Raw genomic sequence first — 113,280 nt, 5'->3', positions numbered from 1 at the left:
GTCCGCGCGATACCGGCCCTTGATCCTTCAGCAGCTTGAGCCAGGCTTCGCTCGAATGACGGCGGCCGCGCGGATCGTGACCCATGTTCGGCGCGCCGCCGAAGCCGGCGAGACGCCCACGCGTGACGGTCGACGAGTTCGCGTCCGCGTCGATCTGCAAGGTCGAGCCGATGAACAGATCGACGCCGTATTGCCCGGCCAGTTGGCACAGCACGCGATTCGAGCGCAGGCTGCCGTCGTTGCCGGTAAAGAACACATCGGGGCGCGCTTCGATATACGCCTCCATGCCGACCTCGCTGCCGAAGCAATGAATGCTGTCGACCCAGCCCGACTCGATCGCGGGAATCATCGTGGGGTGCGGATTGAGCGTCCAGTTGCGGCAGATCTTGCCCTTCAGGCCGAGCGACTCGCCGTAAGTGGGCAGCAGCAATTCGATCGCGGCCGTGTCGAAGCCGATGCCGTGATTCAGCGAGCTCACGCCATACGGTTCGTAGATGCCGCGGATCACCATCATCGCGGTGAGTACCTGCAGGTCGCCGATATGGCGCGGATCGCGCGTGAACAACGGCTCGACGGCGAACGGCCGGTCCGCCTCCACGACCACGTCGACCCACGAACCCGGAATGTCGACGCGCGGCAGTTCATCGACGACCTCGTTGACCTGCACGATCACGATGCCATGACGGAACGCGGCGGCTTCGGCGATGGTGGGGGTGTCCTCGGTGTTCGGACCGGTGTACAGATTGCCGTGTCGGTCGGCCTTTTCCGCGCACAGTAGCGCGACGTGCGGCGTCAGATCGACGAACATGCGCGCGTACAACTCCACGTAGGTGTAGATCGCGCCGATCTCCAGTTGACCGTCCTCGAGCAATTGCGCGACCCGCAAGCTCTGCGGCCCGGCGAACGAAAAGTCGACCTTGTGCGCGATGCCGCGCTCGAACAGCGTCAAATGCTCGGGACGGCTGATGCTCGAAATCAGCAGATGCACGTCGTGAATCTTTTGTGGATCGACTCGGGCGAGCGAGCGCGACAGGAAGTCGGCCTGCTTCTGGTTGTCGCCTTCGAGCGCGACACGGTCGCCCGGCTGGATCAGCGTTTCGAGCGCATCGACGATGCGGTGGGACGGCAGCACGCCGTCTTCCAGCCACGGCGCGATGGCCGCGAGGCGGCGGTTCTTTTCGTCGCGACGCGTGGTCCATGAACGGGCGAGGGGTGAGGCTTCGGCGGAACGGTTCATCGGCGGAGTCAGCTCCCGGTGGTGGTGCGCGCGCGTCTGCCGCGCCGCTTGGGTTGATTCGCATGCGCGGCTTCCGCCTGCGGGCGTTCGGTCAGGAAGCGATGCAGCACGTCGCCGGTGCCGAGCAGATGCGCGACGACCAGCGCCTGGGCCGCGGGAATGTCGCGGCGCCGCACCGCGTCGAGCAGGGCGGCGTGTTCATTGTCGGACTCGCCCTTGTACGACGGCAAGCCGAACTTCAGGCGCAGATAGCGTTCGCCACGCCGATGCAGCGTGCCGATCATTTCCTCGAGTTGCGAACGCGCGGCGGGCGCATACAGGCTCATATGAAACGCGACGTTGCGCGCCACGTACAGCGCCGGATCGGGCTCGCGTTCGGCGGCGCGGCACAGCCTGGCGCATTCGCGCAGCGTGGCGGCGGTGTGCCTGGGAATCGCGAGACCGATGGCGAGGCTCTCCAGCGCGGCACGGATTTCGTAGATTTCGCGCGCTTCATCCGCCGACAAGGGCGCGACCGTCGCGCCTTTATGGATCGCGGCCTTGGCCCAGCCTTCGCTTTCGAGCTGACGCAAGGCCTCGCGCACGGGAATCGCGCTGACCGAGAAATGCCGCGCGATCGCGTCCTGGCGCAGCGGCGCGCCGGGCGCCAGGGTGCCGTCGACGATCGCCGCGCGCAGCGCCTCCGCGATGACACGGGACGTGCTCTCGCGCGGCGCCGCCGCCGGTAGCAGCAGGCCGCGCGTCGGAATGTCCAAGGAGGGACTCTCTGTCGCATCGCTCATAAGTTCAAATATTATATATAAAAATGAGCGTTTTGCAGGCCGTGAACCGGGAGACGAACGGCGCGGTGCCGCTTCAATGACATTGGCCGTTTGGCCGAGTGGCGCGCGGGGTTGTCGGCGGGCATCCTCTGATGGGTTGGACGACGTATTTCTCCGTTGTTTTTGGGTTTGCCGTTCTGTACAGCGATCTGTACAATGGCCGTGGCCACCGGGAAGGGGTTTTCCCTTCGGGTCAACGGCTCACGCGGTAGTCCCCGCGGCGCGGTCAATCCGTTTAGCGGTGGAATCGTCTCTAACTTTTGACAGGAGCGATCGGAGGGTAGCCTCTCCAATCGAAAACGAATGAACGTCCTTACTTACAGCGAGGCGCGTGCCGGCTTCAAGCAAGCGATGGACGAAGTCTGCCGCGACCACACGCCCATGCTGATCACCCGGCAGAGCGGCGAAAACGTGGTCATGGTTTCGCTCGATGATTTCAATGCGATGCAGGAGACCTTGTATCTGTTGAGTTCGTCGAAGAACGCCCAGCGGCTCGCTCGATCCATCGCCCAGTTGAACGCCGGCGGTGCGGCCGCGCGCGAACTGCTGACCGATGAACCAACAGAAAAGCCGCAACGAGGAAGCCGCAAAGGCTGACGGTGTTTTTATGTTCACCGACGAAGCGTGGGACGACTATCTCTATTGGCAGGAAACCGACCGCAAGGTGCTGCGCAAGATCAACACGTTGCTGGAGGAATGCCGGCGCGATCCTTATAGCGGTACGGGAAAGCCGGAGCCGCTGGTCGGCAGCTTGAGCGGCTTCTGGTCGCGCCGCATCACGCATGGCGACCGTCTCGTCTACCTGCCGCGAGACGGAAAGATCTATGTGATTGCCTGCCGTTTTCATTACGGCGATTGAAATAAAAAACCGGGCGCCGCGCCCGGTTTTTTATTCGACGATTCAACGCAGCCAAACGCCGCCGCGTCCGAAAAACTTCACATGTGCCACCGCGCCGCCACGGTCAGCGTGCGCGGCGCGCCCGGCATGTTGTACATGTCCGCGTTGCCGTGCGCCGCGATGAAATACTTGCGGTCGAACAGGTTCTCCAGCGTCAACGTGACGTCGACGTTCTTGCCGTGATAACCCGCGCCCAGATCGAAGGTCACGAACGACGGCAACGTGACCGCATCGCTTGCCGACGTATAGCGCGCCGACTGGAACTGCGCGCCGCCCGCCGCGTAGAAGCCGTACTTCAGGTCGCGCTTGATCCAGACGCTCGCGCTATGACGCGGCATCAGGCCCGGCGTGTTGTCGTGCAAAACCAGCCCGGCCGAGGTCGCTTGCGGCGAGCCGTCCACTTTTCCGTTCATATACGCGTAGCCCGCGTACACCGACCACTTGGGCGCGATCTCGCCGGTCATCGACAGCTCCAGGCCGCGCGAGCGCTGCGTGCCGACCGGCAGCGCGTAGCCCGGGTTAGCAGGATCGGCGATCTGCTGATGGGTCTGCTTCATGTCGAACAGCGCGACGCTCGCGCTCGCCCGGCCCAGGTCGAACTTCGAGCCGATTTCGAAGCTGGTGGTTTTTTGCGGCGCCAGCGCCGAGCCGTTGGCAAACGCGCCGCTGCTGATCAGCGTGTCGGCGAGCGGCGAGAACGACTGGCTATACGACGCATACAGCGACACCCAGTCGAGCGGCTCGTAAATCAGGCCCACGCGCGGACTCCACGCGCGGTCCGTGCGATCCAGATTCACGTGCGCCGGCGTGTAGTCGTTGCGCGTTTGCGTCAGATAGTCGAAGCGCAAACCCGCGAGAATCTTCCAGTGCTCGGTCAGCGAGATCAGGTCCTGCGCATAGACGCCCACCAGTCCGAGCACCGTCGCCGCATTGGTTTTCGCCGCGGTGCCGGGCTTCACGCCGGGCAAGTTGACCAGTTGCGGATTGTAAAGATCGTAGGTGGCGACCTTGTTGGTCGAGTAGATCGTGTCGAACTTCTGCTGTTGCGATAACTCGACGCCGTACAGCAACTCATGCTTCATGCCGAACAGCGTGGTCTTTTGCGTCAGTTCGAACAGGCCGTCCACGCCGTGATCCTGGCGAAAGCGCGTGCTCTGGTCGAGCGTCACCACAGGATGCGCCGCCGTCTTGATCGGCTCGAACGTGACGTAGTTCTTGCGTTCGAGCGAGAAGTCGTACGCGCGCACGGCGGTGTGCAACGACAGCGAATCGTTGAAGCGGTGGTCGAGCGACGCGGTCGCGCTCTTCGCGTCGATGTCGTTGTACGAGGCGTTGACCGCGTTGGACGAGCCGTAATACGTGTTGATCGGCACGTTGACCGGACGGCCGAGATACGCGGGCAGGCCCTGATCGGAGGTGCGGCGATCGTGCAGATAATCGGCTTCGAGATTGATCGTGGTGTCGCGGTCGATGCGAAATTGCGCGGACGGCGCCACGGCCTGGCGGTTCAACTGGAACTGGTCGCGAAAGCTGTTCGAGTTTTCGGCGGCGCCGGTAATGCGAAAACGCGCCGCATCGTTCGCGTTCCAGCCGAGGTCGAATTCGCCGCGGCGCTCGCCTTCGGTGCCGAGCGTGACGCCCACCGCTTGCTGCGGATTCGCCGAGGGTTTCTTCAACACGCGGTTGATCAGCCCGCCCGCCGAACCGCGTCCATACAGCACGGCGGCCGGTCCCTTCACCACGTCGACGCGTTCGACGTTCGACAGGTCGCGGTAGTAGAGCGCATCGTCGCGAATGCCGTCGACGTATTGATCGGTCATGCTGTTGAAGCCGCGCAACGTGACCTGATCGCGTTGGCCGTCGCCGACTGAAAAGCCGACGCCCGGCACGTTGCGCAGCGCGTCCTGCAACGAGCTCGCGTTCTGCTCGTCGAGCAGCGCGCGCGGCACGATATTGACGGTCTGCGGCACGTCCATCAGCGACATGCTGGTTCTGGTCGCGGTGTTCGACGTGCTGGTGTCGTACGAGCGGTCGACGGCGGCCTTGACGGCGATGGCCGGCAGCGTGTTGTCGGCGGCGCCGGCGGCGGGTGCCGTCTCTTGCGCCATCAAGGGCTTCGCACCGGCGAGGGAAGTGGCGATCAGCAGTGCGCGGTAAATCTTCTTATTGACGTTCATGTTGACGTTCTTTGAGTCGGATCGGTGGCTGTTATAGGTTTGGGTTTTGAAGTGCGGCGAAGCGGCATGGCACGCGGGCAAACGCGCGCCGCGCGGCAAGGCAAGGGCCGCGAAATGGGTCAGGCAAGGCGCAGTGGGGATCCCCTGTTACTGTCGAATGAATTCGAAAATCGAAACGGCCGGGGCGCCGCTCGTCAGCGCGCGAAATGCGCGGGCGTGACATCGGCTGCCGCGGAATGGCATGTCGATGTGGGGATGGGAGATACAGCGGAAGCCGGATCAGTGCCCGGCTTGTAATATCTTGAAATTATAAACGAGAAGAATTCTCGATTGTGCGAAATGCATGGAGAACGTTGGTTTTTTGCAAGGTACGTTTCGGGTCGATGCGAGCAGAGAACGCGAACCGCTTTGCGTCCAATGCCACTGTGCGTGCCGCGCTGGCACGCTCGCAACTCAATCCGCGTGACGCCGCGCACGTCCGCCCGGCCGTAATGCTGAAAGCAGCGGCCAGCCGAGATTGACGCCCAGACTCGCGACCACGATCAACGCCATGCCCGCGAGTTGCGGCAGCGACAGCGCTCGCCCATACACGAGCGCGTCGACCACGATGGCCGTCAACGGATAGATGAACAGCAGCACGGCGATGATCGGCGTGGTCAGCCTGGGCAGCGCGCCGTAGATCAGCACATACGAGAGCCCCGTATGCAGCACGCCCATGCCGATCAGCCAGAACCACTGCATCGCGCCGATGGGCTCGGCGGCAAGCGGTGCGATGAACGGCAGGCACACCACGCCGACCGCGCACTGCGCGAGCGTCAGCAGATGCGGCCGCAGCTCCCCGAGTCCCTTGGCGATCAACGTGACGCCCGCATACAGCACCGACCCCACCAACGCCTCGCCGATACCGATCAGATAGCGCGTGTGCCCCTGCAGATTTTCGGTGGCCGCGACGCCCGACGCGAGCACGAGTCCGACGAAGGCGGTCGCGATCCAGCCGAGCCGGTCGGCGCCCAGGCGCTCCTTGAAGAGCGCCGCGCCGATCAGCACGACCCAGAACGGCTGCACGTGAAACACCACCGTCGCCACCGCAATGCTCGTGCGATGAATCGCATCGAAGAAACCGACCCATTGCGTGACCATCAGCACGCCGGAGATCAGCGCCAGCATGACCGTGCGGCGGGTGAAATGCGCGCGCGTGAAGAAGCCCTTCCAGGCGCAATACGCAGCGAGCGACAGGAAGCCGAACAGGCAGCGAAAGAACACCAGCGTCAGCGCGCCGAGCCGCGCTTCCTCGACGAACACACCGAGCGTGCCCATCAGAAGCCCGCCGCTCGCCAGCGTGATCGCGCCTTGTTGACGTGGGGTGAGGGACATGCGAAGCGGCCTCGGTAGACGTGGAATCACGAATATTGCGCGGCTTGCGTGGCTGTCACAAACGAATTAAATTGAGCAATTCCATAAGCCGGATTGATGAATCATGCACGCCGAATTCGACGTCGATTTGCTGCGCACCTTCGTCGCGGTGGTGGAAAACGGCAGCTTCACGAAGGCGTCGGTGTCGGTGCATCGCTCGCAGGCGGCGGTCAGCATGCAGATCAAGCGGCTCGAAACCATGCTCGGCACCACGCTGTTTGCGCGCAACACGCGCAATCTGTCGCTCACGCGGCCCGGCAACACGCTGCTCGAATACGCGCGGCGCGTGCTCGCGTTGCATGAGGAGGCGTGGTCGGCGATGGTGCGGCCGGAAGTGACCGGGCGCGTGGTGCTCGGCGCGCCGGACGATTACGTGTCGTCGCTCCTGTCGCCGGTATTGCGGCGCTTTTCGAATCTGTATCCGCATGTGGAGATCGAAATCGTCTGCGCGCAGAGCACGTCGCTCGCGCCCATGCTGGCCGATAACCGGATCGATCTCGCCTTCGTCACGCGCGATCGCAAACTGCGCGGCGAATTCGTGCGCAGCGAGCCGATGGTGTGGGTGGGGGCGTCGGTGGAGACGCCGGTGCTGGCGGTGTCGCCGTTGCCGGTCGGACTGTACGAACCGGGCTGCGTGGCGCGTCAGCACACGCTCGCCGCGCTGGACGGCGCACGTATCCGCTATCGGGCCGCGTTCAGCAGCGCCAGTTTGATGGGCCTCGTGGCGACCGTGGACGCGGGGCTCTCGGTGGTCGCGCTCACGCGTTGCAGCGTGCCGCCGCGGCTGGCGATTCTCGGCGAGGCGCAAGGCTTGCCGAAGATCGCTCCGCTGGAAATCGTGGTGGCGCGCAGCGCCAAATCGGATCGGCCCACGTGCGACTATCTGGCCGCGCAGATGGTGCAGGATCTGTCGCTGCGCACGCAGGCGCGCGGTTCGGCGGCGCCTGCGTAGGGCCACACACCACGCATCAGAACGCGATGTTGGTCCGCACGCCAACCACGAACGTATTGCGCAGCGGCTGCGCCGGGTCGTTCGGATTCTGACCGGCGCCCGCGTTGAACGTGTATTGCGCATCGGCTTGCAGCGTCCACCATGGAGCGACCTGATACTGATAGGTCGCTTCGAGCGCCGTTTCACTCGTGCGCACGCCGTACGGCCCGCCGCTGAATGCCCGGCTATCCTGGTCGAGTCCGTGCGTGTGATTGCCGACCTTGATGTAGGTGAGGGCGAGGCCTGCGCTGTCGTTGTCGCGTCCGGCGAACGGCGCTTTCAGCACGACGCCGAGGTTCGCCGCGAAGCTCACCAGGTTGCGGTCGCCCGGCGCGCCCATCACGCGGGCGAACACGCCGAGGCTGCGCGCCGCGTCCGGGCTCGGACGCCAGATCATCTGGTCGGCCACGGCATAGAAGCTGTAGTCGCCGCGATGATTCGCGGCAGTGCCGGTGGAGGCCGGATTCGCGAGCGACAGTCCGGTGTTGTCGTAGCGTTGATCCGCGAAGCGGCCGTTGTTGTACCAGAGGCCGATCTTGTAGGTGCCCGGCAAACCGCCGCCGCTCGCGGCGGGCTTTCCGTCTTCCGCCGGCTGGTTGATCGCGTACTGCAACTCGCCGATGAACAGCGTGCCGTTATGCAGATTGAAGTTGGTGCCGCTCTTGTTGTTCGGATTGTTGCCGAGCGGATCGCCGTCGAACACGCCGGCGAGCGCCGTCAACGAGGGTGTGATCTGGCCGCGCACGCGCACGCCGAGCGCCGACAGCGGGTAAGCGGGACCGCCGGACGGCATGTCATAGGAGGGCAGCGCCGGCCAGCCGAACATCGTGTTGAGGAAGAGCGCCGAATAGGTGCTCGCGATGAATTCCTGGTCGATGCTTTGCTGACCGATCTTCACGTCGACGCGCTTGTCGAGGAACGACTGCTGATACCACAACTCCCACAGGCGCGTCGTGCCTTCGGCTTCGATGCCGCTTGCCGTATTCAGCGTGCCGAGTTTGTCGGCGCTGAGATTGCGGCCGTGAATCTGCAATGCGCTGACGTTGAACTGGCCGCCGGGCAGGCCGAACGCTTCTTGTGTGTCGAGCTGAAGGGCCGCTGTGGTCACCCCGTCGTAGGCTGCGCCGCGCGCGAGGCCGCCACGAAGGTTGCCGAGAATTTCGCTGGTCTCGGTGACGGTGAGCGTCACGCCGTACTTGCCGAGCCAGGGGCGCAAACCGCCCATATCGCCGAGCATTTGTTCGCGCTCCCAGAAACCGGCTGGTGCTTTCGTATCCGTCGCGTTGGCGTTGGCGTTGGCGTTGCGTTCGGCTTCGGCCGCTTCCGGCGCGGCGTCGGAAGCGGCCTGCGCCATCGCGGCGCCCGCTGTCAGCGATGCACACGCAAAGGCCGTGTAAAGCGCGGCGCGCCGCATCGACGGTAGACGCGAACGGCGCGCGGCATGCTCGCGCAGCGAACCTGCGCGAGCCGTGAGTCCGCTGGATGAGGAGAGTTTCATCGGGATCCTTATTGGTATCGTATGGAGTGGTTCGAGCATCGCGGGGCGGTGTCTCCATGGGCCCGCGATGTGCCGCATCCATTTGCCACGCCGGACTACAGCAGAAGGCGAGATCGTACTCATGCGTAATCGATGCGTCAACAAATGAGAACGATTCGCATCGAACTTGCCAAAGCGCAATTTTTTACCTTGACATATCGCGACTCAGCGGCCACTCATCGGCCACTCGACGTGACCGAGCCCGAATGCGCGAGCGCATTGCCCGGAGTGGTCGCTTCGTATGAACCGGCGCGAGGCCGGGGTGTCGAACCGCGCGAGTACCCCAAAGTCCCAAGTCAGGAGAGACACATGAATAAGCGCAGCCTTTTGATTTCGTTGCTCGCGAGCGGCGGTTTACTGATGAGCGGCGTGTCGAACGCGCAACTGAATCTGAAGCAATTCGGCATAGGCGGCGGCGAGAGTTCGGCGGATGCGGGCGCGGCGTCGTCGGGTGGCATCGCGCAGTTGTTGCAAACCTACGTCGGCGCGAATCAACAGGTGCTGAGCGGCCAATCGAGTCTCGCGTCGGCGATGGGTTTGAGCAGTGCGGCAGGGCAAGCGCAACAGGCGGCGGGATTGCTGAGCGGCGGCACGCCGTCCGTCAGTCAATTGACGCAGGCGGGCAGCGCGCAGCAGTCGTTGTCGCAAACGCTGACGCAGGCGTTGGCGAGCCGCGCGAGTGGCGGCTCGTCGGCGGCGCCGGTGAACAAGCAGGCGTTCACGGACGGCCTCGCGTCGCTCGGTAAAGGCGTGAGCCAGTATTCGAGCTTGCAGTCGGGGCTCGGCAGCATCGGCCAAATGAATCCGGCGTCGCTGTTGCAGGCCGGCATGAATCCGCAGACCGCGCAGAGCGCGTCGTATATCGCGCAGTCCGCGCCGGGCCAGTTGCAATCGTTGATGTCGACGCTGAGCGCGGCGGTGCAGTTCGCGTCGAGCCACGGCATCAGCGTGCCGTCGATCGCGACCTCGGCGTTGCAAGGCGGCCAGTAAGGATAGGCCTGGCATGCGAGCGCCGCGCCGCGGCGGCGCGGCGCAAGCCGTGCGAAATCCTACGAAAACAGGCAGAGCGCGGTGCGCCGGGCAGCCTCGAAAAAACGGCTATGATCATCACCCGAAGCCGCGAGGCCGCATCCGGCCCACGCACGATTCACCCATGCCCAACACGCCAAACCCTACCGGGACCACGCCGATGTCAGACACAGTGAATCTGGAAAACTACTTCGCCCGCATAGGTTATCGAGGCCCGCGCGCGGCAACGCTGGAAGTGCTGCGGGACATCCACACGCTGCATCCGCGAGCGATCCCCTTCGAGAACCTGAACCCGCTCACGCGCCGCGCGGTGAAACTCGACCTCGCGTCGATCGAGAACAAACTCGTCACCGAGCGCCGCGGCGGCTACTGCTTCGAACAGAACGCGCTGCTGGCAAACGTGCTGACGCAGTTGGGCTTCAAGGTCACGCCGCTGCTGGGCAGAGTGCTCTGGGGGCGCGAGCCCGGCGTGATTCCCCCGCGCACGCACATGGTCTTGCGCATCGACATCGGCAACGAAGCGTGGATCGCCGACGTCGGCTTCGGCAGCGTCACGCTCACCGCACCGCTGCGTCTGAACGCGGGCCTCGCGCAGCCCACGCCGCTGGGCACGTTTCGCCTCGCCGACGCGGCGCATGGTTCGCTATACCTCGAAGTGCTGACGCGCGACGAGAGCTGGTCGCGCGTTTATCGTTTCGACCTGCAGCCGGTCGAGTGGATCGACTACGAGACCTCGAACTGGTACACGTCCACGGCGCCGGATTCGATCTTCGCGAGCAACCTGATCGTGTGCCGCGTATTGCCCGAAGCGCGGCTCACGCTGCTCAACGATCTACTGAACGAACGCGCCCCGGACGGCCAGATCGTCAGCGAACGGCAACTCGCGAGCGCGGACGAACTCGCCGCTTGTCTGCGCGATCGCTTCGGCCTGAATACCGGCGGCATCGACATCGGCGAAATATTCGGCCGCGTGCGTACCCCGGCCAACAGCGCGTAACGAGCCGGGCATCGCCATGATCAAGCGCCTGATTCTCCACACAGCGGCCTGGCTGGTGTTCATGGGCGTGCTGTTGTTCGGCGCGGCCGGCACTTTCGCGTGGCCGGCCGCATGGTGGTATCTGATCGAGATGGGCGTGCTGAGCCTGTGGATCGGACTGTGGCTCGCGCGTCACGATCCCGGCTTGCTCGCCGAGCGCATGTCCGTGTTCGCGCAGCCGCAGCAAAGCCGCTGGGATCGTCTCTTTGTGACGAGCGCCGGCGTGGCGTGGTTCGGCTGGCTGATCCTGATGGGGCTCGACGCCATGCGCTTTCACTGGTCGGCGCCGTTGCCGGTGGCGCTGGTCAGTCTCGGTTCGTTGTGCGTGTTCCTTTGCATCTTCATGTGCCGCTTCGTATTCCGTGCGAACAGCTTTGCCGCGCCGGTCGTGAAGATCCAGGCGAGCCGCGGCCATAAGGTGATCGACAGCGGTCCTTACGCGTATGTCCGTCATCCGATGTATTCGGCCGCGCTGCTGTTTTTCATCGGCACGCCGTTGCTGCTCGGCTCATGGTGGGGGCTCGCCGTGGCGCCGGTCATGGCGATCGGACTCGGCTGGCGCGCGGTGCGCGAGGAGCGCATGCTGGCCGAGCAACTCGACGGCTACGCCGACTACACCGCACGCGTGCGCTACCGTTTCGTGCCCTTCATCTGGTAACGCGGCCGTGCGCCATTCTTGCGCGCATCTGCTCCTCGTGCACCAACCTGTCTAGACAAAGCGCACCGCGCTGACGCATGCAAGCGCATGCGTTCTCTGCTCATCATTGACTCGTCACTCCCCGTAAAGCCTTGTAACGCCGCGCTTTCTAGGGGCTTACCCGATGATTCCGGCGATTCCACGCAAATTCTCTTGCGACGGTTTTTTGACTCATGCAGACTTGTCTATACAAATTAAGCAGCGGTTAAACATCCAGTTCGACGGTTTCCTCAATCAAAGGAGTTTCGACGTGAAAGTGAAGCGCACGACGTTAGCAAAAGCATTGATGGGCGCCGTTCTCGGCGCCGCGACGATTTTCGCGGCACCGGCCCACGCCAAGGACTGGAAGACGGTGACCATCGCGCTCGAAGGCGGCTATGCGCCGTGGAACCTCACGTTGCCGGGCGGCAAGCTGGGCGGCTTCGAACCCGAACTGGTCGCGAATCTCTGCGAGCGCATCAAGCTGCAATGCAATCTCGTGGCGCAAGACTGGGACGGCATGATCCCCGGTCTGCAAGCCGGCAAGTTCGACGTGTTGATGGACGCGATCTCGATTACGCCCGAGCGTGAAAAAGTCATCGCGTTCTCGAAGCCGTATGCCGCCACGCCCGCCACCTTCGCCGTGACGGACGCGAAAGTGCTCGCCAAGGCCGCGCCCACCGCGGGCGTCGTCAAGCTGACGGGCGATCCCAAGACCGATCAACCCACCGTCGACGCGTTGCGCAAGCAGTTGAAGGGCAAGACCATCGGCATCCAGTCGGGCACGGTCTACACCAGGTTCATCAACGAAGGCTTCAAGGACATCGCCACGATCCGCGTCTACAAGACCTCGCCCGAGCGCGATCTGGATCTGGCGAACGGCCGCATCGACGCGTCGTTCGACGACGTGACCTACTACGCCGCCAACATCGACAAGAAGGAAACCGCGTCGATCCTGATGGCCGACCCGAAGATCGGCGGCCCGATCTGGGGTCCGGGCGAAGGTCTCGCATTCCGCAAGCAGGACGCCGATCTGAAAGCGAAGTTCGACACCGCGATCAGCGCCGCGCTCGCCGACGGCACCGTCAAGAAGCTTTCCGCCAAGTGGTTCAAGACCGACGTCACGCCTTGATTCGCTGAACGTTCATAGGTAGAGGCGGGCGCGGCATCGACAGGCCGCGCCTCGCTGGTTCGATCCGCCGTAACGGCTGAGGGGTAGGGAATGGCGCTGATAGAGATGCTCGGCTTCGGGCCGGAGGGCTGGGGCGGCGTGTTGCTGCTCGCGGCGTTGATGACGGTCGCGCTCACGCTGGCGGCGCTCGGGGTCGGCGCGGTGTTCGGCGCGCTGGTGGCGGCGGCCAAGCTGTCGCGGTTTCGCACGCTGCGCGTGATCGGCGACATCTACACCATGGTGTTTCGCGGCGTGCCTGAACTGCTCGTCATCTATCTGTTCTATTTCGGCGGCTCCACGCTCGTCACGACTGTCGGCCAATGGTTCGGCGCCGAGGGTTTTGTCGGCGTGCCGCCGTTCGTGATCGGCGCGCTCGCGGTCGGCATGATTTCCGGCGCGTATCAGGCCGAGGTGTACCGCTCGGCGGTGCTCGCGGTCTCGCGCGGCGAACTCGAAGCCGCGCGCTCGATCGGCATGCCCACGCTCACCATGGCGCGCCGCATTCTGATTCCGCAAGTGCTGCGTTTCGCGCTGCCCGGCATCGGCAACGTGTGGCAATTGAGCCTGAAGGATTCGGCGCTGATCTCCGTCACGGGGCTCGCCGAATTGCTGCGCACGAGCCAGGTGGCGGCGAGTTCCACGCATCAATACTTCACGTTCTTCGTGGTGGGCGGCGCGCTGTATCTGCTGATGACCGGCATCTCGAACCGCATTTTCAACCGCGCCGAAGCACGCGTGGGCCGGTCCTTCAAGCGCAACTTCGCGCGCAACTGACGAGGACGGACATCATGCATTTCGACTTCGACTTCCTTCTCGATACGCTGCGGCAACTGCTGGTGGCGGTGCCGACCACGCTCGGCCTGTTCTTCTGCTCGCTGATTCTCGGCGGCTTGCTTTCGCTCGTGATCGTCACGATGCGCGTATCGCCGCATTGGCTGCCGAACCGCTTCGCACGCGCTTATATCCTGGTGTTCCGCGGCTCGCCGCTGCTGATCCAGATGTTCCTCGTCTACTACGGCATGGGTCAGTTCGGCGTGATTCGCGAGAGCTTCCTGTGGCCGGTGCTGCGCGAGCCGTACCTGTGCGCGGTTTTATCGCTGGCGTTGTGCACGGCCGGCTATACGGCGGAAATCATTCGCGGCGGCTTGATGGCCGTGCCGGTCGGCCAGATCGAAGCGGGTTATTCGATCGGCCTGTCGGGCTTCGCGCTGCTGCGCCGCGTGATCGGTCCGATTGCGCTGCGCCAGTGCCTGCCCGCGTATTCGACCGAAGCGGTGCTGCTCGTCAAATCCACCGCGCTCGCGAGCCTCGTCACCGTGTGGGAAGTGACCGGCGTCGCGCAGCAGATCATTCAGCAAAGCTATCGCACGACCGAAGTATTCATCTGCGCGGCGCTGATCTATCTGTTCCTGAACTTCGTCATCGTGCGTCTGCTCGGCTACCTCGAGACGCGTCTGTCGCGCCATCTGCGCGCCGCGCCCGCGCAGGCCGCGCCGAGCCGGCCGGTTTCAGCCACCGCCGAAGCACGCCGCGCCGCGCCCTGAACGGCCGCCCATCCCGGATGAATCTGGAGAATCCCATGAACGCTACGGCACCCGTTGCACTCTCGGTCAAGAACATTCACAAGTCGTTCGGCGACCATCACGTACTCAAGGGCATTTCGCTCGACGCCCATCAAGGCGACGTGATTTCGATTCTCGGCGCGAGCGGCTCGGGCAAGAGCACGTTTCTGCGCTGCCTGAATCTGCTCGAAACGCCCGACGAGGGCTCGGTCGCGCTCGCCGGCGAGGAACTGAAAATGAAGCGCCGCGGCGACGGCAAATTGCAACCGAGCGATCGCCGCCAAGTCGACCGGGTGCGCTCGCAACTCGGCATGGTGTTCCAGAACTTCAATCTCTGGTCGCATATGACGGTGCTGGAAAATCTGATCGAAGGCCCGATGCGCGTGCAAAAACGCAGCCGCGCCGAGTCAGTGGAAGAAGCCGAGGCGCTGCTCGCGAAAGTCGGCCTCGCGGAAAAGCGCGGCCACTATCCGGCGCATCTGTCGGGTGGGCAGCAGCAGCGCGTGGCGATCGCGCGCGCGTTGGCGATGCATCCGAAAGTGATGCTGTTCGACGAGCCGACCTCCGCGCTCGATCCCGAACTGGTGGGCGAAGTGCTGCGCGTGATGCGCTCGCTCGCCGAGGAAGGCCGCACCATGCTGGTCGTCACGCATGAAATGGGTTTCGCGCGGCACGTGTCGAATCGCGTGATGTTCCTGCATCAAGGCCAGGTGGAAGCCGACGGCACGCCCGACGAAGTCTTTGTCGAATGCAAGTCGGACCGCTTCCGGCAATTCGTGTCGAGTCATCAGGACCGCACCACCAACTGATCCGCAGCACTTGGCTACCTTACCGCGCAGAGCACCATCATGGCCGTGATCCGTTCCGATCGTCCTCTCGACTGGGCTCAGGTGGCGGCCATCGCCGCCGGCGAGCCGCTCGAACTTTCCGGCGACGCCCGCGCGCGCATCGCGGCGGCGCGCGTGCTCGTCGAACAGATCGTCGAGCGCGGGATTCGCGCCTATGGCGTGAACACCGGCGTGGGCGCGTTGTGCGACGTGATCGTGTCGCCGAGCGAACAGCGCACGCTGTCGCGCAACATTCTGATGAGCCACGCGGTCGGCGTCGGCGCGCCGCTCGGTGTCGCCGAGACGCGCGCGATCATGGCCGCGGCCGTCAACAACTTCGCGCACGGGCATTCCGGCATCCGCCTGGAAGTCGCCGATCGATTGGTCGCCTTGCTCAACGCGGATTGTTTGCCGGAGGTGCCGGCATTCGGTTCCGTCGGCTATCTGAGCCATATGGCGCATATCGCGCTGGTGTGTATCGGCGAAGGCCATGTACGTCATCGCGGCGAGCGGCTCAAGGGGCGCGACGCGCTGCAACGGCTCGGCCTCGAACCGCTCGTGCTCGAAGCGAAGGAAGGGCTGAGCCTGATCAACGGCACGCCGTGCGTGACCGGCCTCGCGGCGTTGGCGCTCGCGCGCGCCGCGCGTTTGCTCGACTGGACCGACATGGTCGCCGCGATGAGCTTCGAGAACTTGCGCGGCCAACTCGCGGCTTTCGCCGAGGATTCGCTCGCACTGCGCATTTCTCCGGGGCTGAACCTGGTCGGCGAACGCATGCGCGCGGCGCTCGCCGACAGCGGCATTCTCGCGGCGGTGGTCGGTCATCGCACGCAGGACCCGCTGAGCATGCGGACCATTCCGCACGTGCACGGCGCGGCCCGCGACGTGCTGGCCGCGACCGCGGTCGTGGTCGATCGCGAACTCGCGTCGATTACCGATAACCCGATCGTCGCCGGCACGCCCGAGGATCCTCGCGTCTATTCGCAGGCGCATGCGGTGGGCGCGTCGATCGCACTCGCGATGGACAGCCTCGCCACCGCGATCGCGCAAGTCGCCGCGATGGCCGAGCGGCGTCTCGACCGTCTGGTCAATCCGCTCGTCAGCGGCTTGCCGGCTTTTCTCGCCGAGCCTGGCGGCACCTGTTCCGGCTTCATGATCGCGCAGTACACGGCGGCCTCGCTGGTCGCGCAGAACCGGCGTCTCGCGATGCCCGCGAGTCTCGACGGCGGCATCACGTCCGGCTTGCAGGAAGACCACCTGTGCCATGCCACGCCCGCCGCGCTCAAGGCGCTGGAGATCGTCGACAACGCCGGGCGCATCGTCGCGATCGAGTTGCTGGCGGCGGCGCAGGCCTACGATCTGCAACGCGTGGACGCGCCGCGCGCGCCGCATACCGACGCGCTGTGGCAACGCGTGCGCCGCGTCGTGTCCACCTATCGCGACGACCGGCCGCTCGCGGACGACATGAGCATTGCGTTTCGCATGATCGCCGACGAGGCGCCGCCGCCGCTGCCGAACCCGGGTAACATTGGGCCCCGGCCGGTTACCTCCGGGCGCGGCCCGGAGCTTGCTGTGCTGGCGAACGTGGCGAACGTGGCGAACGTGGCGAACGTGGCGAGTGTGCCGGATACAGGCAAGCTCGACGCAAGCGCGCATGGCGCGGCCAATGACGCAACCGCGGCTCCAACCATGAACGCGCTCAACCACGGGCCAACCGTCGCCCGCGAGGCGTGATGCAGACATCCGGTGAGCGGGCTACCCGCCTGCGAACCGGCGAAAGTGGACAATCCAAACACACCGTGTACTACCCGCGTACCACCCACGAGGTCGACGTGAACACTATTACAAACACAAACGCGCAAACCGCAGACACGCAGGACCGCCCTGATGGTCCCGATCGCAACCCGGAGACTCCCGCGAAGGCGATGCCCGCCTACGAGCAGATCAAGCGCTACGTGATCAGGCGCATCAGTGAAGGCGACTGGAAGCCGGGCGGCCTGATTCCATCGGAAACGGAGCTGGTCAAGGAGTTCGGCGTTGCACGCATGACCGTGTCGCGTGCGCTGCGCGAGTTGACGACCGAACGCGTGCTCACGCGCGTGCAAGGCTCGGGCACCTTCGTCGCGCCGCAACGCTACGAATCGACGGTGCTGGAAATCCGCAATATCGCCGACGAAATCGCCGCGCGCGGTCATCGTCATTCGGCCCGCGTGCTCACGCTCGAACCGAGCGACGACCCGCAAGCGCTCGAAGCGCTCGGACTCGCGAGCGGCCCGGCGTTTCACTCGTGCATCGTGCATAGCGAGGAAGGCGAGCCGATCCAGTACGAGGACCGCTACGTCAACCCGAAGGTATTCCCCGACTACCTGCAGCAGGACTTCACCGTCGAGACGCCGAATCACTACATGGTGCGGCTCGCGCCGATCCAGCGCGCGGAGTTTCGCATCTACGCGCAAAAACCCGACGCTTATGTGCGGCGGCATCTGATGATGGATATCGGCGAGCCGTGCTTGCAGCTATGGCGCCGCACATGGGTGGGCGACGATGTGGCGACCTCGGTGCAGTTGTGGCACCCGGCGTCGCGGTTTCATCTGGCGGGGAACGTATAGCGCGGGTTGGCGCGGGTTGATATGTCGTGCCGTCAACCTTGACGCTGCGACATATCCGGCGAAAACCGGCAGCCCAGCCGATAGCGCGAGCCCGGATGCACGAAACGCGCGAACGTCACCGCCACGCCGCTCGTCCATGTGCGGCGCATCAGCGTGAGGCACGGTTCCTCAGCGCGGATTTCGAGCAGATCCGCTTCGGCGCGCGTCGGCAGACCCGCGTCGACCACATGCTCGACGTCGTGCGCCGGCACGGTCTCGAACAGATACTCCGACGGCCTGATCGTCGAAAAATCCTGCTGCAAAAAATCCGGCGCGGTCGCGGGATTCACATAGCGATCCTCCAACTGCACCGGCAAGCCGTTCTCACGGTGCACGCAAATCACATGGAACACCGAGGCGCCCGGCGCGAGGCCCAGCGCATTCGATACCATCACCGAGGCCGTTTCGCGTTGCGACAGCAGCGTGTCGTAGCTGTACTCGTGGCCGCGCGAGCGGATCTCGTCGCCGATATGCGCGATCATCAGCAGCGTCGATTGCGGCTTGCTTTGCGCGACGAAGGTGCCGACGCCGGATACGCGCGTGACGAGCCCTTCGTCCGCCAGCTCGCGCAGCGCGCGATTCACGGTCATGCGCGACACGCCGAGCGTCGCGACCAGATCCAGTTCGGAAGGCAGGCGGTCGCCCGCTTGCCGCGCGCCCGATTCGATGATCGCGCGGATATGGTGTTTCACCTGTTCGTAGCGTGCGGCCGGCGCGTCGTCGGCGGGGCGCGTGGATCGCGCGGCGCGCGTGGTTCCCGTCGCGCCCGTGGCTTTCGGCGACGCGGCGGGCGGCGGCTTGTCGTGGGCTCGGCTGCGAACGGTGGAGGACATCGGCGTTCTCGCGCTACCGTCCGCGTGACGCTTGCGCGGGTGCCAATTCGCGCGCGCTCATAGCGGCTCCACGTCATCGGGACCGCGCGTCCAGAAGGCGTTGCGGTCGAAGTAGTTTTGCAGGAACTGCCGCAAGCGCGGCTGCCCGGCGTCGTGAAAGACTTCGCGCGGCTTGCCTTGCACGGCGATGCGGCCTTGATCGATGAACATGACCTTGTCGGCGACCTGCGCGGCAAAGCCCATTTCATGCGTGACCACGGCCATCGTCATGCCGTCGCGCGCGAGCTGCTTCATCACTTGCAATACTTCGCCCACCAGTTCGGGATCGAGCGCGGAGGTCGGCTCGTCGAACAGCATGATGTGCGGCTCCATCGCCAGCGCTCGCGCAATCGCCACGCGTTGCTGCTGACCGCCCGAGAGTTTCGCGGGGTAGGCATCGCCTTTATGCGCGAGGCCGACCGTTTCGAGCATCGCATTCGCGCGGCGGCGCGCTTCGTCGCGTGAAAGATGACGCACGCGCAGGAGCGCTTCCGTCACGTTGCCGAGCGCCGTCATGTGCGGCCACAGATTGAACTGCTGAAACACCATGCCGACGTTGCGCCGCACGCGATTGATCTCGCCCTGCGAGGCGCGCACGCGCTTGCCGCTGCGCTCGCTGTAACCGAGCAGTTCGCCTTCGATGCGCACCTCGCCGTGGTCGTAGGTTTCGAGCGCGGCGAGGCAGCGCAGCAGCGTGCTCTTGCCCGACCCCGACGGGCCGATGATGCAGACCACTTCCGAGCGGGCGATCCGCAGGTCGACGCCGCGCAGCACCTCGACTTCGCCGAAGCGCTTGCGCAGATCGCGTACTTCGATCAGCGGCGCGCCGCGCGACGTATCGGCGGCAGCGGTGGAGGCGGAGGAGGGCATGTCGGCGATGGCGTTCATAAGATGGTCCCGATTGCATTCATGCCATGAAGCGTGCGATGCGGCTTTCGGCCCACATGCCCGCGCGCGACGTGAGTTCGACCAGCGCGAGATAGCACACGCACAGCACCAGCAGGGTTTCGACGAAGGCAAACGTGGCCGAGCCGATGCCGGTCAGCACGAACGTGAGTTCGGGCACGGTAACGATCGACAATACCGCCGTTTCCTTGCTCAGTACGATGATCAGATTGGTCAGCGCGGGCACGATCAGCACGAGCATCTGCGGCACCTGAATGCGCAGGACGGCTTGCCAGCGCGTGAGGCCGAGACACGCGGCCGCTTCCAGATGACCGGGCGGCACCGATTGAAAGCCGGAGCGGAACGCTTCGGCGAAATACGCGCTGCCGTAGAGGCCCAAGCCGAGCACGCCGGCCGTCATCGGTTCGAGCGTGAGGCCGAAGGACGGTCCGCCGTAGTAAAGCAGAAACAGTTGCACGAGAAAGGGCGTGCCGCGAAACAGTTCGATATACAGGCGCAGCAGGCCACGCACCCAGCGTCCGCAAAAGAGTTGCAGCACGGCGATCAGGAAGCCGATCAGCATGCCGATCGCGACGCCCGCGGCCCACGTGCCGAGCGTGGTCGCGAGGCCGGCGGCGATCGGCTGAAGGTTGTGCGTGATGACGGCGGGGTCGAGCGTTTGCATGGTTTGCTTTCGATCTCGGGCTCAGGCTCGCTGCAAGCGGTATTCGGCGGCGTGCGCGATGAGCGCGAGCGCACCGCAGATCACGAAGTAAATCAGCCCGGCGGCCAGATACGCTTCCAGCGGCCGATACGTACTGGCGGCGATGTTCTGCGCGGTGCGCGTCAATTCGGCCACGCCCACCACCGAAATCAGCGACGAAGCCTTGATCAGCAACACCATTTCGTTGACGAGCGAGGGCAGCGTCAAGCGAAACGCTTGCGGCACCAGAATGCGCCGCAGCATGTCGAGTGGCGAAAGCCCAAGCATCCGCGCCGCTTCCAGATGGCCCGGCGGAATGCTGAGAAAACCGCCGCGCAGAATCTCGGCGATATACGACGCGGAACACAGCGACACGGCGCTGATCGCGGCCACCACCGGCGACACGTTGATGCCCGCGAACGGCAGCAGGTAGTACACCAGCAGCAGTTGCACCAGCATCGGCACGCCGCGAAAGAAGAACACATAAGCGCCGCCGAACATGCGCGCCGCGCGGTTCGTGGAAAGCCGCGCGGCACACACGCCGACCGCGACGAAGAAACCGATCAGCAGACCCGTCAGCGAAATGCCGATGGTGGCGAGCGCCGCGTGCAACAGCAGCGGCAAGCCCTGGACGAAGACGGTTGTGCTGAACATGAACGTCGCACTCGCTGGAACGGGGAGGGCGATGCGGCCTGTTGAAAAGCGCGCATCGCCTGCATCGAAACGATGGGTCGGGAGCCGTCAATAGTTCGGCGTGGGCATCGTACTGGGTGCGTCCATCGCGACGCCGAACCATTTCTTCTGCAAGGTCGCGAGGCGCCCGTCGTTGTGCATCTTCACGAGCGCGGCGTTGAAGGCGTCGGCGAGCGGCTTGCTGTCCGCGTCTTTACGCAGGCAGTAAGCAAAGTACACTTTCGCGCCGAACGGCGGCTGCACCACGGCGAACGTTTCGGGACGTTGCTTCGCCACATACGCGATGTTGGTCATCGAGTTCGCGACCGCCGCGATCCGGCCGGCGGCGAGATCGGCGTAAGCCTGATTGTTGTCGACGTATTCGCGGATTTCAGGCGGCTTCGGCAAGGTGGCGACGTAGCTCTTCAACTGATCGAGTTGCGCCGAGCCCTTGCCCGCGCCGACCGTCTTGCCCGCGATGTCCGACGACTGCTTGACCGAAGCATCGTTCGCGCGCTTGAGCAGCGCGTCGGTGGCGTCCGCGATCGGCAGCGTGTACGTGTAGCGCTCCATGCGCGCCTTCGTGACCGTGAGCGGTCCGCCCACCATGTCGAACTTGCCCGCTTCCAGACCCGGCAGCACGCTCGGCCACGGCAGGTCGATGAAGCGCACCTTCACGCCCAGTTCCTTGCCGACCTCGGCGAACAGATCCTTGTTGAAGCCCGCTTGCTGGCCGTTTTCGAGGAAGTCGAACGGTGCGAACTGCATCTCGGTGCCGACCACCAGTTCGCCGGCTTTCTTTACTTTGGCGAGCTGGTCTTCGGCGTGGGCGGCGACGCTTGCCGCGCACAACGCCAGCATGACCAAACGACACTTCCAGCCTGCAAGGATGCTCATGAGATTCTCCGGGTGGCAAAGCGGTGTCGCGCGAAAGCGGTCCGCGAACGGGCACGGCGCGAGTCATGCGAGGCAGTATATACCGCGTTTTTCGCGCGAAACAAATAAACGCGCGAGTAGAGAAAAGCCCTTACGTGAAGCGCTGCGAAGCAACTTGCGGGTGTGCTTTTGGCGGTATATACAACTGGGATGCGCGAGGCGCGCGAACTTGCGGCACCTCTTGCGGCACCCCGTTCGCGCCGCGCATTGAGCAGTCGAATCGACCGGCCTTTCATGGAGCAACGCGATGCCTGTGACCCGCATTCCGATCATCGATTTCGCCGGCGTTCGCGCGGGCGATCCGCCGGCCTTGCAGCGTGCCGCGCGGGAAATCCGTGAAGCGTGCACGACCATCGGCTTCTTCTACATCGTCAATCACGGCGTGCCGCAAGCGACGATCGACGCAGCCGCGCAGGCGGCGCGCACGTTCTTCGCGTTTCCGGTGGAGACCAAGCGGCGCGCGGCGGTCAATCATCGGCATCGCGGCTTCAATGCGCTCGGCGACGCGACCATGTATCAGGCCACGCGTCCCGACTATAAAGAGTTCTTCAGCATCGGCCTCGAATTGCCGGAGGACGATCCCGACGTGCTGGCCGGCCAGGCGCTGCGCGGCCCGAACAACTGGCCCGACTTCATGCCGGAATTGCGTCCCGCGCTGTATGGCTACTATGAAGCGGTCGGGGCGTGCGGCGCCGATCTGCTGCGCGCGGTGGCGGTGAGTCTCGGCGTCGACGAACAGTTCTTCGCGCCGCGTTATACGAAGCGGATGCAGCGCACGCAGATGGTCTACTATCCGCCGCAGCCGCCCCAATCGGATGCCGATCAGTTCGGTGTCGCGCCGCATACCGACTACGGCTGCATCACGTTGCTCTGGCAGGATCAGGTGGGCGGCTTGCAGGTGCGTGAAATCGCCAACGACACCTGGGTGGATGCGCCGCCGATCGAAGGCAGCTTCGTGGTGAACGTCGGCGATCTGCTCGCGCGCTGGACCAACGACCGCTTCCGCTCCACGCTGCATCGCGTGATCAATGCGTCGGGGCGCGAGCGCTATTCGATCGCGACCTTCTACGATCCGACCTACGGCGCGCGGGTCGATCCGCGCGAGCTCGGCACGAGCGAGGCCGACCTGAAGTATCAGCCGGTTGCGGCAGGCGACTATATCCTCGGGCGCATCAACGATTCGATGGGTTATCGGAAGAAGCAGGCACGCGAAGGAACGCAAGGAACCACTGCATGACGGATAACAGCAGGGAAAACAGCGGGACAAACAGCGGGACGCACAGCGCGGCGCCGCTTGCCGCGACACTCGATGCACTGCGCGCCGCGCTCGGTGACGATGCGGTGCGCGTCGGCGCAGAGATCGGCGAACGCGCGCTCACCGACTGGACGCGCCACGATCCGACGCGCCCCGCCGCGTTGCTGCTGCCGCGCGGCACGGAAGAAGTCTCGCGCGCGTTGGCGATCTGCCATGCGGCGCATCAACCGGTGGTGCCGCAAGGCGGCATGACCGGTCTCGCGGGCGGCGCGATTGCACGCGCCACGGATATCGCGTTATCGCTCGAACGCTTGAGCGGCGTCGAGGAAGTCGATGCCGCGTCGGCCACGCTCACGGTGCGCGCCGGCACGACCTTGCAAGCCGCGCAGGAAGCGGCCGCCGAAGCCGGCTTCGAACTGGCGCTCGATCTCGGCGCGCGCGGCTCGTGCCAGATCGGCGGCAATCTGGCGACCAACGCGGGCGGCAACCGCGTGATCCAGTCGGGCACCGCGCGCGATCAGGTGCTCGGGCTGGAAGTGGTGCTCGCCAATGGCGACGTGCTGACCTCGCTCGGCAAGATGGTCAAGAACAATACCGGCTACGACCTGAAACATTGGTTCATCGGATCGGAAGGCACGCTCGGCATCATCACGCGCGCGGTGTTGCGGCTGCATCCGCGGCGCGCGGCGCGTCACACGGCGCTGGTCGCGCTCGACGAGTACGACGGCGCCGTGAACCTGCTGCGCCGTCTGTCGACGCGTTTCGGCAACGACATCGGCGCATTCGAGATCATGTGGCCGGACTTCTACGATTTCGGCGTGAAGCTCACGGGCACGCGCTCGCCGTTCGCCGACCCGCATCCGCTTTATGCGCTGATCGAACATGCGGGCTTCGATTCAGGCGACGACGGCGAACGTTTCGCCGCCGCGCTGACCGACGCGCTCGACGCCGGCGCGATCCGCGACGCGGTGATCGCGCAGTCGGTGGCCGATGCGCGCGCGCTGTGGGCGATTCGCGAGTGCACCGCGGAGTTTCCGGTGCGGCTGGATGCGATCAACTTCGACGTGAGCCTGCCGATCGGCGAGATCGGCGCGTTCGTCGACCGTTGCCGCGCGGCGCTCGATCGGCAATGGCCCGGCAACGTGGCGTATTTCTTCGGGCATATCGGCGATTCGAATCTGCATGTCACCGTCGACGGCCATTCGCTTGCCGGCGTCGAGCATCACGCCGTGTATGCGTTCGTCTACGAGATGCTGCGTCCGCTGCACGGATCGGTGTCGGCGGAACATGGCATTGGCTTGCTCAAGCGCGAGTTTCTGCCGATTTCGCGCTCAGCCACGGAACTGGCGGCGATGGCCGCGATTAAACATGCGCTCGACCCGCACGGCATCCTGAATCCGGGCAAGCTGTTTTGAGCGCGGCGCGAAGGTACGCGCATGCGCGCGAATATGCGCGAATATGCAATTTACTGCGGCGCGGTGTCGACGTGCGCCAGCAACTCGCGAGCGTAACGCCGGTAGAGCCAGGAGAGCGAAGCCGCCACCAACACGACCAACGATACATTCAGCAGCGCCTCGACAACGCTGAGGGACTTGCTCGAATAGTCGTTCGGCATGGACACGCCCAAGGCGATGCCCACCAGTACGGCTACGACGATAAGCGGCAGACAGGCGATGACGCCGACACCGAACATGTTCCAGACATGCCCGCGGCTGTCGCGCCATGCGGCGCGCAGCGTGAGGCGGCCGCCGAGCGCAATGGACGGGTAAAGCAGGATCAGCCGGAAAGACACGAACAGACAGATCGCGATCACAGGCAGATAGACGAGGCCCGCCAGCTTGAACCCGCGCGTGGCGGTGTAGGTGAGCCCCATCGCCGCGAGCACGATCAGCATGCTGGCGAGCCACACCGCCAGATAACGGCCGAGCGGCTTGCCATTCAGCGGCATGAGCGGGTTCGCGCCTTCGCCGAGCAGCACGAAGCGATGCACCTTGATCGTCAGCACGCTGGACACCACCATCTGCAACGCGAAAAAGCCCAGCGAAAGCAGCGCGTGGCCGAGTAGCGCGGCCGGGGCCACAGCGCCCGCGGCGTTCGACGGCCGCTGGCCGATCAGCAGCGAAGTGCAGGCGAACACCGCCCAAACGCCGACGAACAGCCACGGCATCTGCGTGACGGCTTGCCACGAACTGATCCATCCTTTCTTGACGCAGGCCCCGAAGGTCAACTGTTCCATGTTTTGTTTAGCGCTCGCTATTCGTTGAGTGCCCGCATATTAACCAAAGTATTTTCAAATGCGAGCTTTAGTCGCCGATGCGAATGCCCGCGATGATTTTTCAATTGCCAGTCGGGAAAAATCAACAAAGGCGTAGCCGAAATATGACCGTGACACGCACAACGGCATCAGCAAGGACGGGACGGGCGACTCCGGCGCCACCGATACGCTGCGGCTCGCGCTCCACGGCACACGGCAAGATTCGACGACCGGCGCGCAGGTCGAGGCCGTGCGCGCCGTTCATTCGGAGATGCTCACTTCGCAAGCGGCGCGATCGGAATCATCCACGGGAACACATACGCCTGCAGCATCGCGATCAGGCCGATCACCGCGGCCCCGGCAATCGAATGAAAGAACACGGTTCGGAAGATCGGCCCCAACGCGAACGAGCGCTCCTTCGGATCGTCGTAGCAGGCCGCGCACGCCACCATGATGGATTGAGCGTCGATCATCTTGCCCATCACGCCGCCGGTCGAATTGGTCGCGACGATCAGGATCGGATTGAGGTTCAGTTGCTGCGCCGTGATGCGCTGCAGGCTGCCGAAGAGCGCGTTCGACGCCGTGTCGGAACCGGTCAGGAAGACCCCGAGCCAGCCCAGGTACGCCGCGAAGAACGGGTAGAGAAATCCCGCGTTGGTGAACGCAAGACCGAGGACTGCGTCGGTGCCCGAGTAGCGGGTCAGGAATCCCAGGCCCAGCACCTGAGCGATCACCAGCACCGGAATCTTCATCCGGTGCATGGTCTGCATGAAGGCATCTTTCCATTGCGCCGCGTTCAGCCTGAGCACGAGGCCGGAGAGGATCGCCGCCACGAACACGCCCGTGCCGGCGGCGGACAGCCAGTTGATCATGAAGCGGGCCGCTTCGGGTTTCGCGTTGACGGGCGCGACGGGCGGCATGCGCTGCACGAGGTTATGCAGCGCCGGCATGTCCCAGACGGGAAGCGACAGCGACCCGCTGAACTTCGAGCCGAGCAGCGTGGTGCTGAAGGTGATTCCCGCGAACAGGTTGTTGAGGAATTTCTTGAACTCCGGCACGCCCCAGAGCGCGCAGCAGGCGATCAGAATCACCCACGGCATCCACGCATAGGCGGTTTCGGCGGCCGAGTATTTGTATTTCCATTCGCTCGTATCGGTGGTTGCGGCGGCCGTGGTCTTGCCGGCTTGCGCGAGTGCTTCACGCTCGGAGCGCAGCAGAAAGCGCGTCTTCGGATGCCAGATGAAGCGCAGGAACAGCGCCGTGCAGATCACCGAAAAGACGCCCGATACCACGTCGGTCATCAGGTGGAGCGCGTTGGTTCCCGACGCGAAGAACTGCATCAGCGCGAACGATCCGCCCGCGCATAACATGGCCGGCCAGACCTCGAAGACTTCCTTCCAGGTTCCGCCTTCCATCTTCACGAACGTGGCGACCAGCCAGAAGGGCACGAAGATCGAGACGAACGGCAACTGGTGACCCGCCATGGCGGAAAGCGTGACCTGATCGAGGCCGCTCACGGCCGCCAACGTCACGATCGGCGTGCCGATCGCGCCCCAGGCGACCGGGGCCGTGTTGGCGAGCAGGTTCAGCACGGCGGATTGAAACGGCTTGAAGCCGAGGCCCACCATCACGGCGCCCGCGATGGCGACCGGCGTGCCGAACCCCGAGGTGCCTTCGATGATCGCGCCGAACGAAAAGGCGATCAGCACGCATTGCAACCGCCGGTCGAACGAGATATGGACAATCGATTCCTTGACGATTTCGAATTTGCCCGTCACGACGCTCATCGTGTAGAGGAACATGGCCGCCAGCACGATCCAGATGATGCCCAGAAACCCCGACAGCGAGCCGAGCGCGAAAGCCGAGACGGCCGATACGACCGGCATCCTGAAGACCAGACAGGACACGGCGAAAGCGGCGATGACGCCGAAAAAGGCCGCGTAAGGTGCGGAGATGCCCAGGTGCACGTTGCCCTGGGTGTCGCGGTGGCGGTGCAAGGCAATGAAATAGAGCAGCGTCAGGATCGGAATCGCGGCAACGAGCGTGGAAAGGAATGCATTGCCTAACGGGTTATAGGTCTGCTGGTACATGGCGTCTCCCTTTTGGTATTAGGGTTCGGGACTATTCGCGCGGCGTGAAGGCCCGATCATGCGCCAGAACAACGCAAACCGGCTCAGGAGGGCCGGCAGCCGATTCACGGCTGCCGCATTGAGGTATAGCGGGGGCAGCCGTCGATTTCAAGGTTGGGAGCGCCGTGAGCGGTCAATGCGCGTTCAGATACCTCGCGATGACCGGGTAAACATCCACCGCCGCATGCTTGCCGAAGATGCAGTCGATGTGCCCATAGCCGGGAATCAGATGCCGCTCGTAAGGCTGCTCCGGGAATTCCCTTGTCAGCAGGTCATAAGTGAGTTGGGTGCTCTTCGGCAGATAGGTTTCGTTGCGATCGCCGTGGATAAATCCGATCGGCATACGCATGCCTTCCAGGCCTTTTGCGCCGTTCGTCCCGCTGAGGTAAATGGCTCGCCCTTCGGCGTCGACGACTTCGCCCGCCCGCGCCATCGCGGCCAGGTGCCTGAACAGCTCGACGTCGTGCATGCCGAACAATTCCTGCAGATTCGAATGCAGCGATTCGTTCAGTTGCGCGTGTTCATAGAGCAAGCCGTACAGGAACGTGGAGCGGTGACAGATGGCGTTGCCGCAACCTTCATCGTGATCGATCGGATAGAGCCGCAAGGCTTCGTCGAACAGATTGTGCGGCCATTTTTTGTGCTGCGTATAAGCCGTCAGATCGGACACGCCGAGATGCTGGATGAGGTCGGGAATATGCAAGCCTGCCTTGATCCGTTGCAGGGTGCCCGGCACCGGATGCGCCGACACCTGCGAAATGACCGCCGAGCGCACGCCTTCGAGTCCGTACAGCAGCGACATGCTCAACGCGAGGCCGCCGAGGCAATGGCCCAGCACCTGGATGTTCGGCGCGCCGGTCAACTCGCGCACCCTGGCGACGGCGGCCGGAATGTCCTCGCGCGCGACCTGGTCGACATTGGTCGGCACCAGCACGCTCGGCATTTCGATGCTGACGCGCAGATCGACGAGCCATACGTCGTAGCCGGCCGCGCATAGATATTCCACCAGGTTGGTGGCGATCAGATCGGTCGAATAGATGCGGCTCGATACGCCGGAGCCGTGGATCAGCAGCAACGGACGCGCTTCCTTGTTGGCGTGGTCCAGATAGCGCGTGAGTCTCAGCGTGGTGCCATCGGGCGTATCGAAGAAGAACAGTTGCGGCGCCGGCGCGCGCAAGGGCCGCTTCATGCGCGGCTTGGCGTTCGGATCGAAAAACTGTAGCGGCGCGGCCACGCCGCCGTATTCGGTGAACAGCACGCCCGCAAAAAACTTGCCGAACTTCAGCGTCCATTCGAGGCGGGTCGTCAAATCGGGCGCGTGAGTGACTTCGAGCGTGCGTTGCTGCTTGAGGAAATTCTCCGGCGTGATGACGAGCGTCGCCTTGCCGATCACGGGTGCATCCGCTTGCGCCGAGCCGCGAATCTCGGCGTACAGCGTGTTGGTCTGCTCCCATAGATTCAGTGGCGAACTGCGCGTGATGATCTTCTGCCCGCTCAGATAGTACGTTTTGCCTTCGGTGGCATTGAGCGTCATGCGGTAGTTCATGTTGCGTTCGTCGACATCCGCCGGATCGACGACGAACAGATTGAAGGTGCCGTCGGTGATCGTCATCGGTTGCGCCGAGAGGGCGGGGCAGGTCAGCGTGCCGGCCGTCTGCGCCAGATGCTGCGGATTGACGAGCATGTCGGCGAGATCGTCCGATTCCACGGTCAGCGTGAATTCGATCGGGCTCGTGGCCGCCTCGCCCGCGACGGCCGGCGTATAGGTGCCCACCATCGTTTCGGTGAAGCGCAGGCCGATGCGTTGCGGCGCGGGCACGGCGGCCCCGCCCTTCGACTCGTAGTCGATCGTCCAGCCTCGCGAGGCGGCGAGCAGCGCGCAATTGCGTTCGGCCAGCGCCGAGATCGTCAGCAGCGGATTCACGCCGAGCGACATCGGCATCACGGCGCCGTCCATCACGAAGAGGCCCTCGTGCACCGCGTCGCCGGAGCCGCCGCTAAACACCCGGCCCATGTGATCGACCACGCCGTGTGCGGCGTCCTCGCCCATGCCGCAGCCGCCGAGCGGATGAACGGTGACGGTGCGGTTGTCCATGAAGTCCGTCGAAATGGGATTGCGCAGGTACTTGCCGCCGAGCGGCGCCGTCGCCTGCTTGAGGGTGGCCTCGATCGTTTCGAAGATCGGCTGCTTGCCGGCGTTTTCCCAGGTGATGCGCGCGCGGCCGTTGTCGTCGATGCCGATGCGGCCGCTTTCGTCGTCGTGCGCCATCACGAGGTAGCTTTGCGTGTGGTTGAGCGCGCCGTGATACGGGCCGCGCAGCACGCTTTCGATCACCCGCGCGTCATAGGCGAACGGCTTTTCGGGCGAGCCTGGCTCGGCGACCTCCTCGCCTTCGAGCGGCGCGGCCGCGCCGAGCAGGGCGACGAGCGCCGCGCCGACCGGTCCGGCGAGCGAGCCCTCCTCGATCACGAAGCCGTCTTTCACATCGGGCGTGTTGCGATGGTCGATGAGTCCGGTGATGGTCGGCCCGACCGGCGCAATCTCGCCCGGCTCGTGCGCGCCCCAGCCGACGCCGTTGATGACCGCGTCGGTGTTGTACGCGAAGGCGAGCACGTCGCCGTTGCCGGTGAAGCGTTGGCCGAGCATCGCGGAAACGCTGAGCCCTTGCGGCGCCTGGCTCGAACGCAGCAGCAGCGCGGTCGAGCCGATCGTGCCCGCCGACACGATGACGATATCGGCGCTCACGAACAGATCGGGCGCGCCATAACTCTCGCGGCCGACGCTCACCAACTGGTAGTTCACCCGCCACTTGCGCGTGGCGGCGTCGCGCACCACCGAATGCACCGCCGCGCCCGTGAAAATCTGCGCGCCGTGCGCGACGGCGTCGGGCAGATAGTTCATGTGCGTCGAATTCTTCGCTTCGTAATTGCAGCCCGAATTGCAGTCGCCGCAGCCGACGCAAGCCTGCTGCGCGACGCCGGCGGCGTTCACGCGGTTCTCGAACGTGACGGTGATCGGCGGACGGCTGAAGCGATCTTCCATGCCGAGCGCCTGCGCCGACCTCTCCAGGGCCTGCAATTTCGGCAGCGGCGGAAAGTCGCTCGGCACCGGCGACGGTTGCAGCATCGCGAAGGCGCGCGCATAACCCTTGTCGCGGCCGTCCTTGTCGGCGCGCAGCGCGGCGGGCCAGCGCGGGTCGTCCCATAGGCGCGGATCGGCTTCTAGCGCGACATTCGCGTTGATCAGCGAAGTGCCGCCGAGACCGCAGCCGACCACGGCGTTCACGTCTTCATTCACGTGCACTTCGAGCAGCGCGAGCGGCGAGCCGATGTGCGCGACGGAAGTGTTGTACTGCACCTGCGCGGCACCCTGGAACGGCGTGCGCGGAAATTCGCCGGCCATGAATTCGCGCCCGCGCTCCAGCACGCACACGCTGCGGCCGGCGCGCGCCATGCGGCTCGCGGCGATCGCCCCGCCATAGCCCGAACCCACCACGACCACATCGTAATGCGACTTCATCGCCGTCACGGCGCTCGATAAGCGGTTCATCAGGACCACCTCGTCAGGAATGGCAATGCGGGGGGAGGGAAGCCGGACTTCGCAAGGAAGACGGCGTGCGGCGGCGGCTTTTTTATCGTAGGCGGTGCGGGATGACAAAAAAAGGCGCATCGTACGGGGCGCGCGAGATGTGGCGCGTGTGAAAAACCGTTTGAGACCGTGTGAGGCGCGGGGCACCGTGCGGCGCGGCTGCCGCCCGTGAGCGACGCGTCATCATGAGCGCTTGTTACGCCGCTGCTTCATTCATTTCACTATCGCTCGATTCGGCCGCGAGCAGGTTCAGCGCGACGAGAATCGCCGCGCGATTGTCGATGTCGATCTCGATGCCGAGCACGTCGCTCAGCCAGCGGCCGATCTTGGTATTGGAAAAATCCGCGGCGCCGGCCGTCTTTTTCATGGTGACGCCGAGTTTGACGGCGCGATAGTGATACGAGGGCACCCGATGCTGAGCCGCGACTGCCGACAAACCGCCTTTGCCTTCCGAACACCAGCCGAGGCTGCCGGCGAGCACGATGCGCTCGGGCTCGTCGAGGCCGTCGATGAACGTGCGCGCCGCGAGCCGCACGCGCTGTTCGTCGAGGCCGTATTGCAGCAGCACGCTTTCCACCGGGTCTTCCAGCGCCTGGGCATGCAGATCGATCTCCTGCGCCATGCCTTCGTTTTCCATCGACACGTTGCGCTGATGGCCGGCGCTGCGCAAACAGTCGATCAGGTAGCGGCGAAAATACGCGCACAATGCGTAGCCATTGGACGGCGCGCTATCGGCGCAGGCGTGCGTTTCGGTGTGGCCGGGCGCGAGGCGCAGCACTTTCGAATAGATGAACTGGGCGACCAGTTCTTCCTTGTCCTCGCCGAGCGCGTGAAGTTCGAGCGGATGGTAGGTCCGCAGCGCCCGCTTGACCAGCTCGACCATCGACACCATTTCATCGGCGGACAAGCGGGTACGCCGGCGCCACAACTCGGGCAGGATCGCATCGTCGAGATTGCGGACGAACTCGTGGCTCGGAACAGCGCCCATGAAAACCTCCATAAGGGGGAAGGCAGAAGCGCGGCGAGCCTCGAAGGCAGGCGGTGAAGAGTGGCTGGAATGTCGAAGCCGCGCTGAATGTGAGGCCAGTATGCGTTTCGCAAATGGCTTCGCCTATATGGATTAAGTGGTAGCTGATGGGTAAACTGCCGGGTAAACCGTCCGGCGCGCGGTACGTCATTCGTCTGAACAGTGACGCGACGTGGACCGCGGGACCGACGTGGACCGCGCGCTGCCGCGCAGTGAAGCAATACGCAGCACCGATGCCGTCCCTTCGCGCGGCACGCCGGGGCTCCCAAGGCCCGCGTCGCCGGGCGCCCGCGCCTTATCACCGTATCCGCCATGCCCGATGCCGTGCACCGGACCGGAGTCAGCGCTGAAGCGCCGAGGCCGAACGATAAAGGAGACCGCGCAATGCGGGCCGAGCCTATCCAGCATGCAATCGACGAAGATCTGGTGCGCGTGCTGTACGCGCAAGATCCGATTGCGTTCTTTTCGCACTGGTTCTCGATCGCGGTGCTGGTGGCGATCTACTGGCCGGAGATACCGTCGCCGCCGCTGTTCATCGCGTGCTTCGGGTTTTATGCGGCCGCCAATTGCGGCAGCCTCGCACTGTGGATCTGCAACCGGCGCTATCCGCAACTCGTATCGCCGCGCGGCTGGATCTATCTGCATGCGGTGCGCGGCGTGTTGCTCTACAGCGCGCCGGGCCTCGCGGTGTGGTTCGCGTTCCAGAGCCCGCAAACGGATTTGCCGCTGCTGCATACCGTGTTGCTCGTCACGCTGGCGGCCGGCGTGTTCATGTCGAACGGCTTCGACCTGCTCAATTTTTCGACCGCCATTCCGTTCCTGCTGTTTCCGTCGATCGTGCTGCATGTCGGCACGCATACGTTCGACCGCACGATACTCGCCATCGTCCTCGCGTTTTTCTTCTTCGCGATCAACGTCTATGCGTTGAGCTATCGCAAGCTGTTCCGGCAGGTCGTGCAGGCGCGGGTCGATCAGCAGTATCTGGCGGAGTCGCTGGCGGTGCAAAAGCACGTCGCCGAAGAGGCGAGCCTCGCCAAAACCCGCTTTTTCGCCGCCGCGAGCCACGATTTGCGTCAGCCGTTGCATGCGATCGGCCTGCTCGCGGCCTCGCTCAACGATGCGGCGGCGACACCGGCGCAGCATGCCAAAACGGCCGAGCACATCGTCTATAACGTCGAGGCGTTGAATCAGCTATTCAACCAGGTGCTCGATCTCGCGCGGCTCGAAAGCGGCGTGACCCAGGTGATCCGGCTGCATTTCCGGCTTTCCGAACTGTTCGAGCGCGTCGGCAGCCAGTACCGGCCGCAAGCCGCCGCCAAGGGACTCGCGCTGCGGATCGCGCCGACCACGATGGTCGTGCACGACGATCCGGTGTTGCTCGAACGCGTGCTGAGCAATCTGCTCTCGAACGCGGTGCGCTATACCGAGGAAGGCGCGATCTGGCTGGGCTTTCGTCGCGCGGGGCGGCAAGCGGGCGGGTATATCGAAGTGCGCGATTCGGGCATCGGCATTCCCGCCGAGGAACATGAACGCATCTTCGAGGAGTTTTATCAGGTCGCCAATCCGCAGCGCGATGCACGTCAGGGGCATGGCCTGGGATTGCCGACGGTGAAGCGGCTGGTCGGCATGCTGGGCGGCGAATTGCAACTGCGCTCGGCGCCGGGGCGCGGTTCGGTGTTTCGCTTTCCGGTGCAGGCGGGCGACGCCCGCGGCATCGTGGCGAGCCTGAATGAAGCGGTGGCGGGCGGTCCTTCGGCGCAAGGGCGGCGCGTGCTGTGCATCGACGACGAACCGTCGATTCTCGAAGGCCTCGCCAGTTTGCTGGGACGCTGGGGTTGCACCGTGCGCGGCGCGCGCGACGAAGCCGCCGCGCTGGCGGCGCTCGAGGACGGCTTCGTGCCGGACGCCGTGCTATGCGACTACCAGTTGGCGCATCACCGCACCGGCGCGCAGGCGCTGACCGCCGTGCGCAACGTGCTCGCGCGCGCCGGGCATGAAGGCGTGGTGACGCTGCTGATCACGGGCGATATGGCGTCGGCGGAACTGGCGGCGCTGGCCTTGCAGGGGATTCCCGTGCTGCATAAGCCGGTCACGCCGGCGCGCTTGCGGCGCACGCTGGAAATGCTCTGGCAGCAGGCGGAACTGGATAAGAGACGGGCGGCGGCCACGCCGGAATTGCGCGCGGATGGAACGGGAAATGAGCCGGGGAGTTGGGCGGCGCCGGGCGGGGTGGGCCAAGCGGCGGGCCAGTCGGCGAGCGGCGCGAGGTTGGGGGCGTAGGGATAGTCGCAGGGATTGGGGAGTGGAGGGAAGCGGGAGGGAAGCGGGAGGGAAGCGGCAGGGAAGCGGATGCCAGGCGCGGACGCAAGCGGCAAGCGCTAGCCGGAGTGTTAAACAATGCGCCGCTCGCCGACGCTCGCCGACGCTCGCCGGCGTTCGCTGCGCCGATTGCTGCCGTTCGTCGCATCGCCCGCCGCCGTTCGCTGCGCCGATTGCTGCCGTCCGTCGCACCGCCTGCCGGCGTTGTTCGCCGCACCACTTGCCACCGCCCGACACCCGCCCGCCTACAGCGTTTTCCCCGCTTCGAGCCAGCCGTTGATCACCGCGATCGCCATCGACCGGTTATGTACGCCGAGCGCCCGGAAGATGACCGACAGGTGCACCTTGACCGTGCCTTCCGCGACGCCGAGTTCACGCGCGATCATCTTGTTGGTCCAGCCGCGATGCACGAGCCGCATGATGTCCTGCTGGCGCGGCGACAGGTTTTCCAGCAAGTGCTGTTGATGCGGCTGCAGCGCCGGCAGTTGCGTGATCGGCTCGGTGAGCGCCGTCGCGCCTTGGCCCGCGCCCCGCGCGCTTGCCTGAATGCCCGCCTGAGCGGTGATCGGCATGCCGCCCAGGCTGGATGACCCGGCGGCGCCGTCGGCGCAGACCGGCGCGGCTTGCGCTTCGCGAGAGCCCAGCAGACTGAGCGCTTCCATCGGCACATACGCGCCGCCGGAAAGAACGAGTTCGATCGCCTTGAGCATCACGCTGGCGGGCTGCCGCTTCGGCACGAAGCCGAGCGCCCCGGCGGCCAGCACCGCGCGCATCTCGTCGGGCGACTCCTCGGCGGACAGCACGACCACCGGCAACGCGGGATTCGCCGCCAGCAGCGTCTCGAGCGACGACGCGCCGCTCATGCCCGGCATATGCAGATCGACGATCGCCAGATCGTGATCGGCGTCGGGCCGCGCGGCGGTGGCGAGCGTTTCCCAGCTATCGGCTTCGTCGAACTGGGCGTCGGGATCGAGACCGCGCAGCATTCCCTTGACGCCTTGCCGGATCAGTTCATGGTCGTCGGCCACAAGAAACTTCATGATGTCTCCGCGAGTCGAGCCTGCGCGTTGTGGGCTACCGCCGTTGTAGCGTCTCGTTTTACTTCTATTCTCGTGAATTGCATCATTGCCGGCTACCCCGCGATCCTATACCGATCGGCGGCGCGGCGGACCTTCCGGCCCGCCGCGCACGTGACTATTTATTTATATGATCGCCGGCTGTTTCGATGCACCACGTTGTCGCTAAGGTTGGTCTCCCGCGCACAGGTTCCGGCTTGCTAGGTAGACGAGCCGCGAGCGCCGTTTTTGAAGCCGTGCCTAAGGGATTCCGCAGGTTATGCGCGCCGGATCGAGGCGCGCGACAGCGGGCCTTTATTTGACCGCAAACAACGTCGCATTCATCAGGAGCTTGAACGCGAAGCCGAGCGACATCGCCGAGGCCACGCCGAAGCACCATAGCGCGATGAACCACAGCCAGCCGGGCAGCTTCTTGCGCGCCGGCGTTTGCGCGCCGGCGCCGCCCTCCGCGTGCTTAGTGATAGTGATGTTGGTCGTCATGACGCACCTTGCCACGAAATACCCAGTAACCCATCGTCGTATAGGCGATGATGATCGGCAGAATCACCGCTGCGCCGACCAGCGTGAACATCTGGCTGGAGAGCGGCGCGGCGGCCTCCCATAGCGTCATGCTCGACGGAATGGCATACGGCCACAGGCTCACCAGCAGCCCCGCATAACCGAGCAGCACGAGCAGCAGCGCCAGCACGAACGGCGTGTTGTCATGCCGCTCACGCACCGCGCGGCGCATGAAGAACACGCAGACCGCAACCAGGAACGGCACCGGCAACAGCCGATAGAAGAGGCCGTCATGAAACCAGCGTTGCGCGATATTCGGGTCCTGCAGCGGCGTCCACACGCTGACCATCGCGATGAAGCCGAGCAGCACCATCGTCAGCGGCCATACCACGCGATGCAGGCGGCGTTGCAGATCGCCTTCGGTCTTCGCGACCAGCCAGCAGCAGCCGAGCAGCGCATAAGTGACGATGAGCCCAAGTCCTGTGAGCAGGCTGAACGGCGTGAGCCAGCCGAAGGCGTCGCCGGCATAACCGCCGTCGATCACCGGGATGCCTTGCAGGAACGCGCCCAGTGCGATGCCCTGGAAGAACGTCGCGCCCGCCGAACCGCCGATGAACGCGAGGTCCCACATAGGTTTCGTGCGATTGGCCTTGGCGCGAATCTCGAACGATACGCCGCGAAAGATCAGGCACACGAGCATGAAGATCAGCGGCAGATAGAGCGCGGACAGCACGGTCGAGTAAACCACCGGAAACACCGCGAACAGGCCGGCGCCGCCGAGCACGAGCCAGGTTTCGTTGCCGTCCCACACCGGCGCGACGGTGTTCATCATCAGATCGCGTTCCTTCTCGTCGGGGAAGAACGGGAAGACGATGCCGATGCCCAGGTCGAAGCCGTCCAGCACCACGTACATGAAAAGGCCCAGCGCGATGATCGCGGCCCACACTACGGTTACGTCCATTGTCTTTCTCGCAAGCAGCTAGTGAAGCGGGGTAGGTTCAGGCCGCGTCGATCATGTGATCGGCGGCGGAGAGCGGGCGGCGCGCGGTCTGGTTCGGCGAATGCTCCGGCGCGTCGTGCGGCGTTTGTCCCGGTAACGGCGGACCGGAGCGCATCAGCTTGAGCATGTAATAGACGCCGGTGCCGAACACCAGGAAATAGACCACCACGAAGGTCATCAACGAGATGCCGACCTGCTGCGTGGTGAGCGGCGACACGGCTTGGGAAGTGCGCATCACGCCGTAGACCACCCACGGCTGACGGCCCGCCTCGGTGGTGACCCAGCCGGCCAGCAGCGTGATGAAACCGGTCGGGCCCATCAGCACGGCGAGATGCTGGAACCACCTGGCCTCGAACAGCCGTTCACGGCGGCGCAGCGCCCAGCCGATCAGCGACATCAAGATCATCAGCATGCCGAGGCCGACCATGATGCGAAAGCTCCAGAACACCACCGTCGAGTTCGGCCGGTCTTGCGGCGGAAATTCCTTCAGGCCGCGAATTTCGCCATCCCAACTGTGCGTGAGGATCAGGCTGCCCAGGTGCGGAATCGACACCGCGTAGCGCGTGGTCTCCGCCTGCATGTCGGGAATACCGAACAGGTTCAGCGCGGTACCGCCTTTTTCGGTTTCCCACAGACCTTCTATCGCCGCGATTTTCGCGGGCTGATACTCGCGCGTGTTCAGACCGTGCTGATCGCCGACGACTGCCTGGATCGGCGTGAGGATCAGCAGCAGCCAGAGCGCCATCGAGAACATCTTCTTGACGGCCGGATCGCGCCGGCCGCGCAACAGGTGCCATGCGCCCACCGCCGCCACCACCAGCCCCGCGACGATGAACGCGGCGAGCGCCATATGCGCGAGCCGGTACGGGAACGACGGATTGAAAACGATCTTAAACCAGTCGAGCGGCACGACCCGGCCGTTCACCACTTCGAAGCCTTGCGGCGTTTGCATCCAGCTATTGGACGCGAGAATCCAGAAGGTCGAGATCAGCGTGCCGACGGCGACCATCAGCGTGGCGCCGAAGTGAGCGCGCGGACTCACGCGCTGCCAGCCGAACAGCATGATGCCGAGGAAGCCCGCTTCGAGAAAGAACGCGGTCATGACTTCGTACATCAGCAGCGGTCCGGTGACCGGGCCGGCGAAGCTCGAAAAGCCGGACCAGTTGGTGCCGAACTGATAGCTCATCACGACGCCGGAGACCACGCCCATGCCGAAGGCCACCGCGAAGATCTTCGACCAGAACAGGCAAAGCTCCTTGTAATACGTCTTGCCGGTTTTGAGCCAGCGCCATTCGAGCACGGCGATGAAGCTCGCGAGGCCGATACTGAGCGCCGGAAAAACGATGTGAAAGGAGACGGTGAACGCAAACTGGATGCGGGCGAGGTCGAGTGCCGAGAGAGCGGAGTTCATGAGCGTGAAGTGCGTGATGCCCGCGAGGGCGGACTACGCGCGTCGACCGGTGTCGGTGCGCACTGCGCTGGGCAGATGGGCGCAAGAGTAGGGGATGAGCGAATTTTCTGCTGCGACGCGACGTGCGTCAAAAAACCGCCTTGTTTTACGCGAGTTTCGGATTCTTATGCCGCAAGCCTTTGATGGGCATCAAGTTTTTCTTATAGCGTCGTTGCTGCTGCTTGACGCGATCAGGCGAAAACTGCGGCAATCGACCGCGCTGCAACAACGCCGCGAAGCCCGCGTTCGCGCATTCAACCGCGCCGGATCAGATTCGCTCCCGCGGCTTATGCGATCGAGATGAACAACTGCTTGCCGCACGCGGCCGCGTACCTGCGCAATGTGTCGATGGAAGGCGAGTGCCGCCCCGAGGCCAGCGCCCGTTCGAGCCGCGTGATCGCCGGTGCTTTCGTGCCCATGCGCTCGGCGACTTGCGCCTGCGTCAAGCCGGCCTCCCGGCGCGCCGCGAGCATCTGGTCGAGCAGCGCGAATTCCTCGCGGTTGAGGCGTTCATATTCGGCGCGTACTTCGGGGTCGGCGAGCGCCCGTTCGCGCATGGCCTTATAGGTTGCCATTTCTGATCTCCAGTAGTCTTTTGCGCGCCACGTCCAGTTCGTTGCGCGGCGTTTGTTGCGTCTTCTTCACGAAGCAGTGAAGCATGACGATTTTCCGTTCCACGATTGCGCAGTAGAACACTCTGGCGATTCCCTCCGCGCCTTTCAGGCGCATTTCGAACAAGCCGCCGCCCATTGAAGCGGTGTGCGGCTCGCCGAGATTCGGGCCGTATTCCTCCATGCGGTCGGCCAGCGCGATGAAGCGCGCGAGCAGCGTTTTCGGCAACGAGGCGACGTTGACTTTGACCTTCTCATTGTAGAAGTCGATCGTAAATGCCATTGAACTTGATAATAACAAATATGTTATTGACGCGCAAGTTGACGACTATGACGGTTGCCGCGAACGGGCAACCACCGCCCGGCATTGCGCGGCAGGGAATCGAACGACAGGAGGAGGGCGAAAGCTGGACCGCGATGAGCGGTTACGACGGCGTCGGCGCAACCAGGTGTTCGGTGTCGGCTAGATGGTTTCGTGCGGGACGCGACGACAGCGCTGCACGAATGCGGATCTCCTTTTTGCAGCGGCAAACTCGATAGGAAGGGATGGCTGATCGAGGCCAACTCGCCATCAACCGACGATAGCCAAATCCGAACCGGCTTTCCATTAGCCGGTTAGCTAGCCAATCGGCCGGTGACAGCGCGTGGCCATCGCGACGCGCTTTCTAGTTATACGATGTCACATCAATTTGTGTGGCTCAGCCGCTTATCGGCAACGGCGCAACCGTCGAAAGCCCAAAAATAATACGGGTAAATGCCTAGTTGAAATCCGTCTTTCCATCGTTGATAGTACGTCGTCGTACAACAAGCACGGAAATTTCATCGAGGCCGTCGTGGCCTTCCCGCTTGCTGTCTCAAGTCTGCTCGCGCACGGCGCAGTAAAGGAAGGAAGCTTATGAAGAAGATTGCCCTGAGTGGGGCCGGTGGCCAGCTTGGCTCGGTAGTGCGTGCGGCATTGGTCGCGCGCGGCACGCCGCTGCGCTCGGCCGCCGGTTCGAAGCCGCTGGTTCCCCTGGTGGAAGGCGAGGACGTGATGCACGGCGATCTGCGCGATTCCGCCGTCGTGGATCGCCTGCTCGATGGCGTCGACGTGTTGATCCATTTCGCGGGGACCAGCGTGGAACGCCCGCTGCCCGAAATCATCGAGAACAATCTGCGCGCGCTCGTCGAAGTGTACGAAGGCGCGCGCTGGCAGGGCGTGCGGCGCGTGGTGTTCGCCAGTTCGAACCACGCGATCGGCATGTATCCGGTCACCGAACAGCTCGGTCTCGACTGCGCGCTACGCCCGGACGGCTTCTACGGCTTGAGCAAGGTGTGGGGCGAAGCGCTGGCGAGAATGTACTGGGACAAGCACGGCATCGAGAGCGTTTGCGTGCGCATCGGCAGTTGCCTCGAGCGGCCCACCGAGCCCCGGCATCTGAGCACGTGGTTCGGACATCGCGACCTGCTGCATTTCATCGACCGTTGCATCGAGGCGGAAGACGTTGGGTTCCTCACCGTCTGGGGCGTCTCGGCCAACACGCGTAGCTGGTGGGACAACAGCGGCGCCGAGCGCCTGGGCTATCGGCCGACGCAGAACGCCGAGGACTACGCCGCGGAAATCCTCGCGCGCCCGAACCCGCTCGACGCGTTGGGCCAACGCTTCCAGGGCGGCAGCTTCGTGGGCATCGATTATTCGCGCGACGACGCCGGCCCGGATGGCGCGGCTTCGCGCGCAAGGTCCGTCTGACCGGTTAAAGATCAAGGAGACGTAGTCATGAAAATCAAGGGCATCCGCTGGTGGATGGTCAGCCTGGTCGCCGCCGGCCTCATCATCAATTATCTCGCGCGCAATACGCTGTCCGTCGCCGCGCCGACCTTGATGAAGGACCTTCATATCACCACCGAGCAATACTCGCATGTGGTGGTGGCGTGGCAGCTTTGCTATGCGTTCATGCAACCGGTCGCGGGATATCTGCTCGACACCATCGGCACCAAGATCGGCTTCGCCGCCTTCGCGATCGCGTGGTCGCTGGCCTGCGCCGCGGCGGCATGGTCGACCGGCTGGCAGAGCCTCGCGTTCTTTCGCGGCTTGCTCGGCGTCGCCGAGGCGGCCGGCATTCCGGCCGGCGTGAAGGCGACGAGCGAGTGGTTCCCGGCCAAGGAGCGTTCGGTGGCGATCGGCTGGTTCAACATCGGCTCGTCGATCGGCGCGCTGCTCGCGCCGCCGCTGGTGGTGTGGGCGCTGCTGCACGGGCAATGGCAATGGGCCTTCGTGATCGTCGGCGTGGCGGGGATCGTGTGGAGCGCGGTGTGGATGCTGCTGTACAAGCATCCGCGCGACCAGAAGCTGCTGGGCGACGCCGAACGCGATTACATCCTGAGCGGGCAGGAAGCGAAGCACAGCGACGCCGGTGCGCCGAAGCGCAGTTGGGGTGCGATGCTGGGCAGCCGCGACTTCTGGGCGATCGGCATTCCGCGCATTCTTTCCGAGCCGGCCTGGCAAACCTTCAACGCATGGATTCCGCTGTACATGATGACCGAGCGGCACATGAACCTGAAGGAAATCGCGCTGTATGCGTGGATGCCGTTTCTTGCCGCCGATATCGGCTGCGTGCTCGGCGGCTACCTCAGTCCGCTGTTTCATAAGTACGCGAAGGTCTCGCTGTTCACGTCGCGCAAGATGGTTTTCGTCGTCGGCGCGCTGTTCATGATCGGGCCGGCATGTGTCGGGCTGGTCGAGAGTCCCTATGTGGCGGTGGCGCTGCTGTGCGTCGGGGGATTCGCTCACCAGACGTTGTCCGGTGCGTTGTACGCGATCACGTCCGACATGTTCGGCAAGAACGAAGTCGCGACCGCGACGGGCATGGGCGGCATGGCGGGTTACCTGGGCGCTGCCGCATTCACGGCGCTGTTCGGCGTGCTGGTGACGCAGGTCGGCTACAGCCCGCTGTTCGTCGTGCTGGCGGTGTTCGACATCGTTGCGGCTGCGGTGGTGTGCCTGCTCGCGAGAAGCGCTGACAAGACGTCCGAGCCGCGTTGGGTGGCGGCGAGCGCGGCGGCGAAGTGAGTCGCGAGCGGCGGATTCGTTAGCGGATCCGCGGCGTGACGGAAATGAAATGGCGGCGTCCTCGGACGCCGCCATTTTTTTCTGGGCTTCGGATGGATGACTCGCTTAGCGCTGATCGACCACCGTGGTGTTGTAAGTCGTCGATCCGATCACCACGTTCTTCAACGTGATGCCGTTGACGTTGTAGGCATAGATCGGTCCGGGCGTCGTCGAGGTCGCAGGTCCGGCGGCGACCGCCGTCCCCAGGTTGCAGTTCGAGATCGTGACGCCGCTGATCGGCGGAACCGCCGGCGCGGGAGCCGGGCCGTTGTAGTCGAAGGCGACGGGCCCCTGGGCCACGATCGCCTGAAAACACGAGCCCGTTACGCCGTTGAGCGTGACGTTGCTCGCCTGCACGTTCGAAATGTTCACGTTCTGCACGACCGCCGGACGCGTGCGAATAGCGTCGTTGGCCGGCTGATAGTCGCAGTCGAACGTGATGAGGCCGCCCTGCGCCGCGGAAGGATTGGCCGCCGTCGCCGTGACGACGCCCAAGGGCACCGTGCCGTTGATCGGACTGCCGGCGAGCAGCGCACTGCCGTAGCCGCTGGCTTTCAGGCTGACGCCGTTGGGCAGCGTGACCGTATCCACGTAGAAGTTCTTCACGAAGCCGCCGCGATTCATGTTCGTCTTGATGCGAATCGCGATGTTCAGCGGATTGGTCGCCCAGTTCTGATTGAGCATCTGCAGATTGCGTGCGTAGATGTTCTGCACGCCGCCGCCCATTTCGCTGCCGAGCGTGATGCCGCCATGCCCGCTGTTCATCGTGCAATTCTGGATCACGTGATTCTGCGCGGGACCATACTGCGTATCCTGGTCCTTGCCGGACTTGATCGCGATGCAATCGTCGCCGGTGTTGAACGTGACGTTGTCGCACAGGACGTTGTCGCACGCGTCGGGATCGAAGCCGTCGTTATTCGGGCCGATGCTGTTGGTGGTCACCCCGCGGATCACGACGTTCTTGCAATCGGTGGGGTGGTGCTGCCAGAACGGCGTGTTGTTGGTGCAATAGTTTTCCATCAGCACGTTCGTGCAGCCGATGAATTCCACCATGCACGGACGCAGATAATGCCCGATGCCGAAGATCCGCTGGGCGATCGGAACGCCTGCCTCCGAGAGCGCGGGCAGATAGTTCTGATCTTCCTGCCACGGTGTCGTGGGGCTGGTCAGTTGCGCATAAAGCGCGTCGGAAATACCCGGCGCCGCGATCTTGAGGTCGACATTGTTCGGGTTGAGATAGACCTGCGAGGGCGTCGACGAATTCACGCAGCCGTATGCGCCATTCGATCCCTTGTAGGTCCACCAGCAGGTGGCTGTGTTGCCGCCGCCGGCGAACGGCGTCATCGCCTGGCCGTTGAGCACCGAGGTGGCGTCTTCGCCGGTGAGCGCAATGTTGGTCTGGTTGCGCGCGTAGACCGGTGAGCCGTAATTCAGGCAATCGTTTGCCTGCCAGCGGCTGTAGAACAGCTTGCCGTTCGCGCCGCAGTCGACCGGTCCGTCCTTTGCGTAGTCCGCCGGGTTCGGGCTGAAATAGATCGTGCAATTCGCGCTGAGATGAAAGTTCACGTTGCTGAGCAGCACGATCGGCCCGGCGCAGTACCAGGTGCCCGACGGCACGACCACGCGGCCGCCGCCGGCCGCATTGCAGGCCTGAATCGCGGCAAGAAACGCGGGGCGGGAGTCGAACGACGCCGCGGCGTTGGTTTGTCCGGAGCCGGGGCTGGCGAGCGAGGCCGCGCCCGTATAAGGATTGGTCGCGGCGACGACCGCGCAAGGCTGCGCGCCGTATTGCGTGACGACATAATCGCGCGCGGCAAACATCGATTGAGTGACGCCTTGCAACGACGCGATGATCCGCGTCGCGGCGCCCGAGGTGCCCCAGATCGGGTTCTGCACCACCGGCGGCGCGGACCCTCCGCTAACCGAGCCGCCGCAGGCCGACAAGCCGCCGAGCAGGGTTGCGCCCGCTGACGTTCCTGTCAGCACGATAAACGCCCTGCGTGTCGGCGAATCGGGTCCGCCTTGATTGTTGGCTCTCGATGCTGCCGGCTTGCCGCTGTTTTTATTGATGATGGCCACGCATGTCTCCTTGCCCTTTGCGGGCGTTGTCGGTAATCGCCAGAAAACGAAAGCGCCGCCCCCTTTCCCTGTCGAGAAAGCGGGGCGGCGCTGTACATGAGGGTTTGGGGCTTAAGCGGTTTGCTGGCCGATTTCGTGATTGGCGAGCACTTCGAGCGCACGCACCATCGCGGAGTGGTCCCAAGCCTTGCCGCCGTGCGCCACGCACGCGTTGAAAAGTGCCTGGCAGGTGGCCGTATTCGGCAGCGAAACGCCGAGCGCTTGCGCGGTGGAGAGCGCGAGATTCAGATCCTTCTGGTGCAGTTCGATCCGGAAACCCGGATCGAAGGTGCGCTTCGTCATCCGCTCGCCATGCACTTCGAGAATGCGCGACGACGCGAAGCCGCCCATCAGCGCCTCGCGCACGCGCGCCGGATCGACGCCTGCCTTCGACGCGAGCAGCAAGGCCTCGCCGACCGCCTCGATCGTCGCGGCAACGATCACCTGGTTCGCCACCTTGCACACCTGTCCCGCGCCCACGCCGCCGATCAGCGTGACGTTCTTGCCCATCATGTCGAAGAGCGGCTTGACGCGCTCGAAGCTCGCCGGCTCGCCGCCCACCATGATGGTCAACGAAGCCGCCTTGGCGCCGACCTCGCCGCCCGACACCGGCGCGTCGAGATAGTCCGCGCCGCGTTCACGCACGCGGGCCGCGAACTCGCGCGTCGCCATCGGCGAAATCGAGCTCATGTCGACCACCGTTTGCCCCGCGCGCAACGCGGCGGCGAGTCCGTGTTCGCCGAACAGCACGCGCTCGACGTCCGGCGTATCGGGCACCATGATGAAGATCACGTCGGCGTGCGCGGCCACCGCAACAGGGCTATCGCACGCGAGCGCGCCGGCCTGCGTGAGGTCGTCCGGCACGCCGCTGCGCGTAAACGCCGCGAGGCTCACGCCGTTCTTGAGAAGATTCGCGGCCATGGGCTTGCCCATGATGCCGAGTCCGATGAAACCTGCCTTTTGCATGGAATTCTCCGTGGATGTCGTGGCGGCCGTGTCTATTGCTGGCCGGCCTGTTTCTGCATGAAGTGTTTCTGGACCGTCTGCGCGGCGTTTTTCAAGAGCCCCATATCGGCACACACGGCGATGACGCGGCAGCCCATCGAGAGATAGCGTTCCGCGTCGGCCTGCACCGGGGCGAGAATGCCGCTCGCCTTGCCCGCGGCCTGCGCGCGTTCGAATACGCGCGCAATCGCCTGCTGCACGTCGGGATGAGCGGGATTGCCAAGGTGGCCATACGCCGCCGCGAGATCGGACGGCCCGACGAAGACCGCGTCGACGCCGTTCACGGCGAGAATTTCGTCGATCGATTCGACGGCTTTGCGGCTTTCGATCTGCACGATGACGCAAACGTTGTCATTGGCGATGTTGAAATAATCGGCCGCCGTCGCGTAGCGATTGCCGCGGTGGCTCACCGAGACGCCGCGAATGCCCTGCGGCGGGTAGCGCGTCGCGGCGACGGCGCGGGCCGCGTCTTCGGCGCTGTCGACGAACGGCACGAGAAAGTTGGAGAAGCCGCTGTCGAGAAGCCGTTTGATGAACACGCTATCATTCGCCGGCGGCCGCACGACCGGGGCGCTCACGCTGTCCTTGAGCGCCATCAACTGGGGGATCAGCGTGAGGACGTCGTTGGGCGCATGTTCCGCGTCCAGCAGCATCCAGTCGAAGCCGACCACGCCGAGCAGTTCCGTGACAATCGGACTGGCGAGCGACGCCCAGCAGCCGATCAGGGTCTCGCCGCCGCATACGGCGCGACGAAAACTATTGGGTAGAGACTGGTAAGGCGTGACGGCTGGCATGGGACGTTTCCTCGAACTGCGATTGATCGGGCGGGCGCTGATGTCTGCAGGACGACATGTTATAGGTCGTCGTACGTCTTGGTGAAGATTAGCACTGGTCCCATTTATTGTAACGGTCACGTAAACCCGAAGTCCTCGCCAGATGGGCGTGTCCGGTTGCATGCGCATCTCGATATGTTGTAGGATGACTTATATCCAAGCGTTCATTCCAAGGAAAGCGAAATGTCTATTACCGGCGAAATGCTGATCGGCCGCCAAGCGGTGCGCGGCGACGAAAAACCACTGTACGCGTTCAATCCCGCCACGGGTTCCAACATCGCCGAGCCGGTTTTCGGCAGCGGCACGGTGGCCCATGTGGCGCAAGCCTGTGAGCTTGCGCAGAAAGCGTTCGACCCGTACCGGCACCTGCCGCTCGCGGTGCGCGCGGAATTCCTCGAACGGATCGCCGACGGCATCACCGCACTGGGCGACGCATTGATCGAGCGCGCGCAGCAGGAGTCCGGCTTGCCGAAGGCGCGCCTCGAAGGCGAGCGCGGCCGCACGACGGGTCAACTCAAACTGTTCGCGCAAGTCGTGCGCGCGGGGCAATGGCTCGCCGCCACACTGGATTCGCCGCTGCCCGAGCGCAAGCCGTTGCCGCGCTCCGATTTGCGCATGCAAAAGATTCCGCTCGGCCCGGTTGCGGTGTTCGGCGCGAGCAACTTCCCGCTCGCGTTTTCGGTGGCGGGCGGCGACACGGCGGCGGCGCTGGCCGCCGGTTGCCCGGTGGTGGTGAAGGCGCATCGCGCGCACCTCGGCACCTCGGAGATGGTCGGCCGCGTGATTCAGCGCGTCGCGCAGGAAATGGACTTGCCGGAGGGCGTGTTCTCGCTGATCGTCGGCGCGGGCAATTCCGTCGGCGAAGCGCTGGTCGCGCATCCGGCGATCAAGGCGGTGGGTTTCACGGGTTCGCGTGCGGGCGGCACCTCGCTGATGCGCGTCGCGGCGGCGCGTGCCGAGCCGATTCCGGTCTACGCCGAAATGAGCAGCATCAACCCGGTGTTCCTGTTGCCGAACGCGCTGGCTCAACGCGGCGACAGTATCGCGCGCGGTTTCGTCGATTCGCTGGTGCTCGGCGCGGGGCAGTTTTGCACCAACCCCGGCCTGGCGATCGCCGTCGACAGCGACGCGCTCAAGGGCTTCGTCGCGGCGGCATCGGAGGCGCTCGGCGGCAAGCCCGCGCAAACCATGTTGACGTCCGGTATTCACGCGGCCTATGAAGAAGGCGAGGGCAAGCTGGCGGCGATCAAGGGCGTCGAGACCGTTGCGCGCGGCGTCGACGTAACCGGCCCGACACAGGCGCGCGCCGCGTTGTTCGTGACCGACGCGCAGACGTTCCTCGCCACGCCGGCGCTCGAAGACGAGGTTTTCGGACCGGCGTCGACCATCGTGCGCTGCAAGGACGAGCAGGAACTGCTCGCGGTCGCCGAACATTTCGCGGGGCAGTTGACCGCCACGGTGCAGATGGACAGCGCCGATCTGCCGGCGGCGAAAAAGCTGGTGCCGATTCTCGAGCGCAAAGCCGGCCGGATTCTCGTCAACGGGTTCCCGACGGGCGTCGAGGTATCGCATGCGATGGTGCACGGCGGTCCGTTCCCGGCCACGTCCGACAGCCGGGCGACCTCGGTGGGGACGACTTCGATCGAGCGCTTCCTGCGTCCGGTGTGCTATCAGGACTTCCCGGCCGATCTGCTGCCCGAGCCGCTCGTCGACGGTAATCCGTTGAACTTGTGGCGCCGTCGCGATGGCGAAATCACGCGCGGCTAAGCTCGCGGAAGAGAGCTCGCCAACGAGCTTCGTCTGAAAAGCAAATGGCCGGGGAAACCCGGCCATTTGCTTGTGCGCCAACCGCTACGAATGCGCCAATCAGCTATTCGTCTCGGCGGCTTCGTTCGCGCGCCTCAACCGCTCGCGGCTGTTGGACAGATGCATGCGCATTGCCGCGCGCGCGCCTTCCGCGTCGTGCCGGGTGATCGCTTCGAGAATGCTTTCGTGCTCCAGATTGACGAGCGACAGATACGCATCCGGCTCCGCGCGCGCAATGCCCGCCGAGTCGAGGCGGTTGCGCGGAATCAGCGCGCTGCCCATTTGCGTGAGGATGTCGACGAAATACCGGTTGCCGGTGGCGCGCGCCACCGAGATATGAAACTGCAGATCGGCGTCGACGCTGTCGAGCCCGTTGTGGCGCGTGGCCTCGATCGCGTCGAGCGCGGTGCGCATGCGCGCGAGGTCGTCGGGCTTGGCGCGCTGAGCGGCGAGGCCCGCGCATTCCGTTTCGAGGCTGATGCGCAGTTCGAGGATCGAGAGCACGTCGCGCAAGGTGGTGGCGGGCACCATGTCGATGCCCAGCTTTTCGCGCTGCGGCTCCAGCACGAAACTGCCGATGCCGTGGCGCGTCTCGATGATCTTGCCGGCCTGCAAGCGCGAAATCGCTTCGCGGATGACGGTGCGGCTCACGCTCAGCGTGACCATCAGTTGCGATTCGGTGGGCAGCTTGTCGCCGGGCTTCAAGGCGTTGGACGCGATTTGGTCGGTGACGTAGCCGACGACAAACTCGGCGAGATTGCGAGCGCGTCGTGGCGGTGCCGCGGACGCCAGTGGTGTAGCCATCGAAAACGCCCCTTAAATCAGATAGATGCAGATACTTCCTGCTATCTATTATACCGTCGTCTGACGACTGATTATATAAACGCCGGATCATTTTCAGCGCCGGCCTCGGGCCTGAAGCCGGCGCGTGGATTCGGGCGTCGCGGCCGGCAGGCCATCATGGCCATGCCGGCCACGCAAGCCCGCCGGAAGTACGATTGCTACCCGCCGCTCAGCGCGGGCGCAATTCCACCCGCTTGATGTCCTTCACGATCACGAGGTAGCTGAACACGGTGAGCAACGCGTTCACGCCGACGAACACCAATGCGCCGTTGAAGGAACCGCTCTTGGCGACCAGATAGCCGATCACGATCGGCGTGACGATGCCGGCCACGTTGCCGAACATGTTGAAGATCCCGCCCGACAGACCGACTGCTTCCTTCGGCGACGTATCGGCAACCACGGCCCAGCCGAGCGCGCCGATGCCCTTGCCGAAGAACGCGAGCGACATGAGCGCGACGACGATCCAGTCGGTCGAGACGTAGTTGCAGCCGATGATGCTGACCGACAGCAGCATGCCGCCGACGATCGGCACCTTGCGCGCCACGGTGAGCGAATGGCCGCGCCGGATCAGCGAGTCGGACAGAATGCCGCCGAGCACGCCGCCGGAGAATCCGCAGATCGCGGGCAGCGAGGCCACGAGGCCCGCCTGCAGGATCGTCATGCCGCGCGCTTGCACGAGGTAGATCGGAAACCAGGTCAGGAAGAAGTAGGTCAGCACGTTGATGCAGTACTGGGCGAGATAGACGCCGAGCAGCATCCGGTTGGTCAGCAACTGACGCACGAGAGACCAGCCGCCGGCGCGCGCGACGTCGTCGGGACGGGCTTTCGCGTGGCCGTTCACCACGCCGCCGCCCTGTTCGATGTATTCGAGCTCGGCGGGCGACACGCCCGGATGATCGGCGGGGTTCTTCATCACCTTGAGCCAGGCGAGAGCGAGCAGCAGCCCTGCGCCGCCCATCACCACGTACACCGTGTGCCAGCCGAACGCATGCGTGAGCCAGGCCATCAACGGCGTGAACACGACCGCGGCGAAGTATTGGGCCGAATTGAAAATGGCGGACGCGGTGCCGCGTTCATTCGTGGGGAACCAGCTCGCGACGACCTTGGCATTGGCCGGGAACGCCGGCGACTCCGCCGCGCCCATCGCGAAGCGCAGCACGAACAGACCCGTGACGGCGGCAGCGGCGCTGCCGAGCAAACCGATCGAGCTTTGCAGCAACGTGAAGAGCGACCAGAAGAAAATGCTCGCCGCGTAGACGCGCCGCGCGCCGAAGCGATCGAGCAGCCAGCCGGCCGGCAACTGCGACAGCACGTACGCCCAACTGAACGCGGAGAAGATATAGCCCATCCGGATCGCGTCGAAACCGAACTCGGCGCGCATCGCCGAACCGGTCACCGAAAGCGTCGCCCGGTCGGCGTAATTGAACGTGGTAATCACAAAGATCAGCAGCAGGATCGCGTAGCGGACTTTGGTGCGCTTCGCGACTTGGACGGAACTCGCCGTGCGGCTCATTTCCATGGTCATCTCCTGAATTTTTATACAAGGGAGCGGGCTCCCTGGCTCTATTGCTTCGCCGGCGGCGCTTCATTCAGAAGCGCCGCCGGCGCATTCGTGTTGCACAAAGCGCCCGGTAACGTTGCCGTCCCGGGCGCTCAAAACGATGCGTGTTGCGCCGACTGGGTTATTGCGGGCCGAGCGCCTTGATGAGCGCGTCGAGCCGGGTCATTTCTTCTTCGGTCAGATCGGTCAGCGGTGCGCGCACCGGACCGGCGCTATGGCCGACAAGCTTCGCGCCAGCCTTCACGATGCTCACCGCGTAGCCCGCGCGGCGGTTGCGGATCGCGAGGTACGGCAGGAAGAATTCGTCGATTAGTTTGCCGACGGTGGCGTGGTCGTCCGAGGCGATCGCGCGGTAGAAGTCCATCGCGGTCTTCGGAATGAAGTTGAATACCGCCGACGAATACACCGGCACGCCCAGCGCCTTATAAGCCGCCGCATAGACTTCCGCGGTCGGCAGGCCGCCGAGATAGGAAAAGCGATCGCCCAGACGGCGGCGGATCGTCACCATGTTCTCGATCTCGCCCACGCCGTCCTTGAAGCCGATCAGGTTCGGGCAACGCGCGGCCAGCCCTTCGAGCATATCGGCGTTAAGCTTGGAATTCGCGCGGTTGTAGATGATCACGCCCATGTTCGGCACGGACTTGCAGACTTCTTCGGCGTGCGCGGCGATGCCTTCCTGGCAGGCTTCCGTGAGGTAATGCGGCATCAGCAGGATGCCGTTCGCGCCGTGGCGCTCAGCTTCCCGCGCGTATTCGATCGCCACGCGCGTCGGGCCGCCCGCGCCGGCGAGAATCGGCACCTTGCCCTTGCAGACTTCGGTCGCGGTGCGCACCACGTTCGTGTAGTCGCTCCTGGTCAGCGAGAAGAATTCGCCCGTGCCGCCCGCGACGAACAGCGCCGAAGCGCCATAAGGCGCGAGCCATTCGAGACGCTCGGCATAGGTGTCGGCACGGAAATCGCCATTGGCGTCGAAGTCGGTAATGGGGAAGGACAAAAGGCCTTTTGAAACGATCTGCTTCAGTTCCTGCGGTGTCGTCATGATTGAGTATCCAGGGCGTCGAATAGAGGTAAATAGACAGAAATCAAGATTTCTTATACGTCATCGTACAACAAGAAATCGGCTAACTCAACGCTGATTTCGCGGCATAATGCGTGTCCTAGGGTAAATACGGAACGTCTGCGCGATATTTCATGTTGTAGGATGACGTATGAATCTGGCGCAGCAGGCGTGAAACGCCATTAAGGATCGATGCAATGGAACAACCCCCGCTCTATATTCGCGTCCACCCCAACGACAACGTCGCGATCGTCGTCAACGACGGCGGCCTGGGTGAAGGCGCAGTTTTCCCCGATGGTCTCGTATTGCGCGAGCGCGTGCCGCAAGGGCACAAGGTCGCGCTGGCCGATCTGGCCGAAGGCGACGAGGTCATCCGCTATAACGTGGTGATCGGCTATGCGCTCAAGGCCTTGCCCAAGGGCAGTTGGATCAACGAACACGTGATCCGCATGCCGAACCCGCCGGGCCTCGAGGATCTGCCGATCGCCACGATCAAGGCGCCGGAGATGCCGCCGCTCGAAGGCTTCACGTTCGAGGGTTACCGCAATGCCGACGGCTCGGTCGGCACGCGCAATATTCTGGCGATCACGACCACGGTGCAGTGCGTGGCCGACGTGGTTGAGCATGCGGTCACGCGCATCAAGGCCGAATTGCTGCCGAAGTATCCCAATGTCGACGACGTGGTGAGCCTCGGCCACACCTACGGCTGTGGCGTCGCGATCGACGCGCCCGACGCGATGGTGCCGATTCGCACCGTGCGCAACATCAGCCTGAATCCGAATTTCGGCGGCGAGGTGATGATGGTCAGCCTCGGTTGCGAAAAGCTGCAGCCTGAACGCCTGATGCCGCCGGGCACGATTCCGATTGCCGCGGCCGCCAATGTGGCCGAGGTCGCGGACATCGGCGACGTCGCAGCCGATCTGAACGGCGACGTGGTCGTGCTACAGGACGAGGCGCACGTCGGTTTCCAGTCGATGATCGAGTCGATCATGAAGATGGCCGAAGGTCATCTGAAGCGGCTGAACAATCGCCGCCGCGAGACCTGTCCCGCGTCCGACCTGGTGGTCGGCGTGCAATGCGGCGGCAGCGACGCGTTCTCGGGGCTGACTGCCAATCCCGCCGTGGGCTTCGCAACCGACCTGCTGGTGCGCGCCGGTGCAACCGTGATGTTCTCCGAAGTCACCGAGGTGCGCGACGGCGTCGATCAACTGACGGCGCGTGCGGCCAACGCGGACGTGGCAGCGGCGATCATCCGCGAAATGCAGTGGTACGACGATTATCTGAAGCGCGGCGGCGCGGACCGCAGCGCGAACACCACGCCGGGCAACAAGAAGGGCGGCTTGTCGAACATCGTCGAAAAGGCGATGGGGTCGATCATCAAGTCGGGCAATTCGGCGATCTCCGGCGTGTTGTCGCCCGGCGAAAAGGTCCGCCAGAAGGGCCTCATTTACGCGGCCACGCCGGCGAGCGATTTCATCTGCGGCACGTTGCAGGTCGCCGCCGGCATCAACCTGCATGTGTTCACCACCGGCCGCGGCACGCCGTACAGTCTCGCGGAAGTGCCCGTCATCAAGGTCGCCACGCGCTCGGATCTCGCGCGCCGCTGGCATGATCTGATGGACGTCAACGCGGGCACCATCGCAACCGGCGCCGCGACCATCGACGAAGTGGGCTGGGAACTGTTCCGCCTGATGCTCGACATCGCCAGCGGGCGTAAGGAGACTTGCGCGGAGAAGCTCAAGCTCCACAATGCGCTGACGCTGTTCAACCCGGCGCCGGTGACCTGACCCGACAGCCGTTAAGAAACAACGAAGACATCGACTAGAGACATGACCGATTCGAATCCTGACCGCGCCGCGGCGCGAAAACCTTTCCGCCGCCTTCTGCTGACCGGCGCCGCCGGCAATCTGGGCACGCAGTTGCGCGGCGCGCTCGCGGCATGGGCCGATATCGTGCGCGTGACCGATATCGCGCCGCTCGGCGACGTGGCGGCGCACGAGGAAGCATCGACCGTCGACCTCGCGAATGAAGCCGCCGTTCACGCACTGCTCGAAGGGGTGGACGCGGTGATCCATCTCGGCGGCATTTCCGTCGAGGCGCCGTTCGAAGCTCTGCTCGAGGCGAACATCCGCGGGCTGTACAACCTGTATTCGGCCGCGCAGAAGCAGGGCGTGAAGCGCATCGTGTATGCGAGCTCGAATCACGCGGTGGGTTTTCATCCGGTGACCTCGGTGGTCGACATCGACGCGCCGTTGCGCCCCGACAGTCTGTATGGCGTGACCAAGTGCTTCGGCGAATCGCTGTCGCGCTACTACTTCGACCGCTTCGGTCTCGAGACGGTGTGTCTGCGGATCGGCTCGTCGTTCGAGCAGCCGAAGAATCCGCGCATGCTCGTGACGTATCTGAGCTATCGCGACTTCATCGAGCTGGTGCGTTGCTCGCTGTTCACCAACCGCGTGGGACATGCGATCGTCTACGGCGTGTCGGATAACCGCACCAAGTGGGTGGACAACACGAAAGCGGCGTTTCTCGGTTTTCGTCCGCAAGACAGTTCGGTCGAGTTCGAGCACCTGTTTCCGGTCACGGCTCCCACTACTGATTTCGACGATCCGACCCAGCGTTTTCAGGGCGGCGCGTTCGTGCTTGCCGGTCCGATGGAGCCGAAGCGGTGAGCGCGACGGCGAACCCGCGCGTGGAACGAGTCGGCGGAGCAGGGCAGGCGCCCGCGCTGGTCGGCGAGAGCCCGGTGTGGCGCGCGGCGGAGCAGGCGCTTTACTGGGTGGATATCCCGGCGCGGAAGATCGTGCGGCTGCGGCTCGACTCGGCGGAGCGTTCCGAATGGTTGCTGCCGGAGAAGGTGGCCTGCATTGCGTTCGATCGTCGCGGCACAGTGCTGGCCGGCTGCGAGACGGGCCTTTTCGCGGTCGCGCTCACTGAAGCAGCGGCGAGCGATGCACCGGGCGGCGAACCGCTAAAGGCGACGGCACGCAAGCTGGCCGCGCCCGCATTTCCGTTCGATGACATGCGTTTCAACGACGGCCGTTGCGATCGTCAAGGGCGCTTCTGGTCCGGCACGATGGTGCAGGACATGGCGGCCGCCAATCCCGCCGGCGCGCTGTATCGGTTCGATGAGCGCGGCGTGTTGTCCGGGCCGGTCGTCGACAGGCTGATCACGCAAAATGGCCTCGCCTGGTCGCCGGATGGCGCGACGATGTACCTCTCCGATTCGCATCCTCTGCGCAGGCAGATCTGGGCGTTCGACTACGACTTCGAGTCAGGCGAGCCGCGCAACCGGCGCGTCTTCGCCGATCTGAACGACCACGCGGGCCGTCCCGACGGCGCAGCGGTGGATGCCGACGGCTGCTACTGGATCTGCGCGAACGATGCGGGTCTGCTGTTGCGCTTCACGCCGCAAGGCAGGCTCGACCGGCGGATCGCCGTGCCCGCCACCAAGCCGGCCATGTGCGCGTTCGGTGGGCGCGAACTCGATACGTTGTTCGTCACGTCGATTCGTCCCGCAACGGGCGCGAGCGAACATGACGGACACCTCTTCGCCGTGCGTCCCGGAGTGGCGGGGTTGCCGGAGCCTGAATACGCTGGCGACCTGTAAGCGGCGCTTGCATCGGTGTTGCGTCGGGAGTCGCCCTGGCGCAACACCTTCACCCATATTCATCACTCGTCGTACAACATCGTGGCGTAAAGCCCCGATCGTATCTCTCGGCTTCGCTACGAAAAACATAGCGCATCTCATGCGCTGTATTCGCTATCCATTCTCCCTGCCAAGCGTACAGGCACGCCATGAGTGCCTTCATGCCGAGCGCGTTCGCTGTGCGGGTAACTACCGTCTGTACAAGTCAAAACTCGTTTTATAGACTTCGTGCGTCGTCGTACAACGTATAAGCCCAAACAGATTCCTTTCTTCGAATTTCGAGACGGACAGGGCGGGCAACGTATCTATCTCGTGCGCGAGCCTTCGCGAATGAGCTGCATGCCGACGCAGTAGAAGTAAAAGAAGTCGAGTTGTCTGACAGGAGTGTTGGGTATCCGTGCCGGGGACGTTGCGCGGGCCAGCACGGCGAAACGCGCGTCATACCCGCCAGGGCCGAGCGCGTGAGCCGGGAGACGCATCAAAACCATGTCACATCCGGGAGCGGCCTCAACGAGCGGCCCTCCGCGATTGGATGATCTATTTTCAAGGAATGTCACGATGAACAAGAAGTCTGCCTCTTCTCGCATTTGCCGCCTTTCGCTGCTTGTCGCGGCCTCCGTGCTGGCATTTAGCACCGTGTCGGCGCAAGCGCGCGTGTTCCGTGTGTCGGACGTGCATGGCGACACCTATCCGACCAACATGGCCGTGAAGTACATGGGTGAGCAGATCAGCAAGGCGACCGGCGGCAAGGATTCCGTGAAGGTCTTCGGCAACAGCGCGCTGGGCTCCGAGAACGACACGATCGACCAGGTGCGCATCGGCGCGCTCGACATGACTCGCGCCAACGGCGCCGCGTTCAACGAGATCGTTCCCGAATCGATGATTCCGTCGCTGCCGTTCCTGTTCCGCGACATCGACCACTTCCGCAAGGTGATGTACGGCCCCGAAGGCCAGAAGATTCTCGACGCCTTCAAGGCGAAGGGCATGATCGCGCTGACGTTCTACGAGAGCGGCGCGCGTTCCATCTACACGAAAAAGCCGATCCATTCGCCTTCCGACATGAAGGGTCTCAAGGTGCGCGTTCAGCCTTCCGATCTGATGGTCGACGAAATCAGGGCGATGGGCGGCACGCCGACGCCGATGCCGTTCGCCGAAGTCTATACGGGCTTGAAGACGGGTCTCGTGGATGCCGCGGAAAACAACCTGCCGTCGTACGAAGAGACCAAGCACTTCGAGGTCGCGCCGGTGTACTCGGAAACCCAGCATTCGATGACGCCGGAAGTGCTGGTGTTCTCCAAGAAGATCTGGGACACGCTCACGCCGCAGCAGCAGGAGATCATCAAGAAGGCGGCCGCCGACTCGGTGCCGTACTACCAGAAGCTGTGGACCGCGCGTGAAAACGACGCAAGCAAGGCCGTCACCAAGAACGGGGCGTCGATCGTCGCATCGTCGCAGATCGATCGCGCGGCTTTCGTCAAGGTGATGCAGCCGGTGTGGGCGAAGTACGAAAAAACCCCGCAAATGAAGCAACTGGTCGACGAGATCCAGGCAATCAAATAAGGCTCGTATAGCGGATACGCCGTAGCGGAGAAAAGCCCGATAAACAAGGGCTTTTCTTCGTGCGATCCGCTGAACCGGCGACGTCCAGCGGGATGACTGGATATTAAAGACGGATGCGTCGTATGCAAGGATGGGGTCAATGAAATTCATGAAGCGACCAAATGATTTTCTATTCCGCGTGCTGGTGATCGTGGCGTCGGTGAGTCTCGCCGTGCTGAGCCTGCTCGTGATCTACGGCGTCGTGATGCGCTACGTATTCAGCGACGCGCCCGATTTCGTCGAACCGATCGCGCTCTTGCTGGTGATCGTGATCGCGATGTTCGGCGCCGCGCTCAAGGTCCGCGAGAGCGGCCATATCGGACTCGACTCGCTCGTGAAGAGCCTGTCGCCCAAGGGCCAGGTCGTTGCGGAGGCGTTCCAGCATCTGTGCCTGATCGCGTTGGCCGTGGCCATTTTCTTCGGCAGCCTGCAGATGGCGGAGACCACGATGGAAGACCGGATTCCGATTCTGGGCCTGCCCGAAGCGCTGCGCTACGTCATTCCGGTCATCGCCAGCGTCTGCATCGCGCTGTTCTCGTTCGAGCATCTGCTGGCGCTTTTCGCCAGAAAAAACAAATAGAACAATCATGGAACTTGCCCTTCTCTCCATTAGTTTTCTCGTCTTCCTCGTTCTCGGGGTGCCTGTTTCGTTCGCGTTGGGGCTCTCGTGCGTCCTGACCTATCTGTATGAGGGCTTGCCCGCGGCCACCGCGATGCAGTCGATGGTGTCGGGAATGAACGCGTTTTCATTCCTCGCGGTGCCGTTCTTCATTTTCTCCGGCGAACTGATGCTGCACGGCGGCATCGCCGACCGCATCCTGCGTTTCGCGCAGGCCACGGTGGGGCATTTCCGCGGCGGGCTCGGCATGGCCAACGTGGTCGCGTGCACGCTGTTCGGCGGCGTGTCCGGTTCGCCCACGGCGGATACGTCCGCGATGGGCGGCGTGGTCATTCCGTTGATGAAGCGCGAAGGCTACAGCGCGGCGTACGCGGTCAACGTCACGACCCATTCGTCGCTGGCGGGCGCGTTGATGCCGACCTCGACGAACATGATCATCTACGCGTTCGCGGCGCAGGGCATCACGGGGACGCTGAACGGGCATCAGATGAGCGGCGTCTCGATCGGCGACCTGCTGTTCTCCGGTCTGCTGCCGGTTCTATGGGTGATGGGTTTCGTGCTGATCGCCGCCTACTGGCAAGCGGTCAAGCACGGCTATCCGCGCCGTCCCGACGGCTCGACCGGCGTGCAGCGCTTTCCCGGCTGGTTCGCGGTGTGCCGCACGTTCCTCGGCGCATTGCCGGGCCTGATGGTGATCGCGATCATTCTGGTCTGCGTGGCCAAGGGCATTGCGACGGCGACCGAAGCGGCGGCGATCGCGGTGGCCTATTCGCTGGTGCTGACCATCGTCGTGTATCGCACGATGACGCTGAAGAAGCTCTCGTTCGCGCTCGCCAAGGCCGCCAAGACGACCGGCGTGGTGCTGCTGCTGATCGGCGTGTCGAACATGCTGCGTTTCCAGATGGCCTATCTGGAGATTCCCGACGCGATCGAACACATGCTCAACGGCGCGACGAGCATCCCCTGGTTGATGCTGCTGTACATCAACCTGATTCAGATTTTCCTCGGCACGTTCGTCGACATGGCGGCGCACATCCTGATCACCACGCCGCTGTTCCTGCCGATGGCGATGCACAGCGGCGTGGGTCCGGTGCAGTTCGGCATCATGATCCTGCTGAACTGCGCGTTGGGCCTCGTGCACCCGCCGATCGGGTCGGTGCAATTCATCGGCTGCGCGATTGGCAATGTGTCGATCGGGGAAACTACCAAGGTGGCGTGGCCTTATTACCTGGCTATCTTCTCCGCGATCAACATCGTCACGTACGTACCGATGTTCTCGACCTGGTTGCCGAGTGTGATCAATGGGCATCCGGTGTTTTGAGCTGAATTCCCGAATTCCCGAATTATCGATTGCGAAGCCGGCGCGCCGCACAGGCGACGCCGGACATACAGAATAATTTTTTAAGAGGAGCAGAAATGAAAAAGGTACTAGCAACCTCGGCCCTTGGGTTGGTCGCCCTCGGCGCGCACGCTCAGAGCAGCGTGACGCTGTACGGGATCGTCGACGCGGGGATCGGCTATCAGAGCAGCCAGACGTCGCTCGGTTCGACCTCGGGCGGCCGCTCGGTCGTGAAGATGGTCAACGGGGTGTGGGCGGGCAGCCGCTTCGGCCTGAAGGGCGGTGAGGACCTGGGCGGCGGCACGAAGGCCATTTTCCAGTTGGAACAGGGCTTTAACAGCGCGACCGGCGCGCAGGGCGTCTCGGGCCTGGCATTCAACCGCCAGGCTTGGGTCGGCGTGACCAATACCACCTACGGTACGCTGACGGCCGGCCGCCAGTACACGGCCTATTACACGCTGCTCTCGCCGTATAGCCCGACCACGTGGCTGACCGGCGCCTACGGCGCGCACCCGGGCGACATCGATTCGCTCGATACGGTGTATCGCACGAATAACTCGCTGGTGTACACGTCGCCGAAGTTCTACGGCTTCACGGCAAGCGGTTCGTATTCGTTCGGCGGCGTGCCGGGCAGCCTGAACGCGGGTTCGACCTGGAGCGCGGCATTGCAGTACCTGAACGGTCCGTTCGGTATCGCAGCCGGCTTCCAGCGCATCAACAACTCGACGCCTGGCGGCGGCGCGTGGGGCGCGGACTCCGCCACGTCGAACAACGGCGCGCAAACGGGCGTGTCGGCGATCAACAACGGCTATCGGACCGCGCAGGCGCAGCAGCGCGTTGCCGTGACGGGCGGCTACGCGTTCAACTCGCAGTGGGACGTGTCGTTCTCGTACTCGAACGTGCAATACATTCCGGGCGTGGGCTCGGCGTTCCGTCATCAGGCGACGTTCAACACGGCCGGCGCCGTGGTGCACTTCAAGCCGCTGACGGCACTCGACCTGGCCGCTGGCTATAGCTACACGCGCGCAACCGAGTCGAACGGCATTTCGAGCGCGGCTCGTTATCAGCAGTTCAACCTCTCGCAGTACTACAGCCTGTCCAAGCGTACCGGCCTGTATGCGCTGGAAGCCTATCAGCGTGCGAGCGGCCAGACGATTGGAAACAACGGCACGAGCATCATCAACGCGACGGCCAGTATCGGCGACGGCCAGAACAGTGCGCCTTCGTCGTCGCGCAGCCAGTTTGCTGCCGGCGTGGGCATCATTCACCGCTTCTGATCGGGCTCGTATGGCGGCGGTGTGTTGTTATGCCGCCACAGCGACGCGTTTAAATAAGCGTCGCTGACCCTCCTCCGGCTGCGCGCGCAACGCGCGCAGCATCTTCGGCGACGCGCGCTTTGCGGTAATGCGCGTGGCGGCCCGACCAGCGCATTCAGTCATACAAACGTCACCATCGGCAGATCGCGGGACTTCGCATCGGCAGCCGTTGCCAGTGGCAAATTCTCCAGCGCTCAGTGCCGTTATCTGTCGATAACGTGAGAACCGCGCCCCGCGCCGCGATGTACTCGAACGTTCAAGCGTCCGCGTCGGACCACAAGCGCCCACCCGTTGCCCAGTTTTCGCGTTTGACGTCGGTCAGGATGATGTCGACCGAATTCGGCTCGACGCCGAGCGATTCGCAGGTCGCCTTGGTGATGGCTTCGACGAACTGGCGTTTCTGCTCCAGCGAGCGGCCTTCGAAGAGTTCGATATGAAACGTGGGCATTGCGTGACTCCGTTTGATTGATGGATTGAGCCGAAGGTCGGCGTGCAGAGCGGCTTCAATCGCGATAGCCGCGATCGATCCGGTCGAGCTTGCGCAGCAAGGCGGGCCATTCGAGCGCGCCCTCGATCGCGCCGCCGTCGTACAGTTGTTCCGCCGTGCGTGCGGCGATCGCATCGCCCGGCACCACCAGTTCCGCGCCGCACGCTTGCGCCTGCAACTGGATTTCGCAGGCCTTGATCAGCGTCGCCATCAGCACATAGGCCTCGGCGACGGTGCGGCCGACCGTGAGCGTGCCGTGATTGCGCAACAGCATGGCCGGCTTGTCGGCGAGATGCGCGACGAGACGTTGGCCCTCGGCCCGCGTGAACGCGAGACCCTCGTAGTCGTGATAGGCGAGGCAGCCGTAAAAGCGTAAAGCGTGTTGCGACGCCGGCAGCAGACCTGCCGGCTGAATCGAAACCGCGACACCCGCCGTATTGTGCAAATGCATCACGCAGAAGGCGTCGGCGCGCGCGGCGTGCACGGCCGCGTGCAGCGCGAAACCGGTTGCGTTGACCGCGTGCGCGCTTTCACCGACAAGCTTGCCTTCGATGTCGATCTTCACGAGATTGGATGCGCGCACTTCGTCGAACGCGAGGCCGAACGGATTGATCAGAAAGTGGCCGGGTTCGCCGGGGACGCTCGCCGAGATATGCGTGTAGATCAGATCGTCCCAGCCGTTGAGCGCCGCGAGGCGATAAGCGGCCGCGAGGTCGACGCGGGTCTGCTGTTCCGCGTCGGACAGCGGCCCCGTTTCGGCGACGCGTCCGGTGGGCGTGTGAGTGAACGACATGTTCGTCTCCAGGGATGGCTTGATGAGCGCTGACCGCACGAACCGAGTCGTGGTCGAGGCGCATGACGCTAGTTCGCGTACCGGCAAAGATTGGCGGCGTTGGCGGTTGCCGCACCTTCAGCCGCTTCGGACCCGAGCGCAACGATCACGCCGCCAAGGGCACATGCCATGCCGCAATCGGCCAGTGCGTTCGTTGAATCCTAACAGGCCCGCCGGCACTCGCATACGAAGAGCGATACCGGCGGGCCACAACCTTTCGCGCTACGATAAGAGCCCGGCGCGCGCACGCTGCGCCGCTTCACGAGGAGACAGGGTAATGCGTGAATTACGCTGGGCATCGGAAGAGGGCGACGGCATCGAACATCTGGCGTTCGAAACGCGCGAGGACGGATTCGCGGTGGAAAGCGCCGTGGTCGGGCAGCGTTACGGCAAGGCGTATGGCCTGCACTACGAGGTGCGCTGCGATGCGCAGTGGCGCACCCGGTATGCGTGGCTCAAGATTGTCGGCGGCGGCGAACTCGAATTGCATGGCGACGGCGCCGGCAATTGGCGCGACGGTCACGGCCTCGTGCTGAGCGCAATCGAGGGCTGCGTCGATATCGACATCGCCGCCACGCCGTTCACGAACACGCTGCCGATCCGCCGTTTGCAACTGGCCGAGGGCGAGCGTCAGCCGATTTCAGTGGCGTACATCTCGACGCCGGATTTGCAGGTCACGCGCGTCGAGCAGGCGTATTCATGTGTCGAGGTGAATCGCGAGTATCGCTACGAGGGCATCTTTCGCAATTTCACCGCGAACCTGTCGGTGGACGAAGACGGCTTCGTGATCGACTATCCGACCTTGTTCACACGCCTGCCGCGTGCGCGTTGAACGACGCGTCGCCGCCACCGTCACGACTCGCTTCGCGCCGTGCGGCAAAGCGTTCGATGCAGGCCGCGATACGCTCGGGTTCGCGCGGCACGACCCAATGGCCCGCGTCGATCTCGATGCGGTGATACGCGCCGAGCCAGCCTTCCAGTCCAAGCGAGAGCGCGGGCCCAACGTAACGGTCGTGCAACAGCACGATGAATTGCACCGGCGCGTACGCTCGCCGCGCGCGCGGGTGCAGCAGCCTGTCGATGAAATTGTCGCGGTAGAGGTTCAGACCGTTGATCGCATTGCGCATCCGCGCCGGATCGCGCACCGCGCTCACGCGTTCGGTCAGGCGCAACCGCAGCGGCCACATGTGTGCGCGCGGATTTAGCCGTGTGAAACACGGCCGGCGGCCGCGCGGAAGAATCACTTGGCGACCAGCGCCGCGGCGACTTCGCGGTTTTGCCAGACGTTGTCCTTCACGGTGATTTTTTGCGGAATCAGATGCGCGCCGTAAAACGCGTCGGCGACCACTTGCTGGGCGCGCGCGATCTCGTCGGTAACGGGCGTGGTGCCGTAGGGGTAGCGGCGCACCCAGGTTTCGACCAGCTTCTGATCGAGGCCGACCTTCGGCGCGATCAGTGCCGCGGTTTCAACCGGATGCGCGTTGACCCACAATCCTGCGCTGCGCAACTGACCGAGAATCGCACCGACTACATCGGGATGCTGCCGCGCGAAGTCGCGCGTCGCTTCGTAGAAGTTGTATGGACCGTCGAGTTCGGAATAGTCGGCCAGCGTGCGCGCCTTCAGCGCTTGTTGTGCGGAGGCATAGTAAGGGTCCCAGATCACCCACGCATCGACGTCGCCGCTTTCGAAGGCGGCGCGCGCATCGGCGGGCGGCAGATAGACCGGCCGAATGTCCTCGTAACGCAGGCCCGCTTTTTTCAGCGCTTCGAGCAGCAGATAGTTCGCGCTCGAGCCTTTTTGCAGCGCGACGCGCTTGCCTTTCAGATCGCTCACGCCGCGCAGCGCCGAATCGTTCTTGACCAGAATGGCTTCTGAATGACGCCCGGCCGGCTCCGCGCCCACGTACACGAAGCGCACGCCGCCGGCTTGCGCGAACACCGGCGGCGGGGCGCCGGTATAGCCGAAGTCGATGCTGTCGGCGTTCAGCGCTTCGAGCAATTGCGGTCCCGCGGGGAATTCGAACCACTTGATGCTATAGCCGAGCGGTTTGAGCTTCTCGTCGAGCGAGCCTTGCGCCTTGAGCACCGCGAGCAAGCCCGATTTTTGATAACCGATGCGCAGCACCTTGGCCGGCTCGCCGCCGCCGCTGCCGTTGGTTTGCGCGGCGGCGCTCAAGGTCGTGAACGCCGCGAGCAACGCGGCGGCGAGGTGAAGTGACAAACGGGTGTGACGGTGCATCCGGTGATTCTCCATTGCGTTCGATGAGTTCGTTGGGCGATCGTCGCATGGACGTTGCGCCCGTCAAACGAAGCAATGGAGATTTGAATATGATGCGCGCCGCGTGCGCTACTTCTCACGCTTGTTCTTTTTCGCGCTGGCGCGCTCCGTCGCCGCGCCTTCCAGCGGATGGCCGAGCTTTTTCGCCATGATTGCGGCGACCCGGTCGCCGGGATAATCACCGGAGGCTTCTTCCAGCGCGCCGGTCGTTTCGCTTTCGGTCAGCACCATCGCCAGCGGCCGCACGCGCCAGATGGCGTCGACCAGGGCGGGCACGTCGGCGGGCGTCGGTAGCGGGTCGGCAGCGCAGCGGTGCAGCCGCCGCGTTAACGCGCCACGTCGTCCGGCGGGATCGAGTCGCCCACGCCCAGCGTGCGTTGCATCAACGTCGTGTCGAGCCATCGGCCATGCTTGAAGCCGACCGCCTTCAACGTGCCGGTCAATTCGAAACCCAGTTGCGTATGCAGCGACAGCGAACCGCCGCTGCCGCCGTCCGCGATCACGGCCACCATCTGGCGCCACGGTCCGTGTTCGCAGCGCTCGATCAGCGCTTGCAGCAGCACACGCCCCAGGCCGCGCCCACGATAAGCGTCGCTCACGTAAATCGAATCCTCGATGGTGTTGCGATAGGCGGCGCGCGGCCGGTACGGCGTGGCGTAGCAATAGCCGGCGACCTCGCCGTCGATCTCGGCGACCATGTACGGCAAGCCGTGGCTGCGCGCCGACGCGAGCCGCGTGCGCAAGTCGTCCACGGAGGGCGGCGTTTCCTCGAACGACGCGACGCCGGTCAGCACGTGATGCGCATAGATGGCCTGAATCGCGGGCAGATCGGCTTCGGTGGCGTCGCGGAGCAGCGTGGCGCCGGGCGGCTGCGCGGCGCTTGCCGCGTCGGAAGAGGACGGCGCGGGCGCGGAGTGGGTGGTGCTCATACGGGTCCTGTGGTGGCCGGTGGGTCTGAGGATAGCTTTGACTATGCCCGTCCCGCGCACGAATTTGAAGGGAGTCAAAAATCGACATGCCCGGTATGGTCACACCGGCTTGGCGTTGACGTTCGCTGTCTCAGACCGCCGGACGCACCGGCGCGGCTCGCGAGAAACGCCGCGCGCCCGCCACGCATGCCACCACCACGACCGTGACCAGGATCATCGCGGGCGGCACCTGTTCGTGCAAAAGCAGCCCCGCGAGCAGCAAGCCGAAGAACGGCTGCAGCAACTGCAGTTGCCCGACGCCCGCGATGCCGCCGAGCGCGAGTCCGCGATACCAGAACACGAAGCCGATCAGCATGCTGAAGAGCGACACGTACGCGAGACCCCACAGCGCCGCATGACCGACGCCGTCGAACGAGGCGGGCCGCGCCCACCACGCGAGCGGCGCCATCACCGGAAGCGACAGAACGAGGGCCCACGAAATCACCTGCCAGCCGCCGAGGTGGCGCGACAGACGCGCGCCTTCGGCGTAGCCCAGGCCGCAGACGATGATCGCCGCCAGCATCAACGCGTCGCCGACGGGCGAAGCATCGAGGCCGTGACGCAAGGCGAATGCAACCACCGCGCCGCTGCCCAGCGCCGAGAACAGCCAGAACGCCGGCTGCGGACGCTCGCCGCCGCGCAGCACGCCGAAGATCGCGGTGGCGAGCGGCAGCAGGCCGACGAACACCACCGCATGCGCGGCGTTCACATGACGCAGCGCGAGAGCCGTCAACAGCGGAAAGCCGACCACGACGCCGAGCGCGACGACTACCAGCGGAATCAGGTCACGCCGGGCCGGGCGGGCTTCGCGAAACACGAGCAGCAGCACCAGGCCCAGCGTGCCGGCGATCGTCGCGCGCGCCACCGTCAGAAACACCGGATCGAGCCCTTGCACCGCGAGGCGCGTGGCGGGCAGCGAGCCGCTGAAGATCAACACGCCAATCATGCCGCTGATCCAGCCGTTCGTTGTCTTGTCCATTGCAATGAAGTCCATGCACGTGAAAACGGAATTCGTAGCATCCGCTTTCCGGCCGTAAACGGTAAGCTACGGATCAGTACAATTCGTACAAACTGTACCGAACATGGAGCAGTACAGATGGCGGAAAGTCGAGGTATGCAGGGGGCGTCGGGCACGCGTGTCGGCACGGTGATGGACAGCTTGCGCGAGCGCATTGCGAGCCGTTCGCTCATGCCGGGCGCGCGCGTGCCGTCGATCCGCGTGATGACGGAAACGCTCGGCGTATCCAAGTCGACGGTGGTGGAAGCCTACGACCGGCTGGTCGCGGAGGGCGTGATCGTGGCGCGCCGCGGGTCCGGCTTCTTCGTGTCGGGCCATGCGCCGCCGCTCGCGCTTGCCGATCTCGGGCCGAGCCTCGATCGCGAGGTCGATCCGTTGTGGCTGACCCGGCAGTCGCTGGAAGCGGGGTCGAAAGTTCTCAAGCCGGGTTGCGGCTGGATGCCCGCCTCATGGCTGCCCGAAGACGGCGTGCGTCGCGCGCTGCGGACGGTGGCGCGCGACCCGCAGTCGCCGCTCGCCGATTATGCGAGCCCGTATGGTCTGCCCGCGCTGCGTCAACAGCTCGCATGGCGGCTCGCGCAGCACGGCGTGGATGCGCCGCCCGAGCAGATCGTGCTCACCGACGGCGGCACGCACGCGCTCGATCTCGTGTGCCGCTTTCTGCTCGAGCCCGGCGATACGGTGCTGATCGACGACCCGTGCTATTTCAACTTTCAGGCGCTGCTGCGCGCGCATCGCGCCCGCATCGTCGGGGTGCCCTATACGCCGTCCGGGCCCGATCTGGCGGCGTTCGAACGCGCGCTGACCGAGCACCGTCCGCGCCTGTATGTGACCAATTCGGCCATCCACAATCCGACCGGCGCGACGCTCGCGCCGGCCGTCGCGCACCGGCTGCTGAAGCTCGCGGGCGAACATGATCTGCTGATCGTCGAGGACGACATTTTCGCGGACTTCGAAGAGGAAGCCGCGCCGCGTCTTGCCGCGTTCGACGGGCTCGCGCGCGTGGTGTCGATCGGCAGCTTTTCGAAGACGCTGTCGGCGGCGGTGCGTTGCGGTTACATCGCCGCGCGTGCCGAATGGATCGAGCCGCTGATCGATCTCAAGCTCGCCACCTCGTTCGGCAACGGCCAGCTCGCGGCGAGCGTCGTGCATCGTTTGCTGGTGGACGGCGCTTACCGGCGGCATCTGGAGTCGATGCGCGCGAAGCTCGCCGACGCGATGGGCGAGACGGTCAGGCGGCTCGGCTATGCGGGCCTGGAAATATGGACGCGGCCACGCGCCGGCATGTTCGTGTGGGCGCGTTTGCCGGACCCGCTCGACGCCGCCGACATCGCGCGTCACGCGCTAGCCGGCGGTGTGGTGTTCGCGCCCGGCAATGTGTTCAGCGCATCGCAATCGGCGGCCGGTTTTCTGCGCTTTAACGTCTCGCAATGCAACCGCCCGAAAGTGTACGAGACGCTGCAACGGGCGATGGAAGCGTCCGCTGTTTCGAAGCAGCGGGCGCGCGCCTGAGCAAACGCGTCCCGCGCGCCGATTCATTTGCACAGCAGAAGCAGCCGTTCCTGATCCGTGCAGGCGGCGCGGGGTTTTTGCGCAGGCCGGGCCGCGGTTGCCCTTGCCGTCGTCGTCGCCGCCGTCGCGCTGAGCGCGGCGTTCCGCTTCGCGAGACACGCGCGAAGATGCTTCTCGACCGGCGGGTAGTACTTCCATCCACGCACGAGGCCCGGCAATTCGAGCTTCACCTGCTTCCACTTCGGGTGGCCGTGTTCCTGCAGCGTGTCGAAGTTCGCGCAGAGCGAGTCGGCGAAGTGATTCAGGTTGCCGACCGTGTCGCGCAGACCGTAATCGTAGGTGACGAGAAAGGCTTTCACGGTCAGCGTGGGCACGTCTTCCTTCAGCCAGTTCGGATAGCTGCTCGCACGGATCGTCGCGGGGAAGTACGTCTGTTTGGCGCGCGCCGTTTCGGGCGCGGCGGGATCGACTTTCAGCAGGCGGATCTGCTGCAGCAGTTCCGGATTCATGTCGTTGAACAGTTTCGCCGGCTGCCCGACCACGATGATCGCCACGTCCACTTTCTTCACGATCAACGCGGCCAGCGCGTCCTCGTTGCTCAGGTGCTCGACGTTCTGGTCGGGAATCGTCGTGCCGAACATCAGGTGATAGAGCGTCGTGGCCGATTGAGCGGTGCCGCTGCCGATCAGGCCGACGCTGATGCGCTTGTTCCTGATGTCCGCGAAGGTATTGAACGGCGAGTCCGCGCGCACCACGACGTTAATTTCCTCGTCGTAAAGCGGCATGATGAGCCGCAGCGGCCGGATCGCCGTGCCGGCGTCGGCGTTGCCCGCGTTGGCCATGTCGATGTAGGCCTGGTAGACGTCGGATTGCACCAGCGCCAGCTTCACGCCGGGTTCGAAGCGCATGCGCTGCACGTTCTCGGCCGAGCCCTTCGAGGCCACCGCCTCCAGGTCGATGCCCGCCGGTTGCGCGACCCATTTCGACAGATCCTGACCGATCTGTATGTACGTGCCTCGTTCGGGACCGGTCACGATCTTGTAGTGCGCGGGCTCCGCGAAAACGAACGAAGACACGGCCAGCAGCACCAGCCCCAGCCACCCCGTCAGAAGTCTCTTTAGCATGGTCTCCTCCGCCTATGGTTCAGGTTAGAAGCGCTTCTCGCGCGAATGCGCACCGCCTTTTGATAAACGCGTTGGCAACCGGGCTTGCCGCGATGGTGATGGCGACGGCGATGCGGCTTGCGCTGGACTGAGCGGCTTCCAGCCGGTCTCGCGAATCACGCGCTGCAAAATGGTTTTGGCGGTTTCGCTGCCTGTGTCGATAGTGAGCGCCTCGTTGGCGTGCTGGCGCGCGCAGGTCCACGACTGTTGCGCGGCGCAGAGTTGCGCCGCTTGCAACGCGATGTCGCGGCGCGCGGTGAGCGGCTTCAGTTCGGCCGCCAGGTTCCGTGCGTCCGTATTCTCCGGTCGCAGCGTTTGCGCGGCGCCGAGCGCGGCTTGCGCCGCGGATAGATCGTTGGCGTCGAACGCGAGGCGCGCGGAACGCATGGCTTGACCGGCATCGCTAAAACGCGGGGCGGCGGGTTGCATCACCGCTTCAGGCGCGAGCGGCGTCGCGGGAGTCGCCGGCGTTGCCTTCATCGCATTGTCAGCCTTGGCCGGCTCGACAGCGGCCGCCTGATTCGTCGACTGAGCGGGTGCATAGCGCGCGATCGTTCCGGTCGTGGTGGTCGTTGTCCTCGCATCCTGATCGGTTTCGGCCAACTGCGCGTTGTTGCCGTTGCGCGCTTCATGGCTGCCGCCGAATAGCGCATAGCCGACATAGGCGAGGCCGATTCCGACAATCGCCGCGATCGCCCATAGCAGCCCGCGAATCCGGTGCGCGGCGCGGCCATGCGAATCAAGCGCGCCGGCGAGAGAACGGATCGACGTATCCGGCGACACCGCTATCGGCGCATGCAGCGCGACCTCGGCAGACGCGGCCGCGCCGACGCGCGCGGCACCCGCCGCAAGTTGTACTTCTCCAGGTGCGAGGGGATCGAAGCCGCTGTTGCGCGCCGCTCCGCTCATGGCGCTGGCGCGGCTGCCGGGAATGACGGTGCGCTTAGGTGGGCTGGTATCGAGCGGATGCGCCGCGCCGCAATACGGGCAATAGTCGACCTGGCGGTACAGGGCGCCGCCACACCGATTGCAGGGCATTGGAAAACTATGTCCGGGTGCTGACTGGGTGGACATGCTGTGGCCCCACCTGTGGAAAACAATGCCATACGGCATGCCCCGGACCGTGCTGAGGCAGGAGCGATGTCCGCGGAAATCACGATCCACATGCGCCGGGGAGTGTCGGGGCGCAAGCGCACGCTTGCGATGCCGCCGCCTGCAATATGTGGCGTTTCGTTGCGAACGTCAATCGAAGTTGCTACCTACCTTATGTGCGTTAGCGCACATTCATAGTATGGCGAAGCATCTCGCATGTCGGAGGACGAACGGACGCGAGTGCTTCGCTCACTGCTTGCGCAGCGGATGGTCCTTTAAAAGCCACGCGAGCGCAAAGGCAACCAGCACCACGCAAGCCGCCGCGAGGTACACCGTGTGCAGCGCGCCGGCGAACGCATGCAGGTAATCGTCGCGCAACGCTTGCGGCAACGCGTGAATGGCAGTGGGCCCGAGCGCGTGCGGCAATTCGGTGTCGGGCGGAAGCAGTTTTTCGAGGCGCGACGCAAGGCCGTTCGAGAACACCGCGCCGAACGCGGCCACGCCGATCGACCCGCCTATCGAACGGAACAGCGTGGCGCCCGACGTGGCGACGCCCACATGCCTGAACTCGACGCTGTTCTGCACGGCGAGGATCAGCACCTGCATCACCATGCCGAGGCCGCAGCCGAGAATGCCCATGTCGATATACATCACATGGATCGGCGTGCCGATCTGCAGGCGTGCGAGCAGCAGCATGGCGACGGCCACGAGCAACGTGCCGGCGATCGGGAACATGCGGTATCTGCCGATCTTGCTGATCACGCGGCCGGTCACCATCGACATCACGAACAGGCCGCCCATCATCGGCAGCATCTGGATGCCGGCTTGGGTGGGCGTCGAACCCTTGACCACTTGCAAATAGAGCGGCAGGAACGTGACCGCCCCGAACATCGACACGCCGATGATGAAGCCGATCAGGCTGCTCAGCAAAAACGTGCGCTGTTTGAAAAGCTCGAGCGGCATGATCGGCTCGACCGCGCTGCGCTCTTCGTGGATGAAGCCCCAGGTCGCCACCAGCCCCATGCCCAGCGTGAACCACAGTTGCGGCGACGACCACGGCAGGATCGTGCCGCCCTGGCTCGTGAACAGGATGATGCAGGTGAGCGCGCCGGCGAGAAAGGCGGCGCCCATATAGTCGATGGTGTGCTTCACATGACGCGCGTGCGGCTTGAACACCGCGCCGATCACGAGCAGCGAGACGATGCCGAGCGGCAGGTTGATGTAGAAGATCCAGCGCCACGTGAGATGCTCGACGAGAAAACCGCCGAGCAGCGGCCCGACCACGGTGGCGAGACCGAACACGCCGCCGAACACGCCCTGATAGCGGCCGCGCTCGGCCGGCGGAATCACGTCCGCGATCGCGGCCATTGTCACGACCAGCAGGCCGCCGCCGCCGAGCCCTTGCAGCGCGCGCAGCACGATCAACTGGGTCATGTCCTGCGCGACGCCGCACAGCGCGGAGCCGACGAGGAACAGCACGATCGCCGTTTGCAGCACGATCTTGCGGCCGAACAGGTCGCCGAACTTGCCGTACAGCGGCACGACGATGGTCGAGCTCAGCAGGTAGGCGGTCACCACCCACGACAGATTGTTGAGCCCGCCGAGTTCGCCGACGATCGTCGGCAACGCGGTGGAGACGATCGTCTGATCGAGCGCGGCGAGCAGCATGACGAGCAGCAGCGCCGGGAACAGCAGGCGGATCGGCGGTTGATCGGCGGCCGCGGCTGGCTGCGCCCCGGTGTCCGCCAGTTCGATAGGTTGAGTCGTTGTCGATTGATCCATGGCGACACGCTATTGAAATTAATTAATGTGGCGATTAATATATGCGACATCGCCGCACACGTCAAATTGAATGCAATGGCAAGAATTCCGTCCGATGAGCACAAGGTGAAAGTCGCGCCACGTCATGCGGCGACTGCGAAACCGCGCAAGCCCGCGAAGCAGGGGCGGCTTGAAGCCGCTGGTGAAGCCGCTCGTGGAGGCGCTGGTGGAGACGTCGACCCCGCAAGCGTGGCAGCCGGAGCGCCCGCACGGCGCCCCGGCCGGCCCTCGGGCGCCGCGCGCGGACCGGAGCAGCGCGGCCGTTTGCTGGAGGCGGCGCTCGCGCTCTTCGCGCGGCAGGGCATCGTCGATACCACGCTTGGCGAGATCGCTCGCGAGGCGGGCTTCACGCCGGCAATGATGCATTACTACTTCAAGACGCGAGATCAGCTACTGGACGTGCTGATCGACGAGCGTTTCGCGCCGCTGCGCGCCGGGCTCGGCGTGCCGTTTCAGGAGCACGCCGACGATCCGGTGGCGGCGATCACCACGCTCACGCAGCGGTTGGTGCAAGTGGCGAGCGAGAATCCGTGGTTTCCGTCGCTATGGGTGCGCGAGGTCATCAGCGACGGCGGCTTGCTGCGCCAGCGCATGCATGAACGGTTCGGCAACGTGCAACAGAAGGCGTCGCTTGAATGCATCGCGCGTTGGCAAAAGGAGGGGCGCCTGAACGCGGCGCTGGAGCCGTCGCTGGTCTTCGTCACGTTGCTTGGTCTGACGATTCTGCCGTTGGCCACCTCAAAGCTGTGGCGCGAGGATCCCATGCGGTGCAACGTCGGCGGCGAGGAAATCGCGCGGCATGCGGTGGCGCTGCTGGTGCAGGGCATAGGTCCGAAGAAAGCCGGTTAAAGCGCGTGTTCGCGGCGACGTGCGCCGGCGCCTGGGGAGCCGGAAGCCGCCGCGGCACGCGGCATGCTACCTGTCGGGTGGAAGTGAGCGCCGGGCGGAACAAGCAATGTCGCCCGCGCCGCAAGCGGAATACGAATTCCAGAAACGACGCCGGGCGAGAATGGCCGTGCCAACGGGGGGCACGAACCGCCGCGGCGAATCGGATGTCGTCTATCGACTCGCCGTCGTCACGGCGTCGAGGGCCGTTTCTTCATCCGCGTGCAATTTTGGCGCGTTACTGTGCGCACGCGTTGCGCCAAGGCCATGTTTTAAAATCGTGTGCCTGTCTGCAACTCGGTGCGCGAAGCCGGGTCGGAATCATGAACAGCAACAACCCAGCCGCGCAAATCGGCGGCAAGCAGCAGGGCGATAAGTTGGCCAAGTCTGACGGCCTAACCGGTTTTTTAGAGCAACAACAGAACATGAACGGAGCATTGAGACTCGATCAGGCCACGATCGTGCTCGTCGAAGACGACCCGGATAGCCGGGAATCGCTGACCTTGTTACTCGAAGCGGAAGGTGCGCATGTCGTCGCGGTGGCGGATGCGGAAGAGGGTGTCGAAGCGGCGCTGCGTTTATTGCCCGACGCCGTGGTATGCGATCTGGAATTGCCGGCCATGGACGGCTTCTATCTGATCCAGCGGCTGCGCGATCACGAGATTCGCGGCGATCACGCGCCTTCGGTGGCCGTGGCGCTCACGGGTCATACCGACGACGCTTATCGCTTGCGCAGTATCGGCGAAGGCTTCCAGCATTTCATGACCAAACCGGCGTTGCCGGAAGATCTGGTGACTTTGCTGCACGACGCGATCGACGCCCGCTCGGCGGGTTGATCGGACCGCTGCAAAACGCGCGTCGCCGTTATTTCGCGGCGGCGACGGATGCCGCTGAACCCGCGGCGGCGGTCGCCGCCGCTTCCGCTGCCTGACAGGCGGCACACAGTCCCTTCAACTCGATCTCATCGCTGGCGAGGCGGTAGCCCGCGTCTTCGATTTGCGCGACGAGCGCCTGGCGCAGCTTCGGCTGATGCAACTCGGTGACGGTGCCGCATTGCTGGCAGACCACCAGAATGCCGTGCTGGCATTGCGTCAGATCGTGGCAGACGGTGAACGCATTGATCGATTCGATCCGATGCACGAGCCCCGCCGACAGCAGAAAGTCCAGTGCCCGATAAACCGTGGGCGGCGCCGAACCAGGGTGGATCTGGCGCATCTCGTCGAGCAGCGAATAGGCTTTGGTGGCGCGCCCCGAATTCAACAGCAATTCGAGCACCTTGCGGCGGATCGGCGTGAGTTTTTCGCCGCGTTCGCGGCAGTATTCTTCCGCGAGGGTCAGTGCGGCTTCCTGCGAATCGCCGTGCATGTGCCCCGCTGCATGAGAATGAGCGGAGCTGGCTGTAGTGGATTGCGCGGTGGATTGCGCAGCGGCTTTCACAGCGGCGGTCGCGGTGGGCTTGGCGGTTTTCATGCGTCGATTATAAGGGCCATCGCGCCGCGCCGTGCCGGTGCATGGCACGGCTGCCAGCCACGCTTCACGTCAGCGGAAAATCAACGTATTTCTTGAAGCCCGGCCGCGTGGCGAGGCGCGAATACCAGCGCTCCACGTTCGGCAGCGGCGGACGCTCGACGCCGTCCACCCCGAACCAGCGTTTCGCGTATGCGCCGACCACGATGTCGGCGAGCGTGAACCGTTCGCCCTCGAGGAAGAAGCGGCCTTGCAGGTGCGTGTCGAGCATGCGCCACAGCAGCGTGACCGCGCTGAAGTCGGCCGCGAGTCTGGCGGCGTCGCGCTCGGCGGCCGGCGTGCGTACAAGCGCCCAGAACACCGGACGCTCGGTGGGTTGCAACGTGGAGAGCGACCAGTCGAGCCAGCGGTCGATGCTCGCGCGCAGCCTGGGCTCGGACGGATACAGCAGGCTCGCCTCGCCGTATTGCAGCACCAGATAGCGCAGGATCGAGTTCGATTCCCACAGCACGAAGCCGTCGTCGACCAGCGTCGGAATCTTGCCGGTCGGGTTCATCGCGAGATAGTCGGGTTCGTTGTTGCGGCCGAATTGCAGACCGGCGTCGATGCGCTCGTAGGGCAGCACCAGCTCATCGCAGCACCACAAGACTTTCTGAACGTTGACCGAATTAGTGCGTCCCCAGATCGTGATCATCCGGCAAATCCTCTTCTTTACAGTTGGCAAGCCGCGCCCGGCGCGCGGCGTTCAGCCAGTAACGATACACGATGCGCATGGTTTTGCACGCGGCGGGTTGCGATCGGCCCACGTCGAGGCGCATGCCGGAAACATCTGCGCGTTGCGTACAATGAGCGCACCCGAATACGACGAGGCACCGCATGGCCCGCATTGTCCCCGACGACTGGAAGAGCCTCGCCGCCACCGGCGCGGCGGCACGCGAACGCGAAACCCTCGCGTTGCTGGAAGACACGCTGCCCGACGGCTATACCGTCTATCACGGCGTGCACTGGACGCGTCTGAACCAGAACTTTTCCGTGTTCGGCGAGGCCGATTTCGTGATCGTCAGTCCGGCGGGGCGCGTGATGATCGTCGAGCAGAAAACCGGTTTCCTGCGCGAAACGCCGAAGGGTCTCGTCAAGGTCTATCTGCAAACGGAGCGCAACGTGGCGATCGCGCTCGCGCACACCATCGAGGGGCTGCACCGGCGTTTTACCGCGGCATTCGGCGCGGGCACGTATTTCATCGAGGAACTGCTGTATTGCCCGGACCACATCGTCAAGGACGCGGCGATCGCGGGCGTGAACCCGGCGCGCATCGTCGACGCCACGCGCAAGACCCGGCTCGCGGCGATCATCCGCGAAGCGTTGCCGGCGGACGAGCCGCGCCTTGCCTGCGCGCCGAAAATCCATCACTTTCTCGCCGACGAACTCGCGCTCACGCCCGACGCCAGCGCGCTGGTCGGACAGGCGGGCACGCTCGTCACGCGCCTCGCCGGCGGTCTCGCGACATGGGCGCGGCGGCTCGAATTTTCGCCGTTCCGGCTGCGCGTGATCGGCACGGCCGGCTCCGGCAAGACGCAACTCGCGGTGCAGGTGATGAAGGACGCGGTGGCGCGCGGCCAGCGGCCTTTATATGTGTGCTTCAACCGGCCGCTGGCCGATCACATCGCGCGAGTCGCGCCGCCCGAGGCGAAGGTGGCGAACTATCACCAACTGTGCGACTGGATTGCGCGCGATGCGGGCCGCGAGCCGGATTTCCGTTCGGGCGACGTCTTCGACCAGCTCGAAACGGTTTTCGCGCAGACGCCGATCGGCGCGCGCTGGCAATTCGACGTATTGATCGTCGACGAAGGGCAGGACTTCCAGCAGCCGTGGGTCGCGGCGCTCGAGCGACTGCTGCGCCCTGGCGCGGCGTGGTGGTGGCTCGAAGACCCGCTGCAGAACCTGTACATGCGTGAGCCGGTCGATCTGCCCGGCTGGACCACGCTGAAGGAAACCACCAACTATCGCAGCCCGCGCGACATCCTCGACTATGTGCGCGACGTGGTCGGCGCCGCGGTGCCGGTCGCGGCGGCGCTCGCATCGGGCAGTCCGTTCGACGGCTCGGACATTGCGCTGTCCGTCTACGACGAAGCCCATGCCGTCGAAGGCAGCATCGAGGCCACCAAGCGCGCGATCACGCAGGCACTCTCGCTCGGCTTTCGCAAGCAGGACATCGTGGTGCTGTCCTTCCGCGGCCGCGAAGGTTCGGCGATCACCGCCCAGGATCATCTCGGTCCGCACCGGCTGCGCAGTTTCACGGGCAAATACGACCTGTTCGGCAACCCGGAATACCGCGAGGGCGACGTGCTGTTCGAGTCGATCTACCGCTTCAAGGGGCAAGCGGCGCCGTGCGTGATTTTCACGGAGATCGACTTCGCTGCGTTCGACGAGCGCATCGCGCGCAAGCTGTTCGTCGGCGCCACCCGCGCGACCATGAAGCTGATCGTGGTCGCTTCGCAGCGGGCCGCGCGGCATCTGCATCTGCGCGACGGTAAGGAAATCAGAGAAGCACGGGAAGTTGGAGAAACGTAGCGCGCCGCAAAAAACAACGGAAAAAAACATGACCAAGGTGACCAAAAAAATGCAGGGTGGGAAACGCGCGTACCGGGGTGCGCGCTGGGCAATGGGCCTGATGTTCGCGCTGGCGGCATGGAGCGCGCACGCTCAGCAGGACTCGGTGCCCTTCTCGCTCGACGTGAAGGGCAAGATCGCGAGGACCACCGACGCCTCGCGCCAGTCGTATCACTTCACCGAGGCGCAACTGCTCGCGCTGCCGGTGCATGCGATCACGACGAGCACCACGTGGACTCCGCGCTCTACCTTCACGGGACCGCTGCTCGCGGATATTCTGAAGACAGTCGGCGCGTACGGCGATCACGTGGAGATCCATACGTTCGACGACTACACCTACACCGTGCCGGTGTCGGACTGCGATCGCTATGGCGTGATCGTCGCGTACAGCATGAATGGCCGGCGTCTGAAGCTTAGCGACTTCGGGCCGCTGTTCCTTATCTATCCGCGCGATGCGTTCCCCGACGAACTCGTGGGCGCAGCGAGCGATTCGAAATTCGTATGGCAGATCAAGGCTCTCATCGTCAAATAGCGCGCCGTCCGTGGCGCCGCGTTCTCTACGTGCTGATCTGGCTCACCGCGCTCGCGGCGCCGGCCGGCGCGATCGGCTATCTGTTGTACGCGAATCTGCTGAACCCGCGCGCCACCGAGCAGTTGACCGGCACCTACGACGGCTTCTACTGGGACGCGGCGCAACTGCAAATCGCCTACGCGCGTTTCGAGAATCAGTTGCTGCTGTATCAGTCGGGCGTCGACGACGACTATCCGCGCCTGCTGCTGCGCTATCAACTGCTGCAATCGAAGCTGCACGTGCTGGCCGGCTCCACGAGCAGGCTGACCGCGCAAGTGCCTTTGCTGCAGCGGCAACGCGACGAAGTGCAGTCGCTCGATCGTCTGCTCACCGGCCTCGCGCCTGAGGTCGCCGCCGTGGCGAAGGACCGCCGCGGCGCCAATCAGATCGTTGCGCAGTTGCGCCTGCATTGGAACGAAGTCAACGACCTGGCGTTGAGCCGCCGTTTCGCCGATGTCGCCGATCGCGAGGCAATGAGCCGCGATTTCATCGACAAGCGACGCTTGTTGTTCGCGGGCGGCATGTTGATGCTGTTGCTGTCGGCGGCCGCCACGCTGCTGCTCGTGCTCAACGGCCGGCGCCGCACGCGTCTGATGCTTCAGCAGCACGCGGCGCTCGAAGCCGAGCACCAGGCGAGCCGCGCGGCGCGCGAGGCGAGTCTCGCCAAGGACGCGTTCCTCGGCATGATCAGCCATGAACTGCGCACGCCGCTGCACGCCATCGTCTCGTCGATCGAATTGCTGGGCTTCAACTACCATTCCGAAGCCGACCGCAAGGTGATCCAGCGGCTCGAAACCGCGGCGCGGCATCTCGAGGCGCAGATGAAAGACCTCACCGACTACGCGCGCCTCGGCGCGGGCAAGCTCGAATTGCGTCACGAGCATTTCGAGCCGCGCGAATTGCTGGCGTCGATCGTCGACGAGCACGCGATGTCGGCTGCCGCGCGCGGGCTGAAACTCGAAAGCGAGGTCATCGAGGCAGGCGGCGTGAGCGGCCTGGTCGACTCCGATCCGCACCGCATCCGCCAGATCGTCAACAACCTGGTCACCAACGCGATCCGCTACACCGAAACCGGCACGGTGCGCGTGCGGTTGAAGCAGCAGCCGGAGACGCTGACGTTCATCGTCAGCGATACGGGACCGGGCGTGCCGCATGCGCAGATTCCGCTGATCTTCCAGGAGTTCACGCAACTGGACGCGTCGCGCACGCGCCGCTTCGAAGGCGCGGGGATGGGGCTGACGATCGTGCAGGGGCTGGTCAGGCTGTTCGGCGGCACCGTCGACGTCGCGAGCACGGTGGGCCAGGGCACGACCTTCACGGTGACGATTCCGGTCACGCCGGTCGCGGCTGTCGCGCCGGCAGGCGTGAGCGTTCACGCGCAAGCGGGCGGCGAGCGGCCGTGCGTGCTGATCGTCGACGACAACCGGCTGATCCGCGAGTCGTTGAGCGAAATGGTCGCGCACATGGGTTTCGACGCGCACGTCGCCGCCAACGCCGACGACGCGCTCGCGTGGCTCGACACGCGCCGCTGCGACGTGGTGCTGCTCGATCTGCATATGCCGGAGCGCGACGGCTATGCGTTTCTCGCGGACTTCGCCGTGCGCGGCGGACCGTCGGCAGGCGTGCCGGTGATCGTGGTCAGCGCGTATGCGCCGGAGGCGGATGTGGCTGGAACGAAAAACGTCGTGGCCGAAGGCGAGGCCGATTCGAAGCCGTTTTTTGAAGCGTTGTTAAAGCCGGTGCATTACGAGGATTTGCGTCAGGCGTTGCAGCGAGCGCTGGCGTCGCGGCATACGGTGTGAAGCGGGGGGAGCGGTTGCAAGGCGGGTTGTGAAGCGGGTTGCAAAGCGGGTTGCAAAGCGGACTATGAAGCGAGGCGCGTGTGATACGGCGCATGGAAGCGCGCAATGGAGGCGATGGAGGCGGGCATCAACCTGAGCACACACCTTCAGCCGCTGACCCGCGCTTGACGGTCGTCGCTTGACGGCCGACGCTTTACGGCCGATTCAGCCGCTTGGAGAGATCGGCGACCAGAATCGCCATGCGCGCGGGCTTTTCGTAGCACGCCACGTCGTAGTTGCGTATCACCTGGCTGATCTCCGATTCGCTGGCCTTGCCCGTCAGCAATTCGCCGGTCAGCACGAAAATCGGCGCGTCCGGATTCTCCGACGCGCGCACCGCCCGAATCGCCGCCGCCGAAGTCTGCGAGCCGAACAGCCAGTCGATCACCACGCCGTCGAACACCTGGCTTTGCAGTTGCTCGGCGAACGACGTCAGGCCGTAGATCGCCACCGCCGTAAAGCCGCTGCGCTCCAGATAGTCGCGCAGGTTGTCGGCGCTGGCCTGATCGTCGTCGACTACCGCGATGGTCGGCTTGTCGGTCTCGGCGCGGCGCGGATAGATTTCGATCTTGTGGACTTCGTAGGCGCTCTGATAGAGCGCGCCGTCGTGACGCGCAACGCGCCATTGGCCGAGCTTGGAATAGGCGACGAATTCCGGGCGGCTGCCGGGTTCGAGCGCGGCGCCGACCCAGGCGGTGCAGGCCAGTTCGGTCGCGCCGATGCTGAACACGGCTTCCTGCGCGATCGCGCCGACCATGCCCGGATCGAGCGATTGCGCGCCGAATAGCTGGGCGGCGGGTTCGCCGAACACCTCGGCGACCTTCTTGATCTGCGAGAGGGTCCACGGACTGTTGCCGCGCAGCTTGCGGTGCCCCTGCGAAAAACTCAGATCGAGGATGCGGCAGAGTTCCGTGGTTTGCTGGCGTTTGCCGATTCCGTGCCGGCTCATCAACTCGCGCACGCGTTCGGCGACTGCGATGGAGTCGGGTGAGTGTGTTTCGTTGGCCATACTGCGTGAAAATCCGCCGTCGTAAAGGGCTGTGGGGAATGCGATACGCCACTCGCTCATGCATTCAATGTGCATTGACACGGGCAACGCGAGGGACAGCAAATGTACCGTAAAGTATCGCGACCTGTGTTTTTGTAGGACGGCCGCTGAACCGGTCCGCGCGCGGCGCGAACGGACAGATTCGGCGATCTGTTTATGCACTCGGCATTAACGGTATTTTACCGATGTGACGCGTCGTATCTGTAGGGAAATACATGGAGCCGCTCGCAGCCCTTGCGGCGCGCACCGTCCGAGCGGTGCCCGGCAAACGAAAAAAGATGGCGGACTCGCCTTTTCATGAGCAGCCGGTAAGCGTATTGCACGCGAGCTTAAGGAAGGCTTAAGCAAGTGTCCTCGAACCGCATCGAGCCAGAAGCGCTCAAGCCGCCGCCTGCAATCCGAAGCCTACGTTGCCGGCATTTTCTCCAGCCTGGCCGCCGAGGTTCTCAGTCCTTTGAAGATCCGCTCGGCCACCTTGGCGGGGAACCGCTCCGGCAATTCGGCCGAGACCTGTTCGATCACTTGCGGCGTCTGTTCGATCAGCCGCCGGATCAGCGGCTCGGCGTTGGCGCCGTGCGAGCACTTCAGCGCCATCGTGTTGAAGTGACGCCGCTGCACGTCGCGAAACGCATCGTGTTTGCTGCGCGACCACATCGCCATCGCGAGTCTCGCCTTGAACCACGACCACTGGTTCGGACCGTTGCCTTCCACCGGCCAGATCGACATTACGTCGTAGAGCGGCGTGAGCCGATACTGGCCGCCCGCCAGCAGGCGAATGCTGAAGTTCTTGGCGTGGCCGTCCGGCGCGGCCAGCATCCAGAACAGGATCTGGCTAGCCAGCAGCGTTTCGATGTCCTGCTGGGCCGTGACCGACTGCTGAAGAATTCGCGCGAGGTCGAGCAAGCCGGGGCCGCCTTCGTTTTCGTACTTGCGATGCGACGGCACGCCGTACACCTGGCAGAAGTCCTCCTGCGGCAACCGTAGCAGCCATTGCCCGCTCGAATGCAGTTGCCGGTCGAAGCGCTCGACGCTCAGCACGCGCTGCTTGCCGAAGGTCAGCATGTCGGTGTTCGCGACCGGCAAGCCATAGGCGCGCAGAATGCGCAGGCATAGCCACTCGTTTTCAACCGACGTGCTGAGGTCGGCGAGCTTGTTGCCCACGAGGCCAAGCGGCAGCTTGAAAATGTGCGTGGTGGGCGTCGCGCCATGCGGGCGCTGCCACTTGCCGTCGTGCCGCAGCAGCGCGGTTTTTTCCTGCGCGCCGGCGAGCGAGATGCGGAAGTCGTCGGCCTGGTCGGGCGTGCCGAGCGCCGGGTTGCCGACCGTGCGCGCCAGCATGGCCTCGATCTCGCTGTCCGCGAGCGGCGTGCCCTCGATCTGTTCGACACCGGTTGGCGCGTCGTCCTCGGCGAGCAACTGGACGGCGCCCACGCAATCGCGGCCGATCGCTTGCAGCAGATCGAACGCATCCAGCGTCTCGGTCTGGTAGCGTTGGGCGATGCGTTTTCTGATTGCCTCGCTGTCGGGCAGCAGGTTGTCGAAATAGTTGAGCACGCGCGAGCCTTTCTGCGGCAGATTGCTCGGCGTGAACGGCAGCGACAGCGAAAGCGGCCGGCCCGCGGGCGAGGCGACCCACGCGGGATCGTAGGCGAACTCCATCGAACCGCGCGTGGGAAGGCGCCACACGCCGACGCGCTCGCCATTGGCCCACACTGAAAGCGCCCGTGAATGCGTTTGCCGACCCATGCTCACCACTCGATCAACGGCGCCGGATCAGACACCGGCTGGTTCTTGTCGCGTACCTGCAATTGCAGGCCGTAGGCGCCGCACAGCGCCAGCAATTGCGCGAGGGTAATGGCCGCTGCGTCGGTTTCGAGCGCCGAAATGCGGCTTTGGCTGATGCCGACCCGCGCCGCGGCTTGCGCCTGCGTGAGGCCGGCCTGGCGCCGGCCGGCGGCGAGCAGCAGGGCCATTTGACCCGGCGTGGCGATGAGATGGAGCATGGCAAAATATCCGCGAGACGAATAAACGCACTTTATGCGTCACACGGATATTTGTCAAATATTCGTGTGACGCATATTCTGCAAATATCTGTCTCGCGAATAAAAGGCGAATATGCGTGTAGCGAATAAACCGCGCGGGCGTGCTCCCGGCAGACGGCATACGGCAAACCGCAAACCGCAAACCGCAAACCGCAAACCGCAAACCGCAAACCGCAAACCGCAAACCGCAAACCGCAAACCGCAAACCGCAAACCGCAGACGCAACGACGCCGCGAGCCCATGCGCCCCGAGCCTCGCGACCGCCGCGGCATTGCGGACAACGCTGCCGCCTGCGAAGATTATTCCTCCACTTAAAACCTTTCCTGCCCGATGACCACGACCTATCCGCTGCACGCGAGCTTCACGCCCGCCGATCAGGCGTTCCCGAAACGTGCCGATGTGGTGATCGCCGGCGCCGGCATCATGGGCTGTGCGGCCGCCTACTATCTGGCCCGCCGCGGCCTGTCGGCGGTGGTGCTCGACAAGTCGCGGATTGCGGGGCAGCAGTCGTCGCGGGCATGGGGTTTCGTGCGCCAGCAGGGCCGCGAGGCTGCTGAAGTGCCGCTGATGATGGCGGGCATCCCGCTGTGGAAAGGGCTCGAAAGCGAGCTGAACTTCGATCTCGAATGGCGTCAGGGCGGCTGCCTGTACGTGGCAACGAAGGAGAAGGACTGGAGTTCGTTCCAGCAATGGATGGACGTCGCGCGTCAGCATGGGCTCGACACCCGCATGCTCGACCGCAAGCAGATCGACACCATCGTGACCGGCATGCAAGGTCCGGCGCTCGGCGGCCTCTACACCCCCAGCGACGGCCAGGCGGAACCGCGCCGCGCCGCCGCGGCCTTTGCCGCGCGGGCGGCGCAGGCCGGCGCGCTGTTCTTCGAAGGCTGCGGCGTGACCGGCGTCGAGCGCGCGGCCGGCGCGATCGCCGGCGTGGTGACCGAGCGCGGCACGATTCGCACGTCGCGCTTCATCTGCGCGGCCGGCGCGAGTAGCTGGCGTCTGCTCGACACGCTAGGGCTGGCGTTGCCGCAGCAAGCGGTGCGCGGCACCTGCATGCGCACCAATCCGCTGCCGCGCGTCACCGCATCCACTTTCTGGGGGCAGGGGCTCGGCATCCGGCAACGCGCGAACGGCGTGATCAATCTCGCCGACGACATGCAGGTCGACGTCGACATGACCCTCGGCCATTTCCGCGCGCTCAAATGGTTTCTGCCGGAACTGTGGAGCCAGCGCGAGAAGTTCAGCTTCCATCTGAACGGCGCATGCCTGCGCGATTTGCGTGACCGTCTGCCGGGCGCGGTGCCGCAAGGCGAACGCGTCCTGCATCCGCGCGACCCGCATCCGCAGCCGAACGCGAGCCACGCGCCGCGCGCGTTGAAGAAGCTGCGTGCGCTGTTTCCCGCGCTGAAGGAGGCACAGGTGGTCGAGGCATGGGCTGGCCTGATCGACGTGCTGCCCGACGGCCTACCGGTGATCGACGCGCCGCCGCAGGTCGGCGGCCTGACCATCGCCACCGGTTTTTGCGGCCACGGTTTCGCCATGGGTCCGATCGTCGGCAAGCTGCTCGCCGAGATGAACGACGGCGGAGAACCGTCGCTCGATCTGTCGGCTTTCCGTTTGCAGCGTTTCTTCGACGGCACGATGCAACGGCCTCGCAGCATGTTATGACTTCGCTCCCGCTTACGACGATGAACGACCCGACACTGCGCCACGCCGGCGTGCCGTACTACTCGCAATGGGGCAGTCCCGAATGGGTTCGCCATATCGTCGAGCAGCGGGGCGACCCGTGCGACGATCCGGCCTGGCGGCGCAGCGGCTTCGACGATCCCGAGCGTTATCGCTTCTGGGCGAAGCGCCTGTGCGGTCTGACGTGCCTCGAATCCGCGCTCGACTATTGGCGCATCGGGCACGCGCCGCGCGCCGCGCTGCTCGACGAAGCGTTGCGGCATGGCGTGTACCGGGTGCGCGCGGACGGCGGCGTGGACGGTCTGATCTACCGGCCGTTCGCCGACTGGGCAAGCGCCGCCTTCGGTCTTCACATCGAGGTGCTGCCACAAGCGCCGCTAGAGGAAATCGCCGCGCGCCTGAACGCCGACACGCTGGCGATCGTTTCCGTGAGCCCCGAGATTCGTTATCCCGCACGGCCGAATCAACGCCGGGGCGGCCATCTGATCCTGCTGCACGGGCGCGATCGCGAGGGCGTGTGGTTTCACAATCCGTCGGGCATCGCGCCGCATCAGGCGGATGCCTATCTGCCGTTCGCGACCATGACGCGTTTCTACGCGGGGCGTGGCATGACGCTCACGCACGGGCGCGCGGCGCGCTAAGCGGCTCCGGTTGCGCGATGATCGGGCCCGCTTTCTGCTGAACCGCTTGCACGGAGCCTTGCGCACCTTTGCGCGCCTTTGCGATATGGGAGATACGGGAGCCCGACATGAATCGAACTTACGCGCTCTTTGCCGGCAGCCTTCTTGCGCTCAGTGCGGCCGCCGTCCCGGTCGACGCCGCCAGCCGCGACCAGCAAGCCAAGGCCTGTCGCGGCGACGCAATGCATTTCTGCGCAGCCCACATTCCGAACAAGGAAAAGATCACGGCCTGCATGAAGCAGCACATCGACGAACTGAGCCCGGCATGCCGCGCCATGTTCAAGAACGGCAAGAAAGACGAGGACAAAGCCGCGACGCAGTGAACCGGCGGCGCGGCTTGCAACGCCGCGTCGGCGTGGAGCTTGCGATCGGGGCCAACGGCGCACCGGGCGTCGTAGAATCGCTTGTTTCCCGACTCCCGGAGCCGCCGCGTGCCCGACGTGCCACACCCGCAGCTCAAATCGAAACCGCGTGCGCCGCGCTTTCGTCTGCCGCGCCGCGCTCGCTCGGCCTGGCAGGCGCCGCGCGCCCGCATCTTGTTCACGCGGCCGGCGGCGTCGCCGCAACGTGTGCTGCTGCAACGCATCGGTCTGGTGGCGGCGCTCTGCGTGCTCGCTTTCGTCGTGCTCTATCTCGACCGCGACGGCCTGCGCGACGCCAATCGCAAGGTGCTCGGCATCGTCGATCTGATGTACTTCACGATGGTCACCGTCGCCACCGTCGGTTACGGCGACATCGTGCCGGTCACCGCCCGCGCGCGTCTCATCGACGCCTTTTTCATCGTGCCGATCCGCATCATCATCTGGTTCGTGTTTCTCGGCACCGCCTATCAGTTCGTCATTCAACGCGTCATCGAGGAATTCCGCATGAAACGCCTGCAAAAACAGCTGCGCGATCACGTCGTCATATGCGGCTATGGTTTGAGCGGCTCGGTCGCGGTGCGCGAGTTGCTCGAGAGCGGCTTCGCCGCGACGTCGATCGTCGTGATCGATCCGCAGCAGGCGGCGCTCGAAGCGGCCGCCTCGCTGGGCGTCGCCGGCCTGCTCGGCGATCCGTCGCGCGAGGACCTGTTGCAGCAGGCGCAAGTGCGCATCGCGAAAGCCGTGATCATCGCCGTGGCCGACGACGCCACCGCGATCCTGCTCACGCTGACCGTGCGCAGCGTCGCGCCGCAAACCAAGATCGTCGTGCGTATCCGCGAGCAGACCTACCAGCGCCAGTTGCGCCAGGCCGGCGCGAACGTGATCGTTTCGTCGACGCGGATCGGCGGGCTGCTGCTCGCCGACGCCGTGGACAGCGACTACATCGTGCCTTTCATCAACGACCTGTTGTCGGCGCGCGGCCGGGTGAACCTGATCGAGCGCGAGGCGTCGGCAGAGGAAGTGGGCCGCTGGAGCAACGCGCTGCCGGGCGCGGTGGTGGTCGGCCTCGTGCGCGCCGGGCGCATTCTGTCCTTTTACGATGACGAGCCGTGTCCGATCGAGACCGGCGATCTGCTGATGCTGATCCAGTCCGCGCGTCAGACGAGCGGGACGCCCGTTGCCTAGCGCCGTGCGCGAGGACGCATGAAGAACAATGCGTCGTCGTGCGCGTCGCAATCGAACTCAACCTTCACAAGAATCGGAACCGCCCCGCTCATGACCCGTTCGACCACGCAGATTTTCGACGCCGCCGCGACCGCCCGGCTGATTCCGTACGCGACGCTCGTCGATGCGTTGAAGCGCGCGAGCATCGACTATGCACGGCAGCGCATCGCGAGTCCCGAGCGGCTCGTCGTGCCGCTCAACGAAGGCGGCGTCATGCTGTCGATGCCGGCCACCGCGCCCGATCTCGCCATTCACAAGCTGGTCAACGTATGCGCGAGCAACGGGCCGCGCGGCTTGCCGACGATCCACGGCCAGGTGATGGCGTTCGACGCCGATACCGGCGAGACGCTTTTCATCCTCGACGGTCCGACCGTGACCGGACGCCGGACCGCTGCGATGTCGATGCTCGGCGTCGAGACTTTCGCCGCGGCCGCGCCGCGCGAGTTCCTGCTGATCGGCACCGGCACGCAGGCGCTCAACCATCTGGAAGCGATCGGTGAACTGTTTCCCGGCGCGCGCGTATGGGTGAAGGGCAGTGCGCCCGCGCGCGCCGAGGCGTTTTGCGCCGCGCATCGCGGCAAGGCGCACGAACTGCGGCCGCTCACCGAACCTGACGCGACGATCCCCGCTTCGATCGACGTGCTGATCGCGCTCACCACCAGCAAGCAGGCCGTCTACGACGAAGCGGCGCGGGCCGGGCGGCTCGTGATCGGCGTCGGCGCATTCACGCCGGCCATGGCCGAGATCGGCGCGCGCACCATTGCCGGCAGCGCGCTTTTCGTCGACGACCTGGCAGGCGCGAGGCACGAAGCCGGCGACTTGATTCAGGCCGGCGTCGACTGGGCGAAAGTCGGCGGGATTGCCGCCGTGGTGGAAAACCCGGCGTCGCTGCCAGGGGAGAAGCCGGTCGTGTTCAAAAGCGTCGGTTGCGCGGCGTGGGATCTGGCGGCCTGCCGCGTGGCGCGCGAGGCTTTGTCCGGCGCTTGACGCTCACGGCCGCGACGCCGCACATTTGAAAGCGCCTCAAAAACAGGGGTTTAACAGCGCCGGTTGGCATATTGCGCCAAGCTGCGGCAGATGTTGCCGTGCAAACAATCTCAAAACGTTGCACCATAGGCGTTTGCCAGAAAAAAGTGCCGGTCCCCGGCGCTCGTGCTTCGCTTTTTCTGCCCCTTGACCGACGCCTTCTCCATCACGACGCTGCGATTCGCGCTATGACGACCCAACACGCTTCAGCCACTCCCGACCTGCCGCTCGACATGATCATCTTCGGCGGCACGGGCGACCTGTCGTTCCGCAAGCTGCTGCCGGCGCTTTACATGGCGCATCTGCACTGCAATCTGCCGACGGATACCCGCATTCTCACGATCGGCCGCAAGCCCTGGTCGCGCGAGGAGTACATCAACGAATTCATGGAGCTGAAGGCGAAGCCCTTCATCGAAAAGAAGGCGTTCGATGCCGCCGCCTGGGACAAATTCATGGCGCTGTTCGAGTACGTGCGCATGGACGTCGACTCGATCGAAGACTACACACGCCTGAGCGAAGCATCGCGCCCCGGCGTGCGGCGCGTGTTCTATCTCGCGACCTCGCCGGATCTGTTCACGAACATCTGCGACAACCTCTCGGCCGCCGGTCTCGTCGACGAGCATTCGCGCGTCGTGCTCGAAAAGCCGCTCGGCCACGATCTCGCGTCGGCGCAGGAGATCAACACGGCGGTCGGCAAGCACTTCAGCGAAGCGCAGATCTACCGGATCGATCACTACCTCGGCAAGGAAACCGTCCAGAACCTGATGGTGCTGCGCTTCGGCAATCCGATTTTCGGGCCGCTGTGGCAGGCGCCGTATATCAAGCGCGTGCAGATCACGGTCGCGGAAACGGTCGGCGTGGGCAGCCGCGCGGGCTTCTACGACAAGACCGGCGCGTTGCGCGACATGGTGCAGAACCACTTGCTGCAATTGCTGTGCATCGTCGCGATGGAGCCGCCGGTGTCGCTCGACCCCGATGCGGTGCGCGACGAAAAGCTCAAGGTGCTGCGCTCGCTGCGGCCCATGACCCCCGAGGACATCGCTCGCGATACCGTGCGTGGCCAATACACCGCGGGCGCGGTGGACGGCGAGGCGGTGAAGGGCTATCTGGAGGAAGAGAACGTGCCGGCCGGCAGCCGCGCCGAAACCTTCGTCGCGTTGCGCGCGCATATCAACAACTGGCGCTGGGCCAACGTGCCGTTTTTCCTGCGCACCGGCAAGCGGATGCAGAAGAAGGTGTCGGAGATCGTCATCGAGTTCTCCGAGTTGCCGTTCTCGATCATTCCGAGCGGCGGGCGCAACTACGGCAACCGTCTCGTGATCCAGTTGCAGCCGGAAGAGTCGATCCAGTTGCAGATGCTCGCGAAGGAGCCGGGCAGCGGCATGCACATGCTGCCGGTGAATCTGAACCTGGATTTGCAGCAGGCTTTCACCGAGCGCCGCGCCGAAGCGTACGAGCGTCTCCTGATCGACGTGATTCGCGGGCGCCTCACGCATTTCATGCGCCGCGACGAACTGGAAGCCGCCTGGGCGTGGGCCGAGCCGATCCTGGCAGGCTGGAGCAAGTCGGGCGAGCGGCCGCGCGGTTATACGGCGGGGACGTTCGGGCCGGCGGCATCCACTGCGCTGATGGCGCGGGAAAACGCGGTGTGGGCGGAAGAGTCGCAATAAGCGGTTCGCTGGCGCAATAAAAAAGGGCGGCCCGCATCGAGCGGGCCGCCCTTTTTGCTGTGACCGGCCAGCGTTATTTCGCCGGCGTCGTTCCAGCGTCGTTACGGCAACGAGATCGTCAAGGTAGCCGATTGCGGGCCGAGCTTGACGACCTGCGAATACGGCGCGAGCGTGCGCAACGTCTGATCGCGCAGATACGTATTCAGGCCGAGATAAGCCAGCAGTCCAACCAGCGCGAACACCGCGCCGATCGACCACAGCGGCACCTCGCGCTTCAGGCGGTGCGCGACCTGATCGGGCAGCGGCCAATGCGGCGCGAACGGCGCGCGCTTGCCTTTCAAATGCGCGATTTCGTCGCCGATGCGCGCGGTCAGATACGCGAGCTTCTCCGGCCCTTCCAGCAGATACTTGCCCTGAAAGCCGAGCAACAGGCACATGTGAAACACCTCGAGCGATTGCAGCCGCGCCGCGCCTTGCGCGCGGCATTCCTCGAGATACTGGAAGAACTTCTCGCCCGCCAGTTGCTCGCCGAACAGCACCAGTTGCAGCGGCCGGCGCTCCCACTCGGTACGAATCCTGAACGTGGACGACAGCACCGCTTCGTCGATGGCGGCGCAGAACGCAAACTTCGACGCGTAGACGTCTTCCGCCGATGCGTTGAGCTTCTTCGCGCCGCGTTCGAAGTCGCCGAGAAACTGCTGGATACGCTGGCTGAATTCATGCGCCTCGCCGGGCTCGCGGCCGTTCTTCAACAGGAATAGCATGAAGAAGCCGTCGTACAGCAGATCGAGCAGCGAGCGCACCTGATAGGTCGGCTCGGCGGCGGGGGCGGGCGTCGCGGCAGGCGTGCTGCCGCCAAACAGTGAGGGCGCGTAGCTCATGATGTGACGGCGATCAGTTCGAGTTGAAGATCGTTGATGCCCGACGGCGCATAGATCATTGCCGATTGAGCCTGCAACATGCGGTCATACAATGCGCCGCGCGATTCGAAGGAGAAGTAGCACGCGCCCGGCCGCACCGGAATCGCGGGCGGCACTTGCGGCGTGTAGACGAGCCGCACGCCCGGCATGGCCGAGAGCACCAGCTTGTCGACGTCGTCCGGCGCGCCGACCTTGAAGCGCGCGGGCACCGCCTCCACGAGTTCCGCGGTCGGCAGGTCCGCGGAGACGGCGATGTAGAACATGGTCTTGTCGTCGATCTTGCCGGAGTCGAGGCGACCGGAATGGAACGACGGGCGCACTTCCTCGAGCGCGATCGCGAAGTAGCGCGTGGAGATCACCGTTTCCAGCAGATCGCGCAGGATCGTATCGAGCCGCGCGAAGCCGGGACCCGGATCGTCATGCCGGTAAGCCGGCAAGTCGGACAGCGCATAACCTTTCGAAAACGTCATCAACTGGCCGGCCAGGCGCAGCAACTCCTGGAACAGACGCTCGGGATGCAGCGCCGAATGCTGATACAGATGCGCGAGCGACGCGAACGCCGCGCTCGCCGTGTGCAGCAGCCAGAACGAGGCGATGTCGCCGGAACGGAACTCGATGATGTTCTTGGTCGGCTCGCGATGAAAGCCGTACAACGCATTCACCTTGGCCTGCAACGCGTCGATCAGTTGACGCAGCCGCTGATGCAGGATGGGCGATGCGTCGATGGCGAGGCAGGGCGGCACGAAGGTGTCGTCGATTTCGAAGCCCGAGGTGGCGGTGCGGCGCACGCGCACGAGCGGCACGGAGAGCAGTTGATCGCGCGGCTCGCTATGCGCGATGAGTTTGACGCTGGTTTTCAGGAAGGTGATGTCGGCTTCGGCGGCGTCGGTGAAATGATCGGCCACCGGCGTTTGCTCGCTGACGTAACGCGACACGAAACCCGCGTTGCTGTCTTGCGAATAGTTCGCGCCGGTCTCGCGCAGCGGATGCAGCGCGAGATAAAAAATGAATTCGTTGATGCCGTCGGGCAATGTATCCAGCGCGATCGGCGGCGGCAGGTCGTCGGCTTGCGGTGCGGAGTAGAGCGCGCCGTCCGGAAAGACCAGCGACAGTTCGCTCACGCGCAACACGTTGCTGCCGAGCGCGTCGCGGTCGAAGCGCGCCGAGCGCACGCCCCAGTTGTATGGCTGGATCGCCTGGATCGATTCGAACAGGCGCGCCTCGTGATACGCGTCCTGACGCTGAAAATGCTGCGGCCTCAGAAACAGGCCTTCCCCCCAGAGCACTTTTGCGGAATAACTCATCTCAAACCTGTTATATGCGTTCAGCGTGTGGCGCGCCCGGAGATAACCGATTCGGGCGCCGCAGGGTTAATTCTCTAAGAACTGTTAAATGCCGTATTTCCGACATCTTTTATCCGCAACTCACCGAAGAAAGCATATTCAGCGGCTGCGCGGGCAATCCCTGTTCAGGTGGGATCACAGTGCCGTTGGTGACTGTCATTGCGCAGTTATGCAGGCCAATCATTATGCCGGATTTCTCCGACTTCGCCGGGTCGAAGGCGAATTTCCAACGCTGCAGCGCCGGATCGCGAAATAGGGCGACGATACCGAATGCCTGCGCTTCACGCGAGACTTTTTCGGTGACGACATAACGTTGGCCCGGGATCAGCGTCACTTCGCGCACGCCCAGCAAATCGCCGCCGAGCGCGGTCTTTTCTTTTGTTGGGTCGGTAAAGGCGTCGAATGGCGCCTGCTGGAATGAAGTGGGATCTTTCAATGTGTAAAGTCGAACCACCAGCGCGAATGGACGCCTATCATTGGCGGCATTCAGATTGGGCGCGGCATATAACGTGAGGCCGACATTGCGCGGCGGTTTTTGCGCGTCCGGCAACTCCGGCTTGCCGAGCCCGCTTGCCTGCAAAGCCGCGTTGGCGGCGGCTCCGAGCACCGTCACGCCGGCCGCGCAGCCCCCCAGAAGCGCGCATGCGGCAACGTGTGTAATCAATAGCGATGCATGGCGAACAAAGCGCGAATTCATATACATCGACCGGCTCGACGCCGCCCCCGTCAAAACACAATAACGAAATCGATCCGGCAAATTTTCAGCACCGTAATGCCGCCTAATGCCGCTTTATGCGAGCCGCATGGAAGTTGCGACGCTTACCGCCGCTAACTCATTGCCGCACTTGCCTTTCTTTCCCATGACGGAAATTTTTTCCGCTCTTTGCATTGCCTCTATTGCACCAGGAAACAATTTCTGCCTGCATTGTTAAAAACATCCCGGTGCATTTTTTTTGTGCAATCCTTCTTCAAACGAAAGTTGAATTATCGAAAATTGGCCTGTACTATACCCGCGCACTTGAAGCAAAGCAAAACTCCGGTTTCTCCTTGAAATAAAAAATTCGCACGTCGGTGAAAAACGATGAATGAGCGTCTGTTAGTAAAACTATCTGGGGTTGTGTTGGCATGCGGCGTGATGGCCGGTTGCGCGACACAGGGCAACAACGTGGCGACCACACCGGAGGCTTTTAATAAGCAACTCGCGGATGCGGATACCGTTGCAAAGGGCGGTGATCAGGACCGCGCCATCGCGCTTTATCAGCAACTCGCCAAATCCGATCCAACGCGTGAAGAACCGTGGTCGCGCATTGCGCAGATCCAGTTCGCGCAGGCGCATTACGGTCAGGCTATCGTCGCCGCGCAAGAAGCCTTGCAACGCGACCAGACCGATCGTCAAGCGAAGAGCGTTCTGGCGGTAGCCGGTCTGCGCGTCGCCACGCAATCGCTCGGCGAGTTGCGTCAGGACGCGTCGCTCGCGGGCGACGCCAAGTCGGATGCGCAAGCGCTCGCCAGGCAGTTGCGCGACACGCTCGGCGAAGCCACGCTGTTCCCGCCCGACCCGAGCGACAAGCCGGCGAAGAAGCGCCGCGTGGTTCGTCATGTCGCGAAGGCCAAGTCCGGCGATACGCCGGATGTGACCACCAGCACGGCGGCTCCGGCCGCAACGCCCGCGGCGGCGCCCGCGCCTGTCGCGCCGGCCGCGCCCGCGGCCCCCGCCAAAGCCGCTCAAAGCGGCGGCGCGTCCGATCCGTTCAGCGCGCTGCGCTGATCCACACGCCTGATCCATCAGCATCCGGGAGCCGACGATGGCGAAGAAAGAAAGTATCCAGAAACGCTTGCAAAAAGTGCGGCCGCCCCGCGTTCAACTGACGTATGAGGTCGAACTCGGCGATGCGATCGAGGTGAAGGAACTGCCGTTCGTCGTCGGCGTGGTCGCCGATCTGGCGGGGCAGTCCGAAGTCGAGCAGCCGAAGCTGCGCGACCGCAAGTTCGTCAACATCGACCGCGATAATTTCGACGACGTGATGAAGGCGATCGAGCCGCGCGCCGCGTTCCAGGTGGAGAATCGCCTGAGCGAAGCGGGCGGGAAGTTCGCCGTCGACCTGCGTTTCAAGTCGATGGCCGATTTCAATCCCGACGAAGTGGTCGCGCAAATCGAACCGCTGCGGCAGTTGCTCGAAGCGCGCTCGAAGCTCGCCGACCTGCGCAACAAACTGGCCGGCAACGACAAACTCGAAGACCTGCTGAGCGAAGTGCTCAACAACACGCAGCAGTTGCAAACCCTGGCGAAAGACCAGGGCAACGCGGCGGATCAGCATGCCGGCGCGCCGGATCACGACAAGCAGGGCGAATAAGCACGGGGTGTGAGATGAACCAGCAAACGGCAGCAGCCCAACTCGCCACCGCGCAAGGCGGCACGGAATCCACGCTGCTCGACGAAATCGTCGAGAAAAGCCGCGTGGCGAAGTCCGAGTCCGAGCATGCGCGCGCGAAAGACCTGATCGGCGAACTCGTGCATCAGGTGCTCGACGGCACGGTGGTCGTGTCCGACAACCTGTCGGCCACGATCGACGCGCGCGTCGCGGAACTCGACCGCCTGATCTCCGCGCAACTGAGCGCGGTGATGCACGCGCCGCAATTCCAGCGCATGGAAAGCACGTGGCGCGGTCTCGACTATCTGTGCAAGGAAAGCAATACCGGCGCAACGGTCAAGATCAAGGCGCTGCACGCGCCCAAGCGCGATCTGGTGCGCGACTTCAAGACCGCGATCGAATTCGACCAGAGCGCGCTCTTCAAGAAGATCTACGAAGAAGAATTCGGCACCTTCGGCGGCGCGCCGTTCGGCACGATCATCGGCGACTTCGAAGTGACGCGTCAGCCGGAAGACGTGTACTTCATCGAGCAGATGTCGCACGTCGCGGCGGCCGCGCATGCGCCGTTCATCGCGTCGGCGTCGCCCGAATTGCTGGGCCTCGAAAGCTTCGCCGATCTCGGCAAGCCGCGCGATCTCGGCAAGGTGTTCGACACGGTCGAATACGCCAAGTGGAAGTCGTTCCGCGACGCCGAAGATTCGCGCTACGTCGGCCTGACGTTGCCGCGCTTTCTCGGCCGCCTGCCGTTCAATCCGAAAGACGGCGCGACGGCGGAGGGCTTCAACTTCGTCGAAGACGTGGACGGCACCGATCACAGCAAATACCTGTGGTGTAACGCAGCGTGGGCGTTCGCCGCACGCCTGACGGCCGCGTTCGACGACTTCGGCTGGTGCGCGGCGATTCGCGGGGTGGAAGGCGGCGGGCTGGTGGAAGATCTGCCCACTCACACCTTCAAGACCGACGACGGCGAAGTCGCGCTGAAATGCCCGACCGAAATCGCGATTACCGATCGCCGCGAAAAGGAACTGAGCGACCTCGGTTTCATTCCGCTCGTGCATTGCAAGAACTCGGATTACGCCGCGTTCTTCGCCGCGCAATCGGTGCAGAAGCCCAAGAAATACAGCACCGATAGCGCGAATGCCAACGCCGTGCTGTCCGCGCAACTGCAATACATCTTCTCGGTATCGCGCGTCGCGCACTACCTGAAGGCGATGATGCGCGACAAGATCGGCAGTTTTGCGTCCGCGCAGAACGTCGAGGTATTCCTGAACCGTTGGATCTCGCAGTACGTGCTGCTCGACGACAACGCGACGCAGGAGCAGAAGGCGCAGTTTCCGCTGCGCGAGGCGTCGATACAGGTCTCGGAGATTCCCGGCAAGCCCGGCGCGTATCGTTCGGTCGCGTTCCTGCGTCCGCACTTTCAACTGGACGAACTGTCGATTTCCTTGCGTCTTGTCGCTGACCTGCCGAAACCGGCAAATTCATAAACGAAGTCAAAAGACCCGTGCGGGCCGCACGGGTTGGCTGTTAAAACCACCTCTTTGGGGAGTCGATGAGTCATGAAGGATATTTATTTAAAATTCGGCAATCCGGCGATCAAAGGCGAGTCCGCCGATAAAGATCACGCTGGCTGGATCGAAATCGATTCATGGAGCCACGCGATCACGCAACCGCGTTCGGCAACGGCCTCGACGGCGGGCGGTCACACGTCCGAGCGGTGCGAGCACGCCGACATGCAGTTCACGAAAGACATCGACGTGGTCAGCCCGCTGATCTATCAACACGCATCGGGCGGCACGACGTTCGACGAAGTGACGATCGACTTCATGCGTTCGGACGGCGAAGGCAACCGCATCAAGTACCTGGAAGTGAAGCTGAAGTACGTGATCATCTCGAGCGTGACGCCGAGCGTGGTGGGCGAAGGTCTGCCGAGCGAGCAGTTCTCGCTGAAGTACGCCGCGGTGCAATGGAAGTACACGCAGCAGAAAATCGGCGGCAACCAGGGCGGCAATGCGCAAGGCGCGTGGAGCCTGACGAAGAACGACAAGACGTACGCGGTCTGATGCAAGGACGCACGCGGCGCGCGCAACGCCTTGCACGAGGTGACGCACGCCGCGCGCGTCAGGCAGCGCTCCGCTTCTTCGATCTCTGATGAAACGCTTCGAACCCAGCTTTCTCGACAAGCTGTTCGACGACGAACCGCATCTGCCGGCTTCCCCGGCGATGCGGCAATTGTCGTTGGAGGAATTGAAGAGCACGGTCGCGCGCGACGTCGAGGCGATCCTGAATACGCGGATCGCGCTAACCGAGCACGAACTCGCGGCGTTGCCGGAATGTCAGCGCTCGGTGCTCTCGTATGGCTTGAACGATTTCGCGGGCTTGAGCCTCGCGAGCCATTACGACCGCACGTTCATCTGCAAATCGATTCAACAGGCGATCGCGCGGCATGAGCCGCGTCTACAGCAGGTCGCGGTCACGCTCGAACTGAACGAACAATCGACCAATGCGCTGAACTTCGCGATTCAGGCGCTGCTGGTCGTGCATCCGGCGGAAGAACCGGTGAGCTTTGACGCGCTGTTGCAGCCTTCCACGTTGCAATACTCGGTGACGCGCGCACGCGCGAAGCTGTAGCAGCGGTTTTTTAATCGCTGCGTTGAAGTACTTTTAGCACCGCATTTTTAGCACCGCGCTTTTATTACCGCGCTTTTATTACCGCTCTCACCGCCGTTACGCGCAACGGCGGCGCTAGATCAGGCGGAGAGGGTTCAGGTCCGGGGATAGATCGATGGAAGAATTGCTGCCGTATTACGAGCGCGAACTGTCATTTCTGCGGCGCTATTCGCGCGACTTCGCCGAGCGCTATCCGAAGATCGCCGCGCGTCTCGCGATGTCCGGCGAGCATTGCGAAGATCCGCACGTCGAGCGGATGATCGAATCGTTCGCGCTGCTGGGCGCGCGCATCAACAAGAAGCTCGACGACGACTACCCCGAATTCACCGAAGCGCTGCTGGAAGTGCTGTATCCGCACTATCTGCGGCCCTTTCCGTCGTGCTCGATCGCGCAGTTGGGTACGTCCGCGGCGCTCAGCCACCTGACCGAACCGGTGCTCGTCGAGCGGGGCACGGAACTCAAGTCGCGGCCGATTCGCGGCGTGCAATGCCGTTTTCGGACCGCCTACGACGTGACGCTCGCGCCGGTCCGCATTTCGGAGGCGAAGTACACGTCGGTGGCGATGGCGCCGAGCGCCACCGTGTTGCCCGGCAACGCGACGGCCATCGTGTCGATCACGTTCGAGTCGACCGCCGCGCAACTCGATCTGTCCGCGCCGAAAGTCGGCACGCTGCGCGCGCACCTGCACGGCGAGCAATCCTTTATCGCGGCGCTGGCGGACTGCCTGTTCGTCAACGCGATGGCTACCTATGTCGAGCCCGACCGGCGTGGCGCGTGGACGCAATTGCGCACATCGCCAGTGGTGCAAGCGGGGTTCGACGAGGACGACTCGCTCATCGACTATCCGGCCAAATCGCATCCGGCCTATCGGCTGCTGACCGAGTACTTTGCGTTCCCCGAAAAATTCAACTTCGCCGACTTCGACCTCGCGGCAATGACGCGCGCGAGCGGCCGCTGCCAGCGCCTCACGCTGCATGTCGTGCTGAAGGAAGTGCGCAGCGATTCGCACATGGCGCGCCTGCTCGATTCGCTCTCGTCGCATCATTTCCGGCTGTTCTGCACGCCGGTGGTGAATCTGTTCGAGCAGCACGGCGAGCCGATCCGCGTCAGTCACCAGGCGATTTCATATCCGGTGATTGCCGAGGCGCGCCGCGCCTTCGCCTACGAGGTCTATTCGATCGACTCGGTGAAACTGGTCCGGCAGCAGGCGCATGAAGAATCGGTGATCGAATTCCGGCCGTTCTATTCGTTGCATCACGGCGAAGCGGCGCGTGCGGGGCACTACTGGTTCGCGCGGCGCAACGATTGGGTCGCGCAGAAAAGCCCAGGCTACGAGACCGAGATCTCGATCGTCGATATCGACTTCGAACCGGCCGCGCCGCAAACCGACACGCTCAGCATCGACCTGACCTGCACCAATCGCGACTTGCCCGCCGGGCTCGCCGTGGGTCTCGAAGGCGGCGATCTGTTTCTCGAAGGCGGTTCGTTGACCGGCAGCATCACGATGCTGCGCAGGCCCACGCCGAGCGTGCGTTTCGAACGCGGTCGCGCGGTGCATTGGCGGCTGATTTCGCATCTGGCGTTGAATCATGTGTCGCTCGCCAATAGCGGGCTGTCGGCGCTCAAGGAAATGCTGGTGCTCTACGATTTGCGGCGCACGGCGGTGTCGGCGCGGCATATCGACGGGCTCGTCGGCATCGAGCAGCGCGCGGCCGTGCAATGGCTGCCGGGCAAACCGTTCGCAACGTTCGTGCGCGGCATCGAGATTCGCCTGACGATCGACGAGGAGCATTTCGTCGGCACGAGTCTCGCATCGTTCGTGCGAGTGATCGACACGTTTTTTGGGCTGTACGTGCATCTGAACAGCTTTGTGCAACTGGTCGTCGTGTCGAAGCGCACCGGCGAGGAGATTCTGCGATGCAAACCGCGCAGCGGCGAATCGATCCTGGCGTAGTCGAGCAACTTCTCGACGAACCGCATCGCTTCGAATTTTTTCAGGCGGTGCGGATTCTCGAGAAGTGGTTCGCGCAGCAAACGCCGTCACATCGCGGGCGTCCCGGCGAAGTCGTCGCGCGGCGAATCGCTTTTCGCAATTCGCTGTCGATGTCGTTTCCGCCCAGCGAGATCCACGGCGCGCAGTCTTACGACAATGAAGGCGCGGCGCTGAAAGAGAAGCCGCAACGCAGCGCGGCGCTCGAAGCCGGTTCGCTCGACAAGGTCGACATCACGCCGGCATTTTTCGGTTTGCTCGGCGGGCAGGGCGCATTGCCGCTGCATTACACCGAGCAGATCATCGCGCGCGAGCAGATCAAGCGCGACCGCGCCGCGCGCGAATTCTTCGACGTGTTTTCGAATCGCGCGACGGCGCTGTTCTACGCGGCGTGGAAGAAATACCGCCTGCCGTTTCACTACGAGCTCGATCGCGACGAGCGCTATCTGCCGCTATTGCTGGCATTGGCCGGCGTCGCGGACGACGACACCCGCAACAGTCTGCAAGAAGGCGAAGGCGCGCTGTTCGACGAAGCGATCGCCGGTTATGCACTGGCCGCGCGGCATCGGCCGGTGTCGGCGGCCTACTTGCAACGCACGCTGTCGGAGTACTTCCAGGTGCCGGTGCGCGTCGAGCAGTTCGTCGGCAAATGGTACGACGTGCCGCGCGATCAATTGACCGTGCTCGGCAGTATCAACGCGACGCTCGGCGCCACGGCGCTGGCGGGCGAACGGGTCTGGCAGCGCGACATGCGCGCGCGGCTCGTGATCGGACCGCTCGGCAAGGCCGACTACGAAGCATTCTTGCCCGGCGCCGACCGTGCCGTGGCGCTGGAGCGCATGCTGACGCTGCTTGCCGGCGTCACGCTCGAATACGAAGTTTCGCTGGTGTTGCGCCGCGAGGAAGTGGGGCCGAGCATTCTGAGCAACGGCGCGCGCCTCGGCTGGGACGCATTCCTGTGCACCCGGGAAGCCGACCGCGACCGCGCGGATGCACGCTACGAATTGCACGTGATTCACTGACCATAACGATAGAACCTGGACCGGATCGCACGACATGAGCACGTCCCTCAATACCCTGATCGCCAAACTGAATCCGACCTGCCGGCAGGCGGCATTGCTGGCGGCGAACAACTGTCTCGCGCGCGGTCATTACGAAGTGGACCTGGAGCATCTGTTGCTCGCGCTGCTCGATGAACCCGCGAGCGACGTCGCGCTCGTGCTGCGCGCGAGCCGGGTCGATGCTCATGCATTGCGTGCCGATCTGGAGCGCGAATTGCAGCGCCTGAAGACCGGCAATACGCGCACGCCGGTGTTTTCGAAGCATCTGATCGAATTGCTCGAACAGGCGTGGTTGATTGCGTCGCTCGATTCGCAGATCGGGCGGATCCGTTCCGGGCATTTGCTGCTCGCGTTGCTGACGGCGCCGGATCTCGCACAGTTCGCCGAGCGCATGTCGCCATTGCTGCGCGACGTGCGGATGACCGATCTCAAGCACAAGTTCGATGAATTGACCGCGGGCTCGCGCGAAGTCGAGCGCAGCAATGCGGCGCAGAACGAAGACGAAAGCACGAGCGATACGGCGGCGGCCGACAGCTTGCCCGGCGCGCCGTCCAAAACACCCGCGCTCGATACGTACACCAGCAACCTCACGCAGCGCGCGCGTGACGGCAAGATCGATCCGGTGATCGGCCGCGAAGGCGAGATTCGCCAGACCATCGACATTCTGATGCGCCGTCGGCAAAACAATCCGATCATGACGGGCGAGGCGGGCGTCGGCAAAACGGCGGTGGTCGAGGGTCTCGCGCTGCGCATCGCCGCGGACGACGTGCCGGCGCCGCTGAAAGGCGTGGCGCTGCACGTACTCGACATGGGGCTGCTGCAAGCGGGCGCGAGCGTGAAAGGCGAATTCGAAAACCGCCTGAAGAACGTGATCGACGAAGTCAAGAAGAGCCCGCATCCGATCATTCTGTTCATCGACGAAGCGCACACGATCATCGGCGCCGGCGGCCAGGCCGGGCAGAACGATGCGGCGAACCTGCTGAAGCCCGCGTTGGCGCGCGGTGAATTGCGCACCATAGCGGCGACCACGTGGAGCGAGTACAAGAAGTACTTCGAGAAAGACGCGGCATTGGCGCGGCGTTTCCAGGTCGTGAAGATCGAGGAGCCGGGCGAAACGCTCGCCGCCGCGATGCTGCGCGGCATGGCCGCGTTGATGGAAAAACACTTCAACGTCCGCGTGCTCGACGACGCGATCACTGAAGCGGTGCGCCTGTCGCATCGCTACATCAGCGGCCGGCAATTGCCGGATAAGGCGATCAGCGTGCTCGACACCGCCTGCGCGAAAGTCGCGCTGGCGCATAGCTCGACACCGGCTGCGATCGACGACACGAAAAAGCGCCTCGAACGTATCGACGCTGAAATCGCCGCGCTGGAGCGCGAAGCGGCGAGCGGCGCGCTGCACGACGAGCGGCTCGCGGAACTGCGCAGCGAACGGGAACAAGACCTCAAGGATCTCGCCGAAGACGAAGCGCGCTACGACAAGGAGCGCGCGCTCGTCGCGGAGATCGTCGGCCTGCGCGCGGAGATCGACGCGGCGCGTGTGAGCAGCGGCGCTGCCGCGCAAGCCGAAAAAGCGCAGCAGGCGCGCGAAACGCTCGCCACGCGCGTGGCCGAATTGCACGCGTTGCAAGGCGGTCAGCCGATGGTGCCGTTGCAGGTCGACGGCCACGTGGTCGCTGAAATCGTCGCGTCGTGGACCGGCATCCCGCTCGGCCGCATGGTCAAGGACGAAATCCAGACCGTGCTGAACCTGCAACCGCTATTGAGCGCGCGCGTGATCGGCCAGGACCATGCGCTCGATGCGATCGCGCAACGCGTGCGCACCGCGAGCGCGAATCTCGAAGACCCGAACAAGCCGCGCGGCGTGTTCATGTTCGTCGGACCGTCGGGGGTCGGCAAGACCGAAACCGCGCTCGCGCTTGCCGACGTGCTGTACGGCGGCGAACGCAAGATGGTCACGATCAACATGAGCGAGTATCAGGAAGCGCACAGCGTATCGGGCCTGAAAGGCTCGCCGCCGGGCTACGTCGGTTACGGCGAGGGCGGCGTGCTGACCGAAGCGGTGCGGCGCAATCCGTACTCGGTCGTGCTGCTCGACGAAGTCGAAAAGGCGCATCCCGACGTGCTCGAAATGTTCTTCCAGGTGTTCGACAAGGGCACGATGGACGACGCCGAGGGCCGCGAGATCGACTTCCGCAATACGTTGATCATTCTGACCTCGAATGTCGGCTCGCAAGCGGTGATGCAGGCGTGCCTGAACAGGAGCGCCGAAGAACTGCCGAGCGCGGACGAACTCGCGGAAGCATTGCGCCCGCAACTCTACAAGGCATTCAAGCCGGCGTTTCTCGGCCGCATGAAAGTGGTGCCGTACTATCCGATTTCCGATGACGTGCTCGCGGAAATCATCGAGCTGAAGCTGGAGCGGATTCGCCGCCGCATCGAGTCGAACCATAAGGCGGTGTTCGAGTGGGACGAGTCGCTGGTCGACGCGGTGCTCGCGCGTTGCACCGAGGTGGATTCCGGCGCGCGCAACGTCGATCACATTCTGAACGGCACGCTGTTGCCCGAAGTCGCGCAGCAGGTGCTGGAGCGCATCGCGAACGGCGCCGCGCTCGAACGTATTTCGGTGCGCGCGAGCGAAGCGGGAGAATTCGAATACGTGGTTGTGTGAAGCGGCGCGTCGACGCGTCGTTCGCCAGTCGATCTGTTTTAACGCCGTACCGGATACTTATCGCTTTCTGCCATGCCGACTAATCTGACTACGCTGCTGGCTCCGATCAGCGAAACCTCGCCCTGCGGCGACGATCTGCTTTTCTCCGCCGACTTCGACGCGATCCAGCACGCGCGCCGTTTCGAGGACCCGTCGCTGGATCAGGGCGAATGGGTCACGGACATCAAGGAGGCGGACTGGCCGTTCGTGGTCGAACGATCGAGCAGTCTGCTGCAAACGCAGACCAAGGATTTGCGGCTCGCCGTATGGCTCACGGAAGCGCTTGCCATCGAGGAAGGCGTCACCGGTCTCACGCAAGGCTATGCGTTGCTGACGGGGCTGTGCGAAAAGTACTGGGACCACGTGCATCCGCTGCCGGAAGGCGACGACACCGAGTACCGTCTCGGCAACGTCGCGTGGCTGGTGGGCCGCACCGGCGATCTGCTGCGCGCGATGCCGCTCACGTCGTCGCAAGGCAACTCGTATAGCACGATCGACTGGGACGTGGCCACGCATGTCGCGCAAGCCGTCAAGCGCGATCCGGATCACGCCGACGACATCGCGCGCGGCAAGCCTTCGATCGAGCAGATCGAGGCATCGAAGCGCAGCACGCCGCCGGCGTTTTATTCGACGCTGCTGGTCGACCTCAAAGCGTTCGAAGCGGCGATGCTCGCGCTCGAACAGGAGCTCGATCGCCGTGCCGCCGATTCCGCGCCGAGCTTTCGCCAGGTAAAGGACGCGTATGAAAGCGTCTACCGTCTGGCCGAACGCTTCGCCCGCGACCTGGGCGTGGGCGTGGAAGCGGCGCCCACGCCGAAAGCCTCCACGCCCAACGAACTCGAACGCGCCGAGCCCACCTTCAAGACCGCCGCGCAACGCGAGGAACCCGTGTTGACGACCATGCCGACCACGTCGATTGCAGGAATCCAGAGCCGTGCGCAAGCGGTTGCGCAGTTGCGCGCGGTGGCGAAATTCTTTCGCGGCACCGAGCCGCATAATCCGGCCGCCTATTTCGCCGAGAAGGCCGCCGAGTGCGCGGACATGCCCTTGCATCAATGGCTCTCGACGGTGGTGAAAGACGACGGATCGCTCGCCCATATTCGCGAGCTGCTGGGCGTGAAGCCCGACGAGAAAAGCTAACGCATCCGCAAGGGAAACAAAAAAGCCTGGCTTCGATTTTCAAGGAAGCCAGGCTTTTTTCATGCGCGGCGGCGCGGAGGCGCGCAAGCAACGACTCACGACCCCGCGCGAAACTCGATGCGCCGGTTGCGTGCCCGCCCGTCGCTCGTATCGTTCGATGCAATCGGTTGGTCCGGGCCGACGCCGGTTGTGGTCATTTGCTGCGGCGGCAGGCCCTTGGCGACCAGATAACCCTTCACCGCATCCGCGCGCGCCTGGCTCAGCGCGATGTTCGACGTGCGGTTGCCGGAGTTGTCGGTGTGGCCGATGATCGCCACCATCTTCGTGGTCATCTTCAACAGCACCGCGGCCATCTGATCGAGAATGGCGCGGCCTTGCGGCGTGAGCGTCGCGCTGCCGGTTTCGAATTCGATCGTGCGGTTCGCGAGCGTCTGATCGAGCAGACCTTGTTCGGACGCGCTCACGCGCAAGCCGTTCTTGATCGTATAGGTTGGATTCAGCGCATTCGCCATGTCGCTCGCGAGCTGCTGCCGCTGCGATTCGTTGTGCACTTCGCCCTTCACGTCGATCTGCGTGCCGTCGATCTTCAATTGACCCTTGCTGATCTGCTTCAACTGCGGGCCAATCAGTTTTTGCACGTTGGCGGACCAGTTCGGCGGCGTCGCCACGTCCGCCACCTCGATCTGATCGACCACGTTCGCCGCGCCATACGTGTCGCGCAGCTTGGTCAGCACGGCGGACTTGGTTGCTTCATCCGGCACCTTGCCGCCCACCACCACCTGGCCCGGCGCTGCATTGGCGGGCGGCGGGGCGGCGGTGACCGCGCCGGTGCCCGCACCCGTCGTGCCGCTGGCGAGCCCGGCTGTGTTCACGGCGGGTCCGGCAGTTCCGGCAGCCGCCGACGACGCCGGCAGGACCGTGGTGCGAATCGACACGCCGCTGTTGTCGACCGGCGTAACGCGCGCCGGGCCGTCATTGTCGGCATGGGCGAGACCGCCGATCATGAGACCCGTGAGCAGCGCGGCCATGCGAGTGTGTTTAATCAGCATCGTGTCACGCTCCCGTGAATGCTTCGCGGAACGTGTCGATGCTGACGCGCAGCGACAGTTGCGGTTGGTCGAGGTAACTGACGAGCTTGCTGATGCCATGATCGTTCTGTGCGTGTTCGTCGATCCACTCGGGATCGTCGATATCGATGTTGTGTGCCGCATACGCCTGCGGATCGACCACGCTGTGCAGCGTTTTGGCCGAGGCGCCGTTAAAGCCGATGATGAGCCGCTCGCGCTCGGCGATCGTGCCGATGAAAATCGCCAGTTCGAAATCCGCCTGCGAGACGAACGGCGCGATCAGTTCGAGCCAGAATGCGGCGACGAGACTGCGATAAAACGGATCGTTCGGCAACGGCAACGTGAGCCCGCGTTCGAGATGCGACGAGCCGCTTTGCATCACCGGACGCAGTAGCGAGCCGAGCGCCAGCATCGCGCCGCGCAAGCGCACCGGATGACCGCTCGCGAGCAGCATCTGTTCGAGGCCGGCGAGCGTCTGGTGCTCGACGAAATCGTTGAAGGTGCCGTCGTGCGGATTGTCGGGACCGCCGCCGATTTCGATCGCCACCTGGGTTTCCCCGAGCGCCTGCAACGCGCCGGGCGGCTCGCTCGCGCCGAGCAGCGGCTTCATCTGCGAGGCGACCCGCGACCACAGCCGCGCGAACGCGAGCGGACTGTGCGCGAGGAAGGTCAGCGGCTTTTCGACTTCCAGCGCGGTCGCGGCCAGAAACGGAAAGCGCCGCGACGACTGATCGTGACTCGCCACCATGTGCCCGGCAATCGCCAGCTTGCTGCGCGAACCGAGGAACGCGAAGTGCATGGGCTTGGCGTTTTCGTAGACGATCTTCCAGCGCGGATCGTCGCTCAGCAATTCCATCGCCTCGGCGATCCAGCGGTCGAGCGTGGCCAGCAATTGCGGGTTATGCGCGCTTTTGACAAAGTCGCCGCGCGACGGAATCTTGCCGAAGTAGGCGATCTGCGCCTGCACGGTTTGCGTCATTGCGCACCCCCTGTGTTCGAAACCGCGGCGGCGGCCGTGGCCGGCCGAGCCGTTGGCGAAGCCGGCGCGGCAGCGGGCGCGCCGCCCGCTGCCGTTGCATTGACCGGGTTGGCTGCGGAGCCCACGTCCGCCACCGAGGACGGCAGCCGCAAGCCGCGCAGGCTCTGTTGCTGCGGCGCGTCGCCGCCGCTCGATGCCTGCGACGTGCTGATGATGCGCATGCTGACCGCCACCGTCACATTGCCTTGCGTCCACGACAGATCGAAGGTGCCGTCCGGACGACGCTTGCGCTGCGCCGAGTTGATCAGCTTCTCCAGACCGTAGCGGCCCGGCTCGTTGACGAGTTGCAGCGTGCGGCCGTCGAACGTGGTGGCGCTAAGCGTCGCGCCTGGCGAACCCGATGGATTCGGCCACACGAAGTTGGTCCACTGCGGCGGCGTGTTGCGATAGCGCATCTGCTGACCGTCGATCGCGAGCGTGTATTCCGTGGTGCCGCTGCTCGGCTGCGGCAGGATCTGGAACACGGTCTGCGGTTCGGACGAGCTTTGGCCGGTCGAGGCCGCGCCGCCGGCGAGCGGCGCCACCCAGCGCGCGAAGCCGTTGGTGAAGTCGGGCGTGAGCGCGAGACCCATGTCGCCCCACGTGCGAGCGGTGAGGGTATCGCCGCGGCGCACCGCGAGCGGTCCGAGCGTGGTGCCGACGAACTTGGCGATCGCGCCGTCCGGTCCGAACACCTGGGCGATCTCGCCGGCGCCGGCCTCGACCTTCGCATCGCCCGCGAACGGGTACTTGTTCGCGAGCGATCCCTGGAAGGTCTGATAGACCTGCGCATTCCACACCTTGTTGACTTCGACGCTGGCCGGCTGGATCACCACCGTATACGCGGCCATCAGCGGACGCACCAGCAGCGGGCGCAGCGCCTTGCGTTGCGAATCGGTGAGGCCCGTGAGCATCTGCTCGTCGACGTACTTCAGCGAATCGGCCAGCTCGGAGCCGTTGCCGTCGAGTGTCTGCTGCATCAACTGACGCGCGCCCGGTCCCGGATCGCCCTGATTCTTGATGACGTTAAAGCGCGTGCGGACCTTCGAGAGCGTATCCATGTAGCCCTTGAGCATCGAGCCGTTGTCGCCGCTCACCACGATACGGCCGAGTGCCGAGAACTCCTGGCCGATCGGACCCATCGGCATTTCGACCGGATTGCCGTTGATGTCGATGTTCGCGTTCAACTGGCCGGTCGGCGCGCGCGAGAACCATTGCTTGACCCAACTCGTGACGCCGCTTTGCGCGCGCTTCAGATTCGCATTGAAGAGCGACGGGTTGTCCCACGAGGTTTGATCGTAGGCGGTTTGCAGCACCTTGCGGATCGGCGAGTCCTGCGGATCGCCCAGGCGGTTCATCGCATCCACGGCCTGGCCGAAGCTGCCGAAGCTCTGCACGGCAATGCCCTGCATGAACTTCTGCCAGTGCATCGCGTACTCGGTCTTGTACATCGTGACCAGCGCTTTCTGGATCTGCTCGGGGCTGCCTTCCAACGTCAGATCGTCGTGCGCGGAAGTGTTGAGCACCCAGTCCTTCGCCTGCAATTCCTTGGTGGCGGCGTCGCGAATCGCGGGCTGCACGTACTGGAACCACGCCTCACGCGTGAAGGTGCCGGGGATCGCATAGCTGCCCGCCACCAGCCCCGTATTGTTCTCGCCGACGATGCGCGCGATCGTCATCGGCGCGAAACGGGTCGACGCGCGCGCCTTGATTTCCTCGTAGACGCGCTGACGGGCCGGCATGCCGCGCACCACGCGGCGCAGGTTCTCGCGCGTTTGATCGACGAGGCCGAGGTTCTGGTCGATCATCGGCCAGTCGTTGTCCGACACGCGCGACAGGTAGAACGTGATCATGCGCTCGGCGCTGCGGATCATCTCGTCGCGAGGCATGTTGCCGCGATTCGTTTCGAGCCAGCCGCGCCAGAAGCGCGCCACCTGGTCGGTCAGGTGAGCCGTTTCCGCGTGACGCTTGTCGCTCAGCATCAGGTAGGTCTTGAGCGCGTTGTAGGCGTCCTCGACGTTGGTCGGCGACGCATCGCTATAGAGTCCGCCCTGGCTGTTGGTCGCCATCGCCGTGTGCGCGGACACCGGAATCGCGGCGGCATCGGGCGTGCGGTTCAGCGGCGCGAGCTGATCGGGATGCGCGTTGACGTCCTTCAGGAACGACGCGAGATTCTGTGAGACCGGCGCGAGCAGGATCTGGCGCACGCCGTTGTAATACTCGGTGAGCAGATGCTGTTCGAGCCGATCGCCCTGATACAGCCCGAGCGAAACGGCCAGCGGCTTGTCGCGGCGGAACTGTTCGAGCTGGTCGATGCGGTCTTCCAGAATGTCCATGGCCTGCAGGCGCGATTGCAGGTCGTTGCGGTTCTGCTGCAAACGCACGACGTTGTCGAGGTCGGCCTTGACGTTGTCGGCGAGTTGCTGATTGCCGATCGTCGACCACGTCCAGCCGCCGAGCGCCAACGCGAGCACCGCGACGAAGCCGAAGAACGTCGCATAGCGCATGCGCGTTTTCGCGGGGCTGGCGAATTGCCTGACCGTCTGCCGGTCGGCGAAGATCACTTTGGAGAACAGGTCGCGCAGGAAGAAGCCGTTCTTCGAGAACGCGCTGTGCGGCTTGGGCAGGCTCTCGGCGGAGAGGCCGAAGCGGTTGGCGATGCGCGTGGCGGCGGCGCTGTTGGTTTCGCCTTCCTGCAACGCGCTGGTGAAATAGAAGCCGCGGAAAATCGGCTTGTACTGGAACGGGTTCGTTTCGAACAGCGTGGCGAGAAACGCGCGCAACGCGGGTTTGATGGTCGAGAATTCGAGCGGGAAACTCAACTGTCCCGGCGAGAGCTTGTTGCCGCGATTGATCGACATCTGCGCGACGCTGATCTCTTTCAGGCCGTCGTACAGTTCTTCGAAGTGGTCGTCGAACAGGCCGACCACGTCGCGCTTCTCATCCGGCTCGTAGGGCAGGGTGGCGCCCCACACGCGGTCGTATTCATGGCGGTCGCTGCCGCTGAAAAACTCGGTGAAGCCGGTAATCAGATCGGCCTTGGTGAACATCACGTACACCGGCGCGAACACTTCGAGCTTTTCGGTCAACTCCTGCACGCGCTGGCGCAGGTTCTTCGCGAGGTTGATCGCGAACTCGGGCTTGCTGCTGGTCAGTTCGGCAATGCTGGCGGTGACGATGATGCCGTTGATCGGCGCCTTCGGCCGGAAGCGTTTGAGCAGGCCGAGAAAGCCGAGCCACTCCGTGCGGTCTTCCTCGTGCACCGAATAGCGGCCGGCCGTGTCGAGCAGAATGCCTTCGGTCGTGAAGAACCAGTCGCAATTGCGCGTGCCGCCAATGCCGTGGATGACCGCGTTGTTCTTGTCGGCGAACGGGAACTGCAAGCCGGAGTTCAGCACCGCGCTGCTCTTGCCCGCGGCGGGATTGCCGATCACGATGTACCACGGCAACTCGTACAGCGCCGAGCCGCCCGAAACCTGACCGATCTTCGAGGTCTTGATGGTCTTGACCGCGTCGACGAGGCGCGTGCGCAGCACGTCGAGTTCGGCCTGGCGCGCCGGCGTGGGCGCGGGGCCGCTTTCCGCCTGCTTCTCGGCCTGCTGTTCGAGCATTTCGCCGAGCTTGTTGTTCGCGCGGCGCGCGCGCAGGCGGCGCACCGCCCACACCAGCAGCCACAGCGCGACGATCGCGCCGAGTGCGATCGCAGGCCACAGCGGGTCGATCTGCAAGGTATCCGCGCCGATGAATAAAACAGCAGCGAGCGCGAGCAAGCCGATGATCGAGAGCGTGCGTGTGTGGGTCAACACGTTGAGAATGCGTCGCATAGGCCGTTCAGGTCTTGATGAGATGTGTTGTGGCGCGTGGTGTGGCAGGCAGCGCGGCGCGCGTATGGCATTTGAAATAAAGCGAAAGCATTTTCAGGTGACAGCGAAAAAGGCTGAATTGTTAAATCGACACTGACCGCTGCCGATCACGGATGGCCCAATGCCGATATGCTCGCGGAATTGCCGCTCTTCGCCAGAGAAATTGATTGAACGCCCCATTGTCAACCCTTTTAACCTTCTTTATTACCTGCTTCGCCTTAATGACCACGCCCGAGGACGAAGCCCGGTTTGTGATATTCGACGTGCCCGAGATCCATCAACTTCCAGCGGCCGCCCCATGTCAGCCCGACCTGTTCGGCCGTCTGTCCGTATAACTGATAGCCGCGCATGGCCCAGGGATCTTTTTCTGAAATGACGAGCTTGCCTTCGCGCAAAAACGCGTTGTCCGCGGCAAGGCCGTATTGGTGATAGCTCTGGAATGCTGCGGCATTGGTGACGTTGCCCCCCATTTGCGCGAGCCGGTTTTGCCGCTCCGGACTGCGATAACCTTCCAGCAAAGCCATTTCGTACCCGTACTGCTCGTGCATGATTTTGTAAACGAGCAATAAACGCGTTCTGAAATCGGCATCGAGCAAATTCCAGTCGCGGCTCGCGTCTTTTAGCGCGGGCCGAATCTGCTCGACTTCCCGCGTTGCGAATACCTCGGGAGGCAGCGGCGGCGGGGGCACGAGCTGTTCGCCGTTCAATAACGCAGCAATTTTCTCGTCCGGAACCCGTGCGGTGTCATCGAATTGGAATAATTGCCGGCCGCGTAATGCCAATGCCACCAATGGCGGCGTCGCAAGAATACCCGCGGTGGTAAAAATCAGCAAGCGCCGCTTTGCCAGTAAGTTTTGCATATCGACTACGGTCGATTGCGAAATTTTTGCCGAGCGTACTAATTGACCACGAGCGCGCGATGCGCGACGCGATGCCCCGCGCATAACGCGGCCATGAATAGCGAGTGCCGCGCCTAATAAATAGGCACGCACCGGCGGCAATAGCAGCATTGCGGCGATTACGACGGCAACGGCGAAATAGGCGAGAAGTACTACGGCAATCAAAGGCGACCCCGGAAATTGGAAACAATTGTATTTTGTAATGCTTGCTCTTAGAATCAGGCCTGCTCGAAGACGAGCCGGAACGGTATTATCACGGCGAAATAATCCAGGATTCAATGAGACAGTGAATGAGTGCGCCGGAAAGTTCGAATTCCAAAGCCCCGCCCAGCCTGTTATCCGATAAGGCTAAAGGCGCCGATGGCAATGGTTCGCGAATTCTCGCGAACCTCGAAGGCCGCGTCGCGCCGCCTACGGATAATCCACGCCGGTCGAAAACGCCGCTCGTGCTGGTTGCCTTGCTGGTGATCGCGGCCGGCGGCTGGGCCGCGTGGCATCTGCAGCAGCGCACGCAAACCGCGTCGTTGGCTTCGGCCACGCCGGCCAACGTCGAGAAAGCGGCCGCCGCCGCGAGCGGTGCGCCGCCAGTCGTCGCGAAGGTCGAGGCGCCGGCTGCGGCGTCGTCGCAAGCGGCGACGATCGTGGCCGACGATAGCGACAGCAAAGCCGCGGCGGCGTCCGCCGCAACGCCCGCTAGCAGCGACGAAAACCGCTTGTCCCGCGCGCTCGCGGACGGCGCGGAACCGAGCAGCGCGTCGGCATTGGTTGCATCGGCATCGGCGGCCTCCGCCGCCAGCGTGCCGGCGGCGAAGCACGGCAAGAACGCCACGGCTGTCGCCAGCAACGCGAAGCACGAGACGGCGGCCCACGGCAAGAAGGAAAACGCGGCGGCGAGTACGAGCAATCATCGCGAGAGCACATCGGGCACGGTCGCGCAGTCGAAGAAATCACGCAGCGGTAGCGCTTCGAAAGACGATTCGGATGCGGATCTGTTGGCGGCGCTCGTTGCGCGGACCAAACCGGCGGACGCGAAAGCGGCCGGCGGCAACACGGCCACCAAGGTCAGCGCATCGGCTGCGCCCGGCAACGCGAAGCTCGCCGAGCGCGTGAAAGAGTGCGGGCAGCGCGGCTTTTTCGAAGACCAGTTGTGCCGCTGGCGCGTGTGCGATGGTCATTGGGGTAAAGACCCCGCGTGCCCCGGCTCGTCGGCACAGGCTCGTCAGCCTTGATTTCAGATCGCCTTCACGGCGAGGCAGCGCGTCGAGCAAAACGATGACGCCTGCCGTCTTATCGCCACGCTGATTCCACGAATCACGCCGCGAACATGATGATTCTGCTTCGCTAGTTTTGCGCCTATGATGGCCTCCTCATTCCGGCAGCGCAGCACAGCGCTAAAACAAGGAGGCATCAGTGAAGCGACTTCTCCTGGCATCGACATGGCTGGCAACCATGGCGACCGTCTTGTCCATCTCGGCATGTGGCGGCGGTCATCTCAATCTGCCCGCCGACCCTCCCAAGGTCATTATCGACAGCGACTACAACACACTGAGCGACGACGGTCAGCTCGGCGTGATGGCCGCGCAATTGCAGGCGCAAGGTTCGCTGAAAGTACTCGGCATTACGGTCGTCTCCGGTAATCAATGGTTGAAGCAGGGTGTGGCGGATGCGTTGAAATCCGTCGAGCGCCTCGGCGTTGAAAATCAGATCGGCGTGTACGCCGGCGCCAACCGCGCTTTGTCGCATGACTTCACGACCATTCAGGCTGAACTGGCGCAATTCCCCGGTGGCGACGGTTATCTCGGCGCATGGGGCACACCCGAGCCGCAATCGGATAGCGACCTCGTCGCGCCGCCGGACGGCTTCGCCACGCATACGAAAGTGCAGGGCAAAAGCGCGGTGGATTTCATCGTCGATTCGGTCAAGCAGTATCCCGGTCAGGTGACGATCCTGGCGATCGGGCCGCTGACCAATATCGCGCTCGCTACCCGCCAGCATCCGGAAATCGTTCCGCTGATCAAGCAGATCGTCTACATGGGCGGGGCGATCGACGTGCCGGGCAACACCACGCCGACAGCGGAATTCAACTGGTGGTTCGATCCCGAAGCGGCGAAAACCGTGTTGCGTTTGCCGATCAAGCAGGTGGTGATTCCGCTCGACGTGACGGATACCGTCAAGATGGACAAGGCGCTTTACGATCGTGTCGCGCACGATCCCACGAAGCAGACCATCATCACGCAGTTGTTCAAGACGTTGAACGGTTACGGCTTCGACGGCAAGAACGGTTTCGAGACCAATCCGAATTACACGACGAACATCTGGGACACGCTGACGCTCGCGTATCTGATGCGCCCGTCGTTCGCGACGCAGACAGTGGAGGAGTGGGTGGACGTGGACACGAGTTTCGGCGCCAATGACGGCAAGTCCACGGGTTACACGAGTTCGCCGCCGGCGGGTTTGCAAAAGATGACGATCGTCAAACGCTTCGACAATCCGAACTTTTTCAACTTGTACGTCGATCTGCTGACGCGGCCGGTGCCGGTCACACTACGGAACTGACGCACCTGTCGCGGCGTTGCGAGCGGTCTGCATCGAAACCGCCTCAGGCGGGATGCAGGCCGCGCAACAACTGACGCACGCGCGAGAGATCCTGATCGACGTGCTCCGTTTTCTCGAACAACTCCGCGAGCCAGTCGACGAACGCGCGCACGCGCGGCGACACGCGGCGGTTCTTCACGAACGCGACCGAGACCGGCATCGGCACGGGTTTCCATTGCGGCAGTACTTCGCGCAGCAGTCCCGAATCCAGGTACGGTTGCGCGGCGATCCGCGCCGGCTGAATCAGGCCGAGACCTTGCAGTCCGCAGGTGAGATAGGCCTGTTCGTCGCTGACCTTGACGAAGCCGCTCACCTTGACCGTTTGCGCCTCGCCGTTCACCTCGAAGTCGAAGTCGACTTCGCGACCGTTATGCGGCGACATGCAATTGACCGCGAGATGTCCGCGCAGATCGTCCAGATCGGTGGGTGTGCCGTGGCGCTCCAGATAGGCCGGGCTCGCGCAGGTCACGTGTTCGAGGGTTCCCAACTGCCGCGCGACCAGATTCGAATCGGGCAATTCGCCTAGCTGGATGCTGCAGTCGATTGCGTCCGAGATCAGGTCGACTGTGCGGGGGCTGATGCCGATGGCGAGATCGAGACTCGGGTAACGCGTATGGAAGTCGTCGAGTGCCGGCAGCACGATGGCGTTCGCGACCGCGTTGGGCATTTCGATGCGCAGACGGCCTGTGAGGTTGTCGGTTGCGTGGCGGATGCTCGCTTCCATGTCGTCGATGTCGGCGAGGATTTGCGCGCAGCGCTCGTAGTAGGCCGCGCCTTCTGGGGTGACGCTCAGACGCCGCGTCGTGCGGGCGAGGAGCGCCGTGCCAAGCAGGGCTTCCAGATTCTGGACGATGGTGGTCGCCGTCGCGCGCGGGATGTTTAATGACTCCGCTGCGCGGGTGAAGCTGTTGGTGTCCACGATTCGGATGAATGTGCGCATGGCGGTTATTCTGTCGATCATGGTGGCTCCTGGGGTTAGGTGTTCGGTTTTTTTTGCCTGTGCGGCGCTATTCGTTGGTTGCCTTGGGTTTTGGCCTTTCCTTGTGGTCTTAGTGGTCTATTAGTGTTGCCCCTGTGCGGGGCGGCACCTACTTTTCTTTGCCGGCCGTGTACAGACCGGGGACATAGCTGACAGGTGTGCGAGGACATGGTTGACACTTCCGGGTACGAAAACGCCCGGTCCCGACCATGCCCTGGAACGCAAGAGACACCAT

General features: G+C 64.1%; 99 protein-coding genes (1 of these 99 only partly in view). 50 read left to right on the top strand and 49 right to left on the bottom strand.

Features of this window, described 5'->3' with window-relative positions; translation table 11 throughout:
* Together mdcA and ACTJLC_RS20625 are read right to left on the bottom strand one after the other, a co-directional pair.
* A protein-coding gene (gene mdcA / locus ACTJLC_RS20630; RefSeq protein WP_114163665.1) for a malonate decarboxylase subunit alpha crosses the window boundary here: on the bottom strand, positions 1–1,237 show its 5' portion. 425 nt of this gene lie to the left of the window's left edge; the window shows 1,237 of its 1,662 coding nt (coding positions 1–1,237); it begins with the start codon at positions 1,235–1,237; the stop codon falls past the left edge of the window.
* Between the two features lie 8 nt (positions 1,238–1,245).
* Positions 1,246–2,019, bottom strand: a complete 774-nt coding sequence (locus ACTJLC_RS20625) for a GntR family transcriptional regulator (RefSeq protein WP_440844982.1) — start codon at positions 2,017–2,019, stop codon at positions 1,246–1,248.
* A gap of 342 nt (positions 2,020–2,361) precedes the next feature.
* Between ACTJLC_RS20625 and ACTJLC_RS20620 the strand changes: the two genes are divergently transcribed.
* Together ACTJLC_RS20620 and ACTJLC_RS20615 are read left to right on the top strand one after the other, a co-directional pair.
* The gene (locus tag ACTJLC_RS20620) at positions 2,362–2,655 is read left to right on the top strand and encodes a type II toxin-antitoxin system Phd/YefM family antitoxin (protein ID WP_073431922.1); all 294 of its coding nucleotides are present in this window, start codon (positions 2,362–2,364) and stop codon (positions 2,653–2,655) included.
* Between the two features lie 10 nt (positions 2,656–2,665).
* On the top strand, positions 2,666–2,917 hold the full coding sequence (locus tag ACTJLC_RS20615; RefSeq protein ID WP_114163663.1) for a Txe/YoeB family addiction module toxin: 252 nt from the start codon (positions 2,666–2,668) through the stop codon (positions 2,915–2,917).
* 77 nt (positions 2,918–2,994) lie between these two features.
* Here the strand turns inward: ACTJLC_RS20615 and ACTJLC_RS20610 are convergent, their stop codons facing one another.
* Both ACTJLC_RS20610 and ACTJLC_RS20605 read right to left on the bottom strand, forming a co-directional pair.
* Entirely contained in the window at positions 2,995–5,133 is a 2,139-nt protein-coding gene (locus ACTJLC_RS20610; RefSeq protein WP_310132920.1) for a TonB-dependent receptor, read from the bottom strand.
* Between the two features lie 453 nt (positions 5,134–5,586).
* Positions 5,587–6,507 (bottom strand): DMT family transporter, encoded by a 921-nt coding sequence (locus ACTJLC_RS20605; RefSeq protein WP_114163661.1) that lies wholly within the window; start codon positions 6,505–6,507, stop codon positions 5,587–5,589.
* Positions 6,508–6,610: 103 nt separating this feature from the next.
* On the opposite strand from ACTJLC_RS20605, the gene ACTJLC_RS20600 reads away from it, so the two are divergent.
* Positions 6,611–7,498, top strand: a complete 888-nt coding sequence (locus tag ACTJLC_RS20600; protein ID WP_310132915.1) for a LysR substrate-binding domain-containing protein — start codon at positions 6,611–6,613, stop codon at positions 7,496–7,498.
* A 16-nt stretch (positions 7,499–7,514) separates the two neighbouring features.
* Here ACTJLC_RS20600 and ACTJLC_RS20595 read toward each other — a convergent pair whose 3' ends face one another.
* Positions 7,515–9,035 carry a carbohydrate porin gene (locus ACTJLC_RS20595; protein ID WP_310120082.1) on the bottom strand — a complete coding sequence of 507 codons (1,521 nt, stop codon included), beginning with the start codon at positions 9,033–9,035 and terminating at the stop codon, positions 7,515–7,517.
* Between the two features lie 348 nt (positions 9,036–9,383).
* Between ACTJLC_RS20595 and ACTJLC_RS20590 the strand changes: the two genes are divergently transcribed.
* The 9 genes from ACTJLC_RS20590 (at position 9,384) to hutC (ACTJLC_RS20550) (ending at position 17,984) form a co-directional block, all read left to right on the top strand.
* On the top strand, positions 9,384–10,064 hold the full coding sequence (locus ACTJLC_RS20590) for a hypothetical protein (protein WP_114163658.1): 681 nt from the start codon (positions 9,384–9,386) through the stop codon (positions 10,062–10,064).
* Between the two features lie 199 nt (positions 10,065–10,263).
* Positions 10,264–11,100, top strand: a complete 837-nt coding sequence (locus ACTJLC_RS20585; RefSeq protein WP_073431915.1) for an arylamine N-acetyltransferase family protein — start codon at positions 10,264–10,266, stop codon at positions 11,098–11,100.
* Positions 11,101–11,116: 16 nt separating this feature from the next.
* Positions 11,117–11,797, top strand: coding sequence for a methyltransferase family protein (locus tag ACTJLC_RS20580; protein WP_073431914.1), 681 nt, complete (start codon positions 11,117–11,119; stop codon positions 11,795–11,797).
* Positions 11,798–12,122: 325 nt separating this feature from the next.
* Positions 12,123–12,947 carry a transporter substrate-binding domain-containing protein gene (locus ACTJLC_RS20575; RefSeq protein ID WP_440844994.1) on the top strand — a complete coding sequence of 275 codons (825 nt, stop codon included), beginning with the start codon at positions 12,123–12,125 and terminating at the stop codon, positions 12,945–12,947.
* 90 nt (positions 12,948–13,037) lie between these two features.
* Complete coding sequence (locus tag ACTJLC_RS20570) at positions 13,038–13,760, top strand: ABC transporter permease (protein WP_310317483.1); 723 nt, start codon at positions 13,038–13,040, stop codon at positions 13,758–13,760.
* A 14-nt stretch (positions 13,761–13,774) separates the two neighbouring features.
* A complete protein-coding gene (locus ACTJLC_RS20565; protein WP_114163656.1) occupies positions 13,775–14,530 on the top strand; it encodes an ABC transporter permease in 756 nt (251 codons plus the stop codon).
* Positions 14,531–14,565: 35 nt separating this feature from the next.
* On the top strand, positions 14,566–15,357 hold the full coding sequence (locus ACTJLC_RS20560) for an ABC transporter ATP-binding protein (RefSeq protein ID WP_073431910.1): 792 nt from the start codon (positions 14,566–14,568) through the stop codon (positions 15,355–15,357).
* A 39-nt stretch (positions 15,358–15,396) separates the two neighbouring features.
* A complete protein-coding gene (locus tag ACTJLC_RS20555; protein WP_310317480.1) occupies positions 15,397–17,109 on the top strand; it encodes an HAL/PAL/TAL family ammonia-lyase in 1,713 nt (570 codons plus the stop codon).
* Between the two features lie 191 nt (positions 17,110–17,300).
* Positions 17,301–17,984 carry a histidine utilization repressor gene (gene hutC, locus ACTJLC_RS20550; protein WP_310132956.1) on the top strand — a complete coding sequence of 228 codons (684 nt, stop codon included), beginning with the start codon at positions 17,301–17,303 and terminating at the stop codon, positions 17,982–17,984.
* Positions 17,985–18,016: 32 nt separating this feature from the next.
* Here hutC (ACTJLC_RS20550) and hutC (ACTJLC_RS20545) read toward each other — a convergent pair whose 3' ends face one another.
* The 5 genes from hutC (ACTJLC_RS20545) to ACTJLC_RS20525 all read right to left on the bottom strand — a co-directional run bounded on the left by hutC (ACTJLC_RS20545) (position 18,017) and on the right by ACTJLC_RS20525 (position 22,052).
* Positions 18,017–18,856 (bottom strand): histidine utilization repressor, encoded by an 840-nt coding sequence (hutC, locus tag ACTJLC_RS20545; RefSeq protein WP_310120099.1) that lies wholly within the window; start codon positions 18,854–18,856, stop codon positions 18,017–18,019.
* A 57-nt stretch (positions 18,857–18,913) separates the two neighbouring features.
* Positions 18,914–19,783, bottom strand: a complete 870-nt coding sequence (locus ACTJLC_RS20540; RefSeq protein ID WP_310132898.1) for an amino acid ABC transporter ATP-binding protein — start codon at positions 19,781–19,783, stop codon at positions 18,914–18,916.
* A 19-nt stretch (positions 19,784–19,802) separates the two neighbouring features.
* Positions 19,803–20,465 (bottom strand): amino acid ABC transporter permease, encoded by a 663-nt coding sequence (locus ACTJLC_RS20535; RefSeq protein WP_310132895.1) that lies wholly within the window; start codon positions 20,463–20,465, stop codon positions 19,803–19,805.
* Positions 20,466–20,486: 21 nt separating this feature from the next.
* A complete protein-coding gene (locus ACTJLC_RS20530) occupies positions 20,487–21,137 on the bottom strand; it encodes an amino acid ABC transporter permease (protein WP_310132893.1) in 651 nt (216 codons plus the stop codon).
* 87 nt (positions 21,138–21,224) lie between these two features.
* A complete protein-coding gene (locus tag ACTJLC_RS20525; protein WP_073431903.1) occupies positions 21,225–22,052 on the bottom strand; it encodes a transporter substrate-binding domain-containing protein in 828 nt (275 codons plus the stop codon).
* Between the two features lie 286 nt (positions 22,053–22,338).
* On the opposite strand from ACTJLC_RS20525, the gene ACTJLC_RS20520 reads away from it, so the two are divergent.
* A complete protein-coding gene (locus ACTJLC_RS20520; protein ID WP_310132891.1) occupies positions 22,339–23,328 on the top strand; it encodes an isopenicillin N synthase family dioxygenase in 990 nt (329 codons plus the stop codon).
* Positions 23,325–24,761, top strand: a complete 1,437-nt coding sequence (locus ACTJLC_RS20515; RefSeq protein ID WP_310132890.1) for an FAD-binding oxidoreductase — start codon at positions 23,325–23,327, stop codon at positions 24,759–24,761. Before ACTJLC_RS20520 ends, ACTJLC_RS20515 begins: the two co-directional genes overlap by 4 nt.
* Before the next feature lie 50 nt (positions 24,762–24,811).
* Here the strand turns inward: ACTJLC_RS20515 and ACTJLC_RS20510 are convergent, their stop codons facing one another.
* The 4 genes from ACTJLC_RS20510 to ACTJLC_RS20495 all read right to left on the bottom strand — a co-directional run bounded on the left by ACTJLC_RS20510 (position 24,812) and on the right by ACTJLC_RS20495 (position 32,306).
* Complete coding sequence (locus tag ACTJLC_RS20510) at positions 24,812–25,582, bottom strand: hypothetical protein (protein WP_310132888.1); 771 nt, start codon at positions 25,580–25,582, stop codon at positions 24,812–24,814.
* Between the two features lie 293 nt (positions 25,583–25,875).
* Entirely contained in the window at positions 25,876–27,690 is a 1,815-nt protein-coding gene (locus ACTJLC_RS20505) for an L-lactate permease (protein ID WP_073430875.1), read from the bottom strand.
* Between the two features lie 172 nt (positions 27,691–27,862).
* Complete coding sequence (locus ACTJLC_RS20500) at positions 27,863–31,279, bottom strand: alpha/beta fold hydrolase (RefSeq protein ID WP_310132885.1); 3,417 nt, start codon at positions 31,277–31,279, stop codon at positions 27,863–27,865.
* 235 nt (positions 31,280–31,514) lie between these two features.
* The gene (locus ACTJLC_RS20495) at positions 31,515–32,306 is read right to left on the bottom strand and encodes a hypothetical protein (protein ID WP_114163645.1); all 792 of its coding nucleotides are present in this window, start codon (positions 32,304–32,306) and stop codon (positions 31,515–31,517) included.
* A gap of 423 nt (positions 32,307–32,729) precedes the next feature.
* Between ACTJLC_RS20495 and ACTJLC_RS20490 the strand changes: the two genes are divergently transcribed.
* On the top strand, positions 32,730–34,625 hold the full coding sequence (locus ACTJLC_RS20490) for an ATP-binding response regulator (protein WP_114163644.1): 1,896 nt from the start codon (positions 32,730–32,732) through the stop codon (positions 34,623–34,625).
* 284 nt (positions 34,626–34,909) lie between these two features.
* On the opposite strand, the gene ACTJLC_RS20485 is transcribed toward ACTJLC_RS20490, so the two are convergent.
* The 4 genes from ACTJLC_RS20485 to ACTJLC_RS20470 all read right to left on the bottom strand — a co-directional run bounded on the left by ACTJLC_RS20485 (position 34,910) and on the right by ACTJLC_RS20470 (position 38,649).
* Positions 34,910–35,704 (bottom strand): response regulator transcription factor, encoded by a 795-nt coding sequence (locus tag ACTJLC_RS20485; protein ID WP_083086274.1) that lies wholly within the window; start codon positions 35,702–35,704, stop codon positions 34,910–34,912.
* Between the two features lie 330 nt (positions 35,705–36,034).
* Positions 36,035–36,220, bottom strand: coding sequence for a hypothetical protein (locus ACTJLC_RS20480; RefSeq protein WP_073430880.1), 186 nt, complete (start codon positions 36,218–36,220; stop codon positions 36,035–36,037).
* Positions 36,195–37,199, bottom strand: coding sequence for a cytochrome d ubiquinol oxidase subunit II (cydB, locus tag ACTJLC_RS20475; protein WP_310132880.1), 1,005 nt, complete (start codon positions 37,197–37,199; stop codon positions 36,195–36,197). Before cydB ends, ACTJLC_RS20480 begins: the two co-directional genes overlap by 26 nt.
* Positions 37,200–37,236: 37 nt before the next feature.
* The gene (locus tag ACTJLC_RS20470; protein ID WP_310132878.1) at positions 37,237–38,649 is read right to left on the bottom strand and encodes a cytochrome ubiquinol oxidase subunit I; all 1,413 of its coding nucleotides are present in this window, start codon (positions 38,647–38,649) and stop codon (positions 37,237–37,239) included.
* A gap of 94 nt (positions 38,650–38,743) precedes the next feature.
* Between ACTJLC_RS20470 and ACTJLC_RS20465 the strand changes: the two genes are divergently transcribed.
* A complete protein-coding gene (locus ACTJLC_RS20465) occupies positions 38,744–38,992 on the top strand; it encodes a hypothetical protein (RefSeq protein ID WP_143326716.1) in 249 nt (82 codons plus the stop codon).
* Here ACTJLC_RS20465 and ACTJLC_RS20460 read toward each other — a convergent pair.
* Together ACTJLC_RS20460 and ACTJLC_RS20455 are read right to left on the bottom strand one after the other, a co-directional pair.
* Positions 38,976–39,263: a helix-turn-helix domain-containing protein gene (locus tag ACTJLC_RS20460; protein ID WP_073430883.1), complete on the bottom strand. Its 288-nt coding sequence runs from the start codon at positions 39,261–39,263 to the stop codon at positions 38,976–38,978. The genes ACTJLC_RS20465 and ACTJLC_RS20460 overlap by 17 nt on opposite strands.
* Positions 39,250–39,582: a type II toxin-antitoxin system RelE/ParE family toxin gene (locus tag ACTJLC_RS20455; RefSeq protein WP_310132873.1), complete on the bottom strand. Its 333-nt coding sequence runs from the start codon at positions 39,580–39,582 to the stop codon at positions 39,250–39,252. The genes ACTJLC_RS20460 and ACTJLC_RS20455 overlap by 14 nt, the downstream gene beginning before the upstream one ends.
* A gap of 612 nt (positions 39,583–40,194) precedes the next feature.
* On the opposite strand from ACTJLC_RS20455, the gene ACTJLC_RS20450 reads away from it, so the two are divergent.
* A complete protein-coding gene (locus ACTJLC_RS20450) occupies positions 40,195–41,028 on the top strand; it encodes an NAD-dependent epimerase/dehydratase family protein (RefSeq protein ID WP_073430885.1) in 834 nt (277 codons plus the stop codon).
* Between the two features lie 27 nt (positions 41,029–41,055).
* Positions 41,056–42,348 (top strand): MFS transporter, encoded by a 1,293-nt coding sequence (locus tag ACTJLC_RS20445; RefSeq protein ID WP_073430886.1) that lies wholly within the window; start codon positions 41,056–41,058, stop codon positions 42,346–42,348.
* Positions 42,349–42,453: 105 nt separating this feature from the next.
* Here the strand turns inward: ACTJLC_RS20445 and ACTJLC_RS20440 are convergent, their stop codons facing one another.
* The 3 genes from ACTJLC_RS20440 to garL form a co-directional block, all read right to left on the bottom strand.
* Complete coding sequence (locus ACTJLC_RS20440) at positions 42,454–44,466, bottom strand: glycoside hydrolase family 28 protein (protein ID WP_374709868.1); 2,013 nt, start codon at positions 44,464–44,466, stop codon at positions 42,454–42,456.
* A gap of 111 nt (positions 44,467–44,577) precedes the next feature.
* A complete protein-coding gene (locus tag ACTJLC_RS20435) occupies positions 44,578–45,507 on the bottom strand; it encodes a 2-hydroxy-3-oxopropionate reductase (protein ID WP_310132951.1) in 930 nt (309 codons plus the stop codon).
* On the bottom strand, positions 45,504–46,304 hold the full coding sequence (gene garL / locus ACTJLC_RS20430; RefSeq protein WP_073430888.1) for a 2-dehydro-3-deoxyglucarate aldolase: 801 nt from the start codon (positions 46,302–46,304) through the stop codon (positions 45,504–45,506). The genes ACTJLC_RS20435 and garL overlap by 4 nt, the downstream gene beginning before the upstream one ends.
* Positions 46,305–46,526: 222 nt before the next feature.
* Here garL and ACTJLC_RS20425 point away from each other — a divergent pair, with 222 nt between their 5' ends.
* Complete coding sequence (locus ACTJLC_RS20425; RefSeq protein ID WP_154874922.1) at positions 46,527–48,110, top strand: aldehyde dehydrogenase (NADP(+)); 1,584 nt, start codon at positions 46,527–46,529, stop codon at positions 48,108–48,110.
* A 99-nt stretch (positions 48,111–48,209) separates the two neighbouring features.
* On the opposite strand, the gene ACTJLC_RS20420 is transcribed toward ACTJLC_RS20425, so the two are convergent.
* The 3 genes from ACTJLC_RS20420 to kdgD all read right to left on the bottom strand — a co-directional run bounded on the left by ACTJLC_RS20420 (position 48,210) and on the right by kdgD (position 51,592).
* Positions 48,210–48,953, bottom strand: a complete 744-nt coding sequence (locus ACTJLC_RS20420; RefSeq protein ID WP_073430890.1) for a FadR/GntR family transcriptional regulator — start codon at positions 48,951–48,953, stop codon at positions 48,210–48,212.
* Positions 48,954–49,161: 208 nt separating this feature from the next.
* A complete protein-coding gene (locus ACTJLC_RS20415; RefSeq protein WP_073430891.1) occupies positions 49,162–50,511 on the bottom strand; it encodes an MFS transporter in 1,350 nt (449 codons plus the stop codon).
* 163 nt (positions 50,512–50,674) lie between these two features.
* Complete coding sequence (kdgD, locus tag ACTJLC_RS20410; protein ID WP_073430892.1) at positions 50,675–51,592, bottom strand: 5-dehydro-4-deoxyglucarate dehydratase; 918 nt, start codon at positions 51,590–51,592, stop codon at positions 50,675–50,677.
* Positions 51,593–51,807: 215 nt separating this feature from the next.
* On the opposite strand from kdgD, the gene garD reads away from it, so the two are divergent.
* The 7 genes from garD to ACTJLC_RS20375 all read left to right on the top strand — a co-directional run bounded on the left by garD (position 51,808) and on the right by ACTJLC_RS20375 (position 60,093).
* Positions 51,808–53,397, top strand: coding sequence for a galactarate dehydratase (gene garD / locus ACTJLC_RS20405; protein WP_073430893.1), 1,590 nt, complete (start codon positions 51,808–51,810; stop codon positions 53,395–53,397).
* A 42-nt stretch (positions 53,398–53,439) separates the two neighbouring features.
* Positions 53,440–54,282 carry an NAD-dependent epimerase/dehydratase family protein gene (locus ACTJLC_RS20400; RefSeq protein WP_154874924.1) on the top strand — a complete coding sequence of 281 codons (843 nt, stop codon included), beginning with the start codon at positions 53,440–53,442 and terminating at the stop codon, positions 54,280–54,282.
* Complete coding sequence (locus ACTJLC_RS20395) at positions 54,279–55,220, top strand: SMP-30/gluconolactonase/LRE family protein (RefSeq protein ID WP_310132867.1); 942 nt, start codon at positions 54,279–54,281, stop codon at positions 55,218–55,220. Before ACTJLC_RS20400 ends, ACTJLC_RS20395 begins: the two co-directional genes overlap by 4 nt.
* 597 nt (positions 55,221–55,817) lie before the next feature.
* Positions 55,818–56,819 carry a TRAP transporter substrate-binding protein gene (locus ACTJLC_RS20390; protein WP_073430896.1) on the top strand — a complete coding sequence of 334 codons (1,002 nt, stop codon included), beginning with the start codon at positions 55,818–55,820 and terminating at the stop codon, positions 56,817–56,819.
* Between the two features lie 139 nt (positions 56,820–56,958).
* Positions 56,959–57,438: a TRAP transporter small permease gene (locus ACTJLC_RS20385; protein ID WP_073430897.1), complete on the top strand. Its 480-nt coding sequence runs from the start codon at positions 56,959–56,961 to the stop codon at positions 57,436–57,438.
* A 7-nt stretch (positions 57,439–57,445) separates the two neighbouring features.
* Positions 57,446–58,798, top strand: a complete 1,353-nt coding sequence (locus ACTJLC_RS20380; protein WP_073430898.1) for a TRAP transporter large permease — start codon at positions 57,446–57,448, stop codon at positions 58,796–58,798.
* 95 nt (positions 58,799–58,893) lie between these two features.
* Entirely contained in the window at positions 58,894–60,093 is a 1,200-nt protein-coding gene (locus tag ACTJLC_RS20375) for a porin (protein WP_073430899.1), read from the top strand.
* Between the two features lie 295 nt (positions 60,094–60,388).
* Here the strand turns inward: ACTJLC_RS20375 and ACTJLC_RS20370 are convergent, their stop codons facing one another.
* Together ACTJLC_RS20370 and ACTJLC_RS20365 are read right to left on the bottom strand one after the other, a co-directional pair.
* A complete protein-coding gene (locus ACTJLC_RS20370) occupies positions 60,389–60,754 on the bottom strand; it encodes a 4-oxalocrotonate tautomerase (RefSeq protein ID WP_310132862.1) in 366 nt (121 codons plus the stop codon).
* A complete protein-coding gene (locus ACTJLC_RS20365; RefSeq protein ID WP_114163634.1) occupies positions 60,636–61,412 on the bottom strand; it encodes a class II aldolase/adducin family protein in 777 nt (258 codons plus the stop codon). Before ACTJLC_RS20365 ends, ACTJLC_RS20370 begins: the two co-directional genes overlap by 119 nt.
* A 316-nt stretch (positions 61,413–61,728) precedes the next feature.
* On the opposite strand from ACTJLC_RS20365, the gene ACTJLC_RS20360 reads away from it, so the two are divergent.
* Positions 61,729–62,283: a putative glycolipid-binding domain-containing protein gene (locus ACTJLC_RS20360; protein WP_310317471.1), complete on the top strand. Its 555-nt coding sequence runs from the start codon at positions 61,729–61,731 to the stop codon at positions 62,281–62,283.
* Here the strand turns inward: ACTJLC_RS20360 and ACTJLC_RS20355 are convergent.
* The 5 genes from ACTJLC_RS20355 to ACTJLC_RS20335 form a co-directional block, all read right to left on the bottom strand.
* Positions 62,258–62,638 carry a hypothetical protein gene (locus ACTJLC_RS20355; protein ID WP_374709867.1) on the bottom strand — a complete coding sequence of 127 codons (381 nt, stop codon included), beginning with the start codon at positions 62,636–62,638 and terminating at the stop codon, positions 62,258–62,260. The genes ACTJLC_RS20360 and ACTJLC_RS20355 overlap by 26 nt on opposite strands.
* Positions 62,639–62,691: 53 nt before the next feature.
* Positions 62,692–63,690, bottom strand: a complete 999-nt coding sequence (locus tag ACTJLC_RS20350) for a sulfonate ABC transporter substrate-binding protein (protein WP_310132856.1) — start codon at positions 63,688–63,690, stop codon at positions 62,692–62,694.
* Between the two features lie 108 nt (positions 63,691–63,798).
* Complete coding sequence (locus tag ACTJLC_RS20345) at positions 63,799–64,005, bottom strand: hypothetical protein (protein ID WP_374709866.1); 207 nt, start codon at positions 64,003–64,005, stop codon at positions 63,799–63,801.
* 50 nt (positions 64,006–64,055) lie between these two features.
* Positions 64,056–64,658, bottom strand: a complete 603-nt coding sequence (locus tag ACTJLC_RS20340) for an N-acetyltransferase family protein (RefSeq protein ID WP_440844961.1) — start codon at positions 64,656–64,658, stop codon at positions 64,056–64,058.
* Between the two features lie 130 nt (positions 64,659–64,788).
* Positions 64,789–65,676: a DMT family transporter gene (locus ACTJLC_RS20335; protein ID WP_310132851.1), complete on the bottom strand. Its 888-nt coding sequence runs from the start codon at positions 65,674–65,676 to the stop codon at positions 64,789–64,791.
* Between the two features lie 117 nt (positions 65,677–65,793).
* Here ACTJLC_RS20335 and ACTJLC_RS20330 point away from each other — a divergent pair, with 117 nt between their 5' ends.
* Positions 65,794–67,227 carry an aminotransferase-like domain-containing protein gene (locus ACTJLC_RS20330; protein WP_310132849.1) on the top strand — a complete coding sequence of 478 codons (1,434 nt, stop codon included), beginning with the start codon at positions 65,794–65,796 and terminating at the stop codon, positions 67,225–67,227.
* Positions 67,228–67,250: 23 nt separating this feature from the next.
* Here the strand turns inward: ACTJLC_RS20330 and ACTJLC_RS20325 are convergent, their stop codons facing one another.
* The 3 genes from ACTJLC_RS20325 to ACTJLC_RS20315 form a co-directional block, all read right to left on the bottom strand.
* Positions 67,251–68,351, bottom strand: coding sequence for a TAXI family TRAP transporter solute-binding subunit (locus tag ACTJLC_RS20325; protein ID WP_310317468.1), 1,101 nt, complete (start codon positions 68,349–68,351; stop codon positions 67,251–67,253).
* 24 nt (positions 68,352–68,375) lie between these two features.
* Positions 68,376–69,428: a hypothetical protein gene (locus ACTJLC_RS20320; protein ID WP_310317465.1), complete on the bottom strand. Its 1,053-nt coding sequence runs from the start codon at positions 69,426–69,428 to the stop codon at positions 68,376–68,378.
* A gap of 303 nt (positions 69,429–69,731) precedes the next feature.
* Entirely contained in the window at positions 69,732–71,264 is a 1,533-nt protein-coding gene (locus ACTJLC_RS20315; RefSeq protein ID WP_310120163.1) for an MDR family MFS transporter, read from the bottom strand.
* 75 nt (positions 71,265–71,339) lie between these two features.
* Here ACTJLC_RS20315 and ACTJLC_RS20310 point away from each other — a divergent pair, with 75 nt between their 5' ends.
* Together ACTJLC_RS20310 and ACTJLC_RS20305 are read left to right on the top strand one after the other, a co-directional pair.
* Positions 71,340–72,152 carry a TetR/AcrR family transcriptional regulator gene (locus ACTJLC_RS20310; RefSeq protein ID WP_310132839.1) on the top strand — a complete coding sequence of 271 codons (813 nt, stop codon included), beginning with the start codon at positions 71,340–71,342 and terminating at the stop codon, positions 72,150–72,152.
* A 359-nt stretch (positions 72,153–72,511) separates the two neighbouring features.
* Positions 72,512–73,024 carry a response regulator gene (locus ACTJLC_RS20305; RefSeq protein ID WP_073430909.1) on the top strand — a complete coding sequence of 171 codons (513 nt, stop codon included), beginning with the start codon at positions 72,512–72,514 and terminating at the stop codon, positions 73,022–73,024.
* A gap of 28 nt (positions 73,025–73,052) precedes the next feature.
* Here ACTJLC_RS20305 and ACTJLC_RS20300 read toward each other — a convergent pair whose 3' ends face one another.
* Together ACTJLC_RS20300 and ACTJLC_RS20295 are read right to left on the bottom strand one after the other, a co-directional pair.
* Positions 73,053–73,658, bottom strand: coding sequence for a Fur family transcriptional regulator (locus ACTJLC_RS20300; protein WP_310120165.1), 606 nt, complete (start codon positions 73,656–73,658; stop codon positions 73,053–73,055).
* 64 nt (positions 73,659–73,722) lie between these two features.
* Positions 73,723–74,349 (bottom strand): glutathione S-transferase family protein, encoded by a 627-nt coding sequence (locus tag ACTJLC_RS20295; RefSeq protein WP_310132834.1) that lies wholly within the window; start codon positions 74,347–74,349, stop codon positions 73,723–73,725.
* A gap of 182 nt (positions 74,350–74,531) precedes the next feature.
* Between ACTJLC_RS20295 and ACTJLC_RS20290 the strand changes: the two genes are divergently transcribed.
* Genes ACTJLC_RS20290 through ACTJLC_RS20280 form a run of 3 tightly spaced genes read left to right on the top strand, consistent with a single transcriptional unit; the run spans position 74,532 to position 78,638 of the window.
* Positions 74,532–76,226, top strand: coding sequence for an ATP-binding domain-containing protein (locus tag ACTJLC_RS20290; protein WP_114163625.1), 1,695 nt, complete (start codon positions 74,532–74,534; stop codon positions 76,224–76,226).
* 28 nt (positions 76,227–76,254) lie between these two features.
* On the top strand, positions 76,255–76,797 hold the full coding sequence (locus tag ACTJLC_RS20285; protein WP_083086246.1) for a molybdopterin-dependent oxidoreductase: 543 nt from the start codon (positions 76,255–76,257) through the stop codon (positions 76,795–76,797).
* Entirely contained in the window at positions 76,767–78,638 is a 1,872-nt protein-coding gene (locus ACTJLC_RS20280) for a hybrid sensor histidine kinase/response regulator (RefSeq protein ID WP_073430913.1), read from the top strand. Before ACTJLC_RS20285 ends, ACTJLC_RS20280 begins: the two co-directional genes overlap by 31 nt.
* A gap of 193 nt (positions 78,639–78,831) precedes the next feature.
* Here the strand turns inward: ACTJLC_RS20280 and ACTJLC_RS20275 are convergent, their stop codons facing one another.
* From ACTJLC_RS20275 to ACTJLC_RS20265, 3 genes are all read right to left on the bottom strand, one after another.
* Positions 78,832–79,686, bottom strand: a complete 855-nt coding sequence (locus ACTJLC_RS20275) for a helix-turn-helix domain-containing protein (protein WP_073430914.1) — start codon at positions 79,684–79,686, stop codon at positions 78,832–78,834.
* A 444-nt stretch (positions 79,687–80,130) separates the two neighbouring features.
* Entirely contained in the window at positions 80,131–81,471 is a 1,341-nt protein-coding gene (locus ACTJLC_RS20270) for a type II toxin-antitoxin system HipA family toxin (protein WP_073430915.1), read from the bottom strand.
* Between the two features lie 2 nt (positions 81,472–81,473).
* Complete coding sequence (locus ACTJLC_RS20265; RefSeq protein ID WP_073430916.1) at positions 81,474–81,728, bottom strand: helix-turn-helix domain-containing protein; 255 nt, start codon at positions 81,726–81,728, stop codon at positions 81,474–81,476.
* A 369-nt stretch (positions 81,729–82,097) separates the two neighbouring features.
* Here ACTJLC_RS20265 and ACTJLC_RS20260 point away from each other — a divergent pair, with 369 nt between their 5' ends.
* From ACTJLC_RS20260 to zwf, 6 genes are all read left to right on the top strand, one after another.
* Positions 82,098–83,438, top strand: coding sequence for an NAD(P)/FAD-dependent oxidoreductase (locus ACTJLC_RS20260; protein WP_073430917.1), 1,341 nt, complete (start codon positions 82,098–82,100; stop codon positions 83,436–83,438).
* Between the two features lie 20 nt (positions 83,439–83,458).
* The gene (locus ACTJLC_RS20255) at positions 83,459–84,097 is read left to right on the top strand and encodes a C39 family peptidase (RefSeq protein ID WP_073430943.1); all 639 of its coding nucleotides are present in this window, start codon (positions 83,459–83,461) and stop codon (positions 84,095–84,097) included.
* 107 nt (positions 84,098–84,204) lie between these two features.
* Positions 84,205–84,459, top strand: a complete 255-nt coding sequence (locus tag ACTJLC_RS20250; protein WP_073430918.1) for a hypothetical protein — start codon at positions 84,205–84,207, stop codon at positions 84,457–84,459.
* Positions 84,460–84,576: 117 nt separating this feature from the next.
* Positions 84,577–85,683 (top strand): potassium channel family protein, encoded by a 1,107-nt coding sequence (locus ACTJLC_RS20245; RefSeq protein ID WP_073430944.1) that lies wholly within the window; start codon positions 84,577–84,579, stop codon positions 85,681–85,683.
* Positions 85,684–85,773: 90 nt separating this feature from the next.
* Positions 85,774–86,709, top strand: coding sequence for a bifunctional Delta(1)-pyrroline-2-carboxylate/Delta(1)-piperideine-2-carboxylate reductase (gene lhpI / locus ACTJLC_RS20240; RefSeq protein WP_073430919.1), 936 nt, complete (start codon positions 85,774–85,776; stop codon positions 86,707–86,709).
* Between the two features lie 227 nt (positions 86,710–86,936).
* Entirely contained in the window at positions 86,937–88,418 is a 1,482-nt protein-coding gene (gene zwf, locus ACTJLC_RS20235) for a glucose-6-phosphate dehydrogenase (protein ID WP_073430920.1), read from the top strand.
* Positions 88,419–88,519: 101 nt separating this feature from the next.
* Here zwf and icmH read toward each other — a convergent pair whose 3' ends face one another.
* The 3 genes from icmH to tssJ form a co-directional block, all read right to left on the bottom strand.
* Positions 88,520–89,299: a type IVB secretion system protein IcmH/DotU gene (gene icmH, locus ACTJLC_RS20230; protein WP_073430921.1), complete on the bottom strand. Its 780-nt coding sequence runs from the start codon at positions 89,297–89,299 to the stop codon at positions 88,520–88,522.
* On the bottom strand, positions 89,296–90,642 hold the full coding sequence (gene tssK / locus ACTJLC_RS20225; protein ID WP_073430922.1) for a type VI secretion system baseplate subunit TssK: 1,347 nt from the start codon (positions 90,640–90,642) through the stop codon (positions 89,296–89,298). The genes icmH and tssK overlap by 4 nt, the downstream gene beginning before the upstream one ends.
* A gap of 109 nt (positions 90,643–90,751) precedes the next feature.
* On the bottom strand, positions 90,752–91,378 hold the full coding sequence (gene tssJ / locus ACTJLC_RS20220) for a type VI secretion system lipoprotein TssJ (protein WP_073430945.1): 627 nt from the start codon (positions 91,376–91,378) through the stop codon (positions 90,752–90,754).
* A 384-nt stretch (positions 91,379–91,762) separates the two neighbouring features.
* Between tssJ and ACTJLC_RS20215 the strand changes: the two genes are divergently transcribed.
* The 9 genes from ACTJLC_RS20215 to tssA all read left to right on the top strand — a co-directional run bounded on the left by ACTJLC_RS20215 (position 91,763) and on the right by tssA (position 102,624).
* The gene (locus tag ACTJLC_RS20215; protein ID WP_083086234.1) at positions 91,763–92,449 is read left to right on the top strand and encodes a tetratricopeptide repeat protein; all 687 of its coding nucleotides are present in this window, start codon (positions 91,763–91,765) and stop codon (positions 92,447–92,449) included.
* A 37-nt stretch (positions 92,450–92,486) separates the two neighbouring features.
* Entirely contained in the window at positions 92,487–93,035 is a 549-nt protein-coding gene (tssB, locus tag ACTJLC_RS20210) for a type VI secretion system contractile sheath small subunit (RefSeq protein WP_073430924.1), read from the top strand.
* 14 nt (positions 93,036–93,049) lie between these two features.
* Complete coding sequence (tssC, locus tag ACTJLC_RS20205) at positions 93,050–94,540, top strand: type VI secretion system contractile sheath large subunit (protein WP_073430925.1); 1,491 nt, start codon at positions 93,050–93,052, stop codon at positions 94,538–94,540.
* 72 nt (positions 94,541–94,612) lie between these two features.
* A complete protein-coding gene (locus ACTJLC_RS20200) occupies positions 94,613–95,116 on the top strand; it encodes an Hcp family type VI secretion system effector (RefSeq protein ID WP_073430926.1) in 504 nt (167 codons plus the stop codon).
* Between the two features lie 88 nt (positions 95,117–95,204).
* Entirely contained in the window at positions 95,205–95,684 is a 480-nt protein-coding gene (gene tssE, locus ACTJLC_RS20195) for a type VI secretion system baseplate subunit TssE (RefSeq protein ID WP_114163619.1), read from the top strand.
* Between the two features lie 154 nt (positions 95,685–95,838).
* Positions 95,839–97,677: a type VI secretion system baseplate subunit TssF gene (tssF, locus tag ACTJLC_RS20190; RefSeq protein ID WP_114163618.1), complete on the top strand. Its 1,839-nt coding sequence runs from the start codon at positions 95,839–95,841 to the stop codon at positions 97,675–97,677.
* Complete coding sequence (gene tssG, locus ACTJLC_RS20185) at positions 97,641–98,735, top strand: type VI secretion system baseplate subunit TssG (RefSeq protein WP_154874941.1); 1,095 nt, start codon at positions 97,641–97,643, stop codon at positions 98,733–98,735. Before tssF ends, tssG begins: the two co-directional genes overlap by 37 nt.
* A 34-nt stretch (positions 98,736–98,769) precedes the next feature.
* Positions 98,770–101,445 (top strand): type VI secretion system ATPase TssH, encoded by a 2,676-nt coding sequence (gene tssH, locus ACTJLC_RS20180; protein ID WP_310132816.1) that lies wholly within the window; start codon positions 98,770–98,772, stop codon positions 101,443–101,445.
* 72 nt (positions 101,446–101,517) lie between these two features.
* A complete protein-coding gene (gene tssA / locus ACTJLC_RS20175; RefSeq protein WP_083086227.1) occupies positions 101,518–102,624 on the top strand; it encodes a type VI secretion system protein TssA in 1,107 nt (368 codons plus the stop codon).
* 95 nt (positions 102,625–102,719) lie between these two features.
* Here tssA and ACTJLC_RS20170 read toward each other — a convergent pair whose 3' ends face one another.
* From ACTJLC_RS20170 to ACTJLC_RS20155, 4 genes are all read right to left on the bottom strand, one after another.
* The gene (locus ACTJLC_RS20170; protein WP_154874943.1) at positions 102,720–103,673 is read right to left on the bottom strand and encodes an OmpA family protein; all 954 of its coding nucleotides are present in this window, start codon (positions 103,671–103,673) and stop codon (positions 102,720–102,722) included.
* A gap of 4 nt (positions 103,674–103,677) precedes the next feature.
* Complete coding sequence (gene tagF, locus ACTJLC_RS20165) at positions 103,678–104,670, bottom strand: type VI secretion system-associated protein TagF (RefSeq protein ID WP_114163614.1); 993 nt, start codon at positions 104,668–104,670, stop codon at positions 103,678–103,680.
* Positions 104,667–108,533 carry a type VI secretion system membrane subunit TssM gene (tssM, locus tag ACTJLC_RS20160; RefSeq protein ID WP_310132813.1) on the bottom strand — a complete coding sequence of 1,289 codons (3,867 nt, stop codon included), beginning with the start codon at positions 108,531–108,533 and terminating at the stop codon, positions 104,667–104,669. The genes tagF and tssM overlap by 4 nt, the downstream gene beginning before the upstream one ends.
* Positions 108,534–108,790: 257 nt before the next feature.
* Positions 108,791–109,636 (bottom strand): M15 family metallopeptidase, encoded by an 846-nt coding sequence (locus ACTJLC_RS20155; RefSeq protein ID WP_310132811.1) that lies wholly within the window; start codon positions 109,634–109,636, stop codon positions 108,791–108,793.
* A 125-nt stretch (positions 109,637–109,761) separates the two neighbouring features.
* On the opposite strand from ACTJLC_RS20155, the gene ACTJLC_RS20150 reads away from it, so the two are divergent.
* Both ACTJLC_RS20150 and ACTJLC_RS20145 read left to right on the top strand, forming a co-directional pair.
* Positions 109,762–110,700, top strand: a complete 939-nt coding sequence (locus tag ACTJLC_RS20150) for a hypothetical protein (protein ID WP_310132809.1) — start codon at positions 109,762–109,764, stop codon at positions 110,698–110,700.
* Between the two features lie 220 nt (positions 110,701–110,920).
* On the top strand, positions 110,921–112,027 hold the full coding sequence (locus ACTJLC_RS20145) for a nucleoside hydrolase (protein WP_374709870.1): 1,107 nt from the start codon (positions 110,921–110,923) through the stop codon (positions 112,025–112,027).
* A 43-nt stretch (positions 112,028–112,070) separates the two neighbouring features.
* Here the strand turns inward: ACTJLC_RS20145 and ACTJLC_RS20140 are convergent, their stop codons facing one another.
* On the bottom strand, positions 112,071–113,027 hold the full coding sequence (locus tag ACTJLC_RS20140) for a LysR family transcriptional regulator (protein ID WP_154874947.1): 957 nt from the start codon (positions 113,025–113,027) through the stop codon (positions 112,071–112,073).
* Between the last annotated feature and the right edge of the window lie 253 nt (positions 113,028–113,280).

The sequence above is a fragment of the Paraburkholderia sp. 22099 genome (assembly GCF_052045835.1).
In the GTDB taxonomy this organism is placed as follows: domain Bacteria; phylum Pseudomonadota; class Gammaproteobacteria; order Burkholderiales; family Burkholderiaceae; genus Paraburkholderia; species Paraburkholderia terricola.
Note: the sequence above shows the minus strand (reverse complement) of the source record. Positions and strands in the feature narration are given on the sequence as shown.

Bases quoted from the DNA above. Each gene is read 5' to 3' on its own strand.
- ACTJLC_RS20625 (WP_440844982.1), bottom strand. From the start codon at position 2,019: ATGAGCGATGCGACAGAGAGTCCCTCCTTGGACATTCCGACGCGCGGC.
- ACTJLC_RS20620 (WP_073431922.1), top strand. From the start codon at position 2,362: ATGAACGTCCTTACTTACAGCGAGGCGCGTGCCGGCTTCAAGCAAGCG.
- ACTJLC_RS20615 (WP_114163663.1), top strand. From the start codon at position 2,666: ATGTTCACCGACGAAGCGTGGGACGACTATCTCTATTGGCAGGAAACC.
- ACTJLC_RS20610 (WP_310132920.1), bottom strand. From the start codon at position 5,133: ATGAACGTCAATAAGAAGATTTACCGCGCACTGCTGATCGCCACTTCC.
- ACTJLC_RS20605 (WP_114163661.1), bottom strand. From the start codon at position 6,507: ATGTCCCTCACCCCACGTCAACAAGGCGCGATCACGCTGGCGAGCGGC.
- ACTJLC_RS20600 (WP_310132915.1), top strand. From the start codon at position 6,611: ATGCACGCCGAATTCGACGTCGATTTGCTGCGCACCTTCGTCGCGGTG.
- ACTJLC_RS20595 (WP_310120082.1), bottom strand. From the start codon at position 9,035: ATGAAACTCTCCTCATCCAGCGGACTCACGGCTCGCGCAGGTTCGCTG.
- ACTJLC_RS20590 (WP_114163658.1), top strand. From the start codon at position 9,384: ATGAATAAGCGCAGCCTTTTGATTTCGTTGCTCGCGAGCGGCGGTTTA.
- ACTJLC_RS20585 (WP_073431915.1), top strand. From the start codon at position 10,264: ATGTCAGACACAGTGAATCTGGAAAACTACTTCGCCCGCATAGGTTAT.
- ACTJLC_RS20580 (WP_073431914.1), top strand. From the start codon at position 11,117: ATGATCAAGCGCCTGATTCTCCACACAGCGGCCTGGCTGGTGTTCATG.
- ACTJLC_RS20575 (WP_440844994.1), top strand. From the start codon at position 12,123: ATGGGCGCCGTTCTCGGCGCCGCGACGATTTTCGCGGCACCGGCCCAC.
- ACTJLC_RS20570 (WP_310317483.1), top strand. From the start codon at position 13,038: ATGGCGCTGATAGAGATGCTCGGCTTCGGGCCGGAGGGCTGGGGCGGC.
- ACTJLC_RS20565 (WP_114163656.1), top strand. From the start codon at position 13,775: ATGCATTTCGACTTCGACTTCCTTCTCGATACGCTGCGGCAACTGCTG.
- ACTJLC_RS20560 (WP_073431910.1), top strand. From the start codon at position 14,566: ATGAACGCTACGGCACCCGTTGCACTCTCGGTCAAGAACATTCACAAG.
- ACTJLC_RS20555 (WP_310317480.1), top strand. From the start codon at position 15,397: ATGGCCGTGATCCGTTCCGATCGTCCTCTCGACTGGGCTCAGGTGGCG.
- hutC (WP_310132956.1), top strand. From the start codon at position 17,301: ATGCCCGCCTACGAGCAGATCAAGCGCTACGTGATCAGGCGCATCAGT.
- hutC (WP_310120099.1), bottom strand. From the start codon at position 18,856: ATGTCCTCCACCGTTCGCAGCCGAGCCCACGACAAGCCGCCGCCCGCC.
- ACTJLC_RS20540 (WP_310132898.1), bottom strand. From the start codon at position 19,783: ATGAACGCCATCGCCGACATGCCCTCCTCCGCCTCCACCGCTGCCGCC.
- ACTJLC_RS20535 (WP_310132895.1), bottom strand. From the start codon at position 20,465: ATGCAAACGCTCGACCCCGCCGTCATCACGCACAACCTTCAGCCGATC.
- ACTJLC_RS20530 (WP_310132893.1), bottom strand. From the start codon at position 21,137: ATGTTCAGCACAACCGTCTTCGTCCAGGGCTTGCCGCTGCTGTTGCAC.
- ACTJLC_RS20525 (WP_073431903.1), bottom strand. From the start codon at position 22,052: ATGAGCATCCTTGCAGGCTGGAAGTGTCGTTTGGTCATGCTGGCGTTG.
- ACTJLC_RS20520 (WP_310132891.1), top strand. From the start codon at position 22,339: ATGCCTGTGACCCGCATTCCGATCATCGATTTCGCCGGCGTTCGCGCG.
- ACTJLC_RS20515 (WP_310132890.1), top strand. From the start codon at position 23,325: ATGACGGATAACAGCAGGGAAAACAGCGGGACAAACAGCGGGACGCAC.
- ACTJLC_RS20510 (WP_310132888.1), bottom strand. From the start codon at position 25,582: ATGGAACAGTTGACCTTCGGGGCCTGCGTCAAGAAAGGATGGATCAGT.
- ACTJLC_RS20505 (WP_073430875.1), bottom strand. From the start codon at position 27,690: ATGTACCAGCAGACCTATAACCCGTTAGGCAATGCATTCCTTTCCACG.
- ACTJLC_RS20500 (WP_310132885.1), bottom strand. From the start codon at position 31,279: ATGAACCGCTTATCGAGCGCCGTGACGGCGATGAAGTCGCATTACGAT.
- ACTJLC_RS20495 (WP_114163645.1), bottom strand. From the start codon at position 32,306: ATGGGCGCTGTTCCGAGCCACGAGTTCGTCCGCAATCTCGACGATGCG.
- ACTJLC_RS20490 (WP_114163644.1), top strand. From the start codon at position 32,730: ATGCGGGCCGAGCCTATCCAGCATGCAATCGACGAAGATCTGGTGCGC.
- ACTJLC_RS20485 (WP_083086274.1), bottom strand. From the start codon at position 35,704: ATGAAGTTTCTTGTGGCCGACGACCATGAACTGATCCGGCAAGGCGTC.
- ACTJLC_RS20480 (WP_073430880.1), bottom strand. From the start codon at position 36,220: ATGACGACCAACATCACTATCACTAAGCACGCGGAGGGCGGCGCCGGC.
- cydB (WP_310132880.1), bottom strand. From the start codon at position 37,199: ATGGACGTAACCGTAGTGTGGGCCGCGATCATCGCGCTGGGCCTTTTC.
- ACTJLC_RS20470 (WP_310132878.1), bottom strand. From the start codon at position 38,649: ATGAACTCCGCTCTCTCGGCACTCGACCTCGCCCGCATCCAGTTTGCG.
- ACTJLC_RS20465 (WP_143326716.1), top strand. From the start codon at position 38,744: ATGAGCGAATTTTCTGCTGCGACGCGACGTGCGTCAAAAAACCGCCTT.
- ACTJLC_RS20460 (WP_073430883.1), bottom strand. From the start codon at position 39,263: ATGGCAACCTATAAGGCCATGCGCGAACGGGCGCTCGCCGACCCCGAA.
- ACTJLC_RS20455 (WP_310132873.1), bottom strand. From the start codon at position 39,582: ATGGCATTTACGATCGACTTCTACAATGAGAAGGTCAAAGTCAACGTC.
- ACTJLC_RS20450 (WP_073430885.1), top strand. From the start codon at position 40,195: ATGAAGAAGATTGCCCTGAGTGGGGCCGGTGGCCAGCTTGGCTCGGTA.
- ACTJLC_RS20445 (WP_073430886.1), top strand. From the start codon at position 41,056: ATGAAAATCAAGGGCATCCGCTGGTGGATGGTCAGCCTGGTCGCCGCC.
- garL (WP_073430888.1), bottom strand. From the start codon at position 46,304: ATGCCAGCCGTCACGCCTTACCAGTCTCTACCCAATAGTTTTCGTCGC.
- ACTJLC_RS20425 (WP_154874922.1), top strand. From the start codon at position 46,527: ATGTCTATTACCGGCGAAATGCTGATCGGCCGCCAAGCGGTGCGCGGC.
- ACTJLC_RS20420 (WP_073430890.1), bottom strand. From the start codon at position 48,953: ATGGCTACACCACTGGCGTCCGCGGCACCGCCACGACGCGCTCGCAAT.
- ACTJLC_RS20415 (WP_073430891.1), bottom strand. From the start codon at position 50,511: ATGGAAATGAGCCGCACGGCGAGTTCCGTCCAAGTCGCGAAGCGCACC.
- kdgD (WP_073430892.1), bottom strand. From the start codon at position 51,592: ATGACGACACCGCAGGAACTGAAGCAGATCGTTTCAAAAGGCCTTTTG.
- garD (WP_073430893.1), top strand. From the start codon at position 51,808: ATGGAACAACCCCCGCTCTATATTCGCGTCCACCCCAACGACAACGTC.
- ACTJLC_RS20400 (WP_154874924.1), top strand. From the start codon at position 53,440: ATGACCGATTCGAATCCTGACCGCGCCGCGGCGCGAAAACCTTTCCGC.
- ACTJLC_RS20390 (WP_073430896.1), top strand. From the start codon at position 55,818: ATGAACAAGAAGTCTGCCTCTTCTCGCATTTGCCGCCTTTCGCTGCTT.
- ACTJLC_RS20385 (WP_073430897.1), top strand. From the start codon at position 56,959: ATGAAATTCATGAAGCGACCAAATGATTTTCTATTCCGCGTGCTGGTG.
- ACTJLC_RS20380 (WP_073430898.1), top strand. From the start codon at position 57,446: ATGGAACTTGCCCTTCTCTCCATTAGTTTTCTCGTCTTCCTCGTTCTC.
- ACTJLC_RS20375 (WP_073430899.1), top strand. From the start codon at position 58,894: ATGAAAAAGGTACTAGCAACCTCGGCCCTTGGGTTGGTCGCCCTCGGC.
- ACTJLC_RS20370 (WP_310132862.1), bottom strand. From the start codon at position 60,754: ATGCGATCGCCGCACGCACGGCGGAACAACTGTACGACGGCGGCGCGA.
- ACTJLC_RS20365 (WP_114163634.1), bottom strand. From the start codon at position 61,412: ATGTCGTTCACTCACACGCCCACCGGACGCGTCGCCGAAACGGGGCCG.
- ACTJLC_RS20360 (WP_310317471.1), top strand. From the start codon at position 61,729: ATGCGTGAATTACGCTGGGCATCGGAAGAGGGCGACGGCATCGAACAT.
- ACTJLC_RS20355 (WP_374709867.1), bottom strand. From the start codon at position 62,638: ATGTGGCCGCTGCGGTTGCGCCTGACCGAACGCGTGAGCGCGGTGCGC.
- ACTJLC_RS20350 (WP_310132856.1), bottom strand. From the start codon at position 63,690: ATGCACCGTCACACCCGTTTGTCACTTCACCTCGCCGCCGCGTTGCTC.
- ACTJLC_RS20340 (WP_440844961.1), bottom strand. From the start codon at position 64,658: ATGAGCACCACCCACTCCGCGCCCGCGCCGTCCTCTTCCGACGCGGCA.
- ACTJLC_RS20335 (WP_310132851.1), bottom strand. From the start codon at position 65,676: ATGGACAAGACAACGAACGGCTGGATCAGCGGCATGATTGGCGTGTTG.
- ACTJLC_RS20330 (WP_310132849.1), top strand. From the start codon at position 65,794: ATGGCGGAAAGTCGAGGTATGCAGGGGGCGTCGGGCACGCGTGTCGGC.
- ACTJLC_RS20325 (WP_310317468.1), bottom strand. From the start codon at position 68,351: ATGCTAAAGAGACTTCTGACGGGGTGGCTGGGGCTGGTGCTGCTGGCC.
- ACTJLC_RS20320 (WP_310317465.1), bottom strand. From the start codon at position 69,428: ATGCCCTGCAATCGGTGTGGCGGCGCCCTGTACCGCCAGGTCGACTAT.
- ACTJLC_RS20315 (WP_310120163.1), bottom strand. From the start codon at position 71,264: ATGGATCAATCGACAACGACTCAACCTATCGAACTGGCGGACACCGGG.
- ACTJLC_RS20310 (WP_310132839.1), top strand. From the start codon at position 71,340: ATGGCAAGAATTCCGTCCGATGAGCACAAGGTGAAAGTCGCGCCACGT.
- ACTJLC_RS20305 (WP_073430909.1), top strand. From the start codon at position 72,512: ATGAACAGCAACAACCCAGCCGCGCAAATCGGCGGCAAGCAGCAGGGC.
- ACTJLC_RS20300 (WP_310120165.1), bottom strand. From the start codon at position 73,658: ATGAAAACCGCCAAGCCCACCGCGACCGCCGCTGTGAAAGCCGCTGCG.
- ACTJLC_RS20295 (WP_310132834.1), bottom strand. From the start codon at position 74,349: ATGATCACGATCTGGGGACGCACTAATTCGGTCAACGTTCAGAAAGTC.
- ACTJLC_RS20290 (WP_114163625.1), top strand. From the start codon at position 74,532: ATGGCCCGCATTGTCCCCGACGACTGGAAGAGCCTCGCCGCCACCGGC.
- ACTJLC_RS20285 (WP_083086246.1), top strand. From the start codon at position 76,255: ATGACCAAGGTGACCAAAAAAATGCAGGGTGGGAAACGCGCGTACCGG.
- ACTJLC_RS20280 (WP_073430913.1), top strand. From the start codon at position 76,767: ATGGCAGATCAAGGCTCTCATCGTCAAATAGCGCGCCGTCCGTGGCGC.
- ACTJLC_RS20275 (WP_073430914.1), bottom strand. From the start codon at position 79,686: ATGGCCAACGAAACACACTCACCCGACTCCATCGCAGTCGCCGAACGC.
- ACTJLC_RS20270 (WP_073430915.1), bottom strand. From the start codon at position 81,471: ATGGGTCGGCAAACGCATTCACGGGCGCTTTCAGTGTGGGCCAATGGC.
- ACTJLC_RS20265 (WP_073430916.1), bottom strand. From the start codon at position 81,728: ATGCTCCATCTCATCGCCACGCCGGGTCAAATGGCCCTGCTGCTCGCC.
- ACTJLC_RS20260 (WP_073430917.1), top strand. From the start codon at position 82,098: ATGACCACGACCTATCCGCTGCACGCGAGCTTCACGCCCGCCGATCAG.
- ACTJLC_RS20255 (WP_073430943.1), top strand. From the start codon at position 83,459: ATGAACGACCCGACACTGCGCCACGCCGGCGTGCCGTACTACTCGCAA.
- ACTJLC_RS20250 (WP_073430918.1), top strand. From the start codon at position 84,205: ATGAATCGAACTTACGCGCTCTTTGCCGGCAGCCTTCTTGCGCTCAGT.
- lhpI (WP_073430919.1), top strand. From the start codon at position 85,774: ATGACCCGTTCGACCACGCAGATTTTCGACGCCGCCGCGACCGCCCGG.
- zwf (WP_073430920.1), top strand. From the start codon at position 86,937: ATGACGACCCAACACGCTTCAGCCACTCCCGACCTGCCGCTCGACATG.
- icmH (WP_073430921.1), bottom strand. From the start codon at position 89,299: ATGAGCTACGCGCCCTCACTGTTTGGCGGCAGCACGCCTGCCGCGACG.
- tssK (WP_073430922.1), bottom strand. From the start codon at position 90,642: ATGAGTTATTCCGCAAAAGTGCTCTGGGGGGAAGGCCTGTTTCTGAGG.
- tssJ (WP_073430945.1), bottom strand. From the start codon at position 91,378: ATGAATTCGCGCTTTGTTCGCCATGCATCGCTATTGATTACACACGTT.
- ACTJLC_RS20215 (WP_083086234.1), top strand. From the start codon at position 91,763: ATGAATGAGCGTCTGTTAGTAAAACTATCTGGGGTTGTGTTGGCATGC.
- tssB (WP_073430924.1), top strand. From the start codon at position 92,487: ATGGCGAAGAAAGAAAGTATCCAGAAACGCTTGCAAAAAGTGCGGCCG.
- tssC (WP_073430925.1), top strand. From the start codon at position 93,050: ATGAACCAGCAAACGGCAGCAGCCCAACTCGCCACCGCGCAAGGCGGC.
- ACTJLC_RS20200 (WP_073430926.1), top strand. From the start codon at position 94,613: ATGAAGGATATTTATTTAAAATTCGGCAATCCGGCGATCAAAGGCGAG.
- tssE (WP_114163619.1), top strand. From the start codon at position 95,205: ATGAAACGCTTCGAACCCAGCTTTCTCGACAAGCTGTTCGACGACGAA.
- tssF (WP_114163618.1), top strand. From the start codon at position 95,839: ATGGAAGAATTGCTGCCGTATTACGAGCGCGAACTGTCATTTCTGCGG.
- tssG (WP_154874941.1), top strand. From the start codon at position 97,641: ATGCAAACCGCGCAGCGGCGAATCGATCCTGGCGTAGTCGAGCAACTT.
- tssH (WP_310132816.1), top strand. From the start codon at position 98,770: ATGAGCACGTCCCTCAATACCCTGATCGCCAAACTGAATCCGACCTGC.
- tssA (WP_083086227.1), top strand. From the start codon at position 101,518: ATGCCGACTAATCTGACTACGCTGCTGGCTCCGATCAGCGAAACCTCG.
- ACTJLC_RS20170 (WP_154874943.1), bottom strand. From the start codon at position 103,673: ATGCTGATTAAACACACTCGCATGGCCGCGCTGCTCACGGGTCTCATG.
- tagF (WP_114163614.1), bottom strand. From the start codon at position 104,670: ATGACGCAAACCGTGCAGGCGCAGATCGCCTACTTCGGCAAGATTCCG.
- tssM (WP_310132813.1), bottom strand. From the start codon at position 108,533: ATGCGACGCATTCTCAACGTGTTGACCCACACACGCACGCTCTCGATC.
- ACTJLC_RS20150 (WP_310132809.1), top strand. From the start codon at position 109,762: ATGAGTGCGCCGGAAAGTTCGAATTCCAAAGCCCCGCCCAGCCTGTTA.
- ACTJLC_RS20145 (WP_374709870.1), top strand. From the start codon at position 110,921: ATGGCGACCGTCTTGTCCATCTCGGCATGTGGCGGCGGTCATCTCAAT.
- ACTJLC_RS20140 (WP_154874947.1), bottom strand. From the start codon at position 113,027: ATGATCGACAGAATAACCGCCATGCGCACATTCATCCGAATCGTGGAC.